At 45.6% G+C, this 115343-nt stretch carries 91 protein-coding genes (2 of these 91 only partly in view); 38 read left to right on the top strand and 53 right to left on the bottom strand.

Features of this window, described 5'->3' with window-relative positions:
• Positions 1–884 carry the 3' portion of a DUF3106 domain-containing protein gene (locus LY387_RS22840; RefSeq protein ID WP_234496475.1) on the top strand. Its footprint begins 217 nt before the window's first position, so only the last 884 of its 1101 coding nucleotides appear in the window; the start codon falls outside the window, past its left edge; its stop codon occupies positions 882–884.
• 73 nt (positions 885–957) lie between these two features.
• A complete protein-coding gene (locus tag LY387_RS22835; RefSeq protein ID WP_234496474.1) occupies positions 958–1641 on the top strand; it encodes a hypothetical protein in 684 nt (227 codons plus the stop codon).
• A gap of 63 nt (positions 1642–1704) precedes the next feature.
• Here LY387_RS22835 and LY387_RS22830 read toward each other — a convergent pair whose 3' ends face one another.
• The 9 genes from LY387_RS22830 to LY387_RS22790 all read right to left on the bottom strand — a co-directional run bounded on the left by LY387_RS22830 (position 1705) and on the right by LY387_RS22790 (position 16397).
• Positions 1705–3840 carry a carboxypeptidase regulatory-like domain-containing protein gene (locus LY387_RS22830; RefSeq protein WP_234496473.1) on the bottom strand — a complete coding sequence of 712 codons (2136 nt, stop codon included), beginning with the start codon at positions 3838–3840 and terminating at the stop codon, positions 1705–1707.
• Positions 3841–3844: 4 nt separating this feature from the next.
• Entirely contained in the window at positions 3845–4852 is a 1008-nt protein-coding gene (locus tag LY387_RS22825; RefSeq protein WP_234496472.1) for a glycoside hydrolase family 16 protein, read from the bottom strand.
• Positions 4853–4981: 129 nt separating this feature from the next.
• Positions 4982–7387, bottom strand: coding sequence for a hypothetical protein (locus LY387_RS22820; protein ID WP_234496471.1), 2406 nt, complete (start codon positions 7385–7387; stop codon positions 4982–4984).
• 368 nt (positions 7388–7755) lie between these two features.
• The gene (locus LY387_RS22815) at positions 7756–9348 is read right to left on the bottom strand and encodes a glycoside hydrolase family 16 protein (protein ID WP_234496470.1); all 1593 of its coding nucleotides are present in this window, start codon (positions 9346–9348) and stop codon (positions 7756–7758) included.
• Between the two features lie 375 nt (positions 9349–9723).
• Positions 9724–11328 (bottom strand): ABC transporter ATP-binding protein, encoded by a 1605-nt coding sequence (locus tag LY387_RS22810; protein WP_234497831.1) that lies wholly within the window; start codon positions 11326–11328, stop codon positions 9724–9726.
• Between the two features lie 10 nt (positions 11329–11338).
• Entirely contained in the window at positions 11339–12361 is a 1023-nt protein-coding gene (locus LY387_RS22805; RefSeq protein WP_042470095.1) for an ABC transporter permease, read from the bottom strand.
• Positions 12362–13450, bottom strand: a complete 1089-nt coding sequence (locus LY387_RS22800; RefSeq protein WP_042470094.1) for a microcin C ABC transporter permease YejB — start codon at positions 13448–13450, stop codon at positions 12362–12364.
• Between the two features lie 9 nt (positions 13451–13459).
• Positions 13460–15280, bottom strand: coding sequence for an extracellular solute-binding protein (locus LY387_RS22795; protein WP_234496469.1), 1821 nt, complete (start codon positions 15278–15280; stop codon positions 13460–13462).
• A gap of 172 nt (positions 15281–15452) precedes the next feature.
• The gene (locus LY387_RS22790; protein WP_234496468.1) at positions 15453–16397 is read right to left on the bottom strand and encodes a sensor domain-containing diguanylate cyclase; all 945 of its coding nucleotides are present in this window, start codon (positions 16395–16397) and stop codon (positions 15453–15455) included.
• Positions 16398–16765: 368 nt separating this feature from the next.
• On the opposite strand from LY387_RS22790, the gene LY387_RS22785 reads away from it, so the two are divergent.
• Positions 16766–16957 (top strand): hypothetical protein, encoded by a 192-nt coding sequence (locus LY387_RS22785; RefSeq protein ID WP_042470091.1) that lies wholly within the window; start codon positions 16766–16768, stop codon positions 16955–16957.
• 115 nt (positions 16958–17072) lie between these two features.
• On the opposite strand, the gene LY387_RS22780 is transcribed toward LY387_RS22785, so the two are convergent.
• On the bottom strand, positions 17073–17960 hold the full coding sequence (locus LY387_RS22780) for a MalM family protein (protein ID WP_234496467.1): 888 nt from the start codon (positions 17958–17960) through the stop codon (positions 17073–17075).
• A gap of 298 nt (positions 17961–18258) precedes the next feature.
• A complete protein-coding gene (locus tag LY387_RS22775) occupies positions 18259–19542 on the bottom strand; it encodes a carbohydrate porin (protein ID WP_234496466.1) in 1284 nt (427 codons plus the stop codon).
• Between the two features lie 777 nt (positions 19543–20319).
• Between LY387_RS22775 and LY387_RS22770 the strand changes: the two genes are divergently transcribed.
• Positions 20320–21324, top strand: coding sequence for a LacI family DNA-binding transcriptional regulator (locus LY387_RS22770; protein WP_042470085.1), 1005 nt, complete (start codon positions 20320–20322; stop codon positions 21322–21324).
• A 103-nt stretch (positions 21325–21427) separates the two neighbouring features.
• On the opposite strand, the gene LY387_RS22765 is transcribed toward LY387_RS22770, so the two are convergent.
• The 6 genes from LY387_RS22765 to LY387_RS22740 all read right to left on the bottom strand — a co-directional run bounded on the left by LY387_RS22765 (position 21428) and on the right by LY387_RS22740 (position 30551).
• Positions 21428–24880 carry a hypothetical protein gene (locus tag LY387_RS22765; RefSeq protein WP_234496465.1) on the bottom strand — a complete coding sequence of 1151 codons (3453 nt, stop codon included), beginning with the start codon at positions 24878–24880 and terminating at the stop codon, positions 21428–21430.
• Positions 24881–24948: 68 nt separating this feature from the next.
• Entirely contained in the window at positions 24949–25923 is a 975-nt protein-coding gene (locus tag LY387_RS22760) for an ABC transporter ATP-binding protein (protein WP_234496464.1), read from the bottom strand.
• A 7-nt stretch (positions 25924–25930) separates the two neighbouring features.
• Complete coding sequence (locus LY387_RS22755; protein ID WP_042470081.1) at positions 25931–26884, bottom strand: ABC transporter ATP-binding protein; 954 nt, start codon at positions 26882–26884, stop codon at positions 25931–25933.
• A complete protein-coding gene (locus LY387_RS22750; protein ID WP_042470079.1) occupies positions 26881–27873 on the bottom strand; it encodes an ABC transporter permease in 993 nt (330 codons plus the stop codon). Before LY387_RS22750 ends, LY387_RS22755 begins: the two co-directional genes overlap by 4 nt.
• Positions 27874–27881: 8 nt before the next feature.
• Positions 27882–28856, bottom strand: coding sequence for an ABC transporter permease (locus LY387_RS22745; protein WP_042470078.1), 975 nt, complete (start codon positions 28854–28856; stop codon positions 27882–27884).
• Positions 28857–28907: 51 nt separating this feature from the next.
• Positions 28908–30551: an ABC transporter substrate-binding protein gene (locus LY387_RS22740; protein WP_234496463.1), complete on the bottom strand. Its 1644-nt coding sequence runs from the start codon at positions 30549–30551 to the stop codon at positions 28908–28910.
• 523 nt (positions 30552–31074) lie between these two features.
• Between LY387_RS22740 and LY387_RS22735 the strand changes: the two genes are divergently transcribed.
• Positions 31075–31830: a transporter substrate-binding domain-containing protein gene (locus tag LY387_RS22735; RefSeq protein ID WP_234496462.1), complete on the top strand. Its 756-nt coding sequence runs from the start codon at positions 31075–31077 to the stop codon at positions 31828–31830.
• Positions 31831–31880: 50 nt separating this feature from the next.
• Positions 31881–34658, top strand: coding sequence for a glycoside hydrolase family 3 protein (locus tag LY387_RS22730; protein ID WP_234496461.1), 2778 nt, complete (start codon positions 31881–31883; stop codon positions 34656–34658).
• A 77-nt stretch (positions 34659–34735) separates the two neighbouring features.
• Here the strand turns inward: LY387_RS22730 and LY387_RS22725 are convergent, their stop codons facing one another.
• Positions 34736–35161, bottom strand: coding sequence for a PACE efflux transporter (locus LY387_RS22725; protein ID WP_234496460.1), 426 nt, complete (start codon positions 35159–35161; stop codon positions 34736–34738).
• 134 nt (positions 35162–35295) lie between these two features.
• Between LY387_RS22725 and LY387_RS22720 the strand changes: the two genes are divergently transcribed.
• Together LY387_RS22720 and LY387_RS22715 are read left to right on the top strand one after the other, a co-directional pair.
• Positions 35296–36192, top strand: a complete 897-nt coding sequence (locus LY387_RS22720) for a LysR family transcriptional regulator (RefSeq protein ID WP_234496459.1) — start codon at positions 35296–35298, stop codon at positions 36190–36192.
• 303 nt (positions 36193–36495) lie between these two features.
• A complete protein-coding gene (locus LY387_RS22715) occupies positions 36496–36975 on the top strand; it encodes a DUF1456 family protein (protein WP_128650333.1) in 480 nt (159 codons plus the stop codon).
• Between the two features lie 1399 nt (positions 36976–38374).
• Here LY387_RS22715 and LY387_RS22710 read toward each other — a convergent pair.
• Positions 38375–40936, bottom strand: coding sequence for a glycoside hydrolase family 3 protein (locus LY387_RS22710; protein WP_234496458.1), 2562 nt, complete (start codon positions 40934–40936; stop codon positions 38375–38377).
• A 143-nt stretch (positions 40937–41079) separates the two neighbouring features.
• Here LY387_RS22710 and LY387_RS22705 point away from each other — a divergent pair, with 143 nt between their 5' ends.
• Entirely contained in the window at positions 41080–42858 is a 1779-nt protein-coding gene (locus tag LY387_RS22705) for an ABC transporter ATP-binding protein/permease (RefSeq protein ID WP_234496457.1), read from the top strand.
• On the opposite strand, the gene LY387_RS22700 is transcribed toward LY387_RS22705, so the two are convergent.
• The 4 genes from LY387_RS22700 to LY387_RS22685 form a co-directional block, all read right to left on the bottom strand.
• A complete protein-coding gene (locus LY387_RS22700; protein ID WP_234496456.1) occupies positions 42839–43405 on the bottom strand; it encodes a GNAT family N-acetyltransferase in 567 nt (188 codons plus the stop codon). The two genes, LY387_RS22705 and LY387_RS22700, sit on opposite strands and share 20 nt — an antisense overlap.
• 72 nt (positions 43406–43477) lie before the next feature.
• Complete coding sequence (locus LY387_RS22695; protein ID WP_234496455.1) at positions 43478–43747, bottom strand: hypothetical protein; 270 nt, start codon at positions 43745–43747, stop codon at positions 43478–43480.
• Between the two features lie 175 nt (positions 43748–43922).
• Positions 43923–46154, bottom strand: a complete 2232-nt coding sequence (locus LY387_RS22690) for a hypothetical protein (protein ID WP_234496454.1) — start codon at positions 46152–46154, stop codon at positions 43923–43925.
• 213 nt (positions 46155–46367) lie between these two features.
• Positions 46368–46802, bottom strand: coding sequence for a MarR family winged helix-turn-helix transcriptional regulator (locus LY387_RS22685; protein ID WP_234496453.1), 435 nt, complete (start codon positions 46800–46802; stop codon positions 46368–46370).
• Between the two features lie 99 nt (positions 46803–46901).
• On the opposite strand from LY387_RS22685, the gene LY387_RS22680 reads away from it, so the two are divergent.
• From LY387_RS22680 to LY387_RS22670, 3 genes are all read left to right on the top strand, one after another.
• Positions 46902–47408 carry a DUF2798 domain-containing protein gene (locus tag LY387_RS22680; RefSeq protein WP_234496452.1) on the top strand — a complete coding sequence of 169 codons (507 nt, stop codon included), beginning with the start codon at positions 46902–46904 and terminating at the stop codon, positions 47406–47408.
• 27 nt (positions 47409–47435) lie between these two features.
• Positions 47436–47753 carry a DUF3861 domain-containing protein gene (locus LY387_RS22675; protein WP_234496451.1) on the top strand — a complete coding sequence of 106 codons (318 nt, stop codon included), beginning with the start codon at positions 47436–47438 and terminating at the stop codon, positions 47751–47753.
• 175 nt (positions 47754–47928) lie between these two features.
• On the top strand, positions 47929–48195 hold the full coding sequence (locus LY387_RS22670; protein WP_042470062.1) for a DUF5062 family protein: 267 nt from the start codon (positions 47929–47931) through the stop codon (positions 48193–48195).
• Positions 48196–48278: 83 nt separating this feature from the next.
• On the opposite strand, the gene LY387_RS22665 is transcribed toward LY387_RS22670, so the two are convergent.
• Positions 48279–49931 carry a YadA C-terminal domain-containing protein gene (locus tag LY387_RS22665; RefSeq protein ID WP_234496450.1) on the bottom strand — a complete coding sequence of 551 codons (1653 nt, stop codon included), beginning with the start codon at positions 49929–49931 and terminating at the stop codon, positions 48279–48281.
• A 258-nt stretch (positions 49932–50189) separates the two neighbouring features.
• Positions 50190–51965 (bottom strand): SgrR family transcriptional regulator, encoded by a 1776-nt coding sequence (locus LY387_RS22660; protein ID WP_234496449.1) that lies wholly within the window; start codon positions 51963–51965, stop codon positions 50190–50192.
• A gap of 219 nt (positions 51966–52184) precedes the next feature.
• On the opposite strand from LY387_RS22660, the gene LY387_RS22655 reads away from it, so the two are divergent.
• Together LY387_RS22655 and LY387_RS22650 are read left to right on the top strand one after the other, a co-directional pair.
• Positions 52185–53576 (top strand): glycoside hydrolase family 1 protein, encoded by a 1392-nt coding sequence (locus LY387_RS22655; RefSeq protein ID WP_234496448.1) that lies wholly within the window; start codon positions 52185–52187, stop codon positions 53574–53576.
• Positions 53577–53695: 119 nt separating this feature from the next.
• Entirely contained in the window at positions 53696–53872 is a 177-nt protein-coding gene (locus tag LY387_RS22650; RefSeq protein WP_234496447.1) for a hypothetical protein, read from the top strand.
• A 79-nt stretch (positions 53873–53951) separates the two neighbouring features.
• On the opposite strand, the gene LY387_RS22645 is transcribed toward LY387_RS22650, so the two are convergent.
• Both LY387_RS22645 and cra read right to left on the bottom strand, forming a co-directional pair.
• Complete coding sequence (locus LY387_RS22645) at positions 53952–55634, bottom strand: glycoside hydrolase family 9 protein (protein WP_234496446.1); 1683 nt, start codon at positions 55632–55634, stop codon at positions 53952–53954.
• Positions 55635–55794: 160 nt separating this feature from the next.
• Entirely contained in the window at positions 55795–56772 is a 978-nt protein-coding gene (gene cra, locus LY387_RS22640) for a catabolite repressor/activator (protein ID WP_234496445.1), read from the bottom strand.
• Between the two features lie 364 nt (positions 56773–57136).
• Between cra and fruB the strand changes: the two genes are divergently transcribed.
• From fruB to fruA, 3 genes are read left to right on the top strand one after another with little or no spacing between them, the layout of a single operon-like run.
• Complete coding sequence (fruB, locus tag LY387_RS22635) at positions 57137–58270, top strand: fused PTS fructose transporter subunit IIA/HPr protein (protein WP_234496444.1); 1134 nt, start codon at positions 57137–57139, stop codon at positions 58268–58270.
• Positions 58271–58280: 10 nt separating this feature from the next.
• Complete coding sequence (pfkB, locus tag LY387_RS22630) at positions 58281–59228, top strand: 1-phosphofructokinase (RefSeq protein ID WP_234496443.1); 948 nt, start codon at positions 58281–58283, stop codon at positions 59226–59228.
• A 55-nt stretch (positions 59229–59283) separates the two neighbouring features.
• Positions 59284–61020 carry a PTS fructose transporter subunit IIBC gene (fruA, locus tag LY387_RS22625; protein ID WP_234496442.1) on the top strand — a complete coding sequence of 579 codons (1737 nt, stop codon included), beginning with the start codon at positions 59284–59286 and terminating at the stop codon, positions 61018–61020.
• Positions 61021–61117: 97 nt separating this feature from the next.
• Here the strand turns inward: fruA and LY387_RS22620 are convergent, their stop codons facing one another.
• The 4 genes from LY387_RS22620 to LY387_RS22605 form a co-directional block, all read right to left on the bottom strand.
• A complete protein-coding gene (locus tag LY387_RS22620) occupies positions 61118–62185 on the bottom strand; it encodes a S1 family peptidase (protein WP_234496441.1) in 1068 nt (355 codons plus the stop codon).
• 184 nt (positions 62186–62369) lie between these two features.
• Positions 62370–63428: a S1 family peptidase gene (locus LY387_RS22615; protein ID WP_234496440.1), complete on the bottom strand. Its 1059-nt coding sequence runs from the start codon at positions 63426–63428 to the stop codon at positions 62370–62372.
• Between the two features lie 222 nt (positions 63429–63650).
• Positions 63651–64784: a glycine cleavage system aminomethyltransferase GcvT gene (gcvT, locus tag LY387_RS22610; RefSeq protein ID WP_234496439.1), complete on the bottom strand. Its 1134-nt coding sequence runs from the start codon at positions 64782–64784 to the stop codon at positions 63651–63653.
• Positions 64785–65170: 386 nt separating this feature from the next.
• On the bottom strand, positions 65171–65794 hold the full coding sequence (locus LY387_RS22605; RefSeq protein ID WP_234497830.1) for a helix-turn-helix domain-containing protein: 624 nt from the start codon (positions 65792–65794) through the stop codon (positions 65171–65173).
• Between the two features lie 387 nt (positions 65795–66181).
• Between LY387_RS22605 and LY387_RS22600 the strand changes: the two genes are divergently transcribed.
• The 4 genes from LY387_RS22600 to LY387_RS22585 all read left to right on the top strand — a co-directional run bounded on the left by LY387_RS22600 (position 66182) and on the right by LY387_RS22585 (position 73119).
• Positions 66182–67489, top strand: coding sequence for a serine hydroxymethyltransferase (locus LY387_RS22600; RefSeq protein ID WP_112462898.1), 1308 nt, complete (start codon positions 66182–66184; stop codon positions 67487–67489).
• A gap of 35 nt (positions 67490–67524) precedes the next feature.
• Complete coding sequence (gcvH, locus tag LY387_RS22595; RefSeq protein WP_042497316.1) at positions 67525–67905, top strand: glycine cleavage system protein GcvH; 381 nt, start codon at positions 67525–67527, stop codon at positions 67903–67905.
• Between the two features lie 185 nt (positions 67906–68090).
• Positions 68091–70955 (top strand): aminomethyl-transferring glycine dehydrogenase, encoded by a 2865-nt coding sequence (gcvP, locus tag LY387_RS22590; RefSeq protein WP_234496438.1) that lies wholly within the window; start codon positions 68091–68093, stop codon positions 70953–70955.
• 292 nt (positions 70956–71247) lie between these two features.
• On the top strand, positions 71248–73119 hold the full coding sequence (locus tag LY387_RS22585) for an alkyl sulfatase dimerization domain-containing protein (protein WP_234496437.1): 1872 nt from the start codon (positions 71248–71250) through the stop codon (positions 73117–73119).
• Positions 73120–73147: 28 nt separating this feature from the next.
• Here LY387_RS22585 and LY387_RS22580 read toward each other — a convergent pair whose 3' ends face one another.
• Positions 73148–74071 (bottom strand): LysR family transcriptional regulator, encoded by a 924-nt coding sequence (locus LY387_RS22580; protein WP_234496436.1) that lies wholly within the window; start codon positions 74069–74071, stop codon positions 73148–73150.
• Positions 74072–74253: 182 nt separating this feature from the next.
• Here LY387_RS22580 and LY387_RS22575 point away from each other — a divergent pair, with 182 nt between their 5' ends.
• Together LY387_RS22575 and LY387_RS22570 are read left to right on the top strand one after the other, a co-directional pair.
• On the top strand, positions 74254–75105 hold the full coding sequence (locus LY387_RS22575; protein ID WP_234496435.1) for a hypothetical protein: 852 nt from the start codon (positions 74254–74256) through the stop codon (positions 75103–75105).
• Between the two features lie 195 nt (positions 75106–75300).
• On the top strand, positions 75301–76431 hold the full coding sequence (locus LY387_RS22570; RefSeq protein ID WP_234496434.1) for an aldo/keto reductase: 1131 nt from the start codon (positions 75301–75303) through the stop codon (positions 76429–76431).
• 84 nt (positions 76432–76515) lie between these two features.
• Here LY387_RS22570 and LY387_RS22565 read toward each other — a convergent pair whose 3' ends face one another.
• Genes LY387_RS22565 through LY387_RS22555 form a run of 3 tightly spaced genes read right to left on the bottom strand, consistent with a single transcriptional unit; the run spans position 76516 to position 77980 of the window.
• Positions 76516–77016, bottom strand: coding sequence for a hypothetical protein (locus LY387_RS22565; protein WP_234496433.1), 501 nt, complete (start codon positions 77014–77016; stop codon positions 76516–76518).
• 18 nt (positions 77017–77034) lie between these two features.
• Complete coding sequence (locus tag LY387_RS22560; RefSeq protein WP_234496432.1) at positions 77035–77472, bottom strand: ankyrin repeat domain-containing protein; 438 nt, start codon at positions 77470–77472, stop codon at positions 77035–77037.
• 10 nt (positions 77473–77482) lie between these two features.
• The gene (locus tag LY387_RS22555; RefSeq protein ID WP_234496431.1) at positions 77483–77980 is read right to left on the bottom strand and encodes a hypothetical protein; all 498 of its coding nucleotides are present in this window, start codon (positions 77978–77980) and stop codon (positions 77483–77485) included.
• Between the two features lie 151 nt (positions 77981–78131).
• On the opposite strand from LY387_RS22555, the gene LY387_RS22550 reads away from it, so the two are divergent.
• On the top strand, positions 78132–79034 hold the full coding sequence (locus LY387_RS22550) for a LysR family transcriptional regulator (RefSeq protein ID WP_234496430.1): 903 nt from the start codon (positions 78132–78134) through the stop codon (positions 79032–79034).
• Between the two features lie 83 nt (positions 79035–79117).
• Here the strand turns inward: LY387_RS22550 and LY387_RS22545 are convergent, their stop codons facing one another.
• From LY387_RS22545 to LY387_RS22530, 4 genes are all read right to left on the bottom strand, one after another.
• Positions 79118–79714 (bottom strand): short chain dehydrogenase, encoded by a 597-nt coding sequence (locus LY387_RS22545; protein WP_234496429.1) that lies wholly within the window; start codon positions 79712–79714, stop codon positions 79118–79120.
• A gap of 153 nt (positions 79715–79867) precedes the next feature.
• Positions 79868–80770, bottom strand: a complete 903-nt coding sequence (locus tag LY387_RS22540; protein WP_234496428.1) for a LysR family transcriptional regulator — start codon at positions 80768–80770, stop codon at positions 79868–79870.
• A gap of 106 nt (positions 80771–80876) precedes the next feature.
• Positions 80877–82385 carry a DUF3360 domain-containing protein gene (locus LY387_RS22535; protein ID WP_234496427.1) on the bottom strand — a complete coding sequence of 503 codons (1509 nt, stop codon included), beginning with the start codon at positions 82383–82385 and terminating at the stop codon, positions 80877–80879.
• Positions 82386–82738: 353 nt separating this feature from the next.
• Positions 82739–83233: a YcxB family protein gene (locus LY387_RS22530; protein WP_234496426.1), complete on the bottom strand. Its 495-nt coding sequence runs from the start codon at positions 83231–83233 to the stop codon at positions 82739–82741.
• 302 nt (positions 83234–83535) lie between these two features.
• Here LY387_RS22530 and LY387_RS22525 point away from each other — a divergent pair, with 302 nt between their 5' ends.
• Complete coding sequence (locus tag LY387_RS22525) at positions 83536–83904, top strand: hypothetical protein (protein WP_234496425.1); 369 nt, start codon at positions 83536–83538, stop codon at positions 83902–83904.
• A gap of 87 nt (positions 83905–83991) precedes the next feature.
• Here the strand turns inward: LY387_RS22525 and eamB are convergent, their stop codons facing one another.
• Positions 83992–84576, bottom strand: a complete 585-nt coding sequence (eamB, locus tag LY387_RS22520; protein WP_234496424.1) for a cysteine/O-acetylserine transporter — start codon at positions 84574–84576, stop codon at positions 83992–83994.
• A 112-nt stretch (positions 84577–84688) separates the two neighbouring features.
• Between eamB and LY387_RS22515 the strand changes: the two genes are divergently transcribed.
• The 3 genes from LY387_RS22515 to LY387_RS22505 all read left to right on the top strand — a co-directional run bounded on the left by LY387_RS22515 (position 84689) and on the right by LY387_RS22505 (position 86716).
• Complete coding sequence (locus LY387_RS22515) at positions 84689–85564, top strand: LysR family transcriptional regulator (protein WP_234496423.1); 876 nt, start codon at positions 84689–84691, stop codon at positions 85562–85564.
• A 135-nt stretch (positions 85565–85699) separates the two neighbouring features.
• Positions 85700–86215 (top strand): RNA methyltransferase, encoded by a 516-nt coding sequence (locus LY387_RS22510; RefSeq protein WP_234496422.1) that lies wholly within the window; start codon positions 85700–85702, stop codon positions 86213–86215.
• Between the two features lie 87 nt (positions 86216–86302).
• On the top strand, positions 86303–86716 hold the full coding sequence (locus tag LY387_RS22505; RefSeq protein WP_042470053.1) for a VF530 family DNA-binding protein: 414 nt from the start codon (positions 86303–86305) through the stop codon (positions 86714–86716).
• Positions 86717–86835: 119 nt separating this feature from the next.
• Here LY387_RS22505 and LY387_RS22500 read toward each other — a convergent pair whose 3' ends face one another.
• The 5 genes from LY387_RS22500 to LY387_RS22480 all read right to left on the bottom strand — a co-directional run bounded on the left by LY387_RS22500 (position 86836) and on the right by LY387_RS22480 (position 93030).
• Entirely contained in the window at positions 86836–88086 is a 1251-nt protein-coding gene (locus tag LY387_RS22500) for a DEAD/DEAH box helicase (RefSeq protein WP_234496421.1), read from the bottom strand.
• A gap of 141 nt (positions 88087–88227) precedes the next feature.
• Entirely contained in the window at positions 88228–89319 is a 1092-nt protein-coding gene (locus LY387_RS22495; protein ID WP_234496420.1) for an ABC transporter ATP-binding protein, read from the bottom strand.
• Between the two features lie 49 nt (positions 89320–89368).
• Positions 89369–90568, bottom strand: coding sequence for a carbohydrate ABC transporter permease (locus LY387_RS22490; protein WP_234496419.1), 1200 nt, complete (start codon positions 90566–90568; stop codon positions 89369–89371).
• Positions 90568–91578, bottom strand: a complete 1011-nt coding sequence (locus tag LY387_RS22485; protein ID WP_234496418.1) for a carbohydrate ABC transporter permease — start codon at positions 91576–91578, stop codon at positions 90568–90570. Before LY387_RS22485 ends, LY387_RS22490 begins: the two co-directional genes overlap by 1 nt.
• 99 nt (positions 91579–91677) lie before the next feature.
• Positions 91678–93030, bottom strand: a complete 1353-nt coding sequence (locus tag LY387_RS22480; RefSeq protein ID WP_234496417.1) for an ABC transporter substrate-binding protein — start codon at positions 93028–93030, stop codon at positions 91678–91680.
• A gap of 322 nt (positions 93031–93352) precedes the next feature.
• On the opposite strand from LY387_RS22480, the gene LY387_RS22475 reads away from it, so the two are divergent.
• The 4 genes from LY387_RS22475 to LY387_RS22460 all read left to right on the top strand — a co-directional run bounded on the left by LY387_RS22475 (position 93353) and on the right by LY387_RS22460 (position 100510).
• Positions 93353–94372 (top strand): LacI family DNA-binding transcriptional regulator, encoded by a 1020-nt coding sequence (locus LY387_RS22475; protein WP_234496416.1) that lies wholly within the window; start codon positions 93353–93355, stop codon positions 94370–94372.
• Positions 94373–94404: 32 nt separating this feature from the next.
• Entirely contained in the window at positions 94405–96087 is a 1683-nt protein-coding gene (locus tag LY387_RS22470; RefSeq protein WP_234496415.1) for a glycoside hydrolase family 13 protein, read from the top strand.
• A 266-nt stretch (positions 96088–96353) separates the two neighbouring features.
• Positions 96354–97613 (top strand): acyl-homoserine-lactone synthase, encoded by a 1260-nt coding sequence (locus LY387_RS22465; RefSeq protein WP_234496414.1) that lies wholly within the window; start codon positions 96354–96356, stop codon positions 97611–97613.
• 74 nt (positions 97614–97687) lie between these two features.
• Positions 97688–100510, top strand: a complete 2823-nt coding sequence (locus LY387_RS22460) for a response regulator (protein WP_234496413.1) — start codon at positions 97688–97690, stop codon at positions 100508–100510.
• Here the strand turns inward: LY387_RS22460 and LY387_RS22455 are convergent.
• The 3 genes from LY387_RS22455 to LY387_RS22445 form a co-directional block, all read right to left on the bottom strand.
• The gene (locus LY387_RS22455; protein WP_234496412.1) at positions 100507–101181 is read right to left on the bottom strand and encodes a hypothetical protein; all 675 of its coding nucleotides are present in this window, start codon (positions 101179–101181) and stop codon (positions 100507–100509) included. The genes LY387_RS22460 and LY387_RS22455 overlap by 4 nt on opposite strands.
• A gap of 103 nt (positions 101182–101284) precedes the next feature.
• Positions 101285–102139 carry a patatin-like phospholipase family protein gene (locus LY387_RS22450; RefSeq protein ID WP_234496411.1) on the bottom strand — a complete coding sequence of 285 codons (855 nt, stop codon included), beginning with the start codon at positions 102137–102139 and terminating at the stop codon, positions 101285–101287.
• Positions 102140–102145: 6 nt separating this feature from the next.
• On the bottom strand, positions 102146–103048 hold the full coding sequence (locus LY387_RS22445; protein ID WP_234496410.1) for a homocysteine S-methyltransferase family protein: 903 nt from the start codon (positions 103046–103048) through the stop codon (positions 102146–102148).
• A 424-nt stretch (positions 103049–103472) separates the two neighbouring features.
• Here LY387_RS22445 and LY387_RS22440 point away from each other — a divergent pair, with 424 nt between their 5' ends.
• A complete protein-coding gene (locus tag LY387_RS22440) occupies positions 103473–104522 on the top strand; it encodes a polysaccharide lyase family 7 protein (protein WP_234496409.1) in 1050 nt (349 codons plus the stop codon).
• 102 nt (positions 104523–104624) lie between these two features.
• Here LY387_RS22440 and LY387_RS22435 read toward each other — a convergent pair whose 3' ends face one another.
• Positions 104625–105626 (bottom strand): metal-dependent hydrolase, encoded by a 1002-nt coding sequence (locus LY387_RS22435; protein WP_234496408.1) that lies wholly within the window; start codon positions 105624–105626, stop codon positions 104625–104627.
• A 159-nt stretch (positions 105627–105785) separates the two neighbouring features.
• On the opposite strand from LY387_RS22435, the gene LY387_RS22430 reads away from it, so the two are divergent.
• Complete coding sequence (locus LY387_RS22430) at positions 105786–107120, top strand: MFS transporter (protein WP_234496407.1); 1335 nt, start codon at positions 105786–105788, stop codon at positions 107118–107120.
• A 22-nt stretch (positions 107121–107142) separates the two neighbouring features.
• Complete coding sequence (locus LY387_RS22425; RefSeq protein ID WP_234496406.1) at positions 107143–108291, top strand: winged helix-turn-helix domain-containing protein; 1149 nt, start codon at positions 107143–107145, stop codon at positions 108289–108291.
• A gap of 14 nt (positions 108292–108305) precedes the next feature.
• Here LY387_RS22425 and LY387_RS22420 read toward each other — a convergent pair whose 3' ends face one another.
• Entirely contained in the window at positions 108306–108797 is a 492-nt protein-coding gene (locus tag LY387_RS22420; protein WP_234496405.1) for a tetratricopeptide repeat protein, read from the bottom strand.
• 395 nt (positions 108798–109192) lie between these two features.
• Here LY387_RS22420 and LY387_RS22415 point away from each other — a divergent pair, with 395 nt between their 5' ends.
• Entirely contained in the window at positions 109193–109723 is a 531-nt protein-coding gene (locus LY387_RS22415) for a glycosidase (protein WP_234496404.1), read from the top strand.
• 147 nt (positions 109724–109870) lie between these two features.
• Entirely contained in the window at positions 109871–110584 is a 714-nt protein-coding gene (locus LY387_RS22410; RefSeq protein WP_234496403.1) for a GntR family transcriptional regulator, read from the top strand.
• Positions 110585–110611: 27 nt separating this feature from the next.
• On the opposite strand, the gene LY387_RS22405 is transcribed toward LY387_RS22410, so the two are convergent.
• The gene (locus LY387_RS22405; protein WP_234496402.1) at positions 110612–111811 is read right to left on the bottom strand and encodes an enolase C-terminal domain-like protein; all 1200 of its coding nucleotides are present in this window, start codon (positions 111809–111811) and stop codon (positions 110612–110614) included.
• Between the two features lie 255 nt (positions 111812–112066).
• Here LY387_RS22405 and LY387_RS22400 point away from each other — a divergent pair, with 255 nt between their 5' ends.
• The gene (locus LY387_RS22400) at positions 112067–113500 is read left to right on the top strand and encodes a PTS transporter subunit EIIC (RefSeq protein WP_234496401.1); all 1434 of its coding nucleotides are present in this window, start codon (positions 112067–112069) and stop codon (positions 113498–113500) included.
• A 584-nt stretch (positions 113501–114084) separates the two neighbouring features.
• Here LY387_RS22400 and LY387_RS22395 read toward each other — a convergent pair.
• Positions 114085–114360 (bottom strand): nitrogenase-stabilizing/protective protein NifW, encoded by a 276-nt coding sequence (locus tag LY387_RS22395; protein ID WP_128649176.1) that lies wholly within the window; start codon positions 114358–114360, stop codon positions 114085–114087.
• A 165-nt stretch (positions 114361–114525) separates the two neighbouring features.
• Positions 114526–115343: the 3' portion of an alkene reductase gene (locus LY387_RS22390; protein WP_234496400.1), read on the bottom strand. 280 nt of this gene lie beyond the right edge of the window; only the last 818 of its 1098 coding nucleotides appear in the window; its start codon lies beyond the right edge, outside the window — the gene reads right to left on this strand; it ends in the stop codon at positions 114526–114528.

Below are 115343 nucleotides of genomic sequence, written 5' to 3'. Positions count from 1 at the left end.
CTGTCTACATCAACGGTCAAATCTTTACAGTCGAAAACTCAGTTGTCTATGATAACGACGGGAATAAAGTTGGAGATATCCAAACTAAAGGCAACCAGGTCGCTATTGTAAATGAAAATGGTCAAACTCTAGTTCTTGCTTATAACAATGGTCGTTTATCCGCCGATGTTAGTGGTATCGACTCATCGCCTGATTTCGGTATCACACCTCCACAATTCATTCCTGCGGATGAAGCCGTACGAAAAGTTCAAAAAGAACAACTCTACAAGCTAGCAATTGATGCCGGTCATGACGATCTCGCGAAGTCTATCAGGATGAGTATCAACCCAGGCTCTGCAACTGATGAGGAAAGAGCAAACAATGCCGGTAATGTGATGGTAAATATATTTGAGTCCGACAATACAGTTCGTCAATTGTATGCTCTATCAAAAATCACAATCGCAAACGGCGACCCTTCAACGTCACTACTAGCTACTCTGATGTACGACATAAGCAAAGGGACAAATGAAGAGCTAAAAGGAAATATCTTAAACAGCTGGAATAGCGTCGCAGAAAAACTAGCTCGCTTTGAAACACATGACAGTTTTGACTCGCTTGCTAGCGCTGTGGACCGTGTAACCAAAGTTACAGATGAACAAAACCGAAAAGCAATCGCGTTATTCAAGAATATTCAAGTTCATGGTTGGGAATGGACAAAAAATGCAATCAAAGAAGGTATCATCGCTGGTCTTGATTTAGATTTTGGGCAAATTCCACCGGAGAAAGCCCCTAGAAACCTTACTCCTGAACAGAGAAAAGAGATCGCTGAGAAAGTTCGCAGCCTTTCTCAAGAACAACGTCAACAAATCAAACAAGCAGTAAAAGACCGAGTTGGTCGCTCTTAATACAAATATAAACACCTATGTAAAACCAAAGGAGCCGGATTTATTCGGCTCCTTTTATTTTGAGCGAAGAAATATGAATAAGTACATTGTGACCGCAATTTCGTTATTACCATTTTCCGCAATCGCCGACCACCATGAACTGGCTTACTACGAACCCACTATGAGCTTTCAAACCGCAAAGGTTGGTGATTCTTGGGTAGGAACACTTTCAGGTACGGTTCAAGCTACAGATGAAGTTAACCTAGGTTTCGAAATTGATTCAAACGGCTACCTCGAGCTGGGAGCTGGCTACGGTATCGTATTAGGCGAAACCTATACGGAAGCGTTCGCTACCTATGGCAGAGCTGACGTAGTCGACATATATAACGTTGGTTTATTCGCAGGAAAAATGCTTGCTTCCGACTTACTGCTCTTTGGCTCAACATCTTACGAATGGCGAAAAAGTGTATTTCAAAGTGATGACTTTCCTATCTTGAGTCCGAATTTTAATACCAATAAAGAATGGAAAGCCAGCCTAGGTGTAAGCTATACACCTGTAGACTGGCTGAACTACAGCTACTCGCTTAATCACGATCGAATCATGTCAGACACTCGTTTAGAGCCGAGCATCTTTCACGCAGACTTTACTCTTACGTTTAAACCAAAATACATTGAGCCCTACGTGAAGTATCGTTATGGTCAACACCGTGTTCGCCCTGGCGAACCGAGGACAACGGAAGGTACGTTTGAGTTTGGGTTTAACCTGAATTTCCGATAATGGTAATGCGCGGTCAAGGTCAAGCACCAGAAGCGCTTGACCGTGATAATACCCTTCGACCTATTAGTAGAAGTAAATATTATCCAAATACACACTATCGCTAGACGTACCAAATAACTGCATACCAAGCTGCTGCATGTTGGCGCGGTCATAATCCGGACCTGCCTCTAGCGCATCAAAGCCTAGCTCTACTGAAATCCAAGAGCCCGTTTCTACATTCTCAATAGTATAAAACAGGGGTTGAGAGCCGGACAATAATTGGAATACCGCTTTGGTGACTCCAGATGTAGCGTAGAAGTCGAAGCGCAGACCCGTTTTGTCTGAAGCATCGACTGGTGTCTCTATGCCATATTGGATTCCAGTCACACCGCCCTCTTCTCCATCTGGCGTAATGTCGAACTTAGCGGTCAGATTACCATCAATAGTGATTTCAGAATGTGTTGGCGGATTCCACCATGGATCGGACCAGTTGGTAATCCAATGATTGCTCGTTAGGCCGTCGCTGTATAAAGAAATCACATCATCACTTGAGACATTAGGTACCGGCGCAGCTTCAGTCGGACCGGTCGCCAATCGTTGTAACGCAAATACTGGCTGTATCCCCTCTTCTACTTGAATGATTTGCTGGGCCACTGCAAAGCCATCAGCGCTCACTTTGACCTTCTGCTTACCTTGTGAAAGTGAAAGGTCAGCAAAACCGGCGGCATCTGTTGTCACTTTATAGGCTGCATCATGTTCGCCGTCGACACCGACCGACACTTGCGCATTCGGGATTGGCATTCCTAGATCGTCAGTCACCAGTACTTGTAGTTGATGAGTAATCGCCGTACCAGAGAAGTAGAGGTTATCAACAAATACTGCTTTCCCTTCATCACCCCAAAGCTGCAAACCTATCATTTGCATTTGAGCGCTATTGAGCGCGACATCGCCATTTAAGGTCATTGACGCAAAAGGAATATCCAGTGACAACCACTGGTCGGTCTGGGGAGCATCTATCATGTAGCTGCTGGAACCGTCTGTAGAAACGAGCTGAAGCAATACTTGCCTCACGCCCGATTCAACGTAGAGATCGATGTGCCAGTTATCGTGTTGAGAAACATCAATGCTCCCGTATTCAATACCATACTCGATCCCTGCTACGCCGCCCTCGGTGCCTGCTCCAACAATCTCATAGCGCGCGTAGTTATCACCATCAATACTGGCTGATGTATATAAAGGAGCATTCCACCAATTGGCGTTCCAAACAGAAATAAACTTATCTTCCGTGAGCGTATCACTAAACAGCGCAAACGCATCTTCATCGCTGACAGAAGGTACTGGCGCACTGACGCTTGGTTGGCTGTATTCCACTTGCTTAGTAATCAAAGCAATGTCGGTCAACTTAGCCATTCCATCGACGTCACTTGGCAGCACCAACCCTAACCAAACCAATTCTGCGGTGCTAGAAAATGGCACCTCAAACTGGTACCAGCCATTATCTAGTGCTTCACCAGAATCTGTCGCATACATGGTTTTGGACTCAGTGATATCAGAACCTTGGACGACAACTTCTATGTTTGCAAAACCCTCTGGTTTAATCTTGAAGCTGAGATGGGTATACACCGAAGCATCAATACTGTTTTCAGCTTCATTACCCCAAGCAATAGCCGCTCCTTTTCCCCAGTTGGTGCCACTCGTGACAACAAGCACCTCGCCGTAATCAGGGTCGTCATTCGCAGTGCTGATTCCAGAACCAGAGCCCCAATCATCTCCCCAATATTCAATAGCAAATGAACCTTCGTTGCTGGAGTCAAAAATAAAACCAACCTCTGGTAATTCCGGCGTTTCTGCAGTTTGAGTAAGTTCTACCGAAGTCGTTAAGTTCGCGCCCGACACATCGAAACTATGCTGTGCCGTTTGATAGCCACTCATCGTTAACGTCGCTGTGTAGTTTCCGTCTTCTAATTCAAAGTTCGCCTCACCTTGCGCGTTCGTCGTTGCCATCTTGCCACTGATATCGACAACGACTCCCGATAGCGGGCTTTGAGTGTTAACGTCAAGTACCGTGATACGAACCTGATAATAAGCCTCTTGATTGTCTGTGTTGTTATTACCACCGTTTATTCCGTTGTCTGCAGCAATGGTTGCATCGTCCTCACCACAGCCAACTAAACTGGCGGCGAGAAGGGTAACCGCCCATGCTTTTCCTAGATTTTGCATCGCGTTATTTCCTTGTGTTTGGTTTCCGTTTTTTGATTGCAGCTATGGTCAGTAGTGCAAGGAGTGTCCATAGAGATTGCGCGCCGCCATTCGATGTCGAATCAACGCCTGCACTTGGTCGTTCTGGAATGGTTTCATTGGGATCGGCGATGGGCGTATCTTCATCGCAATATTGAATATCGTTGGAGGCAGAACGTTGGCAATGCGCAATATAATCGACCTCCATGGTTGCCTGCTGAAGGCTTGGGTCAATATTGCCGCCAAGCATGCCGCCCATTGCGACATTGAGTAAGACGAACATAGGTTCTTTATAACGTGGGCACTGGCTCACATCGTGTCTTGTCACCAACTCATCATCGATGTAGAAGGCTATCTCGTTTTCATCCCACTCCATGGCATAGCGATGCCAATCAAGAACATCTTGTGCACCATTGGGGTAGGTGTAGCGATACTCGCTTCCGCAAGAATGTGCGGTATTGAAAAAATTGGTAATGTAACTTTCTGGTTCATTAGAAAACCATTCCCAAACATCTATCTCACTCGCGCCAACATTGGGCCAACCTACATTGTCGTTGTCACCTTTGATTGGCTGCTCAGCAATACGATTTTCCAACATCCAGAAGGCGGGCCATGTCCCTCCCTCAAGATTGTGAAAGCGAATTCTAGCTTCCAAGCGACCATACAAAAATTCCTGCTTGTCTTTGGTATTAATTCGACCTGAGGTCCAAGTCTTTGTTTGTCCGCTCAAGGTCATACACTGATTCGTGCCTTTACGAGCAATGATTTTCAAAGTGCCATCCGATACGTCGTAGTTACGCTGTTCAGATGAGTCATCATCTGTATAACACTGAACTTCATTGTTGTAGTTGGCTTGAGTTTGAGCAGTCCAATTATTCCAGTTGACGCTATTGCCCTCGAAGGTATCAATCCAGTGAACTTGCCAACCCGCCAAAACTGGCACAGTAAAAACGCCGATGATCAGTAGACCAAGACGTCTAAACCAAGTGGTCATTTGGTTTTACTCCGTATTTTTCAGATAGCTCAAAGGCCACTTGCGACATAGTGTCGAAGCAGTATTGGAACTATTCGGGTTCAAGAGGTGGTGATGGCATGATTGCCATCACCGTGTGACTAGTGACGGTTATTCAAACCAAGAGATATTTCGAACTTGAATATCCGCCTCTGTAAGCCCCTCTTTTGTTGTGCCATTAACAATAAATGGCTGAGTAACTTGGGTTAGATTCGGTGAGTTAGAGAACTGGCTGATATCAACTTCAATGGTCTGCCAATCAGTCGTGAGTTGGTAATCACCCGTATTAAATCGAATTGTGTGGTTGGTAGACCATTGCCCACCGGTATCGGACTGGAAGCCAACGCCAAAGGCAAACTCGGCTAACGCCTTACCACCTTCAGTGAAGCCTCTAATATCAAACTTGAGTGTCTTAACTGCAGTAAAGTCTCGGCGGCTTTCATCACCAATATGTGTACCCCATCCCCAGTCTTTTGCACTCGTTGGAGAGGTCGCAACAGTCAGCACCCCGTCTTCGTCAACGCCAGCCCAAGCCGTGTCTTCCCATGCGAATGCGCCAGCACCGCTGAACAGGGCAGAACCCAGCACCTTGAACTCTCCCTCAACCGGAGGCTGCTCTACTGGAGCATATGGTGGAGCGAGCACGTCATCCATTAACGTGGCATAAACGCCACCGTAGCTCGCCGTAAAGCCGTTACAGTCTCGAGTCAATCCTAGGTCATTGAGCGTATCAACCTTATCCCATGCAACGTACTTGACGTTACAATCTATATCGATAAGACCGAAGTTTTTCTCAGAATGGCCTGGGTTATCGCCACCTTTCCATGGCTCATCGAACGCTTGGAAAAAGAACAGTGATACACCCTCATTGTTGGCGAAGTCGCGCATGTCATCATGGAACATCTTCTGTTTGTATTCATCCGCTGCTTGAGTTCCCCCAGCGCCGTAACCGTCGGTTGAGGATGTCGACCACCCCGTTTCGCCTATGTGAATAGGTTTTGTTGGATCAACACTATTTACGAAAGCCTGGGCCGCAGCATACTGTTCGAGAGAGCGAGTGTAAGCCTTCTGCATTGAAATGGCGATTTGCTCTTCTTTGCTCAGAGATTGGTCCGCTTCAGAGACTTTCCAGTCCTCTTTAAAGATTGGGTCATAATGCGTATCGTGGTGCGCGTAGGTATGCAAAGACACATAATCAACCGCTTGGATAAGCGATTTAAGATCAGCTTGCTCACCATAGTTACCATTGTTGTCGATGCCTGCCCATACCGCCCAGTTATCGGAGGTTGTGATCCACAGGTCATCAGTGTCGCTGCTCTCAAGCTTCCAACTCTGCAGGTCTTTGACATGATTAAGGATTATCGAAGGGTGTACCTTGTATGACGACGCCCAGTCAACCATCGCCTCATTACCAACAGCAATAACTTTAATGATATCTGGATATGCCAGCGCCAGTTCTTTCGCCTTCGCAATCTCTAACGCATTTTTCGGCGAGTCTGTGGATGAATCAATAGGAGAGCCAGTCCATGCATTATTGGCATCAATCCAGACACCGAGCATGACATACATCTCAAACGTATTACCGTCAGCCGCTGCTTCGTCTTTCAGTTGTCGAATCGCCGCCAGTAGATTTTCTGTGTTGCTGTAACCGTCAGTACCGATGAAGCCTTGGGTGTTGTACGTGCGGATAACTTTGATACCCATCGCATTTAGGATCTTCATGTCCTCAACATGTTCTTGAACCGTTGGCACTAAATCACCAGACTCTCGGGTATCGCTTCGCCACGCACCATAAGAAATTGCTTGATACTGTGGGTTACCCAAAAGCGGCTGACCGCTATCAGAAACTGGGAACGAATCAGGCGTTGGTTGAGCGGATAGACCTACCCCTTCGAGGCGAAGGTTGTCCCAATAAAACACGTTACCACTACCGACGTTGCCAAAATCGAAGAACAGACTCTTTTTGTTATACTTAAAAGCCTCGTTAAGTTCGCCTAGGTTTAGTTCTCTGAAGTCAAAAGTAAGCTGCTCCCACTCATTGGCTTTACTTGTGGTTACTAAGACTTCTGCAAATTGAGAGGCATCAGCATCGTTTTCCACTTTAAAGAGGACAGGAATACCAGCCTCAGGAGAATATACCCAAGCGGTAACAACACTCCTTTCTTCTGATAGCGCCAAGCTTGATTGATCGGCCACGGTACTGCCCGCCCAGGTTTCCGCACCCGCAGGCTTTGTTGTCTTTAATACTGTGCCAGTGACGTACATAGAGCTAGGATCAGGATTAATCGCGTTTAGCTCGGTCAAAGCATTGCCAAAATCAATCGGCAATGACGACTTAACATCGAGCTGATAGTCTGGAGTGACTGAGACATTAATATCTCCATTACCATTGTTCCCGTTATTTGCGCCGCCTGAATCCCCACTTCCCGTTGTTGAATCATTTGAATCGGAACCACATGCAGACAGCATGACTGCCGCAGAAGCGAGAACAAGAGGTGTTAGACTTCTTTTCATCATTGTTACTTCCTTGCTATTTTATTTTTTATAAAGCTCGTAGATTCAACGCTGGCATACACAGAAACGAATCCACATAAGGTAAGCGCTTTCTTTTCGTGAAATAGAATTACGCTATTAGACACTCATTATTTCATTAAGAAACAAGGTTCCTTAATTGCCACAACAACTGATATAGCTAGTATTGATTACGATAATCATCATGTATACATCAAGATTCCAAGTAAGTTTCAGAAGATCGGATTCGCTCACCAAAAAGAAAGCGCTTACTTTTATGAGCACAAAATAGGATGTTTTGATGGCCCTTAAATGGCAAAAACGGAGCACCTTGCGATGCTCCGTTTTTCTGCTTAATAGACTCTATTAGCGTGTTATCTTTCAAATCGAATGTTATCAAGTTTGAACGTCATGGCCCCTTGTGGTTCAAAAACCAAGATATTATTTACTGCTTTCGGGTCAGCTTGTGCTCCTGGAGCGAAACTGTTGTCACTATCGAGGATGTCTGCAATGGCGATTTTCACTTGCTTCCACTCTCCCACGTTCGATTTTGGTACCACGTAGTCGCTTGTATTTGGCCAGCCGCTATCCATCTTTATTAGCAGCTCAGTATCTGCTCCCTCTTCTACTTTGATATCAAAGACCAACGTTCCTTCTTTTTTCCATTCCGTCATATCAGTAACCGGGGAGCGGAAATAGAGGTTACCCGCGCCGTTTTGTTTAGTGATCTCTAGAACTGACCCTCTTTCGTCTTCTTGCGCTATTTTGTGTTCGACAATATTCACTGGGTCATAGCTGGCGTATGCAAGCGCTGCATTCAGCGTATCCGTAAAGATTTCAAGCGTTGGCCCTTCTGCGTAGCTATCATCTGCTGCCAATATTGCTGGCGCTTCGTGTCCCTCAACTAACTTCGCAAATTCCGAGTGGCTTGAACATCCGTGCCCCTTCCATCGGTCAACACCGCAGCGATACACCTTAACGTAATCCACCAGCATAGTTTTTGGGTAATCATTGTCATCAACGCCACCATAGTTGGCATTCGCTGGCCATGAACCACCGATCGCTAGGTTAAGTAGTAAGTGAAACTTCTCGTTGAAAGGCGCCGCACCTTCCGCATTGACCACAAGCCCTTTTTCTTTCTCATATTGGCTGTACCAACCGTCTTGAGTTTGCGTCGCATAATGCAGATCGTCGACATACCAGCGTATCTCACCCTCTTCCCACTCTATTGCATACGTGTGGAAACCATCGGCTGGGTTAACGCCATCGGGTAGCGTCGCTCCCTGTCCGCTATAAACGTTATCCGGCCAGTTTTTACCATAGTGCAGGCTGCCATAGATACGGTTCTCACCATCGCCTTCTTTTGCTCCCGGTGCATCAGACTGAACCTTAAGGTTAACGGCTTCCATTATGTCTATCTCACCAGATGCAGCCCATGTGCCGTATTTGTTTTCAGTGGGTAGCATCCAAATTGCAGGCCACGTGCCTTGTCCGCTTGGTAGTTTGGCTCGTATTTCAAATCGGCCGTATTTCTGATCTCGCTTTCCTTTGGTGCGAAGTCTGGCAGAGGTATAAGGGAGCGTCTTGTTAATACCGGCTTTGCCCTCAGGGTTATCCGGTCCCGTGAAGCGCTCTTTGTGAGCAACAATGTGGAGCATTCCATCTTTTACAAACGCGTTTTTGCTCCTATCGGTATAACATTGCTGTTCATTGTTACCGCCACCCCAACAGTTGGTTTCAAAGCTCCAATTGCGCTTACTGATGGTGTCACCTTCAAATTGATCTTCCCAGACGAGTTGCCAATCGTCACTGACCGCTACGGGCACGTTAGTCAGTTCTACTGGCGCTTTGGTTTGGACTAAATCCGTATTCGCGCTCTCGCCTTCTTCAGTACTGGCACAACCTGACAGTAGAGCCAAAGAAACCACCGAACCTAGAACCGTGGGTGTGTGCTTCATTTTTCGCATTGTTACTCCTTGAATACGAGCATTCTTTTATTGGCAATCACTGATGAGGGACCTCCATACCGGAGTATGATCGCGGATAAAGTTCATCAAACCTTTAAGTAAGCGCTTTCTTTAAAATTCAAAAAAAACGTTATGTATCATACTGATTTGGTACTGAGTAGTTCTTGGAACTACCCTCATCATCCCTTGGCAACTATGACACTATAAATTGACTTCACTGTATAGAGCTAGTGAGATATCAATGTCTAAAAAGCAACCTCTCATCACCAAAAAGAAAGCGCTTACAAAATATTAGCTACTTTTTATGATAATAGAGTATAGGGATAGGGAGTCAGCCGCACAAAGCGGCTAACCCTTTTAACTATAACTATGCGGCTAAAATGCGGATAGCGAGACGAGCGTCTTGGTGTAGTCCTTTTCTGGGTTCGCAAACAGATGTTGCGTGCTACCCTGCTCCACTATTTGACCGTCTTTCATCACTATCGTGTAATGACACAGCGATTTGACCACATTCAAGTCATGGGAGATAAACAGGTAAGTCAGACCGTGCTTCACTTGTAGCTCTTTCAATAAGTCTAAAACCTGAGCCTGAACCGTCCTATCCAACGAGGAGGTTGGTTCATCGAGCAGAATGAACTCGGGCTTTAGAATCAGCGCACGTGCAATAGCGATGCGTTGCCTCTGACCACCAGAAAACTCGTTTGGATAACGGTGCCTTGTTTCTGGGTCGAGGTCCACCTCTCGCATCACATCGCAAATCATAGAGTCTAAGGTTTGCTCGTCATGTTCAAAGTGAACTCTTAAACCTTCCCCGATAACTTGGGCAACAGACATCCTCGGGTTTAAGGCTGAGAATGGGTCTTGGAAAACGACCTGCATCCGACTTCGATAAGGCAGCATGCCTTTGCGGTCTAATGATTGAATATCTTGACCATCAAACTCAATCAAGCCCTCACTTTGGACCAGCTTGAGAATAGCCATACCCGTCGTCGACTTACCAGAGCCGCTCTCTCCTACTAAGCCGATAGAGTAGCCCTGTTTCAGTTCGAACTTCATATCGGTCACAGCTTTAACATGGTCGATAACACGTCTGAATAAACCGCCTTTAATTGGAAACCACACTTTAAGGTTTTCAACAGACAGTAAAGGTGTCGCTTGCTTATTCACCTCAACAGGCAGACCCCTTGGGTCGGAGTTAATAAGTTTCTGCGTGTATGGATGGCTTGGAGTAGTAAACACCTGCTGGCACTCTCCGACTTCAACCAATTTGCCTTGCTGCATAACGGCAACACGGTCTGCGATACGACGCACGATACTCAGATCATGAGTAATGAACAGCATCGCCATCCCCATCTCTTTTTGCAGGTCTTTCAGCAAATCGAGAATTTGCGCCTGAACAGATACATCCAGCGCAGTAGTAGGCTCATCAGCTATTAAGAGTTCAGGTTCATTAATAAGCGCCATCGCAATCATAACGCGCTGTCTCTCACCCCCAGACAGTTCATGAGGATACGCAGTAATCTTCTGCTCAGGGTTACGAATCCCCACTTTTTTGAGCCAGCTGATTGCCAGTTGCTCTGCTTTATTGGTTCGCATACCACGGTGAACCGCTAGTGTTTCAACTAGCTGACGTCCGATTTTATGCAGTGGATTAAGTGAGACCATCGGCTCTTGGAAAATCATTCCAATACGACCGCCACGAATACCTCTCAATTGGCGCTCTGAGCAATTGAGCATATCAATATCGTCAAACTTAATGTGACCGTTCAAATAGTGACTAGAGCCTTTTGGTAACAGCTTGAGAATAGAGTTGGCCGTGACCGATTTGCCAGAGCCACTTTCGCCAACCAGTGCCAGTGTTTCGCCCTTACGAATATCCAGCGATACATCGAACGTCACCTGTTCGATGTTCTTACCTCGACCAAAACCCACCGATAGGCTGTCGATTGAGAGAACGTGTTTAGGATCGTCTTTTGTCATCATCCTCTCCTTAGCCTTGTTGGTGTGGGTCAAATGCATCGCGAACGGCTTCGCCCGCAAATACGAGAAGAGTTAGCATAATCGACAACACCGCGAACGCAGATAATCCGAGCCATGGCGCTTGTAGATTTGCTTTACCTTGAGCAAGTAGCTCACCAAGTGATGGTGAACCCGCTGGTAGGCCGAACCCTAAGAAATCTAGCGAGGTTAATGTCGTCACCGAGCCGGAAAGAATAAACGGCATCATAGTCAATGATGCCACCATCGCGTTCGGTAGCATGTGACGTAGCATAATACGTTTATCATCAACACCCATGGCATGGGCAGCCTTTACATAATCAAAGTTTCTGCAGCGTAAGAATTCCGCCCGAACAACGCCAACCAAGCTCATCCAGCTAAACAACACCATAATTCCGAGTAGCCACCAGAAATTCGGCTCTACAAAGCTTGATAGGATAATCAAAAGGAAAAGTGTCGGCATCCCCGACCACACTTCGATAAACCGTTGCCCCAGTAGATCAATCCAGCCACCATAGTAGCCTTGCGTCGCACCAACAGCGACACCAATAACGCTCGATACCAGAGTCAAGATAAACCCAAACAATACCGAAATTCGAAAACCGTAGATAACCCTAGCTAGAACATCGCGCCCTTTGTCATCGGTGCCCAGCCAGTTCACGTTGTCAGGCGCTGATGGTACGGAGGCGACGATATCGTAGTTAATGGTGTCATAGCTGAATCGAATCAACGGCCAGATTAAAAACCCTTTTTCTTCAATAAGGTCAATAACATAAGGGTCTGTATAGTCAGCTTCCGTTTCGAACTCTCCGCCAAACTCGGTTTCAGCGTACTGTTCAAAGATCGGGTAGTACCATTGATTATCAAACTCAACCAAAAGTGGTTTATCGTTAGCAATAAATTCGGCAAATAGACTAAAGAAAAACAGGACCAAAAAGATCCATGTCGACCAATAACCTCGCTTGTTTGCTTTAAAGCGTTGCCAACGTGCTTTCGTGAGAGGATTCATAGCCATCTATCGCGCCTCGAAATCGATACGAGGATCCACCCACGTATAAGTTAAGTCAGAAATAATGCTCAAAATCAGACCCAATAACGTCATTATGTAAAGCGAGCTAAATACCACTGGGTAGTCACGTTGAATCGTTGACTCAAAGCCTAACAGCCCTATTCCCTCCAGCGAGAACATCACCTCAATCAACATCGAACCGGTAAAGAAGATACTGATAAAAGCGCTAGGGAATCCAGCAATGATGATTAGCATAGCGTTGCGGAAAACGTGCTTGTAGAGAATGCTACTCTCATCGAGACCTTTCGCTCGAGCCGTCACGACATACTGCTTATTGATCTCATCAAGAAACGAGTTCTTAGTCAGCATACTCAAGGTAGCAAACCCGCCTATTACCATGGCCAAGATTGGCAGCGTTAGGTGCCAAAAGTAATCAATGATCTGCTGGTACCAAGTTAGTTGGTCAAAATTACTCGACACCAATCCACGCAAAGGGAACCAACTAAAGTAGTTACCACTTGCGAAGAAAATAATCAGGATAATCGCGAATAAGAAACCAGGGATGGCGTAACCAACAATCACCACAGCACTCGACCAAATATCAAATCGAGAACCATGGTGAATAGCCTTGAGAATTCCAAGCGGTATCGATATCAGGTAGATAATCAGCGTACTCCATAATCCAAGCGAGATGGACACGGGAAGACGCTCTTTAATCAAGTCGATAACATTACCACCTCTGAAAAGACTGTCGCCAAAATTAAACATGGCGTAGTTTTTCAGCATATCGAAATAACGTTCGTGCAGCGGCTTATCAAAACCAAACTGGATTTTGATGGCTTCAACAACTTCTGGGTCTAGACCACGAGAGCCTTTATAGCCTGTCGCCACGTCACCTTGGTCGGTATCCAAGTCAACCTCTGTACCCCCACCACTGAATCGCTCCATGATGCCAGAATCTAGCCCCTGAGCTTGTGCAATCGCCTGTTCTACAGGCCCCCCAGGAGCAATCTGAATGATAAAAAAGTTGATCGTTATAATCGCCCAAAGCGTTGGAATCACCAACAACAAGCGTCGGAATATATAGGCCGCCATGGTTTCCTCTTATCGACGTTTTGCAGGTAGCTTCTGTGCCTTTTCTTCCGACACCCACCACGTATCAATACCTAAGTCATAAGTAGGTAAGACATCTGGGCGCTCGAATTTATCCCATGTTGCCACACGATATTTTTTGATATGCCACTGAGGGATAACGAAATAGTTCCACTGAAGCACTCTATCTAATGACCGACCTAGGACCAATAATCTTTCTGGATCATCCTGGCTGTCTGCAATTAAGTCGGTCAGCTCGTCGATAACAGGGTCTTTTACCCCTGCTTGGTTGTAGGTTGAATCGATAAAATTCGAGTTCCATACAATCTTTAGGTTTGAGCTAGGATAACGCTGTGCTGAATAACTAGAAGAAATCATGTCGTAATCACGATCTCGCCAGCGTTTCAGGTACTGTGTTGTATCCACGGTGCGAATACGCATGTCGATCCCCATCGCGCGCATGTTCTTTTGGACAGGAATCGCAATTCGCTCAGTCGTTGGGCTGTACATCAACAGCTCGAAACTTAGAGGCTGACCTGTTTCTACATTAGTCATCACCTTGTTTTTAAGCTCCCAACCGGCCTCTTTTAATAGGGCGAATGCTTTGCGCATTTGTGGACGAATTCGACCTGAACCATCGGTAACCGGTGGGTTGTATTCATCAGTGAACACACGTTCAGGTATCTTTCCTTTATACTTGTTAAGCACTTCAAGCTCGGCCGCAGAAGGAAGCCCTTTTGCTTCATAATCTGAGTTTTGGAAATAGCTTCGGGTACGCGTGTACTGGTCGTAGAACATGTTTCGGTTCATCCACTCAAAGTCCATCGCGTAACTCAGCGCTTCACGGACTTTTGGATCGCTAAACACAGGTCGTTCAATATTGAATACAAAGCCTTGAGTAGCCATTGGCTTGTGGTGTTCAATCTCTTCTTTCTTGATAAAACCACGGTCAAAGTTGGCACCTGTGTATGAGCTTGCCCAGAACTTCGCGCTGTTTTCTTGTCTTAGGTCGAACTCACCGGCTTTAAATGCCTCGAGCATTACGGTGTCATCACGATAGTAGTCATACTGAATGGTCTTAAAGTTATTTCGACCGACATTAACTGGTAGATCTTTTGCCCAGTAGTTTTCATCTAAGGCATAAGTCAGAGACTGACCCATCTTGTAATCAACGATTTTATAAGCGCCGCTTCCTACTGGAGGCTCATTCAAAGGCTCTGCAAAGTTCTTATCTTTCCAAAAATGCTCTGGTAACACTCGTGTACCCTGAGCCAGTCCAAACAGTTTTTCTTTGTTAGGAACTGACATTTCAATGCGCACGGTTAGCTTCGACGTCGCCTTAACACTTTTCACGTCTTTGTAGTAAGCCCTGAACTGAGGCACTCCCTCTTTCATGAACTTATCAAAGGTAAACTCTACGTCTTTCGCTGTGATAGGCACTCCATCACTAAAACGCGCGTTAGGGTTGATGTCGAGCTCAAGCCAGCTGTAATCGTCGGCATAACGAACTTTCTCGGCAATCAGTGGATAGTAAGAGTCAATTTCGTCAGAGGAAGGAAGCATTAGGGGATCATAAAGCTCGCCAGTCGCAGCAGCAGGTTGACCTCGAGAAGCATAGCGATTGAAATTGTCAAAGGTACCCATTTGTCCAAAGGTAACTTTGCCGTATTTAGGCGCTTCTGGGTTTACATAATCAAAGTGCTGGAAGTCTTGCGGGTATTTAGCCGTACCAAAGCCGGTTAGAGATGTGGTCTCAACCACATTTGCAGCCATCACACCTGAGGCAAACAGCCCCACTCCTATCGCTAAAAGCGCGTTTCGTTTTAACGTCATCCCTTTCCCCTAAAAATAAAGAAAGGGCGTTTGAGAGCGTCCTTTCCTAGATCAGTTTTATCTTGCTTATACTGTTATAAATAGCTGTATTTGACGGGGTTTTCAAGGGTGAACAGGGGAGGCTGTTTCAAAATTGGGTTAAAGTTTACTGGATGCATGTTTAACCGATGATTTAATCACCACATTGGCTGCACTCTTGTATAACATGGGTTTCAGGACAATACATGTGGACGCGACCAGAGCACCCTTTTTTAGACATGTAGAGCGCCTTATCCGCACGCTCCACAATACTTCCGTCATCGAGCGCTTGAGTCGCGACACCGATTGAGCATGACACACCAAAGGTTTTACCACTGCTGCTCTGAAACTCGAGCGCATCTATTTTGCGCGACAGGCGCGTAGCAAGTGCATAAGCTTGATGAACATTACTGCCGGGTAGCAGCAAGACAAACTCATCTCCACCATATCGACACAGTTTATCCTGCTCACGAGTACATTGGTCAATGACAGCGACCACATCAACCAACACTCTGTCGCCAATTGAATGTCCGTACTTGTCGTTAATTGGCTTAAAGCGATCGACATCTATGATCAATAGCGAACTCGGCACTCCGAGCTCTCTGTGCTTATTTTGTTCTTCTTCTAGCGCTAAGTGCATATAGCGACGGTTAAAACACCCAGTCAGCCCATCGGTATTAGCCTCCTCGAGCAGAACCTGACGTTCAGCCATGTCTTTGGATACATCTACGGCAAAACCAATGACACCTAGAACCTGATTATTTTTAATGATTGGGGACGTCACCGTTAAATGGTAAAGCTCACTATTTTCGATGGAGAAAGGAATTTTTTGCTGAGTGGGTTTGCGAGTGTCTATAACGCTCTTATCATTCAAACGCATCATTTTGGCGGTGCGAAAACTAAACAAATGCCAGTCTGTTTTACCTCTAATTCCATCGAGAGTCACACCAAAAGTGTCTAAGACTTTACGATTGACATACTGATAGTGACCTTCGTTATCTTTTATAAATATATAGGCATCCACAGCGTCAAACACCTCAGATAAACCGAGCAGCTCTTCGTGTGAACCCTGATGTGTTGATAAGATCAGATCAAGCATATAGTTGCTTTAAAATGCACCGTGTTGAATATAATAATCTTAGAGTTTAAACCCTACTTATTGGTTTTGCAGTGATTCTTATCCAATCCCCAGGCCCAAAATCAAATTTTGATATCTAGAGCACGATTTGAACAAAGATCACAGCTTTGCTCGAGAATCTGCCTTTCAATCTATTGACATTGTCGTCATTTACAAAAGTAGATGCGTTTTAAACACAACCTCGCGATACGTAGATCGTTATCTGAAGATAACGAGAGTGGCGACAACGAGCTTGTAAATAGAAAAAACCGAACTAGTCTTACTGATAACAAGTGTGACTCAAATCACATTTGGTACATATTCATTCAGTTCAACGAAAGGACTTAGTCATGAAAGCACTAATCATTGCAGCGCTCACGTTTGGTTTCGCAGTTTCAGCTTCAGCGCAACAATTGGAACCAGCAGGCGTAGCAACCGGACAGGGTGGTTCAAATGTATGCTTATACAAAGCAGCAGGGACAGATACGGTGGTTTATGCACTTAACACCAATACGCCTTGCCCTACTCTCACCAGCAATTAATCTGCTTCGATAAGGTGTCGTGTATTAAGAGATAAGATTGCAAACGGAAGAGTATAGATTCAGGGCAACAAATTATACGTTGCCCTGAATGCTTAAAACACTTACTGATCGCCCATTAGTACTTTTTCATCGCGTCAACAAACGCTTGTTGAGCGCTCTTTGAGCCTAAGCTCTCCGCTTCTTTTGATAGTCTCAGGGCTTTCTCAAACTCACCTTGTTCAACAGCTCGCTCAATCGCTTGATTAAACGCCTGCTCTTGCGTCGCCGTGAGCTTTTCTGTCGTTACTGCTTCCGAGTGCTGAGCAACCGCATCTTGCCTTGTTTGCTTCTCTGCTTCTGTTTCCGAACGTGAACCAGTAGGCTCATAGTCCAGCTCTAACGTGACTTTGCCAATCGCTGAATGCGTAATAGTAAGATTTGAGTAATATGGGTCATTAGCCGAAACAGAGCCTGATTGCAGGGCAAATTCACTCGGAGGCATTGGCTCTGAACTCGTCGCCAAAGCGTCTTTTGTGGTTACAACGGCGAGATAAACTGGCTTTTGACCATTAGAAAAGCGATTTGGGATCGCGTATTCACCCAAATAGCCAGATTTGTATAGTATCGAGCTCTCCCTGTGTTTGATGATATCTTCTCCAATAACATCAAGAACTTGAAACTTCTCATCAAGCACAAGTACTGTCGGTACAAAAACTTGTTTGTCGATAATAGAGTAAACCGTTAACTTGATCTCACCGAGCGCAGACGGCAGTTCAATACCTTCGGCAAAAGTGCGCCCGCTGTTTAGTTCAATTTTTGGAGACTGAGTAGACAAATTGATCTCTACAGCGCCTGGTTTGCTCACTGGAGCGAAACTCACATTGGCCAGAGATTCACAACACCCTTGCTGTGAGTTTAAAGCTGCTATACCTGCCTCATCTTTACTATTATTAGCGTCTTGGACTTGGCTAGCACAACCCGCTATGGTTGCCAGCGCTAAGGCGAGAATCGTCTTTCGTATCATAGCAACACTCCTTAACTACTTATATTCACATCATTGTAGAATGACTATTATTTTACCTAAAAAGTAAACGCTTTCACGAAACAATTAGACAAAGTTAGAACTCAAACAAAAAAAGCCACTCAGCAAACTGAGTGGCAAGATAAAACTGCCCTGAATATGCAAAAAGCTACGCAAGAGCCAGTGCACTTATTATCAAAGACATAAACACAATATGAATCATGAATATTGTGAAAAATACGGGTATGCTCTCTCCCTATGATACACATACCCGTCCCCTCTCCTAAGACAGTGGCTGGGGTTACCACCACATATCAGCTTGAATACCTACTAACAAATCTGCTTTGTCACGGTCAGAACCATCTAGGTACGTCGCTAGGAAACGAATCTCTGGTGCAGGGCCGAATCCAGTACCTACAGTCACTGTTGGTGCGATAGTCAGTTTGTAGTCATAGTTACTGCCGCCTACGCCGTTTTCATCAGACCAATCGCCATACTGGTAGCCAGCTTCAGTTGCGATAGACCAGTTTTTAGAAATTGGGAAAGTTGGTCGAATCATTGCAGAAGCCCAAGAGTCTTTACCACGTTTTTCGAGATCATTATATTGACCTTGAATAGAGTGGAAAATACTTACGCCATTCTCAAAGAAGTAGCCACCCCAAATAAGTGCACGAGTCGATACATCACCAGAATCAATTTTCTTCATGTTATCAGGACCCATCGCACCGCCGTAACCTGGCTTCCATGCATTATAGGTTGTAATTGTACCACCCAATAACTGCCCTGAACCTAAACCTTGGCCTGCTTGTGCAATATATTTAGTAAAGCCCTTTTCAGACAAGCCAAATACAGTATCAGAATGATAAATACCGGTAACTTCAAAACCAGAATCTGCATATTCAACATCATCTACAAAATTATCTGGTAAATATTTACCCATAGCATGCAGTTCAAAAGAACCAAAGTTAACGCCTACGTGTACAGCATGCATTGGGTTATTATCATCAAGTCCCCAGTAACCACCCTCAGCATTATCACTCGCTACGTATGCGAAATCCCATTTATTTCCACCAAGCTCAATACCTTCAATACCAACACCAGTACCTGACATATCGGTATAGAAGAAGTCAGTCATAAAGATGTAGTTATCTTTACCATAGAAACGCTTACCACCCCACATGGTGCCTGTTTCTGTCACGCCGTCAAACTCTACAAACGTCTCGATTAAACCAATACTACCGTTCGCCGCATCAGCATTTGTGCCCAGTTGGTTTTTACCTTCTGATTGCGCATTATCTGCACCTGCACGGGTTTTAATACGCACCGATTGACCATCTGCAGTATCGAAATTTTTCTGAAGTGCGAGCTCAAAGTGGTTATCAGATTCAATACCTAAACGACCAAGCTTTTCTTTTGTCGCTGGGAACTTAGAGCGTTTAAAATCGTCATTATTGCTATATAATGCACCAGCACGAAAATAACCGTGAAACTCAAAACCTTGTGTATTTTCACTTGCGATCACGTTAGAACTAGCAGCACTTAATCCAGCCATTAAACAGGCTAGAGTCACTTGTGATAATTTCATTACCAACTCCTGAATTTTATTATAAATTTTCCATTTTTTAAGTGCGTATAAACAAAGACAACCACTGCTTTCATTTAATTCACACTGAGAGTTAGAAGAAAAATGAACCTAGACCCCCTCCAAATTCACTCCACTTCCGGTTTTCTTTTCCGCCTATAGAAAAGACGGAAATCAAATTAGTTATTCTGATATTTTTTATGGTTATCACGCACCAAGCCCGAAGCCAATGTGCTTATAAATTCACCAAAAATCCTTTTCAACAATAAGTAAGCGCTTTCAAATTTTACTATGCACAAATTGGCATAGCGTTTTCCTCGCAACCCACTTCACGAGACCAAATAAGGCTCTGATTCGATTTGTTCTTTAAGTCCTTAAGAAAACCTTTCAATCCAATAAGAAAGCGCTTTCAATAATAAGGAAAAAATTAAGAGAAAGTGCCTTGTACTGACTCTGTTCCCCATTGCTTGATCACTATATTAATTGTAGAGCTAGCCTATGTATATAGGTCGAAATTGCACGTATCTACAAAACATGAGGCTCGTCACCACAAAGAAAGCGCTTACTTTTACTAATGTGGAGTCAGTCACTAAATGTGAGAAAACAATCCGATATGATGCTTTCCGCACTACAAATCGCTAACCAGATCACAGTTCACCGTCGTGGATCGTGTCTACAACACTCGAATTACCATCAGATGGGCGCTTTGTAGTATAGTGAGTGGAAGTCATTGAAGAAATTTCCAATAATTTCAACAAGATTGAATGATAGGATCGCGAATTGATTACGATAAAAGAAGTCGCTGAGTTAGCTCAGGTCTCGCAAGCAACAGTGTCAAGGACACTGAACGGTCACTCTTCGGTTAAAGAAGCTAACAAACAAAAAGTGTATGCCGCAATGGAAGAATTAGGTTACCAACCTAATACGTTTGCGCAGGCACTCGCCTCAAACCGCTCTTGCAGTATTGGTATGCTTGTCGGTACGCTTGATGGTCCCTTTTATGGGCCAATGATGCACGAAGTCGAAAAGGTCGTTCGCTCGGAAAACTATCACCTGATTATTACTAGCGGCCACGAAGAGTATGATGAAGAACATGAATCAATTCGTTTTCTTCGCTCAAAGAAAGTGGATGGGCTGGTGTTGACTGTCGATACCCTATCGGACAGTGAACTTCTTGAGATCTCGCGCCAAAATGAAGCGACAGTACTTATCAACCGCTACATTCCTGAAATGGCTGACCGCTGTGTATGGCTCGACAATGAAAAAGGTGGGTTTTTAGCCACTGAGTATCTGATTAAAAAAGGTCATACACAAATTGGATGTATCAGTGGTCAGCTAAGTAAAGTCGATAGTCGCGACCGTCTGCAAGGATATCGCAATGCATTGAGCCATTACGGTGTCGACTACAATCCCAATGCTGTTGTCGAGGGCCGATTTGACCATCAATGTAATCATGATGCCATTCGTCGTTTGTTAGATCGAGATATCCCGTTAACCGCCATCTTCTGTATGAACGATAATATCGCGATGACCGCCTACACGTTATGTTTGGAACGCGGACTCCGCGTTGGTGAAGATATCTCAATTATCGGATTCGATAACGTACCCTTTGGTCAGCACATGACTCCAGGTTTAACAACTGTAGATTTCCCAATTCAAAAAATGGCTACCGCGGCAGCTAAAAAAGTAATGGCGATTGTTAAAGGCAAAAGTAGTGCTTCGCAACCCATCGAGCCTATCGAACCGACTATCATCAGCCGAGGGTCGGTGAAAAACCTCGCTTAAATGACGAAAGGTTAAACCTTTATTACGCTCAGAATATAAAAAAAGGCAGGACAACTAAATTGTCCTGCCTTTTTGTTTGCCCTGATATCTAGTTAATGTGTGGCTAGATAACCAGTTTTTCTGCTGGAATCGTCACGTAAACAGCTTTCACCTGACCACTGCGATCAAAAATATGCTTACTTAGATTCTCTGGAATCATGTTCGATACTTTTTCAATCGTAGGCCCATTGGTTAGCTCAACAGTCAAAGATACGTCATGTTGTTCTTCACTCAATGTGTATACAAACGGAACCTGGCATAGCGTAAACGCTAGGCTCCCCACATTCACATCGATACGATTCGCCTGACCTTGCAAATCAAAGTACTCAAATGCCACAGGTTCAGTCAAAAACTCGTTTTCTGACAATAAGTTAGGCGTAATCTGGATTTCTCCATCTGTCACGGTAATACCCAGCTCGCCAAAGCGTGTAATCACCTCTTCTTTAACCTGACCAGTCATACCTGGCTGCTGTGCACCCGCTTGTTTTGGCGTATGCGAATATGGATCCGTTGGGAACGCACCGTACACTTCTGGTGTTTTGTTAAAGCCAATGCCTTCACGCACTCGGTAGTAGAACTCACCCAATTGCTTAGTCTTGTCACTGTTACCTAGCTCTACCCATGCTTGCTGGTAGTTCTCTTGAACCGCAAGTAGAAGTTTAGAGACCATGTGCCAATAGATACAACCTAAGCCCTCATAACCAAACATAGTACCAGAGCGACCTGTAAACGCTTTGTGGTTGAAGGTTTGCTCATAGATATCAGACACTTCAGCCCACTCTTTGCGACCAAAGCGAGGGTAATCCTCAGCAACAGTTGCAATACGAGCCTCTAAAATCGCTGCGTTCTCGAAATCAGCATTAAAATGAACTCGGTTCTCAATATCTTGATTAACGATTCGTTTATCGTCATTCGCCAGCATCGCCTGAAGCAGCTCACTATTATCAACAAGGTTCTTAGTGATATGGTTCTTCTTCAAAAATGCCGTTAGATCACGATCCGGGTACAGCATGAAGCTCAATTGATCTTCACGGAACATCTCGCTATCAAACAGCTTAGTCAGCAAATCTACCGCTTGTGTCGCATCCAGAATACCCGCACTTAGGATGGCAACCTGCCCTTCCAGCATTGGATATAGATATTCGACATTCGCACCATCACCTTGAAGATCAAGGATGTTGTAGGCATTGTACAGGCCATCATCGCGCTTGTTGCTATGGATGGTGTGGTCAAGCAAAGTCTTAGATACGCGAAGTAACTCTTCAACTTCTGTCATCTCCAGCGTCGATTTACCTGAGAAACCGTTGGCATAAACGCCCATACGATACTCTTCAGCGACTTTAGCCAATTTCGTGAGCAGCGATTTACGAGACTGAGGTGTAATTTTCTCAACTCGCAGCGACGCTGCTGCTTCAGACAATACCTGACTTGTCTTGGTTAGCCATACTGCCACTTCGCTCGATAGCGCAACATTAATTGGAGCGCGGCAAATTAGCTTCTGCATAAAGGTGACATAGCGACGCATGTAGTACAACGTCACCATCGAAAGACCGTTACCCACAATAGCGTTGTTGGCATCATTCCACTCTGGACGTTGCGTGTTAAGCCAAATACCACCATCAATAACGAAGTTGCTTAGCTTAGACAACAGCGGTACAAGGAGCTTCTCAAGTAGGTTCACTTGATAAACATCGCCATTTTCGCCCATCACCAATCGACCGTCGCTACCTAGTGAATCGGTAAGCTCTTCCGTCGCGGCTTGCTTTTGCTCATTAAAGGCAACCGTATCTTTCGGATTAGCAAACAGCTGCTCAACACCCGCAATTTCATACGGTACATTCGCATAACTGTAGGTTTCTTCACTCAGCCATTCAATCAGGTCATTGCTTTGATACTTATCCGCAAGCTCTAGGAACTTGAGTAGATAGATGATTTGGTGGTCACCCCAGTAGCCAATGTTGCTCCACGGATCATCCAAATCAAGTAGCTCCCAATCCACGCCTTCTTTGGTAATGCGGTAAGGGTTATAGCCATCGATCGTCGACGCATTTACAAACTTAGCGACAAATGAACCGATAAAGTTTGGATAGCTCAAGGCCATCGCTTCCCAGTTCTGGAAGATGTCACGCCAGTTACCTTGGTATGCCAACAAACGCTGTCCCTCGTCGTCACGCACCTTGATTTCAAAATGGTTCCATGGGCGGCTTGGGTCACCGTGACGACGACCAAAGGTGAGTGGCAAGTATTCGTAGGCCATACGCAGAAGCTGTTGATCACCTGTCTCTTTCGCCATCGACACTAACTGCGGATGCGATAGGTTTTCTGGAAGCGTGCGTAGCAGTGCTGAATGTTTCTCTACGACTCTTTTGTTGATGCGTGTAAATGTAGCGAGGACATCATCCGCATCCAGCTTATAACCAGAGACAAACACGCCGCCACGCATATTGTTAAATAGCACATTCGCGTAGTGATGAACGGCAGTCTCTTCCGAAGAGGTTAACTGCCACGCGTCTGCACCCGCCATAAGCTGTTTCAGCTCATCTTGGTTTGCTTGGACATCTTGCTTAACCGTTACCGCGATTTCATCGTCTAAAACCATCTGATTCTTCAATGCAGCAACATCTGCATGGGACTTATCGATATCAGCCACCATCAGCCAAGATTCCGTTTCACCCGCCTCAAGTACTAGAGATTGAGTGATAAGGAAGGCACCACGTTCACCGCGAGTTAATGGTTGGGCATCAAGTGGTTGCCCTTTACGGAACCTAGCAACGTCTTTGGCATTAAGAGAAATTTGCTGCGCTTTTTCTGCAATACCGAATACCGTCGTCGCTCTTAGAGATTCCGCTGGTTCAGCACGATCGCTAAGCTTGGCATACATGCTGTAGGTTGCCATCGGTAGATCATCGATTCGCTCATTCCATTTATAAGCATCGACCAGTGCGCTGCGTGTTTGCAGCGCTTGAAGCGGCGCGCCAGACGGAAGTAGGTTTTGAATACCATCAATAATCTCAAATTGAACCTGTTCATCACCTAGGTTCGTCACATGTGTTTCGCGCACAAAACCAAATTTATCCGACGTAGACCAACTGTATTGATAGCGAAGGCCCAAGGTGTGGTTTAGTTCTTCAAATAAGATCTTGTCGCCGACAGCATTTTTGTAAAGGTTGCGCTGCACTTGATACAAGCCGTCATGGTGCGGGTTGAAAGGTTCCCATAGTGCAGGTGCCCCATCGCTAGTCGCCACACGAATAACGGCTTTAGCGCCTGTGTTGTCCGAATTTTCATGAATATGATCAACAGAGCGATACGGGAAAAGTGCATTCTCTGGACGAATACGCCCCGCGGACAAGCTGCCTGTTGATGAAATAAACAACCAATGGTTACTGGCAGAGACAACACTGATAAAAAACGGTGCCATCTGATCGACATTAGAAATCTGGTAAAAACGTTCTTCGTTGAGAGTGATAAATTTTCCGTTCACTTCAAACGCTTGATTAGCTTGTAATTGTTCCATAATTTGGTCACTTCTGATTTTTTTGTAAGCGCTTTCTTTAGAGCGCAAAATTTTTGGGATTCTTTAAACTACATGTTGTGGCAACGTACAAAGTGTTGCTCGGAGATCTGCGTGGTTTCAGGCATCTCTTTCGTACAGATTTCGCTTGCGTTCGGGCAGCGTGTAGCAAAAGGACAACCGACACTTGATGGCTTCCATAAAGGGATCTCCCCTTTCTTCACAGCAAGATCGCGTCGACCTGCGTTGCCCACTTCTGGTACCGCCGAGAGCAGTAGCTTAGAGTATGGATGCTGTGGGTTTTGCGTCACGCTATCACTTTCGCCCCACTCCACCATGTGACCGACATACATGACGGCTGTCTTCTCTGCAAAGTAGCGAGCAGTCGCAATATCATGGGTGATGTACATAAATGAAATGCCGTGCTTATCTTTTAAGTCAGCCATCAGGTTCAAAATACCAAGGCGCACAGACACATCGAGCATTGAGATAGGCTCATCTGCTAGGATAACCTCAGGATCAACAGCAATAGCACGTGCAATAGCAACACGCTGTCTTTGACCACCACTGAGCTCATGTGGGTACTTCTCTGCTGTCTCTTTTACCGGAGTCAAACCCACCAGCTCAAGCAAATCATAGACTAGCTGCGGGATAGCTTTCTTATCTGCGCGATTGTGAATCATCAAAGGGCGCGCGATATGGTGATAGATGGTATGAACTGGGTTAAGCGAGCCAAACGGGTCTTGGAAAATCATTTGCACCTGACGTGCATATTCCAATTGACCATTCTGCTCAATGTATTCATTGATCGGTACACCTTTAAAATGGATATCGCCAGCCGTCTTGTCATAAATCTGAGTCAAGATACGTGCACCCGTGCTCTTACCGGAGCCCGATTCGCCTACGATTGCCAAAGCTTCACCTTTACGAAGCTCAAACGACACGTCATTTACTGCTCGCATTAGGTTCGACTTCACTGATTGGCCCAGAGGAAAATCTTTAACTAAGTTTTTTACCGATAGGATGACTTCGTTACTTTGCATCATTACTTCCTTAAACCAGATGACAAGAGACTTGACGACCATTCGCCAGAGCAGAGAGCGCAGGCTCTACCGATTTACACTTCTCAAAACACTCTCCACAGCGAGCTTGGAAGTTACACCCTGTCGGGATATCGAGTAGGTTCACTGGATTACCAGGAATGCCGTATAGACGCTCTTTTGGACCGTGAATTGTAGGGAATGAAGCTACCAAGCCTTTGGTATATGGATGTTCTGGAGCACCAAACACCTGCTGAGCATCACCCAGTTCAATTAGGTTACCTGCGTACATCACACCAATTCGGTCAGCAATTTCACCCATCAAGCTCAAGTCATGGCTGATGAACAAAATTGAAAAGCCAAACTTAGTTTTAAGGTCATACAACTCGTTAAGAATTTCACGTTCGACAACCACATCCAATGCCGTGGTTGGCTCATCCATAATGATGAGCTTAGGCTCAAGGGCGAGTGCTACGGCAATAACCACACGCTGACGCATACCACCACTCAATTGGTGCGGGAAGCTACCCATGCGGTCACCGTGAATCCCAACAATGGATAGCAACTCAACAGCCTTTTCATGGGCTTGCTTGTAAGGAATCTTCTTGTGAGCCAAGATAACATCCGTTAGCTGCTCACCGATGGTAATTACAGGGTTAAGCGAGTTCATAGCACTTTGAAACACGACAGACACATCGTTCCAGCGGAACTGGCGCAATTTGCGGTCGTTCATTTTCAGCACGTCTTCGCCTTTATATAAGATTTCACCTTCTGAAATCAGTGCAGGTGCTTTGTGCAAACGAGAGATAGCAAACGCGAGCGTACTTTTACCGCAACCAGACTCACCAGCAATACCCAGCGTCTCCCCTTCTTTAATAGTCAGGCTGACGTTATTGACCGCGCGAGCAACGCCATTTGGCGATACATAGTCGACACATAGATTATTGATTTCGAGTAATGCGCTCATCGTAGGCCTCTCTTCTTATCTGCTTCTTTTTTCAGTTTGTGCCACAGTTTGATGTGTGGACCCGTACGAAGTTTCGGGTTACTCACTTGGTCAATCGACATGTTGATCAGTGCTAATGCACCACCTGTGATTGCTAGCGCCATTGCTGGAACCATCATTTCCCACCAAGCACCTGTGTATAGTGACGATGACGTTTGTGCCCAGTACAACATTGAACCCCAACTCACTTCTGTCGCATCACCAAGACCAAGGATACCCAAGCCAGCCTCAGCGCCCATTGCGTAGATAACTGTGCCCAAGAAGCCACCAAACACGATAGAGATTAGGTTTGGTAAGATCTCAACAAGAATGATGCGGATCTTTGACTCACCCATTACCTCGGCAGAAATAATGAACTCCTTATTACGAATCGCCATTGTCTGAGAACGTATCACCCTCGCGCCCCACGGCCAGGAGGTGATACCGAGCAACACGGTAATAACGAGGGACCCCACCTGCCCTAAGAATGCTGCTAATACTATGAGTAACGGAAGCTGTGGAAACACCAGAAATACGTTAGTAAGAAAGTTCAAGCGTTCATCGATTTTGCCACCAAAATAGCCCGAAGAAACACCAACCAAAACCGCAATACTCATTGCAATAACACCAGCAGTGAGGGCTACAGTAAGCGACTTTCTCGCTCCATAAAGCACTTGGCTATAAACATCACGGCCACTACGTGTCGAACCAAGTACGTGCTCAGCGTTTGGCGCAACATGAGGGCGTGCTACGCGGCGTTCTGGATCATGAGTTGCCAGTGCAGGTGCAAAAATAGCTCCAGCAAGAACAACGGTAAGTAGAAATCCTCCAATGATCGCAGGTGGGTTTCCGTAGAAGAAGGCGTAAACCTTACCTAGTTTCGATTTGATGTTTTTCCATGAGAAAGCAGATTCTCGTACCGCGAGCTTCGACTCGTGGTCATATTTATGCGCGTCTATTAACTTTTCCATAATACGGCCTAGTTGGAAATTCGTGGGTCTAGCCAAACGTATAGAAGATCGGCGATAAAGTTAGCAGTCAGAACTGCGGTCACTAAGATAAGCAGAATGGCTTGGATTAGCGGATAGTCACGAGCAACGATGCCTTTAAGCAGAATGTTACCCAAACCTTGGTAGTTAAAGACCACCTCAGTCATGATTGAGCCTGCAAATGAGAAACCAATCGCCATTGCGATAGCCGTCGCAACTGGCAAGATGGCGTTACGACCTGCATAGCGGTACATCACGCGGAAGCTACTCAGTCCTTTAGCTTCAGCCATGGTGACATAGTCTTCGCCCAATACGTTGATCATGGCGTTACGCATGTTGAATACCCAAGTCGCGATTCCGACCACCACCATAGAGCCAACCGGCAATACAGCATGTTTAGCGACGCTTGCGATGAACTCCCACGTCCAACCTGGTTCTAGTGAAGGGTCGTAGGTATACGCAAGTGGTAGTAACTCCATCTTCAAACCGAAGAAGTAGAACAAAAGCAGTGCGGTTACGATGTATGGGAAGTTACTGATAAATGCCAATACTGGTGGTACAACCTGACCAAAGAAGCCTTCGCGGCGATACGACGCGTAAGTACCAATGCTGACACCAATGATGAGTGCAACAATGAGAGAGCCTAGAGCTAGGAACATGGTCCAAGGAAGTGCCATCGCGATGACGTCAGACACGTTAATTGGGAACATGAGTACCGAAGGGCCAAGGTCGAGCGTGAAAACACTCTTGATGTAATGGATGTATTGAACAAATACGTTGCCATCAACAAAGCCGTACATTTCGCGAACAGCATCCATCTGAGCCGGATCCATACGTCCCTGCGCTGCTGCAAATAGTGCATCTACAGGGTCACCAGGCATGAGACGAGGCAACATAAAGTTAAACGAAATTGCGATAAGAAACGCAGTGAAATAAAAGCCAAAGCGGCGAGCTAAAAACGACATAGCAGTACCTTTTAAATGTGGGGCCTCATTCGAGACCCCAAGTGTTACGATTTACTTAAGGTGCAAGTTATTTAGGATAAGAACTCGCTTACCACCATCGTAAAATACTGGCTGAACGTAAGGGTTTTCTTCACTTGGCCAACCAACGATTTTATTCGTGTTGTATTGGAACCAAGTTGCGTTAGAGAACAGCGGAATGAACGGTAGATTTTGTGCCGTAAACTCTTGAAGCTCAGAGATGATCTCTTGCTGCTTAACTGCGTCACCCGTTTTGCCAAAGCTATCGATTAGAGCATCGATTTCAGGGCTGTTTACGCCGTGACCTGCGTGCCAAATCTTACCAACGTAAGCTGATGAGAAGTATGCTTGGTACGCCAAGATTGGGTTGGTCGATACCATTGACCAGTTGATAGACATCTTGTAGTTGCTGTCTTTAAGGTTCTTGTCATATACCGCCCAGTCGACAGTCTTAACGTTCGCCTTCACACCAACTTCATCAAAGTATTCAGTTGCCATCTGAACCACTTGAATCCAGTCCGTCCAGCCGTTTACTACTTCGATATCAAACACAAACTTGTCGCCGTTTGGCATATCACGGTAGCCGTCACCATCGACGTCTTTAAGACCAGCAGCATCAAGTAGTTTCTTCGCTTCATCTGGGTTGTAAGTCGTTAGGCCGCGATATTTATCTGTGACGCCTTGGTCGATGCTTGATTTATATAGCTCACCAATGCCACCCGCGTTGTAGTTCACCGTTGGGTAACCGTAAGCGGCAATATCAACAATCATTTCGCGATCAAGCGACATAGAAAGCGCTTGGCGAACACGGATATCATCAAATGGCGCTTCCTTCGTGTTTACATAAAGATGGATGGCGTCATTCGCTGGATACCAGAAATGGTGGTTATCAGGGTTTTGCTTCACAAACGTGCTTTCGATATCAGCAATGAAGTTTGAGCCCCAATCAATCTCACCTTTGATCAATGCTGGCTGGATTTGAGAGTTGTCGTTGTATGAGCGGAACGTCATACAATCTAGGTAAGGACGATTCTCTAGATAGTAGTTTTCGTTGCGGCAAAGCTCCATTTGTTGCGGCTTAAGATACTTAACCGTCGTCATTGGACCGCTACCAATTGGATTTGGGTTGGTAAACGTGGTTAGGTCTTCTGCTTTGCTCCAAACTTTCTTAGGAACAATGTGATAGTCCGCTAGGTTCCAAAGGAACGTCGAATCCGCTTCAGCAAGGTTAACCTTCAAAGTGCGTGCATCAACGACATCGATATTCTTAAGGTTACCGCCAGACCAAATACCTTTAAGGTCAAAAGCTGGCGCTTTTTGCGTCATTTCAAAACTAAACGCCACGTCTTCTGCTGTTAATGGGCTGCCGTCAGACCACTTAAGGCCCTCTCTCAACTTGATCGTAATGGTCTTAAGATCATCTGAGTAGTCCGCTGACTCAGCCAAACGCCAGTGCGTTTCTCCAGTCATGTTGTTGAACACCATCAATGGTTCAAACATGGTGCCGTTGTAAATATCTTTTACTGTGTATGGATTGAAGTTATCAACAAAGCCTGTGTTGATAATTGGCACAGTCAAGGTGCCCCCCTGTTTAATTTCTTCCGCTTGCGCAGTCACTGCACTACCAGTAAACAATGCACCACAAATCACTGAGGCGATGAATGTTTTCTTTTGCATCACTGTATCCTTTAGTTTTGTTTTCGGGTTTAGCGATTTCCATTTAAGTGGAACTAAAAAGTTCGGGGGTAACACCTCAAGAAAGCGCTTTCTCAGGATACTAAGTAGTCTCGACGCATTTAACAAAATCCAGACCCAAAAAGCCTGCATTGATCACACTAAAATTAACTCTTTAATATCAATAACTTAAATTAACCACAACTGGTCAAAAGAAAAACAACGGAGAAATTAACTCTTATAAATCAGTGCATTATAACCACATCATTCTAGTCTTATTTTCATATTTAGAAGTGTGATCGCTTTAACGATGTAACACAGGTTAACAAGCTAAAAAGCCTCTTCAAGATAGAAACCTCCTTGCATAGATAAACGAATAGCCGCCTTGTAATGATTCGTTATTGTTTTAATAACAGTAACTTATAATAGTTTCTGGAACTATTATTCCGTTATGTGATCTGCTCACTATCTCCACATTGGCATCCTGATTATCCTAAAAAGAAACCGCTTACTTTTGGTGATAGATGTGACAACAATAAAATCGGTACGCTTTTGGAACGGCAATAAATCTGCGTATCGTCAACAGTTTGAGTTTGATGTGCTGAGTTTATTGCTTACGGCCACCGCGGATAGCCACGGACATGCAAACATTATTGATGACAGAACTGACCTGCCTTTGGCCGAACAAGAAGGTGCGGTGTTAGAACATGGCAGCGATGTTCTTGTAACCGTAAAAGGTAATGCGAAGTTCGCGGAGAAACGATTTATAGAGCTTGCTCTTTCTGTTACCAAACAACTGCTTGGGCAAAGAATACTGTTCGCCCGTGACGACAGAGTCGCCGATTTCTCAACGACTGAAGCCATTAAGTCGATGTCTGTCGGCGTCCCTGAGACCTGGGTTGATGCCGAGCTATTTCGTCAAAATGGCTTTAATGTCGTCGAGCGAGGTGACTTCGATAGCGTTTTCAGACGCCTAACTGATGGCGAGTTTGATTTTGTTTGCTTTGGTGCCAATGAAGCGCTCGAAGTGTTTGAAAGTCGAGTGGCTAATCAATACCCCATTAGCCTAGTGGGTGGCGTGATGATCGAGTACCCCTTTCCTCTCGTTTTCTACATCAATGCGGACAATCCCGAGCTTGCCCAAAGGTTGCAGACAGGCTGTGAAATTGTCCTTGCGAGTGGAGAGTATGAAGCCCTCTACCAGCGCTATTTTTCTGAGATCGAGAACACGTTGCACTTAGCGCAACGCGAGCGACTTTTGCTCGAGAACCCGTTTATTTAACTCTCATACCAACGATAACAACCAACAAAAACAGGAATTGGAATTCATTTATGCCCCTGACTACCATCGAATCGGCAAGACAAGCTCTTGCCCCTGTCAGTCGCCAAGCCGCGACCGAAGGGATTGTTTTACTTAAGAACACCGACAACACCCTACCACTACCGTCAATGAGTAGAGTCTCTCTATTTGGTCGATGCCAAATCGACACTGTACGCAGCGGCACAGGCTCAGGTGGCGCAGTCAATGTTCCATACAGTGTCAATGCGCTCGAAGGGCTCTCCGCTCATCCATGTATCCAGGTAAACATGGACTTAGTATCCATCTATCAAACCTGGCTAGAGCAACACCCATTTGACGATGGCGGTGGTGGCTGGGCAGCTGAACCTTGGTATCAAGAGGAAATGCCACTTTCTAGCGAAGTCGTTTCACAAGCACGTAAACAAAGTGACTATGCCATCGTGTTTATCGGTCGCACAGCTGGTGAAGATCAAGACAATGCCGACGAATCTGGCAGCTATCGTCTCACCGAAACCGAATGTGACATGCTACACAAGGTGTGCGCGCAATTCGACAAGGTCATTGTTGTTCTAAACGTCACTAACATCATCGATATGTCTTGGGTTGACAGCATGGAGAACGCGGATTCAATTAAGGCGATTCTTTACAGCTGGGCAGCGGGAATGGAAGGAGGACACGCGCTTGCTGATGTATTATCAGGCGATGTGTCACCAAGCGGAAAATTAGCAGACACCATCGCTAAACAGCTCGTTGACTACCCTTCTCATGCCAACTTCGGTAATAGTAATCAAAACCTTTACTGCGAAGACATCTATCTGGGTTACCGCTACTTTTCTACGTTTAAGCCTGATGCGGTACGCTATGCCTTCGGTGAAGGCTTAAGTTACAGTCGCTTCACTCGAAAATTTGTATCCTCTTCAATTGAGGGCTCAGGCAAAAACAGAGCCATTCATTTCCACGTAGAAGTGACCAATGTCGGTGATACGCACCGCGGAAAAGAGGTGGTACAAATCTACGTTGAAGCACCACAGGGTAAGCTCGGCAAACCTGCACGAGTTCTCGCGGGTTTTGGAAAATCAAAAACGCTGGCTCCCAATGAGTCAGAGCTGATGCGCATTATTGTACCTGTGTCTACTCTCGCGTCTTATGACGACTCAGGGTGCACCGGTTATAAATCTTGCTACGTATTAGAAGCTGGTCGCTATCACTTCCATCTGGGCGGCAGTGTTCGCGAAGCCACGCTCATTGATGCCTCGTTTGATGTCGACACGTTGCAGGTAATCGAACAATTATCTGAATCTGCCGCCCCTGTCACCCCTTTCCAGCGCATAAAGCCCGCAGCTACAAGTAATGCTCTGCCTTACGCCATCGAGCACGAATCCGTCCCGACTCGTTCGATTTGCATGGAAACGCGTATTTCAGAAAGACTACCTGTCGATATCGAAATCACAGGTGACACGGGTATTAAACTCAAAGATGTCGCCTCAGGCTCTGCGTCAATGAGTTCATTTGTAGCTCAGTTCACTCCAGCCATGTTGGCCACCATTGTCCGTGGTGAAGGCATGTGTAGCCCTAAAGTAACACCGGGAACTGCAGCGGCATTTGGCGGTGTTAGTGATGCGCTTTTCGATTTTGGTATTCCAGTAGCCGCAGCAGCGGATGGCCCTTCTGGCATACGCATGGACAGTGGTCATAAAGCCACGCAAGTACCGATTGGCACTTTGCTCGGTTGTACGTGGAATACCGAACTTAATGAACACCTGTTCTACCTAGTTGGTGGCGAGCTACAAAGCTACAACATCGATACTCTACTTGGTCCTGGAATCAATATTCACCGCCACCCGCTCAACGGGCGCAACTTTGAGTACTTCTCTGAAGACCCATTACTGACTGGTTCTATGGCTGCAGCTCAAGTAGGCGGCTTAAAGAAAGCTGGCGTATCGGGCACAATCAAGCACTTTGCTTCAAACGATCAAGAAACATCGCGATTTGATGTCGACAGCGTCATGTCTGAGCGTGCTCTTCGTGAAGTGCACATCAAGCCTTTTGAGCTCGCGGTCAAACATGGTGGTGCTACCACTATCATGACATCTTATAACCCAATCAATGGTCACTGGGGGGCGTCAAATTACGATCTTAACACTTCCATTCTACGAGGAGAGTGGGGCTTTGACGGCATCGTCATGTCTGACTGGTGGGCAAAAATGAACCACCCTGTGCACGGTGGTGACGAGGCGAAGACATTCACCTCTTACATGGTTCGCGCTCAAAACGATTTGTATATGGTTGTCGATAACGATGGCGCCGAGCGCAATGCCATGAAAGATGACACGCTAGCTGCACTCGAATCCGGTACGCTGACGCTTGGAGAACTGCAGCGCAGCGCTATGAATATCTGCCGATTCTTAATCAACACACCGGCTATGCAGCGCCCTATCGAGAGGTATAACCCGGTTAAACCATTTACCGCAAAACAACAGGCACCAGATGGACAATCGCATACCATAGAACAACCTGTGAAGCTCGCGACGTCAAGCGATACCTCTGTAGTGATCAATGTAGAAAAAGCCGCCAAGTATCTAGTGAGCATCCAAGTGAGCTACGATCGCAACGAGCTGGCACAGTCCTCTTGCAGCTTAAGTTTTAATGGCGAGTACAGTATGTCGCTTTCAACCAACGGCACGGATGGCGAAATCACGGATATTGATGGCTTGATCGTCGATCTAGAAACGGGTTGGTATGACGTTGGCGTTGCTTTTGTAAAACCAGGACTCACTCTACACCACATTGCTTTTAGTGAAATCAAATAGTCACGATTCGAACTCAATCAAAAAGGGCTAATCCATGGATTAGCCCTTTTTGCATCTGTAGATACTACCGTTATCAACTAGGCTGTTGCCTGACGATGATTGATCACCCACAGTCGAATATGGTCGTACGTTAAGTTAAACAAGAATGCGTAGACGGTAACAAAAATGGTCACGCCAATGTCCATCAAAAACGCCTGCCATAAATTTACACCTAGCATGTACGCCATGACGGGTACTGTGGCTATCAATAGTCCAGCTTCAAACAGTAGCACGTGAACAACTCTAACCATCACGGTTCGTTCTACACGCTCACCTTTTACGAAGTAGTCGAAGATAAGATTGAAGATATAATTCCAACACATCGCCATTGTCGCGATAACAATCATGGTCCCTGATAGTCGAGTGACATCATGATCAGTAAAAATGGCTAAACCCGCAATAGATAAGCTCACTGCTAACACTTCAAACAATACTGAATGAAAGACTCTTTCAAGCACTCCCATTTTCAACTCCTCATTTTCTGTTCTTTGTTTAATAATGAATTGACAATGATTATGCCTGCCTAAAATTAGATAGAAAGTTAACAACCATCACACATCGTGATACCTTTGAAATAAATCTGTGATTTGGAATCGCTATGTACAGTTTCGAACAGCTTAAAGTCTTTGTTGCCGTGTGCGAATACGGCTCTTTCTCAGCCGCAGCACGCAAACTAGGTCGAGCACAATCAGGCGTTAGCCAGGCAGTATCAAACTTAGAAATCGCGATTGACCAAACCCTATTCAGTCGAGAGAAAAATACGCCTGAACTGACTGACAACGGCAAAGCGTTATTGCCAATCGCCCGTTCAATACTTCACCAGCAACAGTATTTTGATCAGAAAGTGGATTCCTTGGCGAACGATTATGAACATGAGCTGGTGATTGCTGCCGACGAAAGCTTAATGAGCAAGACTCTGCTCTCCATTCTTGCTCCTCTTGCAAACCAATATCCTGTTACCAACTTCGAAATCATCACTGCCTCTACGTTTGATGTCGAAAAATTGGTTCGAGACGAAGTTGCGCAGATAGGCATCGTCTATGCCGACGGTGAGTTGCGAGTGGATATGGATTTCTTCGTACTTGGACAAGCCAGATTTCTGACGGTTGTCGCGCCCGATCATGCCCTAGTAACACTGCCCATAGTCAAAGATTCTGACCTTAAAGCGTATCGCCAATGCGTACATCGTAGTTCGGATAAACAGGAGCTTTGGTTTACTTACGGCATCAGCACCAATGTTTGGTATGCGAACACACATCAAAACCTTGTAGACATGGTATTGCAGGGAATCGGCTGGTCAAACCTACCTGAGATGTTGGTTAAACAGCCCATACAAGACGGGAAGCTCATCGCCCTACCCGTTGCGCATGAGAAAAGTGGCTGGGTGACGACGGTCGGTTGTTTAGTCTCCCGTCGTCATGCCAACGGTCCAGTGCTTTCAGAGCTTATTGGGTTATTGCAAAAACACCAATTTGTTAACGACCACTGGAAGTAGCTGCAGGTGGACATCAAAGCTTGAAACTTGACAATAAAGTCCGAAACGTTTCGATGTTTTTTGTCGTGATTTGAACTACTTCTCCTAATCAGCATAGTGTCTATGAAAGTGGGGTCTTACCAACTTAGCCAACTTAGCCAACTAGTTCGAATAGGCCGTTTCATTTCCATTTTTTAACCTACCGAAGAAACGTGTTCTCTGTTAGAGTCACCGTCAACTACGCTATTTAATAAAGACACCCATAAATCGCATGTGATTGATGGGATTTTTATTCACCCTTAGAACTCATTTTAGGAATCCCTAGTGACTAACAACGAAATTTTACGTCGTATCCAACACGCGTTAAACCTTAAAAACGCACAGATAATGAAAGCTTTCGGGCAGGCCGAAGTCACTGTGGCTCACGATAAAGTGGCAAACTGGTTAAAAGATGAAAGCGACAAATCTTACGTTAAGATGAAGGATCAAGAGTTAGCGGTATTCTTAAATGGCTTTATTAACCTCAAGCGAGGAAAAAAAGACGGCGAGCAACCTAAGCCAGAAGTCTCGTTGACCAACAACATGATTTTCATGAAGCTGCGCATTGCGCTAGACATGAAAGCAGAAGACGTGTTGGACGTACTAGAAGTGGTTGGTATTAGTTTAAGTAAATACGAAATTGGTGCGTATTTCCGCAAGCCAAACAACAAAAACTATAAACAGTGTGAAGACCAACTGCTGTGCGACTTCTTAAATGGTGTGCAGTTTACCAATCGTCCCGATTCTGAAGAGTTTACTGGGTAGTTTTTATCTCGAATCGAACGTGATAATTGACTAAAAAAGCGAGAACCATTTTATTTGGCTACTCGCTTTTATCATGTTAAAGGCCGATATTAGAGCTACACAATCACGTTTACTTATTGTCTTTGCAACGATAATTCGTTTTGGCTCGTTATGAAAGTTGAGCATAGACCTTATCATCTATGCGGTTCCTAAAAGCTGTAGGCCTTGGTTGATTTCGTTCATTCGTCATCCTTTTTATGTTTACCGAAGATGAATGGGACTCCCAGAAGGAACGTTATAACCAGATAACCTAAGTACTCCATAATCACCTCGTTATTTTCTGTTGGAACGCAGGTAAAAACGCCTCTTTACCGACTTGAGAGAGAGCCCAACGCCATACCTTTGAGGTTACCTTCTCGCGTTTTCCTTCATGCCGCACACAGGTTCTTACCATTTGCAGAGTTAAGTAAGGGAAGAGTCTGCATACCTTTGAATCTATACGTATTATATGCGCAACACCGTTTTCCTCGGTTCTAGATATGGATGACTCAGTAGTCGAGTACCACCAATTCCCGGGAAACCAGTCTTGGTTGCATTGGTCTAGGTCATGATTCGGTAGGCCATAGCTCTCAATAACAGTCCGCAGTGTTGAATCGATGGTTGTATGCATTGGCAAGCCTCTTTACGTTTAACTAGATCGATATGGTGCTTGCAGAGGATAGACGTGATCTATCCCCCCAATGAATGGAGTGAACTTTGGTTCACTGATAAATCGTATTAATGAAAAGGCGGATAAGTTAGATTGAGTTGTACATGGTGATTGATACCGGGAGATCTCTTCTAAAGCACAAAAGCTCTATGTCTTTTGGGAATGTTTAGACCTGATTGATACCTAAAGAACCGGGCGCGTCACTAAGCGACTTATCCATAACAAAAATTGTCCGCACCCTCCAAAAACCTCCGTCATCCCCTTGAAAAAGGGGATCTCATTCAGCGCGTCGCGGAGTTGATTTATGCGACTTAGTCGAATACTTTCAGTCACCTACACTCTGTAGGAGATCCTCACTTTCGTGAGGATGACGGTTATATGGGTATGTTGGAAATGAATGGATCTAGAGCATTTATGTCCAAAGATATGTTGTCGAGGCAAGCTCTAACTCGCCGATGCCCCAATTCGGTGTTTCAAACCATACCCAAAATCACCGTCATCCCCTTGAAAAAGGGGATCTCATTCAGCGCGTTGAAAAGTTGAATTACGTGACTTAGTCGAATATTTTCAGTCACCTACACGTGGTAGGAGATCCTCACTTTGGTGAGGATGACGAATATCTGGTGAGCGGAGGGGTTGGAATCAACAAGAAACTTTTTTCCAAAAGTGATTTTCAAACTTTGTTGTCCAACGACAGTACCAAGCGACAACTTATTCTCGTTGCCAACGTATGTTCGCTATGACAACGTCTAGTGTTCCTTTAGTCTTGATGCCAAAAGGGATTTGGATTTGTTTCAACGCTGCCGAATTAGAAGCAACCGAAGTCACGGGAATCACGACGGTTTTAAACTCGTCATTGGCGTGAAGCTGTTCGGTAATGTCTAACTTGGAAAACTGGCTACGAACCTCATTACTTTGCCTCTCAATGAAGAGATAGACTGGCTCGCTACTAGGTGAGATGACTTTTGCATCAAACGCGATACTGCCAGACTCATAGAACTGAGCAAAGTTTTCAGGCTCTTGATCACCAGTTGCCATTGTTAGTACCGCATCTCCACCCAGAAAGTTCACGTGAACGGCATCCTGCTGCTGTTGGTAGTTATAGGGCTTGGTAGAAATCGCGCTAAGTTGAAGGGCGTTATTGCGTGAAACATTTATACCCTCTGAGTGGTCGCCATCTTCTACTTTCATTTGATAGTCGCCAATAGACGCCCTCACTCCATACAAATGCTCGGTATTGACGTCTGCAGATCCCGCAAGCTCATTAGTGGTATCTAGAGGAATGTTAGTGAGATCCCTTGTTTGCAGTTTATCCGAGTAATTAAGCCCGTAGCCGTACTCAAACAGAGGTCGATGCTCACCGTTCGGACACTGTTCAAACTCTGGAACATCATAGTCTGGGATATGTAATGGTTGGCGACTAACCATCGCGCCTAATTTAGTATTGGGCCAACTGTAAGATAACGTCCCTTGAAAATCGAACCTTGGGTTACCAGCATCGTCAGCAATCAGCACATCAGTAATCCCCGCACCTTCACTGCCTGGTAGCCAAGCAGCAACGAAAGCGTCTGATTTTGCTATCTCCTCATTGAGGTAAAGAGGACGACCGCTGAATAAAATCGTAATCACGCGCACTCCGTGTTGGTGAAGCAGACGGATCTTCTCTGCATCTTTACGATAACTGCGCTTCAGCTTGGCAAACTCCAACGTCTGCCATGGTTTGATATCTCCCATCATCTCAGCGTATGGGTCCTCACCGATGACAACGATAGCGACATCTTGTTTTGAAAGCGGTACATCTAACGACGGACTATAAGTGACATTGTCACGCCCAAGTTCTTCGATCAATGCCATTTTAACCGTCGTCGCACCAGGAAAGTCATCTAAGCTGTTCTCATCGCCCTGCCATGTCAGGTTCCAACCTCCGGATTGCTTTTGAATATCATCCGCTCCGCTTCCAGTAAGAATCACGCGTTGAGTGGGGTGCAACGGCAGGATTTGCCCTTCATTTTTTAACAATACCAAAGATTTACGAACGGCCTCACGCGCGACAGATCTATGCTCTGGAGCTCCTAGTATGTTTTGCTTACCCGCGAGTGAACGCTTTGAAGGGCTGGGCTTATTCCAAAGTCCCGCACGCATCTTCACCCTGAGGATACGCGTCACCGCATCATCAACACGACTCATGGGTATGACGCCAGATTTAATATCCGCTAACGCCTTTTCGTATACCGCTATCCAGTGTTCATAGACAGGCACCATCATTACGTCGTTACCTGCATTGATAGCGTATGTCGCGTCACCATCAGAACACTTGCTGACTTCAGCATGACCATGCCAATCCGTGACGACAAAGCCATCGAATCCCATTTTTCTTTTGAGAACGTCGTCAATGAGATAGCGACTGCCATGGATTTTGTGATTATAGGCTGTGCCGTCTTGTGGTGAGTGATCGTAGTTAGCAAGATTGACCCAAGAATTGAAAGAAGACATCACCACTTGAGCGCCGGCTTCTAATCCACTGAAATAGCCCATTGCATGAATATTGCGAAGCGAAGATTCATCATAGTGATTTCTACCCCTATCCTCCCCGTCAAGCGTTCCGCCATCTCCAACCCAATGTTTGACGTTAGAAATAACACGCTGGTCACCTTTGAGTTCTTCTGCGGATCCTTGCAGACCTTTCACCATTTTTGATGCATACAAGTAAGTAATCTCTGGGTCTTCTGAGTAACCTTCATAGACTCTACCCCATCTTAGATTTCTTGGGACGGCAACCGTAGGAGCAAATGTCCAATCTAGCCCAGTTACCGCGACCTCTTTGGCCGTAATGACGCCTATTATTTCAATGAGTTCTGGATCCCGAGCGGCTCCTAAGCCAATATTGTGTGGAAAGACGGTCGCCGAGAAGACATTGTTGTGTCCATGAACGGCATCGGTCGCCCACATAAATGGGATTCTGAATGGACGGTCTCGATACGCCTCTTCTACCGCGTGCCAAAGATCATCGGCAAGCGACACCCACTCACTCGCACTTGCCCGCTTGTTCTCATTCGGCCACGCGCCTCCTCCGTTCAATATGGAGCCGAGTTTGTACTGCTTTGCCAATTCGGGCGTGACACCTCGAAGATCAGGTTGAATCATTTGACCTAGCTTCTCTTCAATTGTCATCAGAGAAACCAGTCTAGCCACCTCTGTCTCAATCAAGGGGTCTTGCTTAATCGCAGAGTCAATGCGCGGCCAATCTTCGAAGTGTGGCAGTGAGTGGTGCATATCTATTTCCTATTTACATTAGGTATACTCTATACTTTACAGTACTTTAGATAACTAGCGTCCCAAGTTATGTGCGGATGCTTTTCCTATTGTCATTTCTCTTTTGACATCCATCACAGATAGCGAATCTTAAAGGGCAAAACATGCAGACTCCCTCCGAGACAAAACAACAACGCAAAAACTTGGGGATCTTGATTGAACTACTCGCCTTTATTCGACCCTATCGTATGAAGGTGTTTGCGGCACTTATCGCTTTAATCGTTACCGCAGGGTTAACGCTCTCTGTCGGTCATGGTGTTCGAATCCTAATAGACCAAGGATTCACGCGGCAATCTCTGTCCGACCTTGAAAACGCTATCCAGTTTATTCTGGTCATCACATTATGCATTTCAATTGGCACCTTTTTCCGCTTCTACTTAGTCTCATCAGTTGGCGAACGCGTGAGTGCCGACATTCGCCAAGCCGTGTTTGACCACATTATTACGCTGCACCCAAGCTACTTTGAAACCAATGGCAGCGGCGACATTATGTCTCGTATCACAACAGACACGACGCTACTGCAAAGCATCATCGGCTCGTCATTTTCCATGGCAATGCGTAGCGCGTTGATGTGCGTAGGTGCCATCGTCATGCTATTTGCCACCAATATCAAACTGACGCTAATTGTACTTGCCTCCGTGCCATTTATTTTAGTTCCTATTTTGTTTTATGGCAGACGAGTTCGAGCCCTTTCAAGACAAAGCCAAGACTCAATGGCAGATGTAGGAAGCTATGCCGGGGAAGCCATTGAACATATCAAAACCGTGCAGAGCTATAGCTTTGAAGCGCAAGAGCGCGCTTCGTTCGCCACTGAAGTAGAACGCGCTTATGAGATAGGTCGACGACGAGTAAAGCAGCGCGCTATTCTCATCTCTGGTGTCATCGTGATTGTCTTTAGCGCGATCGCAGGCATGTTGTGGGTAGGTGGCAGCGACGTTATCAATGGCGTTATGTCAGCAGGAGATCTGGGGGCATTTGTGTTTTACGCTATTATGGTTGCCTCCTCTCTCGCCACTATTTCTGAAGTCTTGGGAGAACTACAAAGAGCAGCCGGTGCAACCGAGCGATTAATTGAAATCCTGCAGGTAGAAAGTCACATCACGGCTCCAACGGAAGAGGTGCTCTCCCCTGATACATTGCGCCCAGAAGTCGCCTTCAATCAAGTTGTCTTCCACTACCCTTCTAGACCGACACAAGCGGCTGTTGAATCGCTTGATCTTGTTGCCGAAGAAGGGAAAGTACTCGCGCTTGTGGGGCCATCTGGAGCAGGTAAAACAACCTTATTTGAACTGATGCAACGATTCTACGACCCAGAAAGCGGACAAGTCACGCTTGGCGGAGTTGATATCAAACGTTTCGATCCGCTTGAGCTTCGCAAACAGATGGCATTGGTTCCGCAGCAGCCTGCACTGTTCAGTAATGATGTGTTTCACAACATTCGATATGGCAACGCAACCGCCACTGATGAAGAAGTGATTGAAGCCGCGAAAAAGGCGCATGCGCACGATTTTATTATGAACTTACCTGACGATTATGGCAGCTTCTTGGGAGAACGAGGAGTGCGACTCTCTGGCGGCCAACGTCAACGTATTGCCATCGCCAGAGCGATTCTAAAAGATCCAAAGATCCTATTATTGGATGAAGCCACCAGCGCCCTAGATAGCGAAAGCGAACATCACGTTCAACAGGCACTGGACGAGCTAATGCAAGGTCGCACAACCATTATCATCGCGCACCGCTTATCCACCATTCAGCATGCCGACCAAATTGCGGTACTTGACCATGGTCGCCTGATCGATAAAGGCAATCACCGAGAACTTCTACAGACGTGCGAGCTATATCGAAGGCTCGTCGACCTGCAGTTTAAACACTTGGCGAGCTAACTCTACCCTCGGACCATGCTTGATGTGACAACCCATAGATAGCGTGGTCAACGACTCGACCATTTAAATTTTCGGCACATGTGATAATACCTTCAAGGGTAAAACCAAGTCTCTCGCACACCGCTCGGCTTGGTTTGTTCTCACTTGCCGCTGAGATCTGAACCTTCTCCATTTTTAAGTCTAGAAAAGCTATTTCAATGAGTTTTGAGACGGCTCGCGTGGCTATGCCGCGCCCTTGCATAGACTGGCTTAGCCAATAGCCTATCTCGACTCTTTTTAATGACGAGTCTATGACGTTAAAACTGATGTTTCCAACGATCTCATCTTGATAAATAATCGCGCAGGTCATGGATTTTCCATCGGCATAGTCATGTAGAGATTGTCTTATAAAGCTCAGAAAAAACGCTTCATTTTCTGCGTGTGGCGGCCAGGCTAGCCACTGCGAGAGATAGTCACGTTCACGGGTAACAATCTCAAGATACCGAGCGGCAAAACTCGGCTGTACCAGAGCTAGTGATAAATCCTTATCTACTTTTAGTGTGAACATGCAACCTTTCCCAATAAATACATATACCTATGTACAATCTATAACAAAAGAACGGAAGGATACACGAACTTGTCACCAATGGATGTCCAAGTCTTGATTAAGACCACTTTGAATGTCATGCCACTCAGCCATTAACATACTCGCCTTTTCGCTGCTGATAGGCTTTTCTAACGAGGCATCTTTCTGGTCTTTTAATGTCAACAGGTAGGTCTTTGCATTGAGGTCAGCGCTGATAGCGTGGTATTCATCGATACATTGCTGCGTGGTTTTGTTTGGTCCCCACGCAAGCACTATTTTACTTCCGTTAATGTCCATTGAGATGGCAAGTGAGCAACAATCCATGTCTTTCTCCTTTGTTATTTAGAGTTTTTATACTAGTAAGAATAGTCACTTTCCTAGGTGCCGCGAGTTATCTGTTCGAAACAGTGACTAAATCCGTGCTAGTTACGCAACTAACTACGCAACTCCTATAGTTCCAGTTTCCTTCTCTGGAACAAATCTCTTTAACCACTTTACGTTAGTAAAGAAGAAACAGGCCTTGATACCCGCCAATAGTGACTTCTTCAACATAGTCGCCTACTTGACCATCAGCACCCACCACTCTCATCGGAGTATCCAAATAGACAATGACAGGCTCTGATTGATAGAAGTCGCGGCTCTTACCAAAGAAATCTGTTCGATACAGGACCTTGCCTTTAGTAAACTCTCTAGCAAGGACCATCTCTTCAGGTCCGCCAGTGACTACCGTGCTTTCTGATTGATACAGAAAATAGGTGTAGGTTGGTAAAAGATGGCTTATCCCTTCTGGAAGGTCTGCATGTACTACTGAGGTTTGAGAAGTGTTTCCGACAACAGTGAAGTCGGCTGGATAAGGAGTTTCCGTTGAGAGCATCAAAGGAATTGGCTCGTATCCTTCTGGGATCTGCTCTGCCGGCTGGCCTAGATCCACAGCCAGTAACGCGCTTGGTTGATATGCCATGTTCTTGGGCACACCTGACTGCCAGAAGTTGTCTGATGATGTGTTGTCACTTCCGTAGACATAGCCGTTGTTCCATTGATTAAAAAAGCTAAGTTCCGGGTGGCTATTTAAGTAGTAGATCGCCAACGCTGCATACTGGTCTTGCTGCCAATTGTCCTGTGAGTTACCAAAATACTGGACGCGTCCATATCGGGTACTCGCTTGAAAGATGACACTACGTCCGTCGTTCGCAAATACAGAGTTATCCCAGTATTTTGCAATCCCAGCGTAGCCACTAAACCCGGTTGACGGGAACACATAGTGCTCACGCAGATACAGTGACGCGGCTTCGGTCAATGCCTGTTGTCCATTTCTTCCTAATAAGTTAGCAGTACCAACGTTAACACTGATTAACGAATTACTTTGACGCACAGAGAGTTCTTGTAGAAACTTAGCGAACTGAGTCTGATATAGCTGATCCGCTGCTTCAGAGCCTGCCACGACGTCAAGTTCTGCCACCCGACCACCGCTGTAAACATGAAATTGATTCGGACCAAGAAGCTTATTTGTGTCATCGTTGTAAGCGCCATTCAGTCCTTGTTCTGACCAGGTTGACGCATAGTAATCGCTCATCAAGGCAAGGTAATTCGGGTTGGCTAGATTAGTCAGCGCCCAAGATGAGTTTTGATTCCACATTCGACCAAATGGAATGACTCGAGATTCCCAACGAAAGCGTGCAGTGGCTTGCTTATTACTTCGGTTTTTGTACTCAGACCACGATAGGTAATTGTCACCATCAAGATCCGCTGACTCATCAAACCCCCGCACCTTACGCCAGCGCTCTATCGTTTTTCCGTCAGTGGTTTCCGTTGGGGCATCGGTTAGTTTCACTGTCTGGAAGCTATTTTTGAGCTTCACCTCTTTTAGACGCGGACGATGCTCTGGGTCACTCCCGCTCCAACGAATACGCGCGACATATAATTTTCCACCATCCCGCAGATACGTAGAGCCAAAGTACTGACCACCGCCGTAGCTTGCTCCAGAACCGTCGTGTGTTGTTGCCCTCACCCAATCCGTTGGAACGCTCCAAATCACATTCTGGTTTTTTGTCATGTTTAAGGTTTTGTCTTTGGTGATGGTAAAACGCTCCCATGTTAACGCCTTACCATTACCATCAACCGAGCTTGGATACTCGACCCAAAACTCCCCACCTTGGGCATATTTGGAAAACTTCAACACTAGGCGATCGAACGGTTCAGAGTGATAAACATACAAAGCACCACCAGACGCAAAGTTCTCGAACACATCGGCGTCCCAAGGGGGAGTTTGATAAAGCCAAAAGCCCGCGTGATCCTCGTTGGCGGTATAGCCAACTATCATCGGTTTACGATTCAGAATAGTATTCTCACCGTGCGTTTTATCTACCTCGGCAAGCACTGTATCTTCAGAAAAGTGCAAAAACAGGTCTTCGAAGTCTATACCTTGCTGTTCCGCTTTCTCTCTAAGTTCATGTTCAAGCCAATTGGAATTCATTTCTAGCTTTTGGTTGTACATGTAACCCACGGCTTGCGTTCGCTGGTTATCCGCAGTGCCAGCATAAGAACCGAACACAAGATCACTGTGGTTTATTTCCCAATCAATCACATCTTGCGAAGATACTGCAGAGCCCGACAAGTCCACCCCATTTTCATGAAGACCGGGAAGAACGATAGCGGTATTAGCGGAGGGGTATTGGGCGGCGATGAGAGGTAAAGAGGCGAAAAATACGGCAAGTGGCACAATGTGTTTCATTCGGGTGTCCTTTCTCGTCGAGCTGGCAAAATGTCATTTTGCGTCTCAATTTGCGAGAGAAAGTATTGTAGAGCGGCCTATACTGCGCAAGGCAGCTGCCGCTCCATAGTCAATCAAAATAGGCAATTCCAACAAGTGAGACACAGTTTGCGCCTCAAGCTTAGAGTCAAATCACGACAAATTTTCTCAAAATGAGAATGCGGTACTCAGTTGTTAAGCCTTTCCTTGTTCAAGGTTTCTCGCCATCTTCTCAGCAGTTTTCGTGAAATCAACCAATTCATCCTGGTTTATCCCGTCAGACATAATCTCGAAAACTCGGCGGTCAATATCCGCCAGACTCGTCATCACTTTCTGCCCCGATTCAGTAAGCTCCAAAAAGTGGCTGCGCTTGTCAGCAGGGTTCGCAGCTTTAACCAACAAACCTTGCGAAATAAGCGCATTTATCAACCGTGTTACCTGAGCTTTATCTCGATCAAGGTAGTGGGCGATATCGATAGACGTACACGGTGACGTTTTAGTAATTATCTTCATTACGCGCATATGCATAGGTGCAATATCGTAGTCGAGCTGCTCGATTTGTTCTGTCATTTGACGCTTTAAAGAGTGAACTAAACGAAAGACAGATTCCAAAGAGGTGTTTTCAGACATGATCGATCCTTTAAAAATATAGTTGACATTATCAACCACTGAATTTATAGTTGACATTATCAACTTAATTAAACGCTATTTCAAGACTGGAGAATCGAAATGACGACACAACTAACACTTAGTCCATTAGAGTCAAACGCCTCTCTAGAGACCAACAAGAAAACACCTCTCCTTTTAAAAGTCCTCGTTATGGTGAGCATGATGAGCCTAGTTGGAGGATCACTGACCGCAGTGATGACCTACATGAACGTCGGATTTGGTGAGTCATTCTTTCATCAATGGCTGTCTTCGTTTGCCCTAGCCGCATTGGTGATGATGCCTGTGGGTATGGGAATGATGACGCTGATGACCAAACTTATCGGCAAGCTAATGCCAGAAAAAAGCGAACACGTTCGCAACTTGGTGGTTGGCTTAATCATGGCTGTTGTTATGGAGTCGCTTATGGCTTTCGTAACCGCTGCCAACACAATTGGATTTTCTGACACTTCAGATTTTACCACTGGATGGTTCAACGGCTTTATCGCCGCGCTCCCAGTTGGCCTAACGATCATGATCGTTATGTCACTGACCATAAAACCTAAGATTGAAAAGTTTCTTAAGAGCTAACTCAGTTACTAATTTTTGGAGAACCACATGAAATCACTTATCAGCAAACACAACCAATACCGCATTACTATTGAAGAAGTAAGCACCAAAGCAGAGCGTGAGCCTCAAACGCTGACTTTCGAGTTCGAGGATCGCGAAGACATGTTCAATGTCATCGAAAAAATGAAACAAGGCAGCGGTCTCGATGAGCAGTCCGCGACTCGTTTAGGTCTGAGCATCCGCCTGCTTGGTCCTTTAATGATGCAAGACAGAAAGCAGCCTTTGTTTGCAGATTTCTTCCCACACTTCAAAGACTTCATGCAAAACCTAAAGAAGACCATTAAAGGTCAGATCAAAGGTCAATAAGCCTAACTAGCCTCGCAATCGCGAGGCTTTTTTCTACTACTTTTCCCCTTCTCGATACACGTCGAATTTTTACAAACGGTAACGTCATTTCTATCAAAAATAGAATGAGTTAACAGCGCAGTCAGAACTTTACTGCTAGGGTTTAGATTCACCCATAAATCAATCTAGGCAATGTATGTCAAAGACAGCAAAATTAGAAAACGAAGACAAGTTGTTCAAAAAGGCACTTGAAGTGGGTTGTAAAATGGCGGCAATGCAGGGCTACCCTATCCACGACCCTTCGGCAAGTCAGTCAATGAAAGCGAGAGCGCTGTATCTGTTCTTAGTGGAAGTGCGCCAAATCGTCCCGCTGCCAGAAGATAAGGTCGATGGGCAGAATATCAAGAAGCGTCTTGCGCTTTGGTTACATAGTGCGCTGCCTGATGGGGATCCTCTCAAATAAATCCTCAATTTCGATTTATATGACCACAAACTAAAACAGCCCCCGAAGGGGCTTTTGAATATGTAAAAGGCTAACTGGGCAATCTATTTAAAAGTGTACTGAGCACCTACGCCCACAGCCAAATCACTTTTCGTGTATTTGCCCGCAGTCTCGTAGCTACCGATAAAGTTACCACTCCAGTTTTCGTTGAATTGATACGCACCACCGATTGCCAATGCACGCTTACTGCCCGCAGCACCAATACCCGCACCAACGGCAAACTCACCTGGCTCAGATGTAAATGCACGTGCTGACATTGCCGCGTGAGTCGATGCTTTAACGCCATCGTAACGCTCACGCATTTCCTCACCTTGACGAACTAACGCATCTTCTAAGTTATCAATGCGAACACTGTTCCTAGAGATTTGCTGTGAGTTCTCACTAATCTTATCAGCATTTGAGACAACAACATCGCTAGCCTGTCTCGCAAACTCGTCACCGATAGCAATCTCATCGTCGATACGTTTATTGGTATCAGTGATCTTGTTGCGGTTTTCTTCACGGTCAGCTTTAGCTTGTTTGTTTACTTTGTCTTGGTTCTCGAGTTCTTTATCGATGCGACCAGCGTTCTTAGCAATATCAGATTCGTTTTGCTTAGAGCGCGTTTCATTTTCCTTGCTACGATCAGTGTTGGCTTTGATTTTCTCGTCTTGAGCGGCGTCACGAGCTTTAGACTCCTTCTCTACACGAGAGATTTCATTCGCGTTGTGTTTAATTTTAGAGTCTTGAGCAGCGTCGCGGTTTTTAGAGTCAGTCTCTACTCGATCAATATTCTCTTTGTTGGCGTCACGCCCCGCTTGACCATTCTCGACTTTGGAATCAACGTACTCTTTCGCTTTTTCTTCCCAAGCGTCGAACTCGCTACGAATTTGTTCGTCGTATTCACCGGCAGCTTTGGTAATGTCTTTACGAATTTGAGTTTCGGTATCCTTCAAGTCCTGCTTAACGCCACCGACAGCGTTCTTAACATCATTGATATCATTCGCATTCTTTGCAATTGCGGCAGCACCAGCAGCAATACTAGTGTTTACTTTAGTGTCAAGAGCTTCGATATTAGTTTTGTTTTGCTCACTGCGAGCCTTATTATTTATCGAGCGACCTATTGTGTCGCTATACTCTTTATTTACATCATTTTGGCGTCGACCTTCTTCCGTTGAACGATGACCATTGTAGTGTGCGTCTTTAATCCATTCATTTCCGGGCTTATTAGCCTCGGAAATAGCTTCTTGTTTAACCTTTTCAAAGTCATTTCCAAGCTTTTCACGGAGAACCTTGTTTCCAGGACGAGAATTATCTATGAGGTCTGCATATGTATCACGCACAATGTGCTCATGAGCAGACATTGCCTTACCATCACGATCTTTTGTGAAGATACCATCAGCACCAGTGATAGGCGTCCCGCCGTTTTTTTCTAGTGCGTTCAAGTATTCAGCCGCACCAGTTGCACGGCGTTCTTGATATTCTTTGTACTTGGCGTCCGCCTCAGAATCAGTACCACAACCGCCTAATTCGCGAACCCAACTACCGCTTTTACACTCTTTGCCAGCATGGTTAAAGAACTTATCAAATCCGGGAACACCAGATTTAACAGCTTGACCATAACCATCACTAGGCGCATTCTCGTCAGATTGATTTGCCATTGCAACAGTCGAACAAATAGAAGCTAAAAGCGCTAGAGCTAAAGAAGTTTTTTTCATTTTTGATTGTCTCAATTAATTTTGATGTCTCATCAAATCCATCGACAATGTGGTCCGTCCTCATGGAGCGGCGCGAACTCTACGAACGAACACAATTTGTTACAAAATGGGAAGCATTCACGAATCGAATGGGTTCAACTGTGGCGGGCGCTAGCGCGATGCATGCTGAAAAAAATTATCAATAAAACAATCAAAAAGCCCCAGCACTATGGCTGGGGCTCATTCATAAAAACAACTTATTTTAGATGTTCGGCAGGTTTACTTTGTCTCAGTGTCGATTGATTCATCCGTCCACACATTTCGAAAATCAGGCCATGACCAATCAGTGATTTTTACACCTTGCAGCACGCTACCCCAACGCAGAGTTTGTCTGTGGTGGAACAAGGGTAGAAGTCTGTTTTCTATCAATAGATTCGTCGCAACAGACTCTAGCTCTTTGAGGTAATAGTCTGCGTATTGTTGCTCTCTGATTTCATTAAGTTGTGTATCTAACCATTCTAGACACGGTGCACCGAGTCCTTGTCTCAGAATCGCATCCGAGCACATCCAGCGATAGACAGATATTGGAAGGTTGTCATCAACAATAAAGCTGGCGATGGTGATGTCTTCTGTGAGCTTACCTTCGTTTGCTTTATTGTGCAGCGTCTCGAGCGTATACACATTGATTTGGCACTCTACACCCAACAAGGCTAGCTGTGCTTTGATGCCGTTCGCGCAGTCTAGTATCACTTGGTGGTCATACACGGCTATGCTCAGTGTCTCTGGGAGCACGACTCTTTCGGCGACACGTCGTGTAATCTTTGTCCAGCTTGGCAAGATATTGTGAGCTGGAATAGAAGCTCTTGAGAGTGGGTTGAGGTCTGGGTTTTCTAGTATCGAATACGGAGAGAGAACACTGCAAAGGTAGGCTCTTTGCAAGTTGCTCAGCGAGTGTGGAGATCCATTGGCATTCAAGAGTAAATAAAGACACCCATTCTCAATACGAGTTTGGGTGTGAGCTTGAATGTTGAGGTTCTCGCGTTTCGCAGAACCACTTTCTGGCTCAGAGTACTCGAGTTCAATCCGTTCATTTGGCGTTTTATCAAGCTGCCAAATTGTCACGGTATCGGTTAGTGCTGGCAGATCGAAGAATCTATCGTTCGCTGCTAACCGCAGGCGCTCATCCGAATGCTCGATGACGCGAAATGCACCGCATCCATCCACGACTCGCCCCCCTAAACCCTCCAGTTGCTTTGGAGGCTGAATCGAATAGCGTAAATCCGACACTAAAGCATCAAAGCTGCAATCCGGACGATCTAGCTCAAAAGTGACGGTTTGATGCCCAAATTTCACCGCTTTTAAGTGAGCCAGTTCGGAGTCATATTCGGGTAGTGATTTGAGTTTAGAGAACAGCTCTGCGACGACTTCTGGGGTAAGCGCTAGACCTGAGTGAAACTCTAGTCTCGGTCTTAAGTAGAAGCGCCACTCCGTATGGTTTTCATTAACCGTCCAATGATGAGCAAGCTGTGGTGATACGTTTCCTTCATGATCGCACGCCGTCAGACACGAATAGATCTGGCGAACCAAAAACCGCTCGCTATTTCTGAGTGGCTTGTGTGGCAAGATAGGCTGGAAAGCACGTTGGTAGGTGAGCTGAATATGAAGCTGTCCTTCTCGAACCATGGTTCCGGACGTTTGTTGCAGCAATTGCGAAAACTGTTGTTGATCGCCATGCAACAGTGAAAATGCAGATTCATATTGCCCCTGTTCAATCAGCTCTTTACCCAACTGCTGACGCAGGGTTTTAGCATCAAAATGCAACGTCAGGTGCGAACGTTGGTTTCTACCAACTTTAGGGTTCCAAATTAACCAACCTCGCTGCTGAAGCGCTTGCAGAACAGTTCTGGCGTGCCGTGCTGTTGTAAACAAAACCTCGGCGACATCAGCCAAAGGCAGGTGGTATTCATTGTTCGAAACTGAACGTTCAGTATCGAGATTTTTCGAACCAAGACTCAACAGTCTCTCGTAGTATTGCAGCGCTCGCTCGTCTTTCATACGTTTACAATATAAGGAAGTAAATAGATAGTTAACTTCCTTATATTAGCCTTTGAACATCAATAAGCCTAAGAATATTCGCCTTACTCAGTATTGGGGAAATTTATTATTAAAACCAAGCTCTTTTTATCTTCCCATTTAAGTCAGATACTACGTCTATATTGAACAAGCGCGTATACGCTGAGCGCGCCCACCAATCTCATCAATCCAGAGGTTTCTATGACTCAGTTTCCAGACAATTTTCTTTGGGGTGGCGCTATTGCCGCAAACCAAGTTGAAGGTTCGTATACCCTTGATGGCAAAGGACTTTCAACGTCCGATATGTTGCCCTCTGGTATTTTAAGCCCACACCAAACGCGTGACGAGCGCACGCCGGGCATTAAAGATATCGCGATCGACTTCTACAATCGTTACCCAGAAGATATTGCTCTGTTTGATGAGATGGGTTTTAACTGTTTGAGACTATCCATAGCATGGACGCGCATCTTCCCGAATGGAGATGATGCAGAACCGAACGAAGCGGGGCTCGCCTACTATGACCGCATTTTCGACGAACTGGCAAAATACAATATGACGCCATTTGTGACCCTATCGCATTACGAAATGCCTTACGCGCTCGTGGAAAACTATGGCGGCTGGGGTGACCGTAGGCTGATTGATCTATTTGAGCGCTACGTGACAACCGTGTTTGAACGTTACAAAAACAAGGTCAAGCTTTGGCTAACCTTTAACGAGATCAACATGTCTTTGCATGCCCCATTCACGGGTGTGGGTCTGCAAGAAGACGCCACGGAGCAAGAGATCTACCAAGCAATACATCATCAGTTGGTAGCCAACGCTAAAGCAGTTCAAGCGTGTAAGCGTATTATCCCAGATGGCCAGATCGGCAACATGCTATTGGGAGCGCTCAACTACCCATACACCTGCAACCCAGATGATGTCATTGCCGCGATGCATGAAAACAACAAGTGGTTGTTCTTTGGTGATGTACAAACTCGCGGCAAATATCCTGGCTACATGCTGCGTTACTTCCGTGAGAACGGCATTGAGCTAACAATGGAAGATGGCGATTTGAAAACCATTGCTAGCGCTTCTGTCGATTTCATCTCATTTAGCTACTACGCAAGTGGCTGCGCGAGTGCCGATCCAAAACAAAAAGAAGTGGGAAACATTGTTGATAGCGTGCCAAATCCTTACTTAGAGAAAAGTCAGTGGGGCTGGCTGATCGACCCTAAAGGGCTGCGCGTGCTGCTTAACTTCCTGTATGACCGTTACCAAAAACCACTGTTTATTGTTGAAAATGGTTTAGGTGCGCGAGATGAGCTCGATGCGAATGGAGAAATCCAAGATGACTACCGTATCGCTTATTTGAACGATCACTTAGTACAAGCACGTGAGGCCGTAGCTGACGGCGTTGAGCTAATGGGATTCACCAGTTGGGGGCCGATTGACCTAGTCGCCAACTCTACCGCTGAAATGAGCAAACGCTATGGATTTATCTATGTCGATCGTCACGATGACGGAACGGGCACATTGGAGCGAAAACGCAAGAAGAGCTTCTACTGGTACCAAGGTGTCATTTCAAGCAACGGTCAGTCACTAACAGAATAGTATCCGCCTGCATTACAACTGGTAAAGAAATCATCGATCGCGTTCAAACATAAGATAAATCTCTAGTTTCGGCGCGAATTCAGTGTTAAATTTATGAAAAAATTAACAAGGAGTTCACGATGAATTCGAAAGTAGCAGTGGTAATGGGCTTAGCGTTGGCAGCTGTGCTAGCGGGCTGTGCCCCATCAAACGAATATCGTAACAACCAAGAAATTGGTACTAAGATGGAAGACGACGCGAAGCGCGAAAAAGAAATTTGTACCGCGCTCGGAGATATCAACTGCGCAATGCAGTAATCTAATCTGAGAACACGTAAAAAAACGCTCACTTTTTAGTGAGCGTTTTTGTTTGCATGCATCAGTCTTTTCTTCAATGTTAGTCAAAGTAGCTACTATGCACCGCCAACAGCCCTATTAGTGCTGCGTTGTAGTCAATAGCAAACTCATTCACCGCATATGACTTTTCATCATCCACATAACTTTGCATTCCCATATTTTTTGGTGCGACATTTGCCTGTGCTTTAATGTTGGGCCCTCCCACTAGAAAACCTGGGAGACTGACGCCTGTCCCGATGCGATACAGGTGATGAAGATTACGAACGGCATAGGTTCCAAAGTGAGTGACGTAACTCATGTTAAACGCGTTGGCTCCTAGTAAGTAATCGAGTTGCGCCTGCACTAGCCAGCGATGCTGCTTGCGACCAGATACCAGGTCACTCCAAGCTAGTAAGATACCGACCTCAGCCACCATTTTGTTGGAACCCCATACAAAGCGTTGGTTAGCAACAAAAAATGGGGAAGGCTCAGCCAATTTCGCATAACGATTTGCCACCGCACGTAGGTCACTTTTCATGGTGTCTATAAAAGGCGAATCTAAGGTCAAAATGAGATGCCAAACACCCATAACGGCAGGATTTTTCCATTCAAAGAAATCGAGCATATCGATACTTTGTCCGACCAGATCGTCATAAGCGTGCTGTGCAAAATCTAGATACTTTTCATTTCGAGTGGTGACATAGAGCTCAGCAGCAGCCCATAGTCTGTCGTCTAGGTCGGTTGCGAGCGATTCTTCCTTATCATACTGATTAAGAATATATGGCCCAGAGCCGGTATCGTCTTCCTTTTGCCAATCTATATACTGCTCGGGCTGCGATTCCAGATAAGCCCAAGCCAAGTTCGCCGCCTGTAAAAAACGTTCAGAGAGTGACTCGTCAAATTGCTTGTAGGTTCTAGCCGCAAACGCCATCGTCGCGGCAAACTTAGCGGTATCCGAAGTGCTAACACCGTAAACGTAACGCACCTGATTATCTAGCCAAGGTGGAATTTTCGCAGGCCACGCAGCGCCAGAAAGCTTTCGATAAACAGCACCATCTTGTCGCTGCATTTTTTTCATCCATTCAATGCCATAAAGCGCTTCACTCAGTATTGTTGGCATCTTGTTGGGCTCTTGAATCGGATACAAATCCGGTGCTTGCCGGTAGGCTTCTAGCATCCGAGCGATCGTGATAGTCGCCGTTGCGATGTATTTCCCAAAGTCTCCTGCGTCATACCAACCGCCCGCACCGTCGAGTTTTGTCCCCTCTTTGTTAAACTCATCGCTACGAAAGATGACCCCATCTTCCATATGACTAGGCGGTCTCGCCATGCCAGTTTGCGCTGAGTACACCGCTTGACCAGAGCGTTGTAGAAATAAAGCGTGAACAAGGGCTTGGTGCAAATCTTGATAGACACTAGGTTTGATTTCAAAAGGTGGCGACTTAGTTTCACCACTTTGAAAATAGTACCAACCTGGTTCATTGAGCGAAGAGAAATCCGCCACCATGGTAGATTGGCCGTCGGGAAGAAGGCTATTGTATGAGAACGAGTAACTGACTGGTTTTCGAGGGTCACTCACAGAAATAAGTTCTACCGACTCTGGCGCTTTTACATCGCCGACATAATCGACCCAGAACACTTTTTTGTCAGCCTGTGGCACGAAACCCAACTGATTAATAACCAACTCGCTTGCCAATACCGACGTACTTGTCAGCAAAGCTAGCCCAACCCCCAAAGATTTCATAGCGACTCCCTGTTAATGAGATACCTCTATGGAGCAGTCTAGGCGTTGCTAAACAAGAATCGAGAAAGATTTCAGTTAAGTGACGGAAATGGAAATAAAAATTTGGCGTGCTACATTAGCATTGCGCTCGGGTAACACGCCTTCATTTGTCTCTGTTGGTCTATCGAACCTTCAACTTACGCGGAATGAGTTCAACTCCCGGTTTATAGCGTTTAGCAGAACCGTTAAGAGCAAGCTCAAGGGCGCTATCACAAATAAGCTCGAACTGCTGAGGCAATGAGTTTACTCGTAATGGCAGAAAATCGAGCAAGCGGTTATCACCAAAGGTACCAATTTTAATCTTGCCCATAAGCTCTGGTTTTTCTATCAAGACATCCAGCACACCTTCTAGCAGGGTGTACGACGTCGTAACTAGCGCATCAGGGAGTTGCCCTTGCTCTATCCACTCCATAAGCACACGCTTACCTTCGTCACTGTTAAAGTGATCGCCATAAGCGACTTGTGACGCAAGCTGCTTCTCCTTTACCGCCGTTTCAAAGCCCAACTGACGTTCGCGAGATATGTTCAGATCAGGCAGCGCTCCAATCAGCCCTATTGTCTCAACCTGCTCATCGATAACAGACTGCGTAAGGTCATAAGCGGCACCATGATCCTCACTAATTACACAACTGAAGTGTTCATCATCTAGACTACGGTCGATAGCGATTACAGGTGTACCGCGCTGCTGAATCGACAAGTAGTAGTCGCTGGCATCGGCGATAGCACTGGCAACAAACAGCGCGTCGATACGGCGTGATATTAGAGCATCCGCCACCAGCTTTTCGGTGTCCGGATCATCATCAGAACAGCCAATGAGTATCTGAAAACCCGCTTTACGAGAGTTCTGTTCAAGCAGTTTTGCGATGCGCGCGTAACTGGTGTTCTCAAGGTCAGGGATGATCAGACCAAACGAACGGCTCTGCCCTGCTCGCAAAGAAGACGCAGCGTGGTCTGGTCGATAGTTATGTTCTTCAACGACCGCCATCACCTTGCGCTGTGTTTTTTCAGAAATTCTGTACTTTTGAGCTTTGCCATTGATGACATAGCTCGCGGTCGTTTTAGACACGCCAGCTAATTTCGCTATCTCGTCGAGAGTCATGTTTCGATCCTTTTCTGTGCGATGGATCATATAAATGAATTCCAAGCCAACTGATAAATTGAATTATATGCTGAATCGGTTCAGTATAAAAGCTGAAAGGATTCAGCAAAGTTCACAGTTTTAGAATTTGGTCCATAATGATGGTGGACAGACAGTGAACATAGACAAGAGTGGCGCTAAGTCTGATGCGGAGAATTACGCATCCTGAGAGTTACAGCTCCATAGAAAAGACCACCAAGACAACAGCAAAGGACATGCTGACTTTTTTTGAGATTTTTGCTGAATCGATTCAGTTAAGCTTAAAGCAGTAAGCGTCAAGCAAACGAGAATCGGTTCTTAAATAGAATTAAACAGGTGAGCAACTATGCTTCAACTCGACACGAACACGATTACACTGAATCAATCCTCCGATAACAAACTTAACGCTATCAAAGCGATCGCTGCCGACCTAACCTCTAAAGGCTTAGTACAAGATGGCTACGTTGATGGCATGCTAAATCGCGAAGGTCAAAACTCAACATTTCTAGGTAATGGTATCGCCATTCCTCACGGCACTACCGATACCCGAGATCTTGTTAAGCAAACTGGCGTTGCCGTTCATCACTTCCCTAACGGTGTAGATTGGGGTGATGGCAATGTGGCGTACGTTGCCATTGGTATCGCGGCGAAGTCTGACGAGCACCTAGGCATCTTAAAACAGCTAACGAAGATCCTTTCAGCGGAAGGTGTAGAACAAAAGCTAAAACAAGCTAAGAGCGAGAAAGACATCATCGCCCTGCTTAACGGTGACGTGCAGCTGGAAGCAGATTTCGATGCTTCGTTAATCCAACTTAACTTCCCAGCAAGCGACATGGTTCAGATGGCAGCCGTTGCTGGTGGCCTACTTAAAAACACCGGTGGCGCAGGCGCTGAATTCGTTGCTGATCTCGTTACTAAGTCCCCTACCCACCTTGGTAAAGGTCTGTGGCTGGTTAGTAGCGATAAAGCGGTAACACGTACAGGTATGGCGTTTGTTTCTACGATTAATCAGTGCGAACTTGACGGTACGCCAGTACAAGGGCTGATTGCCTTTGCAGCGTGTAACAACGCACACCAACCTATGCTCAACAAAATCACCGAAGTCGTTTTCAAGCAAGAGCAAGATAAGCTGCTTTCATTGCCTGCTGAACAAGTCCTTGGTTTCTTCACGGGCGAAGAAGTTCAAACAGCAGACTCAGCAGATGGCAACGTAGCCATATTCAAGATTAAAAATGCTCATGGCCTTCACGCTCGTCCGGGCGCAATGTTGGTTGCAGAAGCGAAGAAATTCGAATCGTCCATCAAGGTGTCTAACCTAAATGGCGATGGCAAAGCGGTAAACGCGAAGAGCCTTATGAAGGTTATCGCTCTTGGCGTGAAACACGGTCACGAGCTGCAGTTCAGTGCTGAAGGTACTGATGCCGCTGAAGCATTGGAAGCGATTGGTAAAGCCATTGCTTCTGGCCTAGGTGAAGGCTAAGGAGTCGGTTATGACAGTTACAAACAAAGTCGTCACCATCACACTTAACCCAGCATTGGATTTGACAGGTAGCTTAGACACGCTGAACAAGGGCTCAGTAAGCTTGGTCAATCAAGGCTCATTGCATGCTGCGGGTAAAGGCGTCAACGTTGCCAAAGTATTAAGCGATCTCGGCGCAGATGTCACAGTAACCGGCTTTCTGGGCACAGATAACCAAGAGCTATTCTGTCAACTGTTCGCTGACATGGGCGCACAAGACAAGTTTGTTCGCGTAGCAGGTTCAACTCGCATCAACGTAAAACTTGTGGAAGCGAACGGTGACGTTAGTGATATCAACTTTCCTGGCGTTGAAGTCAACAATGATGCTATCGACGAATTTGAACAAACCCTTAACGAATTAATGAAAGAGCACGATTACTTCGTGTTCGCTGGCAGCCTACCTCGTGGTATTACGCCCGAGCAATGCGCCGTTTGGATTAAGCTTCTTCAAGAAAACGGTAAGCGCGTTTTATTCGATAGCAGCCGTGATGCGCTGGCAAAAGGACTGGACTCTAAGCCTTGGTTGATCAAACCAAACGATGAAGAGCTATCCCAGTTCGTTGGTCGCCATTTAACGACACAAGAACAATGTCTTGAAGCTGCCGAGTCACTGTCTGACAAAGGCATTGCCAATATCGTCGTCTCCATGGGTGCTGAAGGCGTGTTGTGGCTAGAGAACGGCGAATGGCTACAAGCTAAGCCACCAAGAATGTCTGTCGTTAGCACCGTTGGTGCGGGCGACACCTTAGTTGCAGGTCTATGTTGGGGACACATGCAATCTAAGCCAAAAACAGAATTACTCTCTTTCGCAACCGCTCTGTCTGCGCTGGCTGTTTGTCAAGTTGGCGTAGGTGTTTCGGATGTGGACGAAGTTTTATCCCTACAACAAAAAATAGAGTTACAAAAGCTTAGCCACTAATTTTCCTAAGTCTTTGGCTTAGATTCTTGTGGCAATGGACACGAAGGTCGAACCTATGAAAATTTCAATTATTACCGCTTGCCCTAGTGGCGTAGCAAACAGCATTATCGCGGCAGGTCTATTAGACCAAGCAGCAAAAGCGCTAGGACATGAGGCAAACGTCGAATGTCACTCTAGTGTTGTTGAAACGCAAATGCTTAGCGATGCACAAATCAGCGAAGCCGACGTTATTGTTATTGCAGCAAATACGCCGGTTGATACACAGCGTTTTGTCGGTAAAAAAGTCTACCAAGCGAGCATCTCAGAATGTACGTCTGATCCAAAAGCGTTCCTGACGGATGCTATCGAAAAAGCAACCGAACTAGAGCAAGGTGTCGCGGTAGCTACTGCGGCTGAACAATCTTCAAACAACGCGAAGAAGATCGTGGCGATTACTGCCTGCCCTACTGGCGTGGCACACACCTTCATGGCAGCGGAAGCGCTAGAAGAAGAAGCGAAACGCCTAGGTCATACTATCAAAGTAGAAACTCGTGGATCTGTTGGTGCTAAAAACCAACTGACCGCGCAAGAGATCGCCGATGCCGACCTAGTCATCATCGCTGCTGATATCGAAGTACCTCTCGATCGTTTCGACGGTAAGTCGATGTACAAAACCAGCACAGGTCTAGCGCTTAAAAAGACCGAACAAGAGATCAACAAGGCATTTGTTGAAGCGGCACCATACACACACACCGCTGGTGCAAGCCAATCAGGTGGCACAGAAGAGAAGAAAGGCGTTTATAAGCACCTGATGACCGGTGTATCGCACATGCTTCCTGTTGTCGTAGCTGGAGGTTTGATCATCGCTCTATCGTTTGTATTCGGTATCGAAGCGTTTAAAGAGGAAGGCACGCTTGCAGCTGCGCTCATGACTATTGGTGGCGGTAGCGCATTTGCTCTAATGATCCCTGTTCTTGCGGGCTATATTGCATTCTCAATTGCTGACCGTCCTGGCCTAGCTCCTGGTCTTATTGGCGGTATGCTGGCGAGTTCAACAGGCGCAGGCTTCCTCGGTGGTATTGTGGCTGGTTTCTTAGCGGGTTACTCTGCGAAACTGATTGCCGACAAAGTCAGCCTCCCTCAATCAATGGAAGCGCTCAAGCCAATCTTGATCATTCCATTTATTGCTAGCTTGTTCACCGGCCTTGTGATGATTTACATCGTTGGCGGCCCGGTTTCTGGCATTATGGCGGGTCTAACCGACTTCCTAAACAACATGGGCAGTGCAAATGCTGTTCTGCTTGGCGTGCTTCTAGGCGCAATGATGTGTTTCGATTTGGGTGGCCCAGTCAACAAAGCGGCATACACCTTTGGTGTGGGTCTACTGGCTTCTCAAACTTATGCTCCAATGGCAGCGATCATGGCAGCGGGTATGGTACCTGCGCTTGGCATGGGTCTAGCGACGTTCCTAGCGAAAGACAAGTTCGAAGCGGGCGAGCGCGAAGCGGGTAAAGCGTCGTTCGTACTGGGTATGTGCTTTATTTCTGAAGGTGCGATTCCATTTGCAGCGAAAGATCCTGTACGTGTTATCCCTTCATGCATGATTGGTGGTGCGTTAACGGGTGCGCTATCTATGCTGATTGGTGCGAAGCTAATGGCTCCACACGGTGGCCTGTTCGTACTACTAATCCCAGGTGCAATTTCTCCTGTGCTAATGTACTTGGTAGCGATTGCAGCAGGTACGGCAGTCACTGGCTTTACTTACGCATTCCTAAAGCGTCGCGCTGACGACAAAGCACTCGCTACGGCTTAATTGCGACAAGCCCGAGTGACACTTGGGCAAAACATCCACTCACCCCCAATAGTGGAATTTTAATAGCGCTGCCCTCGCAGCGCTTTTTTTAATTCTATTATTCTGGTTCGCGCCTTCGAAGCACAGCCAGTGACAGTAGGCCGAGTGAGAGCCACAAAGACCACTCTCCGCCGCCACCATCGCCTTCCGTCGTACTGATCGTTCCACCCTGATAAATAACACGACCATTTAACGCAAGGTAATCCAATCTGTCTTGCTCTGTCACCGTGACCGTTGGTACTTCTTGCCCAGCTAATACACTGTCAATCCAGTCAACATAATCGGCGACTTCTGTATAAGCCGCCGTAACATCTGACGACGAGTCACCGCAAGTTGCAGGCCCGAAACTCGTAATACCTACCTGTTTAAATGTTCCGTTGTCATCCCAATAAATGGGACCGCCCGAATCACCCTGACAGGTCCCCGCTTTCAATCCATTGGAAATAGACGTCGCGCCGCTAAAGCAAATTTGCTTGTCAGTTAGGAAGCGCCCATTGGTGAAGTTGTTAGCGCAAGTAAGATTAGTGACCCAAAAAAGGTCTGCTCTTTGCAGAATTGACGTCCCAGAAACTCCCGTTGCTACATCCCCATGACCGAGAGCCACGAAAGAAGCTGAGAAGCTACGATATAGCGATGCTTCAGCGGAGGTAGCACGCATCACTGCACTGCCATCATTGACCGCTTGCTCGAGTCGCAAGATCACTATGTCATTGGGTAACAATCGAGAGATATTGTTTTCAAAATTAGGATGGAAGAAGACGGCTTCTACGCGCTGCTTTTCTGCATTTAAAAAGCGGTTTTCATTCTCTAACCCAACAACCGCACTGGTAAATAAGACTGCACCTTCATCATAGGTATCGAAGCTCGACAAGCAGTGCCCTGCCGTCATTACATGCGTGTTGTTAAGTAAAGTTCCCCCACAATATGCACCTGAGGAATAGCGACCGTCATACTCTTGTGAGTCGATGTACAGGCTCACGAATGAGGGGAAATCGAGTATTGAGGCATTAGTACCATTTACAATCATCGGAGCCACTTCGACGTTTTCGGCGTGTACTTTGCCGACCGCCAAAGCAAAAGGCAGCAGAACGGATGCAATCAACGCGGATTTCACGCTTAGATTCATTCGGAATCTCCTTTTCTGAATAATCTGTGGGAGTTAACGTGATTTAGCTCTCACTTTCAGTATAGAGTGTTACGAACGATCCGTTAGGTTCGATTAAACAAGTCTTAACAATGAGCTTATAGACAACAAAAAACGCCGCGTGGAAAACGCGACGTTTTATTTTAGGAATCATAGAGATAAGTAATCACTGTCTCCTGCGACGTGACCAACCTACTAAAGCTAATAAGGAGCCAAATAGTAGAGACACACTACCACCGCCACCGCTGCCAGAAGTAGACACATTCGGAGTCGGTGATATGGCTTGGCCAAAATCTATACGATCTTGCTCTGAAATCGTATAGGTTGCCGTTTCGTGACCGCCTAATACAGATTCAATCCAATCGTAATGATCGGCAACCTCAGTAAACACAGAAGTTACTGGTATTGATGGATCGCCACACGTTGTCGGACCAAAGCTAGTAATCCCTACTTGTACTTGACGACCATTATCATTCCAATAGACAGGCCCACCAGAATCGCCTTGGCATGTGCCGCCATTGAGTTGTGTCACCGCGCTGTAATCACCACTAAAACAAATGTAATCATCACGCACGTTACTCAAACCAAATGCCTGACATTGACTATCAGTGACATAATTAAGCGAAACTTGGAGCAAGTCGGTGGAATCGTCGAATCCAGTTCTCGTATCACCATGCCCAACTGCCTTAAAGCTTGCCGGTTCGTCTCGATAGTCCTTTGAAAAGCCATAGTTTACAACCTCACCACGAGTCGCTGGTGTCGCTAGCTTTAAGATGGCAATGTCATTTGACCAGAGATAACGCTCGCCATCCTTGTAATTAGGGTGCATGTAAATCTCTGCAACTCGCAAACGCTCAGCGTTCGCCGCTTCGCTTGAGTCTTGAAGCTCAGTCACTGCAACCGTAAAGAGTCGGTTCCACTTAGCATTGTTGTCACTGCCGTAAAAACAGTGCGCTGCCGTCAATACATACTCTTGATTAAGCAATGTAGCGCCGCACAACGGTCCTTCAATAGAATAGTTTGTATAGCCTGTTGGATCGGAAAACAGTGAGATGAATGAGCGATAGTCATCAATGTTCGCAACGTTACCATTCACAATGTATGGTGCGACAGATGTACTATTCTCAACGGCATCTGTTGCGTGCGCGCCAAATGATGCTAGACCTAAACTGGTTGTCAAAATAGCAGTCGAGACAGGACTGCGAGAAAATAAGCTTTGAAACACTAAACGATACTCCTTTCGTGTGTACAGCTACGATACGCCTATCATGGCGCTTATTATCAGTGACCGCTGATAGTAACCGTCTTCAATTCCATAAGTTTTTAAGCTTCTCACAGGATGACAAAATTCAGACAAAAAAGCACCACTGTCTTACAGTGGTGCTTTTGAAGTGGGTAGTAAAACCGAGAGAATGTTCTCTAAGATGCTTTTATGAACTAAGTTGGCTTAGCCGCGGTAGTAGCGTTGAGGTACAAACGGCATTTTCTCTACCGTCATAGCAAGCTTTTTACCACGTACTTCTGCAAACACTTCCGTACCAATTGCCGCAAACTCAGTCTTCACGTAACCCATAGATACGGGTTTTCCAGCCGTTGGACCTGCTGTGCCGCTGGTTACGATACCAATTTCGTTGTCGTCGGCATCAAACAGTTTCGCGCCTTCACGCACTGGCGCTTTAGTTTGACCAATCAGACCAATACGCTTGCGAGCCACATCTTTGGTTTCGATTTGGTTCAGAACGATATCTGCGCCAGGGAAGCCACCCGCACGCTCACCATCATTACGACGCACTTTCTGAATGCCCCACAGTAGGCTTGCTTCTACTGGCGTAGTCGTTGTATCTAGGTCATGACCGTACAAGCACAGACCACATTCAAGGCGAAGCGAGTCACGAGCACCAAGACCGATCCACTCTACTTCTTCATATTCTGTTAGTGCTTGAGCAAGCGCTTCGGCATTTTCAGACGGCACTGAGATTTCGTAACCATCTTCGCCCGTGTAACCAGAGCGGCTAACAATGCACTCAACGCCATTGATATCCAATTTACGAACGTCCATAAACAGCATCTCAGCCACTTCAGGCTGAATACGAGCCAAAACCTCAGCCGCTTTAGGACCTTGCAGTGCAAGCAGAGCGCGATCTTCGATCACTTCCATCTCAACACCTTCATCAAGGTGCGCTTGAAGGTGGGCAATGTCTTGCTCTTTACATGCCGCGTTGACGACAACAAACAGATGATCGCCTAAGTTTGCCACCATAAGATCATCCATGATGCCGCCTTGTTCATTAGTAAAGAACGCATAACGCTGCTTACCCGCGGGCAGGTCAATAATATCGACAGGAACCAATGTTTCGAGGATTTTAGCGGCGTTTGCACCGTGCAGACGAATTTGTCCCATGTGCGACACGTCAAACAATCCAGCAGCATCACGACAGTGAAGGTGCTCCTTCTTCACACCCAATGGGTATTGTACTGGCATGTCGTAGCCAGCAAATGGCACCATCTTAGCGCCAACACTTACGTGTAATGCATGCAAAGGTGTTTTCAATAGATCTTGGGTTGCTTGTTCTTGAGCCATTGTAATCTCCATTGGGTTGGACCACCTTTCAGTGAGTCCTGCTCCTGTTGTAAGGTGAGTGGTTCACTATCTTTATCTGCGCAAGTTTACTGACTTGCACACGCTCGATGGATTCAATCGGTATCCATTAAATGAGTAACCTGAGTGGTGAAGAGTTCATCACCAGGAAACCATGTTTCCTATAGTGAACAAGGATGCGGGTATTTTTCTCATTTAACAAGATACAAACACCGCAAAATGTGACATTTAACATCCTATTCACAGAATTAAAGTCAATAAAAAAGCGCCATTTCGACGAGCTTACCGTCAAAACCGCGCTAGTTCAGAGCATTTTCGCAACAAAGCAAACGTTTGCTTTCATTATACGAAACTCAATCAACTGATGATTATTTCGCCGTCACCCAAAGAATATGGGCGTCTTCTTCACTGGTTGAGATGAGCATGTGGCCCATGTTTGCATCGTAGTAAACACTGTCCCCTTCGCTCATCGTCATCGGCTCATAGAACTCGGAAAAGAAGGTCACTTGACCCGACAGAATCAGCAAAAACTCTTCGCCATCATGCCTTACCCAATCACTATACTCTTCAAAAGCGCGAGCTCTCACTGTGCTTTTAAATGGCATCATTTTTTTATTGGATAATTGTGTCGCCAGCAGCTCGTGCTCATAGGTTGGTGTTGGGTGGGGTTTTCCCTCTCCACGCTTAGTAAGGTCACGACGACCCGTTGCGACCTTTTTCTTTGGTGGCTCAAAGAGTTGCGGCATGTCTATATGCAGGCCTGATGCCAATTTTTGCATCGCCTGAAAAGTTGGAGAGATCTGCTCGTTTTCAATCTTACTCAGTGTCGAGCGCGCAAGCCCTGTTCGCTGGCTCGCTTCCTCAAGCGTAAGTCCCATCTTAGAACGAATGTCCTTGATGCGTTCACCCAGTTTAAGAGGCTCTATATTTTCGTCCACTGACTCACGAGCCAGCGTTAAGGACGGATACTCATCATAGATGTCTTCTGACATGCGATCCTTCTTTTTCATGACTTCCTGTTTTGCAAATTCATTGTTGCATGAAGCGACTTCTATATTAAAGACCAAGTATAAAAATAAAGCGTGCTCTCGGTAACATTTTCGGAAACTGTGTTTCCTATAGGAAATTTCTGATTGATTGTTTGAGCTGACAGAGGTATGTTATCGGCTTGTTAGATGAAGAGATGCACTTACGCGCTGGTGAGTCAACGGAAGTCCTTTACTCGACAGCACGTTTACTGAATGATTTTTGTCCTACTTATTGGGACTAATTCGCGCCGCTGTTTTGAACAGTTTGCCTGTTCTTACAGTACTAAGACACGACGCAATCGACACCATGAAAAACACAAACGTCGATTGAACAATGGAAGGTTTACCGCCATGAATGCTCAGTACTCAAAAAGCTATCCAAATCACAGCCTAGAAAACTTCTTCTCAACCAACTTGTCTGCGACAGACGATGCTGTGTTCACCGGAATCCAAGCAGAGTTCGCTCGCCAGAATGACCAAATCGAGCTAATTGCTTCTGAAAACATTGTTTCCAAAGCAGTTATGCAAGCACAAGGCACTTGCCTAACCAATAAATACGCAGAAGGCTATCCAAACCGTCGCTATTACGGTGGTTGTGAGCATGTTGATACTGTAGAAGCTATTGCTATCGAACGTGCAAAGTCTCTTTTTAAGTGCGAATACGCAAACGTTCAACCGCACTCTGGTGCTCAAGCCAACGGCGCAGTCAAACTGGCGCTACTTCAACCTGGCGACACCATCATGGGCATGTCTCTTGATGCTGGTGGTCACCTTACTCACGGCGCTCGCCCTGCACTATCTGGTAAGTGGTTTAATGCCGTTCAATACGGTGTGGACAAAGAGACCCTAGAGATTAACTACGACGACGTACGTGCTCTAGCTGTTGAACACAAGCCAAAAATGATCATCGCTGGCGGTAGTGCGATTCCACGCGTTATCGACTTCGCTAAGTTCCGTGAAATCGCGGACGAAGTCGGCGCTATCTTAATGGTCGACATGGCGCACATCGCAGGTCTGATTGCGACAGGCGCGCACCCTAGCCCACTGCCACACGCACATGTTGTGACCACAACAACGCACAAAACATTGCGCGGCCCTCGTGGTGGCATGATCCTAACGAATCACGAAGACATCATTAAGAAAATTAACTCAGCGGTATTCCCTGGCCTTCAAGGTGGTCCGCTAATGCACGTGATTGCAGCCAAAGCTGTCGCGTTTGGTGAGGCTCTTGGCCCACAATTCTCAACTTATATCGATTCAGTGATCGCGAACGCAAAAGTACTTTCTGAAGTATTGCAAACTCGCGGTTGCGACATCGTGACTGGCGGCACTGACACTCATCTTATGCTTGTTGACCTACGTCCAAAAGGACTTAAAGGCAATAAAGCTGAAGAAGCCTTAGAGCGTGCAGGCATCACATGTAACAAAAACGGCATCCCGTTCGACACAGAAAAACCTATGATTACTTCTGGTATTCGTTTAGGGACGCCAGCTGGAACCACCCGTGGTTTTGGCACCGAAGAATTTAAACTCATTGGTGAGTGGATTGGTGACGTGTTAGACGGCCTAGTGGAAAGCCCAGAAGGCAATCCAGAGGTCGAGAAACGCGTACGTAAAGAAGTGAAGGCGCTGTGCGCTCGCTTCCCACTCTACACTTAAAGAACAAAACATCCTTAATTTTTGGAGATAAAGCAATGGACAACACTTTGAAGTTTTCTGACAGCCACGAATGGGTACGCGACAATGGTGACGGTACTGTGACTATCGGTATTTCAGAGCACGCTCAAGAAATGCTAGGTGACGTAGTGTTCGTTGACCTACCAGAAGTAGAAGACGAAATCGAAGCAGGCGAAAGCTTCTCTCTAGTTGAGTCTGTTAAAGCAGCGTCTGACATCTACGCACCAATCACTGGTGAAATCGTTGAAATCAACGAAGAACTAGAAGACAGCCCAGAGCTTATCAACGAAGAGTCTTACGAAGGTGGCTGGATTGTTAAGGTGAAAATGTCTGATGCTTCTGAGCTAGACAACCTTAAGAGCGCTGAGGAATACCTAGCGTCTATCGAAGACGAATAAGCAACACGCAACCGTTGCCCGAATGTACCTAACATACGAGTCATCCCTGCGCAAGCAGGGATCTTGTTTAAGTTGGGTACTCGCTTTGAGTAGATTCCTGCCTGCGCAGGAATGACGTACAAAGTAGAAATTCGGGCTACGATTTTAAAGGTCTCGCAGAGGACCTTTGAGAAGGTAAAGGAACCATGACTGAATTACTCAACAGCCTAAGCACACAAAACGAATTTGTTGCTCGCCACAATGGGCCAAACAAATCTGACCAACAAAAGATGCTGGACGCGATCAACGTTCTAAACTTAGACACGCTTATCGACGAGACTGTCCCAGCGCAAATCCGCCTAGAACAACCAATGACGCTAGAAGCTCCAATGAGCGAAGCGGACATGCTGGTAGAAATGAAAAAATTCGCGGATTTGAACCAAGTAAAACGCACATTTATCGGTCAGGGTTACTACAACACCTTCACACCAAATGTGATTCTGCGAAACGTACTAGAAAATCCAGGTTGGTACACAGCGTACACGCCATATCAGCCAGAGATCTCTCAAGGTCGTCTTGAGTCATTGCTGAACTACCAGCAAATGGTCATGGACCTAACGGGCATGGAGATCGCGAACGCGTCTCTACTTGACGAAGCGACTGCAGCAGCTGAAGCGATGACGCTTTGTAAGCGTGCGGGTAAGAGCAAGAGCAAAGTCTTCTTCGTGGCAGACGACGTTCACCCACAAACACTAGAAGTGGTGAAAACTCGTGCTGAGTTCATCGGCTTTGAAGTCCAAGTCGGTTCGTTAGAATCTCTTCCTGAGCAAGATGTATTTGGTGCGCTCGTTCAATACCCAGGCACAACGGGTGAAGTTCGCGACCTAACTGACATCATCGCTGCTGCCCAAGCAAATAAGACGCTAGTTACTGTTGCAACTGACCTACTCGCTTCTGCACTGCTTAAGCCAGCGGGCGAGATGGGCGCGGACGTGGTTATCGGCTCTGCACAACGCTTTGGTGTACCTATGGGCTACGGCGGTCCACACGCAGCGTTCATGGCAACCAAAGATAAGCACAAACGCACTATGCCAGGTCGTGTTATCGGTGTATCTATCGATACCAACGGTAATCAAGCACTGCGCATGGCAATGCAAACTCGTGAGCAGCACATCCGCCGCGAGAAAGCGACTTCGAACATTTGTACTGCGCAAGCCCTGCTAGCTAACATGGCGGCGTTCTACGCGGTATACCACGGTGAGGAAGGTCTTAAGACTATCGCTCGCCGCACGCACCACATGACGGCAATTCTAGCGGCTGGTCTAACGAAAGCTGGCTATGAACTAGCTCACAACAGCTTCTTCGATACCATCACTGTTAATACTGGTGACAACACAGACAAGCTAGTCCAAAAAGCTTTAGCGTCTGACATCAACCTTCGTCAGCTAGAAGGCCAAATTGGTATCAGCTTCGATGAAACCACTACTATCGAAGACATCAACGTTCTATTTGCTGTGTTTGAAGTAAAAGAAAGCGTTGAGACACTATCTACAGAAATTGCTGGCAACGAGTTTGCAGCGATTCCTGAAAACTGCCGTCGTACCTCTCGCTACCTAACTCACCCTGTGTTTAACACTCACCACAGTGAGACACAGATGATGCGTTACTTAAAACAGTTAGAGAACAAAGACTTCTCACTAACGCACGGTATGATCCCGCTTGGCAGCTGTACCATGAAGCTAAATGCTGCCGCAGAGATGATCCCAGTGACGTGGCCAGAGTTTGGTTCTATCCACCCATTCGCGCCACTTGATCAAGCAGCAGGCTACACTGCCCTAGCGGATGACCTTAAGAAGAAGCTATGCGAAATTACAGGCTACGATGAGTTCTCACTTCAGCCTAACTCAGGCGCATCGGGTGAGTACGCAGGTCTAATCGCAATCCAGCGCTACCACGAAAGCCGTGGCGAAGGTCACCGTAACGTGTGTCTGATCCCAAGCTCTGCGCACGGTACTAACCCGGCAACAGCGTCTATGGTGTCTATGAAGGTTGTGGTTGTTAAGTGTGACGACAACGGCAACATCGATACTGACGACCTAGCAGCGAAGATCGAAAAGCATTGTGACAACCTATCAAGCATCATGATCACCTACCCTTCTACGCACGGCGTATACGAAGAGCACGTGAAAGAAGTGTGCGAAATGGTTCACGAAGCTGGCGGTCAGGTTTACCTAGATGGTGCTAACATGAACGCGCAGGTTGGTCTCACGAACCCAGGCTTCATCGGCTCAGATGTATCGCACCTTAACCTACACAAAACTTTCTGTATCCCACACGGTGGTGGCGGTCCAGGTATGGGTCCTATCGGTGTTAAATCACACCTAGCGCCATTCCTACCAGGTCACATCGAGAACGGTGTAGAAGGCGAAGACTACGCAGTTTCTGCAGCCGACCTTGGCAGCGCTTCAATCCTACCAATCTCGTGGGCATACATCGCGATGATGGGTGAAGCAGGCCTAACGGATGCAACCAAAGTCGCTATCCTAAATGCGAACTACGTGATGGAGCGTCTACTTCCGCACTACCCTGTTCTTTACCGTGGCACCAACGGCCGCGTAGCGCACGAGTGTATTATCGACATTCGTCCACTGAAAGAAGAAACAGGCATCAGCGAAGAAGATATCGCTAAGCGTCTAATGGACTACGGCTTCCACGCACCTACTATGTCATTCCCGGTAGCAGGCACACTCATGGTTGAGCCTACCGAGTCTGAAGATCTAGAAGAGCTAGACCGTTTCTGCGAAGCGATGATCGCTATCCGTGAAGAAATGACACAAGTGAAAGACGGCGTATGGCCACTAGACAACAACCCACTCGTGAACGCACCACACACACAAGTTGACCTTTCAAAAGATGAATGGGATCGCCCATACTCTCGCGAACTAGGCTGCTTCCCATCTTCTCACCAAAGAACTTGGAAGTACTGGCCAACAGTTAACCGTGTAGATAACGTTTACGGTGACCGCAATCTGATTTGTTCTTGTCCTTCGATTGAGAACTATGAAGATTAATATAGTTGGTTAACTCCTAGAAGTTGAAAAGCGAACCTTGGTGGTTCGCTTTTTTTTTGTTTATCGAGCGAGCTTTGAATACAAGAACATAGGTTGCTAGTTCATCATTGTGCCGCATTAGGAATAGAACCGACTAAGTATTTAGAGCTAATCGTCTGTTTCAATTAATAATAAGTGTGGATTTAATAGTCTTTAATCCACATTTCACACTTGTTGCATCGATCAAATCTACGTCGATATTTAACATTCATTTTGTCAACACGTTAACCGTTTTAAATTTTAAGGTAACAAAATGAATAAGAATCTTATTACTGCATCTTTGCTTATTGCTGCAACATCGTTCAATGCTGCTTCGGCTTTCGCCAGTGATGCTACTCCAATTCGAAGCACTAACCCAGATTTCTTTACCAATGAAACTGTTCAAAGTCACCTAGCGAAAGCTGTGTGGAAAGATACCGAGCACAGCTATGCGTACACTAAAGACTCTGAATTTATCCCCAAAGCGATGACAGAGTTCGCTAAACAAATGGCTCCTCAAATTCAAGAAATTGTGCCCAATAAGTTGTATCTGGTATCCGGTTTCCAGCTCGCCTCTACGCTAGTCGCAGTGGGCGATGATGGTTTGGTGATTGTTGATCCTGGTGAGAATGATACTGCCGCTAAAAAAGTACACGACGTATTTCAACAGTTTTCCGATCTACCTGTAAAGGCCGTTGTCTATACACACCGCCACCCAGACCACGCGTTTGGCTCAGCAGGCTGGGGAGTGACAGAAGAGCAAGTAGAATCAGGAGAGGTAAAAATCATCGCATCGGAGAACTTTATTCCTAATCTGATTAATGATGTGGGTGTAACTGGTAAGATCCTTACTCAGCGCACGGCTTATGCGAGCGTGTATTTGCCACCAGCACCAGAGGGTCGCCCAGCACACTTTGGTCTCGGCGCAACTTTCACTGCGGGACCAGTCTCCTTCTTTATGCCAAACACCATAGTAAAAGCTAATGAGCCTCTGAAAATTAACGTGTCGGGTATCGATATGGAGGTGTTTACTGCATATGGAGACGCTGGCACTGATGAAGTGGATGTCTATTTTCCTCAATATCACCATGTTCACGGTAGTGAAACGATTCAAGGGGAAACCTTCCCCAACCTATATACCCTTCGCGGCACTAAATACAGAGATGTGCAAGAGTGGTATAAGGGGATAGATGAACTGCAGAAGTACGCAGAAAAAGCTGACACTTACAGTGGTTCTCACATGCGAGCTTGGGTCGGCCATGACTTCATCAATCAACGCATTCAAAACTATCGTGATGCTATCCAATACGTTCACGACCAGTCTATTTACTATATTAACCACGGTATCAAGCGTGATGAGTTAGCCGAAAAAGTCGTACTGCCAGCCAACCTCGCTAATGATCCTTGGTTAGGAGAGTATTACGGGTCAGTAGCTCATTCCGTTCGCAACATCTATGATGGTTATCTGGGGTGGTATCAAGGCGATGCAACTGAGATAGCAAAACCGAGTGTCAAAGCCCTAGCAAACCACTATGTGAATGCCATGGGTGGCGTGGAAGCGACTATCAAGATTGCTAAAACGGCCTTGGATAATAAACAGTACGGCTGGGCCGCTGAAGTATTGACCAACGTAAACAACGCGTTTCCTGAGAATATGGAAGCTCGTCATCTCAAAGCAGATGCGTTGAGAAGTTGGGGCTATCAGCAAACCAATATTTATTACAGAGGCTTCGCTATCTCAGATGCAGGAGAACTAGATGGTACTATCGACCGTTCTGTACCGTGGGATTTCTCTAACCCTGCGATTGTTAAAGTGCTGCCTACTAACAAGATCTTGGAAACTTTCCGCGTCAATCTAAACGCGACCAAAGCTCAAGGTAAACAGTTTTCAATCAACTTCGAAGTTGCGGACACGGGTGAAATCGCTAACTACACAGTTCGTAACCAGATAGCAATATTTAGTGCGAATGAAGACCCAAAAGCTGACGCCACCGTCCAGGCAGCAAAGCTTCAAGTATTGAAACTATTACAAGATGGTGATGCTAGTAAGTTGATGATCAAAGGCAATAGACAGAGCGTGGATGACTTCTTTGCTATGTTCGATTACAACAAAGCGAATAATATCAATCTTGTTCTACCGAACTAAACATATTCAGGGGCCCTAGCGCCCCTTATTATTTGAAGCAAGTTTGACACGCCACGACATCCTCTAGCGCAGTCACTATAGCTTCTCTTAGCCATTGGTGCCCTTCATCGTGTTTTTGAGATTGATGCCAAGTCATGTATACAGGTACTTTGTGCGACTCAAATGGGAGAGGAAACACATTCAACCCAAACTTTTCAGCCATCTTAACCGCATGCCATCGACTGGTAACACACAGCCAATCCGTTTCAGAAGCAAGCAATAACGCTGTCGATGTAGAACCGGTTGAATATACTACCTTACGAGGTGGCAAGTTAGCATCAATCGCTACCGAATCTAGAGTATTCGTATTCTGACGCTGTGTTCTCCATAACAAGTGCCCTTCTCGCATAAAATCTTCTTTCGTTAATGTGCTCTCAATACGAGGGTGAGTTTTACTCACTGCTACCACTAGGTCCTGCTCAAATAAGACTTGATTGTGGTAACCATGGTCTTTAAGCGGAACAGTCGCCAAAATCACATCGACACTGCGCTTCCTAAGATCTTTTTGTCGATCTTGTTCATTGAGGTGTTCGATATCCGCTTGGATCGTAACCAACGGCGCATGTTGCTGTTTATAACGAGTAAGTGGTGGAACCAAAAACAGGTCAATATCCTTATGGCTAGAGATTCTGAATGTCCTCTGGCTAGTCTTTGGGTCGAAGCTCTCTCGAAATTTAGCTCCGTTTATGAGCAGGCTCAAAGGTTCTTGTATGTCCGCGTATAGCTCAACCGCAAAATTGGTTGGCACTATTCCTCTGCCCTGACGGACAAACATTGGATCTTGGTACTGCTCTCTCAGTCGATTAAGCGCATGACTTACTGCTGGTGCGGTAATGTTCAGTGCCTCTGCGGCTTCATTTACACTCTGCGATTTCATAACAGCATCAAAGGTTCTAAGTAAATTCAAATCCATAGGCTATCTCTTTGATATTCATAACCCTAAGCATAGCCCAGCGAACTCGAGTTGCTATTGTTAAACAGCATTAAATCCACAATTGAACAACCATCAATAGAGCTAAAGCATCACACATCTTATTATCTTCTCCACACAAAGGAACTTATGCAGCGGAGGCTCATACGAACACAAAGAGATACATGATGCACAAACTAAAATATGTAATCACCAACGCCCTTTTCGCACTCTCGCTATTGTCTAATCACTCTAATGCCACTACTCAAGATAGCGATGCTCGTACGCAATCTATAAAGGCTAGCAACCCAATCGCTTTCGCTACAAAAGTGATAGCAGATGAGATGTACCTCCCTGGCCAAAATGGCGCTCCTGATTTGAGCGAGTTGCAGTTAAATCTTGTTGCTCCCTACCCTCTGACGGAGAAAGTAAACCTCATCAACAAGGTAAAACTACCCTGGGATACCAGACCCAACGACAATGGCACAGAGACGGCATTGGGTAAGGTTAACTATCAGGCATTCTTTAGTCAGGCGACCCCAATGAAGTTTGGTAGCGATTCTGAAGTTTCCTTTGGTATCGGCCCAAGTGTAAGCTTCAATACCTCCCAGTTTGACACCACGATGTTTGGTGACAACACGACTCAGGCGGGTATTTCTGGCCTTGCCTTTGCAAAATCAGGCGGATTTACTGGTATTGCAGGGTATCAAAAACTGTGGGCTGTTTCCGGGGATGACTTGGACACTCAGAGCATACAGTTGGTTGCAGGATACACTTGGAATAACGGCTTTTCTGTAAACATGGCACCGTATCTATCTCAAACTGGTGAAGAAGATTGGTATATCCCAGTAGGACTTGGAGTAGGTCAATTCTTCAAGCTTGGAGGGAAGGTGCCAATGAAAGTCATCGCGAATGCGTATTACAACGCTAAGGTGCCAGACCGCATGGGTGATGACCATCAATGGCAGTTCCAACTTGGTGTAATCATCATGGCACCAAGTATCTTTGGTATCCCACTTGGACCAATACCTCATTAGCGATGAGTTAACTCTAATGATTGAACTACTAGCTCGCAGCCGCTTTTATAAGTTTTAGATCGAATGATTTTCGATTGTTACGTTTGTATATGGTTTAACTAGCCGTTAAAACTGTTTCTACCTTCCTTCGCTACTCAATAGCTCTCAAATGGTTATATTGATGCTGTTATTCTACACAAAAGGTTATAAAGCATCATGACAGACACATCAAAATGGGATGGCGCATTCGCGAAGCAAGAAAACGAAGACACACGTATTCCATCATTAACAGAGTATCGCTTACTAGGTAGCACTGGTCTTCGAGTATCACCAATTGCATTTGGTGCAGGTACTTTTGGAGAGAAATGGGGAGATGCTTGGTCAACTGGTAAGGAACAAGGCCGTGCAATTTTTGACCGCTACATAGAAGCTGGAGGTAACTTTTTTGATACCTCGGACGTGTATCAGTTTGGAGAAAGTGAGAGTTGGCTTGGTGAATACATTGAGGATGCCGGTATACGTGATCGTCTAGTGATATCTACAAAAGCCACACAGAATCAATCCGTTAACGACCCTAATGGCGGCGGCAATGGGCGTAAACACATTATTGATTCGGTGAACAAATCCTTACAACGACTCAAAACAGACTACATCGATTTATTCTACCTACATCACTGGGATCAGATTACACCCGTTGAAGAAGTCGTAATGACTTTCGACCAGTTAATCAAAGAGGGTAAAATTCGTCACTACGGTTTATCAAACTTCCCTGCTTGGTATGTAAGTAAAGCTCATACGATAGCCCAACAGCGCTTCCTCAACCCCGTTTCTGCTATCCAAAACCAGTACAGTTTGGTTGCGAGGGGTGACGACGCGGAATACTTACCTATGTGTCATAACTTAGGTATCGCCTATACGGCATGGAGCCCTCTTGCTAACGGTCTACTTACGGGGAAATATCAAGTCAATGATGAGGGAGAACTCACTGGCGCTGGCCGACTTACAGAAGCATGGGCTACTGATCCAAGTGTTGCTAACTTAGCGACAAAGGAAAAAGTAGCGATCATCGCTGAATTGTTAAGAGTTTCAAAAGAAACAGGGCATACTCCATCGCAAGTTGCTCTTAACTGGATGATCAAACATCGTAACGTCACAACAGCGGTTATTGGTGCCAGAAGAATTGAACAATTGGAAGCCAATCTACATGCATTAGAGTTTAACTTGAGTCAAGAGCATGTGGACGCGTTAAACCGCGTAAGTGCTCCTGCGCTACAGTCACCATACTCGTATCACACTCCTGAATTCCTTGAACTCATTCATACCGGAACAAGCGTTACGAAAGTTTAATGACAGGAAGTTCACCTGAGGACTGATAAAAAAGAGCAGCCCAAATGCGAACTTGGCTGCTCTCCTTTTCGATAGGTATAAAGTCTAGCTATTGTTTGCTTCAGATGCAGTCATACCCGGCATTGCGTCTTTAACTACAGCTAAATAGTACTCAATTACTGGGTGAGCAAGTTCATCAGATTCATACATAATCCAAGACTGCTCTAGATTGAGATCTGTAAAAGAGCCATCCTTAAACTCCCCTCTCCACCGAATATCGAATCGCGCTTGATACTTTCCATTAGCTAAGTAATAAACATCGATGTTTCGAATATCGTGATCATCGGATAATAACAAGTCATGAATCCAGTGATGCCACTTAAGAAACTCTTGGCGAGAACGAATCTTGTAGTCAGGAAAATCGACATGAATACTCTCGTCAACAAGATCAACAAAAGCCTCGGCAGGTACTCTATCCTTTCCAACTGTGGCACGCTCATACATTGAAAAAACGCGATGAACGAAGCTTTTGATATCATTCTTGGTGAACTTTCGCTCACCATATTGTTGAATGAGTGCATCATAGTCCGTCGTTTTATACTGCATTGTGCTCTCCTATTACTGCTAGAGGCTACTTAAGTAAGCCGCAATCTCGGGTTTGTTTTCAGCAACAGCTTTTTCAAGCGGCGTATTACCATCTTTACCTTTAATTGAGATATCTCCACCATTTTCAACTAAGATTTTCAATGCAGGGAGGTTGTTTCCCCACACAGCATCATGTAGCGGTGTGTAACCATTTCTTGGCCCCACAGCGTTTACGTCAAATCCCGCGTCAATCAGCAGCTCGACAATTCGTGTATTCTCTTGAAACATAGCAGCATGCAATGCTGTGCCACCATATGAGTCTCTATCATCTGGGTCTGGGTTAGCTTTCAATAATTCAATCACTCGCTGCTCGTTACCGTGGTAAGCAGCAAGGTGAATGGTATCAGCGCAATAGGCTTGAAATGCAGCTGTCATTGCGGCGGCAAGAAGTGAGAAGAGAACAATTAGCTTTTTCATTTTTCCCGCCCTACTCCACGACCTTGGCTTCTAATTTCGCAAGTTTCAATGCATCACCTACACGAATAACTTTGAGATCTTGATGTACTACCATGTCGTAGCTCTCGTTGTTTTTGGACCTTGCTTTCCAACGCACGTCATACGAAACCGTCCACCCAGACTGCTGATCACCTTGCACATCCATGCTTACGATATTGTGGCTGTTCCAAACGATGTTATCAGTGACACCTTGGTACCAAGCCAAGAAGTCTTCGATAGAAGAGATAGGCGTACCCGGATATTGCATCTTAACCGGAGTAGCAATGCGATTAACGAAATAACCTGACTCTCGTTGGTGATCAAATGCGGCAAACCACTGATAAACAAAACTCTTCACGTCGTTCTCGCTCATCTCATAACGCGCTTTAGCATCATAAGTTGTGCTTAACGTATTTAAGTCATTATTTGCATTCGCGGCGGATATCGTGAAGAAGAGACTCAAAATGAGCGCACTAAGTTGTTTTTTCATGATTTTGACTAACCCTATCAATAACTAAAAAGTAAAGAGCCACGCTGCAACACTTATTTATCAGCCATGTAGTGCGGCTGAATACAGTATTGACGAATTCAGGCATAACCTGTAGCTTCATTTCAATTACTCTATAAATAACTATTGGTTAATGAAATCACTACCAACGCAACTTCCTATCTTCATTCAAGTAGCGAAAGTTGGCAGCTTTGCTAAGGCCGCCAGAGAACTTGGTATATCGGCTCCTGCGGTGAGCAAGGCCATCAGTAAGCTTGAGCAAGAGTGGCAAACCAAGTTATTCCTGCGCTCCTCACATTCGTTAAGCCTTACCCCTGCGGGTGAGCAGCTTTATGCGAGCCTTTCTCCATCGGTCAACTCTATTCAGAACGTGATCAGCCAGCTAACTGACGATCCCACACACATATCAGGAAGAATAAAAGTTAACCTTCCGGCAAGCTCTATTGGTCAGGATATCATTCTGCCAATCATCATCGAGTTTATGGCGCTATACCCCGAGGTGATATGCGAAATCAGCTTTGACGATAGAAACGTCAGCATTGTCGAAGAGGGTTTTGATCTTGGCGTTGGTGCATCTATAAATGAAGATTCACGACTAGTCGGAAGACCTATTCTACATACAGAGATAGGGCTTTATGCATCAAAAGCATATATCGATAAATTTGGCAGTCCAAAATCGCTAGACGACTTAGACAACCATCGTTGTCTGCCTGTGCGTTCGCTTACTACAGGAAAAATGCACAAATGGCGGTTAAGACAAGGCGACCATGCCGTTTTACTTGAGCCTAAAGGTAATCTCGTCGTCAATAATTTCTCGGCAGCCAAAGAAGCCGCGATTTTAGGCGCGGGGATCGCCTGTTTAGGCAATTGGATGTTTGAACAAGAACTAAAACAAGAAAAAGTCGTACCTTTACTTGAAGATTGCTGGGGCGAGACAATTCCAATTTGGTTGTACTATTCATCACGCGAGTATCTTCCATCTCAAGTTCGACTTCTTATCGACTTTATCGTTGAAAAAACACGTCGACTTCCTTGAGTTGCTTAGCCAACTGCCAACACATAGACACCTTTAATTCAGTGCAATAACGGTCTATGTGTTAGCGAACAAACATGCAGAGGTTACTTCGCTGCGACAACCACATCACCTGATATGCTTCGAGTCATTAGATCAATGTAATGTTGCGCCACATCTGCTGCTGGCATACCTGGCTCCGGATCCATTCCCATTGCAACCATTGTCTCAGCCACCCACCCCGGAGATATAGCATTGAAACGAATGCGTTCCACTTCAACCGCCGCTGACTTCACTGCTGCTTCTACCGCTGCGTTTACTGTTGTCACAATGCTGCTACCTTTGAATGGGTGTTGTGCAAGAATACCTGTTGAAAGCACAATCACACCGCCGTCATTCACGTATTTTTCACCAAAACGCATTGTATTAATTTGACCCATCATTTTGTTTTGGATGCCAAACTCCCACTCTGAGTCTTCTGCAGTTGCCCAATCAGACATATTCACCACACCCGCCGTACATAGAATTGCATCTACTTTCCCAACTTTTTCGAATAGTGCTTTTAGTGATTCAGGGTTGGAAATATCAAATGGATTCTCAGTGTGATTGAATGATGCTTCTACCACTTCAACCGAACCTTTCAACTTCTCAACAAGCGCACTACCAACAAGACCTGTAGAACCTAATACTAATACTTTTTTCATCTCTGACTCCGTTATTGTGTTCCGATGTGGAGTCATTATGTCAAACGCCATTTAATCGCTGTAGAGGGTTATTGGTTGTTTGACTTGAAACCAAAAGTTTAAAATAAAGCCAAAGTGTAACCAACTTGATTATCAATAAAGATAAGGAACGCACTAGACGGATAGCTTGCTCACAATAAAATCAATGAAAAGACGAGTGCGTTTTGGTAGGTTTTCTCGCGATGAATAGTAGATCCAGACTGGCTTGGCGCTTGTCCACGCTGACTCAAGGATAGGAACAATTTCACCCGTATTGATTTCATCTTCCACGTGCCATTTACCCATGTAGGCAATACCGACACCTTGCAATAACAATGACTTTGCACTGCTGATATTAGAGAGTGTGATATTTCCCTTGGGAGTAAACTGTATGTACTCGTCGTTACCCTGTGTCGAGATGTCACGTAACGGCCAAGTAAACACACGACCACTTGATAATGGTCGGTATATAATTGCGTTGTGCTCACTCAGCTCGTCAATTGAAGTTGGAATACCAACCTGTTCTACATATCCCTTGCTGGCAAATAAGCCACTCTGCATACGATAAATGACACGAGCAACTAATCGACTGTCTTCATTGATCTGATTACCAATACTGACGTCAAAACCTTCATCAATCACATCGAGTACTCGATCACTTAGGACCATATCCAGCTCAATGTCTGGATAGAGGCTCAAAAATTCACCCATATGTGGCATCACGAACTTGCGCCCAAAGCTATCTGGAAGATTGACTTTCAACTTGCCCGACGGATTACGGTTTTGCTCTGTCAATCCATCGATGCTCTCTTCTAGCTCAGATAGCAGCGGAGCGACTTTTCTATACAAGTTTGCTCCATCTTCCGTAAGCGAAAACTGCCGCGTATTACGATGAAACAAACGAACACTGGTCTGCTTCTCCAACGCAGCGACTCCTTTACTCACCGCCGCAGCTGAAATACCGAGCTTACGCCCCGCAGCTGAGAAGCTACCTTCTTGAGCAGCACAGATAAACAAGGGCAATTGAGATGGCAGCATAAATGGACTCCTAGGCTTGCTTTAAAGTCTATGATAGCGAAAAGAACGATCTCAATTTTAAACACTTAGTTATTACAGATTCAACAATATAACCGCCACCGCTAGGTTAACGAAAACTCGGGATGATAGCCGGAATCCCAGGCAACAGACCAACCAACGCCATCACGGTACTCAGCACAACAAACATAATTCCAGGCAATACCCAGCGGCTCATTTTGCTCAGTTCACCGCTGCGTTCTTTACAACCGACTAGGCCCAGATTATCCAAGAGCATGGTCAGAGACCAGCCAAACGCGGGGTTAACGAGCACTGAAGAAAACACAACGATCGCTGCTGACTGTGTGGTCTTACCCTCGCGCGTCATTTCCATTCCGGCTTCTAGCAAGGGTACAAATACCCCAACAATCAGCGCCACACAAAGAACGGGCTGCCATATCGCGAGATCCATCGGGTAGCCCCAAACGGCAGCGATGATACAAAACAGTGCCGTCAACAAAGCGCCAGCCGGAATAGGACGTTTAGCAATCGCCGCCGGTACGATATAAGTACCCCACGAGGAAGTGAAATTAGTACCACCAAGTAGCGAACCGAACGTTTGACGAATTGAAGCCGTCGTCATGGTATCGTCGATGTTCATGTGTACTTTTTCGGTACGTTCTGGATAACTGATTTTTTGAAATACTTGATGGCCTAAAAAGTCCGGCGACCACATAGCCACAGCCAAAATAGCAAACGGCAGTACCACCATGAAGTGTTCGATAGTAGGTAAGCCAAGCATCCAGCCAGTATCTTCCCCCCACCAATACATAGGGTTCATATTGGGTAAACCTGGCTCGGTTTGAAAAGAGAACGGCGCACCCATAGCAAAAGCTAGCGTACCACCTAGCAAGCAACTGAGAGGCACCGCTAGCCAGCGCTTACGAAAATGCTCCAATAAAGCGTATAGAATAATGGTGCAAAAGATCACGACAAAGGCAATGTGGCTCATGCCTATTCCGTCAGCCCAAGCGAATAGCTTTTTAACTTGAGATGCGGTTCCAACAAAGCCAAGGTAAAGCAACAGCCCACCACAGACCCCCTTACTAGTCAGGTTTGCCAGCATACTGCCGCCTTTACTGATTGCGAGTAGTAAACCAAAAGCACCAATCAGCAACCCAAAAGCCATTGGGTGCCCACCAGCGGCCACAACAATTGGAATTAAAGGGATCAAAGGACCGTGTGTTCCAGCAAGGTTAGCTGTCGGCAATAAAAAACCAGAGAAAAGAATAATGAACACAGAGGCTATGAGTAATTCATAACGCACGTTCTCTAAGACAAAGCCTTCATTCAATCCTAAAGCCCCGGCAAACGTGGCTGCGATGGCCCCTACCATTACAACCTTACCAATCGTAGCCGCCATAGCTGGAATGGTATCTTCTAGCTCAAATCGATAATCTTTAAATGGCAAATTGGGGCGCCAGCGTTTCGGCGCCATGATTTGTAACTCATGCTCTAAATACTGTTCTCGGGAAGAAAATTCTGAACTTGGTTTATGTTGTTGTTCATAAGTGAGTTCATCTTGATTGACTTGAGGATTTTCTGTTCCTGCATGTACGGCTTCTAAAGTGCTGCTCATTGTGATTCCTTTCGTTCACACTCTATGGTGTGTTGTTCCAGCAAACGTTATTGGTTCACTGCACAAAGGTTTAGCGAGTAGTTTCTAACTACTTTCTGCAACAAAGATCTGATGGATTCTTCGTTATGAAACCCTTGGTATACAGTTGCTAGTACCTTATACCAAACGAAAAAAAACAAATAGCCTCAAAGAGTTAGACATTAGTCGTAGACCAAAGCTACTAGTATTAGCTTTACATATTTAGATGGAACCAAATCTGGAAGTTACCAACGAGTTGACAGTCTCAGTGACAGAATTGAAAAAGCGAACCACTCAGGGTTCGCTTCATCATCTTAATGCTCTTCATGCACAAACTAGTTCGTCTTTGCTTCGGCGTGTTGTTCGGCCATAAACGCAATCATTTCATCACTTAAGCAAGATTTGCTGACATACTGACGCTGTTTACCTATGTGAATAATGAATCCCAAATCACTTTGTTGCAACTGGTCGATATCACTCCATGCTATGGTGTTATTAACCTTACCACTCTTATACGTCACACCTTTGCCATCAACCTTGAGCTCCACTTTACTGCCGGCACTCGAACCAATGTTCTGACGCCACACCCACCAGCCTCTTTTAAAATAAACGCTTAAAGCTTCGACAAAACTCAAAACAATAAAGAACCAACCCAAATAGCCGTTAGGCAGTAACTCAAACTTAACCAACACTGAGCCAAAGAGAAGAAACAGTGCAGCTTTGTAGTATGATTTCGGGAACTCCGTTGGAGTACTGGTTTGATCGTAACACTCAGCGAAAAAAGCTTTGTTGAGGGTGTATTCTGCGGTGAATTCTTGGTTGTTGGACATATGTGGCTTCTTTTGGGCTCTAGATGAATGAGTATCTGACGCTATTAGACTGCAGTTACACTATTGTAGCTTTTCTTAAACTGTTTTAAACCAGTTTTCCAACTCTTACCCTCGTAGTGCTCTCTTAGCGATAACTTAAAAAAATTAATAAGTTACATAAAGCGAACAAAAAAAAACCAATAAAACACTTGTAAACAGAATGCCATACCATTAAATTGCCAGCCAAATGAGGAGATAGTTAATCTCACAAAAGACTTCGGAGCCAAGCTCCCTTAAAAACAAAACTTATCGAGAATATCAGAATGAAAAAACTAGTATTAATGATCGCCGCTGTATCAGCATTAACATTGTCGGGCTGCTCCCAACGCATTGCAGATATGACTGTTGCAAGTTCAAAGAACGTTAACATGAATTCTACAGGGTTCGTTGAAGGTGAGCGCGTAGAGGGCTCAGATGCAACACCAATAATTCTTTTCCCAATCGGTATACCGAACGTAAAAGAGGCAATGGATAAAGCGATCGAGCAAAACCCGTGTGCTGTTGCGTTGAATGACGTTGTAATTGAGTCTGGTGCAGCAGCATTTCTGATTGGGCAAGCTTGGTATGATGTCGAAGGTACTTTAGTGCTTGATACAAATAAAGAAGGATGCGAGCAGTACTCAAGCCTATAGAGGGATACTCTGTTCGAATTACTATTACTAACCAAAGCCTCTGCGAGATTGTAGAGGCTTTTTTCTACCTGTCTTGCATCAAGCATTTCAAACAAACAACTGTGTCGCACAATAAAGCAACGTCGTCGCCAAGATCACGTTGATCGCTCTACCATATTTCTGAAACTGTGTTTGAAGCAGCTTACCCGCAAACGCCCAAACTAGGTTACTGACCAACGCGATAAGCGCCAGCAATAGGCTCGCTGCAAATATCCAGTAGATGTTTTGAGTGTATGGCAGTACGAAAGTCGAGATGGATGTGATTCCATATAGAATGATTTTCACATTCACGAACTGTAAACCAAAGCCCGCTAAGGCTGTGATGCCCTCAGACTCTTCCGATGCGGTTTTCACCTCACTCGTGGCTATCCCCCATGCCAACCAGATGATATACGCTGCGCCTATCCATGTTAACCAAGGAGTAATGGCTGGCAGGAGGTTAATCATATGGTAGGTGAACACACCACAAAGCAACATCAGAACAATGTAACCACAGAACATGCCCGAAATGACCTTTGCTGCGCGTTTTAATCCATATTGAGTGGCGACGCTCAGCGACAAAATGTTATTGGGGCCTGGCGTTATCGAGGTAATGATGACGTAGGTGAAAAAGGCGGTATAGATGGCACTCATCTCTATCTCTCCTGTTTTTTCTGCACTATACTCGCCATAAATAAATTAAAAAATTGAATATATTCAAACTTAGAGTTTTAATAATTGAAACTATTATGTTGGGAGTTGGGTGATGAACCTAAAACGTTTTCTCACATTCAAAACCATCGTTGAAGAGGGTTCGTTTCTTAAAGCTTCGCAGAAACTCTATTGCACACAGTCGACTGTGACCTTTCAAATCAAACAGTTGGAGCAAGATCTGTCGCTGCAATTATTCGAGAAAATTGGGCGCAAAATGGTCCTCACTCAGGCTGGAGAGAAGATCCTTCCCCATGTTTATGAGCTGACTCGTGTGATGGAAAACATCGAAGGTACTGCTCAGCAAGAGAGCTCTGAACCGACCGGCGAACTGAAAGTGCTTATCGCTGAGACTCAACTCGCCTATAAAATGGCAAATGTATTAAAGGAGTTTCGGATCCGTGCACCTAAAGTCAGACTCTCGCTGCAGTCACAAAACTGCTATCAAATTCGCGATGATTTGATGGCCGATAAAGCAGATTTAGGGGTGTTTTATCGTGTAGGCAATGATGAATCGCTCAAGGTTCATGAGTTTAAGCAAGAGCCCTTGGTGCTCGTTGCATCCCCACTATTGCAAGGTATGGATTTACAGCAAGATGGTCAGCACATCGACTCAGGCTTCATCAGTAATGGCGCTAAATGTCTGTTCCGACATAGCTTCGAGAGCATCATCCAAGAGCGCAACATCAGCATCGATAACATGATTGAGCTCAGCAGCATCAACACGATTAAAAACTGTGTCGAGAGTAATATAGGCATCTCTTACCTACCCCGCTTTACCGTTGAAAAAGAGCTACAAGAAGGTAGCTTGCAAGAGCTACCGTTTACCGACACTCCGCAAATGATCACGCCTTTGTGTGGTTACCATGCTGGAAAGTGTTTAACACCAGCAATGGAAGTCTTTATTGACTGTATGCGCTGCGAACATTAAGAATGTCTGCGTGATGTAACCTGCTAGCAAAAATAATAGGCTTTGGCTCTAGTACTTTACTCTTATTAGAGCCATAATCCGCCCCTTCTCGAGGAAGTCCCTCCAACCACCATGCAAATTAAGTTGAAAACAGCAATGGCAACAGAATCCACGGTCACTATTGGCCTGCACAATCCAAAGAGCCCAACTAATGTAGGTGCCGTTATGCGTGCAGCTGGATGTTATAACGCAGATGAAGTTCGCTACAACGGCACACGTTATAGCCGAGCCGTAAGGTTTCAAACCGATACGCAAAACATTCAAGAGCGTATTGCCTTGGTGGAAAAAGAAGATCTTACAGCAGAGCTGGCTGATGATGTTCAAATCGTGTGTGTAGAGTTCGCTGTAGGCGCGAGCTCCCTGCCTCGCTTTAAGCACCCTCAGAAAGCCCTGTATGTATTTGGACCTGAAGATGGCTCTCTGCCACAGGAGCTCGTAAATAAAGCCCATCACGTCGTTTACGTACCAACAAATGGCTGTATGAACCTTGCAGCGACGGTCAACGTGGTTCTATATGATCGCTTGGCTAAGACGATCGGAGCCATTGATGACCACCAACAAGTTATTGCCAATCGCGACAACAAAAACCGATTAAAAGTGAAAGCGGTTTAGCCATTTAAAATTGACGTGACATTGCTATAGAAGCACATGCACTACATACTTTGCTTAACTCCGTCTTAGAATGAGTGAGACCCTGAAATGATGACTGACGAAGAAAGAATCGAGCTGCAACAGAACAACCCACTGCATGGGTTAAAACTAGAAACCATGTTGCAAGAGTTAGTCGACTTTTACGGCTGGGACATTCTCGATACCGCCATGCGCTTCAACTGCTTTAATACTAAGCCATCGATTGCTAGTAGCGTGAAGTACCTAAAGAAAACCGAATGGGCGAGAGAGAAGTTAGAGAACTTTTATCTCTATCGCTTTAAACGCATGCCAAGAGCAAGCGCAGAAGAATACAACATTCCACCAAGAGCACGTACCTTCCCGCACGGCCTTGAACCAAAAGAGCCAATGGCGCTCACTGTTGAGTCGATTCTTAAATCACAGGCGAAAGCGGCTACAGCATTTAAGAAGCGTTCATCTCGTGGACGTCCACCACGCCGATAACGCTATTCTGGATACAGAAATACAAAAAAGCCTTACTTGATGCTTCAAGTAAGGCTTTATAATTTTTAATTACAGTGGTGGTTCAGAAACCGATTTCGCTACTCCCCACCAAACTAACTTTATTGACTGCGCTTTTTCTTCTTTTTGCCAGTGCCAGCGGGTTTTGCACGTGGCTTCATTGGAGCAAAGTAGGCCTCACTTTGATCGTCTTCTACTTCAAAGCCCCTAACTTGCTCGCGCTCTAGCTGGAACTTGTTTTTCTTCTCAATCACCTTGAAGTGGTGGTAATCATCGTAATCAATAAGCGATAAGCCCAGACCAACTTCGCCCGCGCGGCCACTACGACCGATTCGGTGCATATAGTCAGCAGGACTGCGTGGAAGATCGAAGTTAATCACGACTGGCAGTTTTTCTATATCTAGACCACGTGCGGCGATATCAGTCGCGATCAACACTTGAATCTCACCAGATTTAAAGCCTTCCAGCACGCGAGTACGAGCACCCTGCCCTTTATCACCATGGAATACTTCCGCCGTAATACCGCGTTTTGACAGCTTTTGAGCCAAATGATTACAAGCATTCTTAGCGTTAACAAAAATCAGAGTTTGTCGCCACTGATGCTCTTTAATGAGGTGCGCAAGTACCGCAGTCTTCTGACCTTTGTTAACGCTGAATACGCGCTGAACCAAGGTACTGGCTTCTGCACTTTGAAGTTGCACTTCAACGGGATCATTCAACAAACCTGTAGCAAGGCTCGTCACTTTTTCAGGGAACGTGGCAGAAAACAGCAGTGTTTGCTTTTTCTCTGGCAGTAGTGCCAGGATCTTGTTGAGCTCCTCGGTAAAACCAAGGCTCAACATGCGGTCTGCTTCATCTAGGACAAGCGTTTTCACTTGGTCCAACTTAACGGCATTACTTGAAACCAAATCCAGTAGGCGACCCGGTGTTGCGACGATAACGTCTGCGCCACCGCGAAGTGCTAGCATCTGAGGGTTAACTGAAACGCCACCAAACACCGCAACCGTTTTGATCTTATCTCTTAAGTGATAAGAGTAAGATTTCACGTTGTAAGCGACCTGTGAGGCCAACTCACGAGTTGGAACCAATATCAGATGAGATACATAGTTACCACGACGATTCGCAGATGTCTCTTGTTGACAGATTTTCTGAAGAATCGGCAACGCAAACGCAGCAGTCTTACCAGAGCCAGTATTAGCACCACCTACGATATCTCGCCCTTCAAGTGCTTGAGGGATAGTGTGTGATTGAATTGGCGTTGGCTGGCTATATTCCAAAGCTTCTAGCCTTTCGACTAGGGTTGGAATGAGACCAAGGCTGGCAAATGTCGCTTGCGTTGTAGTATCTGTCATTACAAAAAATGGCTCAGTGCTGGGTAAAGGGCGTGTATCTTATGCTATTTGCCGCAAAGATGTTAGCAATATTGAAATCGAGGGGTGTAAACCCAAAAGCTCCCGACGATGCGAGAGCTTTTGGAACTGTTCATATTCTGATTATAAGTGTTTGAGCGAAATGCCATCTTCATTGAACAAATGAATCTTCTCTGGGTCCGCTCTCAGGTAAATTTCTTCTCCCTTATGAAAGTCCAAAATACCCGGCAGCTTTGCTACCACGGCTTCTTCATGCCCTTCTACTCGAATGTGAAGCAGAGTGACTTCTCCTAATGATTCCACAAACAGCACCTTCCCAGACATCAATGCGTCGGCTGGCTCTGCCACCAAAAAGTCTTCAGGTCGAATACCAAGTTGCAGTTTCGAGCCCGTTAGGGACTCTTCCGACTGCACTGGCACTTCGATATTAAGGCCACTTTCTGCCGTCACTAATGACTTGTCCCCGGCTTTTTCCATCCTGGCCTGACTAATGTTCATTGCTGGAGAGCCAATGAACTGCGCGACAAAGACGTTTGCAGGGTCGGTATACAGCTCTAGTGGCGTGCCAACTTGCTCAATACGCCCAGCAGAGAGCACGACGATGCGATCGGCCAGTGTCATCGCTTCGACCTGATCGTGCGTCACGTAGATCATCGTCGTTTCAGTTAGCGCCTCTTTTAAGTTGGCGATTTCAATACGAGTTTGAACACGCAGCGCGGCGTCTAGGTTAGATAATGGTTCATCAAAAAGGAACACCTTCGGCTGACGTACAATCGCGCGACCAATGGCCACGCGCTGACGTTGGCCACCCGAAAGTGCCTTAGGTAAACGATCTAGGTATGGCTCAAGTTGTAGCATTCGCGCAGCTTCCATCACGCGATCATGTATCGCCTCTTTTGACTCTTTAGCGATTCGCATCGCAAACGCCATATTGTCATACACCGTCATATGGGGGTATAGCGCGTAGGTTTGGAATACCATCGCAATACCACGCATTGCAGCGGGTAACTCATTGACTCTCGCGCCTTCAATACACACCTCACCGGAGGTAATCTCTTCAAGCCCAGCAATCATGCGAAGTAATGTCGATTTACCGCAGCCTGACGGGCCTACAAATACGATAAACTCTCCTTGACTGATTTCGAGGTCAATCCCTTGCAGTACCTGAGTTTCACCGTATGATTTTTTAACGTTTGTTAAAGATAATCCTGTCATTTCACTAATCTCATCTTAAAATCAGTCACATCGTTGAATCAGGAACTGCTTATTTAACAGAACCAGAAAGTAGTCCACGAACTAAATATCGTTGCAGCACAAAGAACACACATAGCGGCACAGCAATAGAGACGAACGCCGATGCAGTTAAGATTTCCCAGTTACCACCGCGAGACCCCAATAGTTCACGCAATCTCGCCGTTAGAACCATATGCTCTTCACCTGTCCCCAAGAACACGGTCGCCACAAGTAAGTCATTCCATACCCATAAGAACTGGAAAATAGCGAATGACGCTAACGCGGGGAACGACAAAGGCAGTACGATGCGCATAAAGACCTCAAAGTCTGTCGCGCCATCGACTTTTGCTGATTCGATGATTTCACGTGGTAAGCTAGAGATATAATTGCGCAATAGATAAATCGCGAGCGGAAGACCAAACCCCGTATGCGCTAACCAAATCCCAATGTAGGTTTTCGCCCCAACACCAAAGAATGCACCGATATCGTTATACAAACGCAGCAGCGGGATCAACGACATCTGCAATGGCACGACAAGCAAACCAACAACGAGTGCGATCAATAAATTGCGCCCTGGCATTTTCATCCACGACAAGGCATACGCAGCGTAAGCTGCAATAAGAATTGGAATGATGGTGGCAGGAATAGTCACCGTCAGCGAGTTGATAAATGAGCGCCCTATCCCTTCAGCAGTTAATACTTCACGATAGTTATCCAACCCGAACTTAGGAGGCACCACTGCGGTATAGAAGATTCGCTTTCCGCGCTTGCCAGTAAAAGGCTCAGGCGATGTCATTTTATAGTGACCGTCTTCGGTAACAGTGAGCGTTCCATCTTTACGCATTTGTGCAACATCATCTGGCATGAACTTAGTCGGCTCTCGAGATGAAAAACCAAATGCCATGATCTCTGTTGGGCTGCCATCCACCAATAATTGTCCAGACAGCACATAGACATCGCCCTCTTGAACCTGCGTATCTGGGTTGTCTGTCCGTGCGACGAGGTTTTGCTCGGATGCAGTTAAGGACGTCCACCAGCCCGACAAAGCCAACTGATCTTTGTCTCTAAATGATGAAATAAGTAGGCCTGCGGTAGGGAGCGTCCACAGAATCACGATAAGAAGCACAGATAAATGAACCAATATAGTTAGCGGCGAGCGGCGAAGCTTACTCAAGCTAAATCTGGCGTTATCTGGTTCAGTCGGTGTAGGAGCAACAGCTTTACTTGTCATTATCTGTCCTCCATTTGTGCGCTCGCTTGGCGCATGTTCCAGACCATAACTGGAATCACTGCAATCATAATGATGACAGCAATCGCAGCGCCACGGCCGAAGTCACCGCCTCCTCTAAACATCCAGTCAAACATCATGTTGGCGAGCACCTGAGTGCTCCACTGACCGTTAGTCATCGCAAGGACGATATCGAACACCTTAAGCACAAGAATAGTAATCGTGGTCCAGACCACAGCTATCGTGCCCCATATTTGTGGGATTAAGATCTTAAAGAAAATCTGAACACCATTCGCGCCGTCAAGGACAGCCGCTTCCACCGTTTCTTCTGGAATACCTCGAAGTGCTGCCGCTAGAATCACCATTGCGAAACCGGTTTGAATCCAGATAAGAATGACCATCAAAAAGAAGTTATTCCAAAATGGGATGGTTATCCAAGCTTGAGCTGTGCCACCAAATGCCTCGACGATAGCATTCAATATCCCTATCTGCTCTGAACCCGGCGCACGATAGTCGTACACAAACTTCCAAATGATCGACGCACCAATAAAAGAGATCGCCATAGGCATGAAGACCAAGCTCTTAGCAATATTTCCCCAACTCACTCGGTCAGTTAATGCAGCGATAACCAAGCCGAAAAACGTCGACGCAGCTGGAACCACCAGCAACCACAACAGATTGTTGAACAGAGACTCTCTAAACTCAGGATCCTTAAATAGCCAGGTATAGTTACCCATTCCGACAAACTTGTCGCCATTTCGGTCGTGTAATGACAAATACAAAGATTCGAAGACAGGATAGATAAGATACAGAGTTAAAAACGCAAGCGCTGGACCCAAGAACAACCAAGGACGAATCGCGGCTGCGCGTCTTAGGTTCTTCGCCATCGTCTGGTTGGATACGTTTCTGGTAGGGAAAATAACGGTGAGCAAGAAGTTACTGCCGAAAAAGTACACGACGCAACTCGCTACGCCTAACACCATGATAAATAGAGAGGAATAAAGCTGTTCCATCACTACCTCGCTTTATTGATGCCTAACAAAGGTGTGAAATGTGAACACCGATAGACACACTAAAAACTGCATCTATCGGTTTCACCTGACTATGCCTTATTACTTAAGTGCATCCCATGTTTTTTGGATGTCGTTGGCAACGTCTTGAGCGGATTTACCGCCACTGTAATCCACCATACCAGTCCAAAATGCACCCGCGCCGATCTTACCAGGCATCAAATCAGAGCCATCAAAGCGGAACGTTGTAGCATCTAGCAAGATCTCACCCTGTTTCTTGAGGGTATCATTGCCGTATGCGTCGATGTTGACGCCTTTATGCGGTGTTAAGAACCCAGATTGAGCCATCCAGATTTCGTGAGCAATTGGCGATTGTAGGAAAGCCATGAAAGCACGCGCCGCTTCGGAGTCTTTAGTGATACTCCACATAGTACCTGCACCAAGTACTGGCTTACCGAGATCTTTTGATTCGTAAGCGGGGAAGTAGAAGAAATCGACATCAGTCCCTAGCTCTGTACCTTCAGGGAAGAAACTTGGAATAAACGAGGCTTGGCGATGTAGGTAACATTTCGCAGGTGACGTAAACAGACCCTTAGGCGAATCACGGAAGTCAGTCGCAGCGACTGCGCGTGCACCGCCATCGACGAACTTGTCGTTTCTTACAAACCATCCGAACTCTTCAATCGCACCAACAACTTTAGGATCGTTGAACTTAAGCTCGTTCGTGGTCCACTTGTCGTAATCGGAAGGTGATTGGGTGCGGAGCATCATATCTTCCACCCAGTCTGTTGCTGGCCATCCAGTTGCACCGCCTGAACCGAGCCCTACACACCAAGGTGTCTCGCCATCTTTAACGATTTGTTCTGTCAGCGCTTTTAGCTCTTCCATCGTTTCAGGCACTTCATACCCGACATCTTCAAAGTTTTCAGGCACATACCAAACCAGAGACTTCAAGTCGACTTTGTAGAAGAATCCATATAAGTGATCTTTTCCGTCTTTGTCTGCAAACGTACCTAAATCAACCCAAGAAGAACCCGCAGCATAGTTATCGTTAATCCACTCACCCATCTTAGGATCCAGTGGCGTTAGAAAGCCTTTCGAAGCAAGATCAGCAGCAAGACCTGGTTGAGGGAAAATAGCGATATTCGGCGCACTACCCGCTTGGACGTCAATGGCTATTTGTTGCTCAAAAGAGTCAGAGCCAGAGTAGTTCACTGTTGCTCCCGTCGCCGCCTCAAAATACGCAATGACGCTTTCAACAAGTTCTTTATCTTCGGTTAACCAAGGTCCAAAAATGGTGACAGTTTCACCTTTTAGATCCGTCTTTTTGAGCTCTTCGTAGCTCTGCCAGTTAAAGCGAGCATCTTCGCCAGGTGTGTACTTGAGATCAGCAGCAAACGCAGAGGAGGTAGAAATCGTAAGTGCTATCGCACTAGCAAGTAGGGAGGTTTTCATCAGCAAGACTCCATGTATTTAGATACTTTTTATTTGTCTCTTCAGTCCTTGGCTTTCGGATTGGTAGCGTGCACAACAAAATAACTTAATCGGTTAAGCCAATATTACCTACCATAAATCCTTATTGACACTTAGACCACTTTCTAACCAGTTCTTGTGTCGTCGATCATGTTTTATGTCGCTCTATTTTCAACAAGATGACAAAGATCAAACTATTCACTCCACCTCGAAAAGTCGCATTTTCATTCTTACTTAATCGTTTTAGAATTAGTCAATATCACTCGCTATTCTTGGTTCAATTTAGGGACAATCAGGGGTTGCTATGCAGCGTAAGAAGCCGACTCTAAAAACTGTCGCCGCCCATTTGGGGGTTTCAACGGCTACGGTCTCCAATGCTTTCAATCGCCCTAGCCAGCTGTCTAAGGCGCTGCGAGAAAGCATTCTTCTTGAGTGCGAAAAACTCGGTTATACCGGACCAAGCATCACAGCGCGGAGTCTTCGGACAGGTAAAACAGGTGTCATTGGGGTCTTGCTGGCAGACAACTTGGCATACAACTTCACAGACCCTGTCGCCACAGAGTTTTTGGCCGGCGTCTCCAAAACCCTAGATGAAGCACACGTAAACATGCTGTTGCTTCCTCCGAGCAGAGAAAACTATCAAAACACCCAGGTAGAGACGATCCCAGATAGCTTCATCGTCTATGGAAAGCCTGTCGACTCAAACATTATCGATTTGATATTAAGACAACATAAGCCCGTGGTCGCCGTCGATTTTTCACTACCCGATATCCCGTCCATTAACATTGATAACCACAAAGCTAGCTACGATATCGCGATGCACGCGATCCACGGCAGCGACGACAATGTGTTCATATTAGGTCTAAGACTTGAGCCATCTACCTCGCTCTCGTTGGCAAATCTCGACAATTTGTATTCCAGTGAAGAATCCGTCTCACGTTGTCGCTTTAATGGCTACAAACAAGCGCTCGAAGAAAACGGCATCACATTGTCGAATGAGAACGTTTGGCAGATCCACGACCTTGAAGAAGCCACGCTCAAGACCATGCTAAGAGGCGCGCTCACCGCTCCTAGAGAAGTCGATGTGTTGCTCTGTATGAGTGACAAGATCGCTCTTGCCGCGCTATCAGTGGCAAAAGAGCTCAACGTTAATACTCGAATCGTAGGCTTCGACGGCATTCCCAAGTCTGCCGAAGCCGAACTGACAACCATTCAGCAACCTATTGCCAAAAAAGGTCAAATCGCCGCGCAGATGGCGCTTGGCCAACTACCCTACGAATCTATTCAGCTGGAATCGGAACTCATTATTCGCAGCAGCAGTTAGAACTTACCTCACTTGCTAAGGAGAACACTTCCATGAGCACGGAACAACTAGAGCAACGTTGGTGGCACGACGCCGTGGTTTATCAGATTTATCCTAGAAGTTTTAATGACTCTAATGGCGATGGGATTGGCGATATCCCAGGTATTATTAAGAAGCTTGACTACATCAAAGGATTAGGCGTCAACGTAATTTGGCTAAGTCCAGTCTACAAGTCACCAATGGATGACAACGGCTATGATATTTCTGGATATCAAGAGATCGCCCCAGAATTTGGGACCATGGCAGACATGGAGAGGCTCTTGAAAGAAGCCGATCAGCGTGGCATCAAGATAGTCATGGATTTAGTCGTCAATCACACCTCAGATGAACATCCATGGTTTATCGAATCCAGAAGTAGTAAAGACAACCCCAAACGTGACTGGTACATCTGGAAAGATCCAAAAGAGGATGGCAGCGAGCCTAACAATTGGGAATCGTTCTTTAAGCCCAAAGCATGGACGCTCGATGAAAACACAGGGCAATATTACCTACACCTGTTTAGCAATAAGCAACCAGATTTAAACTGGGCGAACCCAGAAGTAAGGGAAGCCGTCTACGATATGATGCACTTCTGGCTTAAAAAAGGCTTGGGTGGGTTTAGAATGGACGTCATCAACATGATAGGTAAACCTTCAGACTACCCAGATGCAACGATTTTTGATTCAGGTGTTGCAGGATGGGAGCATTGGTCAAATAACCTACTCGTACACCAATATCTTCGAGAGATGCATGACAAAGTGCTTAAGCATTATGATGTGCTCACTGTTGGCGAGACACCTTTCACCACAACGCTTGACGGGCGTTACTACTCTCACCCTGACCGTAATGAAATTAGCATGATCTTCCAGTTCGAGCACGTCAGCATCGACCGAGAAGAACACAACGCCGTCAAGAAAGATTTCGATTTAGTTCAGTACAAAGAAATCATGTCGCGCTGGCAAGACGACCTCTACCAAAAAGGCTGGAACAGTCTCTATTGGAGTAATCACGATCAACCGAGAACCGTATCTCGCTATGGTTCTGATTGTGCCGAATATCGAGTCATCAGCGCCAAGATGCTTGGTACCGTGCTTCATATGATGAGCGGCACCCCTTATATCTACCAGGGTGAAGAGATAGGCATGACCAATAAACACTTCAATGATATTGAAGAGTTTAACGATCTTATGGCGAAGTTCCATTATCAGAAAATGATGGAGCGCGGCGTGTCCGACGAAGACGCCATCGCCTTTCTCAACGACTTCTCTCGAGACCATGCTCGTGTTCCTGTGCAATGGGATGACACAAAACACGCCGGCTTTACGACCGGTACACCTTGGCTTCCCGTCAATGACAATTACGTCGATATTAATGCACAGCAAGCCGTCAACGACGAAACGTCTATCTACCATCACTACCGCCAACTTATTGCCCTGCGAAAAAGCGAGGAGTATGGCGATGTTATTGTGTATGGGAACCACACACTACTCGACCCTGAAGACAGCGATGTCTACGCGTACATTCGTACATTTGGTGACAAATCACTGCTCACCATCGCTAACTTTACTAACCAGACCTTAGAGAGAACTTACGAATACGGCGTAAAAGCAACCGTTATTAATAATTACTCTAATACCTTGAGTTCATTACATAATATGATGCTTAAGCCTTACCAAGCATTAGTAATAGAGATATAAATAAACGATTGAAAAACTCACAGGCGAACCCACTTGGTTCGCCTTTTTATTGTCAGTTCTAACAAAAAGAAAGTTCACATAGAAATGAGCTAGCTCTCTATTAACACTTTCATTTAATCCCGCAGTCATACTCAACAAAGATATTCGAGCAACAACTCAGACATCGCGCCAAGTTACATATTTAGCAACACATTTCACTCTTCTCTAAAGATCTTCGCAACTCAGTGCATACAATTTCTTTAGTTAATCACAAAAGAGGAAAAGAAATGTCTGAGTTCCATATTACTAGCACTCAACCCCTAGCGCTAAATACCACCAATCTGAAATCAACCGAAGACGTTAAAACTTTATTTTTGAGGGAAGTCCACAACTATATTGTGGCCAACAACGATAGAAAAGTTTTTGAGGTAATTGTCAGTAAACGATTGGAACAGTTAAATAATCTCGATAATTCATATAATTACGAAGGAAATTTAGATGCAAAATACAACTCCGATACTATGTCGGCACTGGTCGAAGACACCACGCTTTTTGGCGTTCCCAACTTCTACCACTACATCGAACTTCAATCACTCTCACTATTTGGTGGGTTGTTGCAGTTCTGGGTAGAGTATAAGCGATACACCTTACTGCTAGACAATGTGTTACTGAAGTGGAGCAAGCAATCTGAGCAGGCGGTTCTACTGGCAAGGTGCGAATTAGAAGATGGGTACGTGGCAGAGCTGGTGCAGAACATTGAAAATGATGAAAGACGCTTTCGGACTCAGTTCGCAGACGAGTCACTATCTCTATCAAGTGCCAATACTCTGATCAATCTTGAAACCTTTGTAAGGCAACAGCATTGGTATGAAATGTTATCTGAACTAGAGCTGTCGTCTAAAGGTGAACATTTTATATTGTACCAACAAGACGACGAGGGTCACAAAACCTTGGTATCGTCGGCAAAAATTCAACGCTGGCGCGAAAAAAATGATTGGCTGGCTTTCAATCCATTTTTTCAATCCGATAATTGGACTGTTTCACTGGAGGATAGAAATATAAAAGCACTAGACTTTTCAGGTATTTTTAATGATAACTTAGCCAATAAACTTAACCTAACTAACCCTAAAGGCCTAGATCAATCCTTTATTCAAAACGTAAAACATGGACGAGACTGTTGTGAGTTGATTAGAATGGCAATAGGAGCCCCAGTCAGTAAACTCAATAACATCTTATTTTTGACAATTAAGTATATCTCTATATTTATGAAGCAAGTAGGCATAAAAGGAGTGTATGTTATTACCGAACAACCCGCGCTGCTCTATTTTTTTCAGTCTGTAAATTTATATAGTGAACTCAACGATTGTTATGTCCCTATGACTTATCAACAAATTAATCCGACCGCACCACAAACCTACAAGGGCTTAATTTTAAGTGCACCTATGGTTAAAGCTATTGGAGAATGCAACTATAAGCAGTACTATAAGAAGGTTTTGTCAGCACGGAAAAGAAGTAAGACACTTTTTGCATCATGCATGAAATTCTAGGATACGCTCTGTCCCATACACCAGCACTGATCATGTACTTGATCGGTACTGGTGTACTTATATGGACAGTTTACATGTCATATAAGATGGCAGAGAACCAGTTTGGAGTAGATCAATCGGTCTACCTCCCTTACTGTCTGTACACCTTTTTCATCGCATGTTGGATCTTCGCTAACGCTTACTTTCAATCTGATTTGCTCACCTACTATGACAGTGATGTTGCCTGGTACATGGCTATCGGCGCGAATATTTTTTGTGCTTTTGCGATTCTCTCTGCTTATTGGTTTTCCTGTAAGCTCATCTCCAAGTCTAAAAGCCGGAAAATATCTCGATTACAGTTAGTACTTTTGGTGGGACTGTCGCTCCACTCCCTTATCGTGAACATCATTCCTGGGATGACTGTCATTAGCGTAGAGACACGTGCAGCAGGCGAGTTTTTAATCCGCTTCGGGGATTACAACACGGTCTTTTTCCTTACCGCTCCTTTCATCATCTGCCTGACTTTTATTAACTTTCTGCGAGCATGGAAGAGCGAGCTTCGGTTAACACAGTTGAAATCTGGCTACATGATGGGTGGTGTCATCCTATTTATGGTCTCTACCTTGATTGTGATGATCTTTATACCCTACTTCTTTGACGACTTTTCGCTGGTCTGGGTTGCCCCCACCTTGTCAGTCTTCGAGATGACATTAATTGGTTACGCTTTACTGTGTAATCGATTCTATAGCGGTCGATACATCACACTGGTCGGCGTAAGTTCTTTAACTAACATCGCCATCTTCTTAGCTCCTGCACTCATAATCACGGATTTCGGTGGTCATCAAAACATCGCTCTACTCTGCTGGATAGTGATCACTGGCCTTTTCTATCAAAAGCTCTTCAAGAAGGTTTATTGGTTCTTTAATCAATTCCTTTACGGCAAAGCAGGTAATAGCATTGACCAATTAGTTAGCCTTGAATCTGAGTTTCGATTCTCGTGCGACGATGCGGTTGATAAGCTCAATCAAACATTAGGAGTTAAGCGCGGCTACATAAGAAAAGTGCTGGCGGACAAAGATGCCCTACTTCTGGACTTTTTCGCAAAAGGCGAGCGAATCATCATCAAGGAAGAACTGGAGTATATTCTCGACAACCATATGGGCGGTCGGGACAAGATTGCCGAGATCGTCGGTTTCATCTCCGCCAACAACGTGTCTTTGGTCCTCCCCATCTTTGGAAGCCGCAAAGAGGTTACCCACTTCTATCTTGCGCGTCAGTCTAAACAGCACCCTTTAATTACTGCGGACCAAGAGGTCGGACTGCATGCTCTTTTCAACGAGGCTAGCCGTTGGATCATCGCCGAAGAAAAAGTACGTAAGAGCCAGATCATTGCGGGTTCAATCGCCCACGAAATACGTAACCCATTCAGCAAGCTCAAATATCACTTTGACCAGATCGATACCAAAGTGCTTGGCAAAGAAAGCATCGACTTGGGGAATCAGAGCTCAGAGGAGATCAAAGAACTCCATCAAGCACTTAACGAGAGTAAACGAGCGGTATTATCTGGAACACGCTTTATTGATGCTATGTTGGCAGAGATACGCGGCGATACACTTAAGTCGGAGCTTTTCTCTTTGCACTCTGCTAGTGAGTTAACCATTTCAGCCATCAACGACTTCAGCTTCAATAAACCGGAAAATAGGCAACGCGTCAGTCTGACCCTCGAAGACTTTGTGTTTTGGGGAGACGATACGCTGTTTAGCTTCGTCATATTTAACCTGCTTAAGAATGCGACGTATTACTTTGAGCAGTATCCAGAAAGTAAAATAGACATCAAGCTGAGCCGAGGAAAAACCGCAAACACCTTGCTTGTTACCGACTATGGTCCTGGTATTCCAGAGTCAAACCTGCCACACCTTTTTGACGACCTGTTTACCGATGGTAAAGACTCGGGTACGGGTCTTGGACTTGCCTATTGCAAGAGAGTAATGGAGGCATTCAAAGGCAACATAAGCTGCACATCCCAACAAGGTGTCTACGCTACATTTAAACTCTCTTTTCCCTCAGTAGATGATTCAGAGTTTGAAACGAAACTGCGCTCTAATCTTCAACCACACCTATCGAACAAGTGTGCGCTAGTCGTCTCTCCCGCCGCACAGCAGAGACCTCTTGACCCATATTTTGATGATGCCTTTGACGTTTCTGTTCATTACTGCCAAAACAGCGATCAGGCGACAGGTCAAATCGAAGCCTCAGCAGTCGATTTTGTCCTGATTTCCGACTGCGAACCATCCGCAGCATCTGAAATAGCCAACGCGGTTCGTAGTACTGCACACGGGAGTGAACTACCCATATTGTATTGCCGCTCATATTTTCATGAGGAGCTTAGCCCAAGTGACAATGTGTTTGATGCAGCACTGTCGGTCTCTAGTAAACACAGTTTCTGGCGTTCATTCGTTAAAGCTTGTGAAGCTGGCGCTCTCAAGAAAAAGGTGTCACTAACAGGTAAGAAAGTACTCGTTGTTGACGATACTCACGTGAATCGACTCTTAGTACAAAGCTACCTAGTTCTAGAAGGTGTCGATGTGCATCTGGCAGCATCGGGGGTAGAAGCCATTGAGAAGGCGAAGCAAACTACCTTTGATCTTATTTTCATGGACATTCGAATGCCTAATATGAACGGATTTGAAGCCTGCGAAGAAATTCGAAAGTTCAACCATTCTGTGCCTATTATTTCCCTCTCTGGGGAAAGCGGACCTGATGCCCGCCAATCGATCGATGAGTTAATGGATGACTACATCCCGAAGCCTGCGGAGAAAAAGCAGCTCGTATCTATGATTCGTAAATGGTGTGACGAGGATTGCTCTACAGACAGTCAAAACTCACCTACTCAATTTCGTATTCAAGGTGCGTCTTAAATCTCACGCTCATTCTTACTCAATACCGCCACTAACAGCCCAAAAAACAGTAGAACTATGTTAAAAAGAGGAAGCTGTAGATCGACCGGCATCATGTAAATCACGCTAACTGCGGGTATCCATATTAGCCAGTTACTAATGGTCATGGCGAATACTCGACGAAACCAAAAGTCACGATCGATGTACTGGCAAAAGCCGCGTTTGGGGAAACCAAGGTCTTTCCACAAGTACAAGATTGCGATAGTTGGCACTGACCAAAATGCAGAGTAAATAAATTGATCAACTGCCACTTTAGTGACCACAGTGCCAACATTCAGCACATCACCAAACCAGTGAGACTGCAATTGATAGAACAGATCTACTTCGATGCCTTTATACGCCCAAAATAGAGCGACACAGAGCAATTCGGCGCCAAAACGAGAACTTTTATATCCCAATGCATTAAGTAGCAGCAAAGGGAAAATCCCACCGAATAATGCCGTTGCTATTGCACTATAGACCCAGCCATATTTAGCTTTGGTTTGAGACATGACGTCAAAAACGAGGTGAGATTGCGGCCAATATAAGTAACTCAGTGCAATGAATAATGCAAAGCACTGAAGAGCAACACCAGCCTTGAAATTTTTGTGTAGTGCATAGGAAATATCAGTTCGCAGTTGTTGTACTAGCATCGTAAGCTCGTCAGTTTATTCGTGATTTGACTAGCCTACGGCGTTTAGCTACTAACTTTGATTACTATTTTTTATTCTGCATTGATGAAATTTCAACCACTACTTACTTGCTTTCCTTGTCCCAGGCAGTGATCGCATGTTTACCCGCTTCCACGCCCAACTCATACGCTTTCGCTAGTTCACCCTTACTCTGTGTTAGCCTACTCAACGAAAACCCATCTGGCGGACAAACTTCCACTATCTGAACACCTTCTGGAGGATGCTCGATAAGCTCAAGCGTTTGATTATAGCGCTCATAAATCGTCTGCATTGGGGTAATAAGGGCCGGCGTTTTTTTCAAAAACAGAGGATAGCTAGCGCCTAGTTTTGGCTTGGGTTTTTTATACGATTTATCTCGGCTTCGTATGATCATGATCTTCGAAGCACCACGTTTTATCGCCTCTTGGATAGGAATCGAGTCAGACACACCGCCATCAACAAAATGACCATTGTCGAGTTCTACACCTCGACGATAAAGAATGGGTAGCGCACTACTCGCCTTCATTGTTTCCGCTAATAGCTCAGAGTCCGGCGTGAGGTATTCCGGCTGACCCGTTGCACTGTTCGTCACAACAAGAAAAAATGGGCGTGTATCGCTATCAAAAGTTTGCTTATCGATACCGAGTTCTTTAAGCGTAATCTCCCACATCCAGTCTAAGTCAATCATGTCGCCGCCTCGGATAAAACGAGAGAGCGATACAAACTCTTTTCTCAAACTGTAATCAAGATAGATACGCTTGTTCCTTAGTGGCATCTTAGCTAGGTATGCAGCCAAGTTACTCGCACCGGCCGATACTCCCCAAAAGCTGTCAAAAGGCGAAAAGTCCATTGCCATAAAGTGGTCCAACACGCCGCATGAAAAGACGCTTCTCATCGCGCCACCTTCAACGATTAAGGCCGTTTTTCCAACACGTTCCATGTAGACCTACTCCTTATTTAAGCTCTGCTTCCATTTCGTCAACTCATCGATGTGGCGCGGCTCAATGCCACAACAGCCACCAATGACAGAAGCGCCAAGGGCATGCCAGCGTTTCGCGAACACCAAGTACTCTTGCGGAGAAAAATGCCTCACAGTTTGAATCGATGCATTGGCTTGATGACCCGACTTGATTGGCGTAAAGCTATTAGCAAATACACCTACTTCAAGTGACTTACCCACTTGGTTGGTAACCTGATTGACCACTTCTATCGCTCGCTCAATCACTTCTGGGATCGAGCAGTTAAAAAAGACACCCTGTGCGTCAATATCTGCCAATAAGGCGATGGCGTCTTTCAAAGACTCTCCCGAACGTAGCGTTGCAGGCTGATCCTCTTCATCCTGTAGCGTAAAACAGATGTACGCAGGTTTATCGGTGAGACTGAAGAGCTCAGCATACATTTTCGCTTCAGCAATACTTGCGACTGTCTCCGCCAACCACAAATCGACATACTCGTCTTGTGCGTGTAGCAGTTCAATGCTTATTGCTTTCCCGCGCTCTGGTTCAAATAGATCGGGGCGATACGAACCAAATACAGGTGGCAGTGAACCTGCTACCTGCACCTTTTGCTCGCTCTGCAATGCGACTTCATGAGCCAACCGTGCTGCTTTACCCGCGAGTGAGGCGCCTTGTTCTTCGTACAGCTCATCTCCGAGGTGAAACGGAACACAAGCGTAACTGTTGACCGTGATGATCTCAGCACCGGCATCAATAAAAGCTTGGTGAGCTTGCTTAACATAATGGGGGGTTTCAATTAGAGCTTGCGCACTCCACAAAGGCTGTGAAAAAGGCGCGCCAATACGCTCTAGCTCTCGCCCCATGCCACCATCTAAAATTGTTAATCTAACCATACTGACTCACCTACTGCTTTTTCTCGGCGTTTAATAGCAGCCATTAAACCACAATCAGACGAAACTTGAAGTCATGCGACTATACACTTACGCGCCACGATAGACTTATGTTGGCTCTTAGAGAGCCTTATTGAAACTCCCAGCCAAATTTTTGTCTTACAAGTTATATTTCTTTGTCTTTATTTGATTATCGGCTATTCAAAGTACAGAGCATTCAAAGCAGACCAAACTATGACTGAAATCAAATTCGATTATCACCTTACAAAAACTAGCCTGAGAACAATATTTGTTAACTGACGCCGATATTCAATACAACGTTGATTCGGTTCTGTGATCCTCTACACACATCAATTTATCGCTACTTTCCAATCAACTACTCAGTCATATTATGTAAGACAATATTACATAACAATGGAAGTAGAAAATGAAAAAGTTAACTGTCATTGCTGGATCTATCCTGTTGTCTTTGCCGTTAACCACACTGGCTGATGTTGCCAATAATGGTGTTTCTTATCCCGTCCCTGCCGATAAATTTGATATGCGAAACTGGAAGATCACGATCCCATCTGACATTAATGAAGATGGTAAGGTCGATGAAATTGAGGGGGTTGCTATGCTTAGCTACTCTCATGAGGACTTCTTCCATCTCGATAAAGATGGCAACCTAGTTTTTGAAGTACACAACAAAGCCATCACCACCAAGAACTCAAAGAATGCGCGTTCTGAACTTCGTCAAATGCCACGTGGCGCGAACTTCGATAACATTCTCACCAACGACAAGCTAAACCAGTGGGCTCTCTCTAGCCACCCTGATGCAGAAAGCTACAGCGCCGTGGGCGGGACGCTTGAGGCAACGTTGAAAGTCAATCACGTGTCTTTGAATGCGAAATTCCCTGAAAAATACCCTGCACACTCTGTGGTAGTTGGTCAGATTCACGCTAAAAAACACAACGAGTTGATAGAAGCCAAAACGGGTTATGGCCACGGTAACGAACCGCTGAAGATTTTCTACAAGAAGTTTCCTGATCACGAGTATGGTTCCGTTTTCTGGAACTATGAGCGCAACCTAGCCAAAGCTGATCCTGATCGCGCTGACATTGCTTACCCTGTTTGGGGTAACACATGGGAAAACCCAGCAGAGCCAGGTAAAGCAGGTATTAAGCTTGGAGAAGAGTTCAGCTACAAAGTGGAAGTGAAAGGCACCATGATGTATCTAACGTTCGAAACTGCACGACACGATACCGTGAAGTACGAAATCGACCTAAGCAAAGGCATCGATGAGAAAGACTTCCCAACTGGCTATGCAGAAGATGATTTCTACTTTAAGGCAGGTGCTTATGGTCAATGTAGCACCCAAGAGAAACACCCTGTTTGGGGACCAGGCTGTGCAGGTACGGGTGACTTCGCGACAGATAAGAAGAATGGCGATTACAACAGCGTAACCTTCTCAGCACTTAAGCTGAATGGTAAATAAAACCGCTCACTAAGACTATTGCGCTCTTGGCACATCTCCAGTTCCGAGAGCGCAATAGATGTGGCAAGCGTTATCTCAAGCGCACCGACCGATAAAATACACTCACCTATCAAACAGCATGTCATAAAATACTTGTCTCGACTCCGAAGTACTGCCTCGGTGTGTAACGTAATTGGCGTGTTCATCGGTTGAAGCCGTCGGTGACAGCTCAATACTCCATAGCGCTTTAAACTCGTTAGGTACAACCGAATATCTAACGTCCATAATTCGGGATGAGTTATTGGGATCTTGAGCTAAGTAACCATGAGAGAACCAACGAAATCGCTCCACGTCTCTCGCTTGCTGCGAGTTTGGGTCTAACCAAGGAAAATCTCTGTTAATAACCAGTTTATTAATGGACTCACCCGGATAAGTTTTCACTGTCCTCCCCACTCGCACCGCATCCGCAAAGTAGCGATCCTCGGTCTCATAAACGACCTTCCACACTAGGATATTGGCAAAACTCGGTTTGGCTTCCAGCTCAACAACCTGATGTTGACGCGCCTTGGCAAGTTGCCAGCCCGCAACCTCAGCACGATCCCTTTGGACCATTCCAACAAGCGGATAAGCTAGCACCCATATCATGGCGATTCTGGCGAACCACGGATTACGTTTTAATGTTGCGATAACCCCCAGCAGTAAAAGAGGCAAGGTAAACATAGGATCGATAACCGACACCACCCGCCACGCATACCTATCATTGCTAAATGGCCAGAGAAGCTGAGTACCGTAAGAGGTGCACGCATCCAAAAGCGCATGGGTACCGTATCCTAGAGCGCAATAAAACCAAGTCTGTGCGAATGAAAAGCCGAAACGTTTGGCAAACACGTGGAACAAAACAAAGGCACAAATAACACTGCCAAAGGGGATAAAAAGTAGAGAGTGGGTAAACTGGCGGTGATACTCCAAGAACAGCAAAGGATCGCTTGAAGAGCGAATTAAAACGTCGAGATCAGGCGACATACCAGCAAGAAGCCCCAGAGCGCCAGCAATGACTATGTTTTGCTTTTTACTCGCCGATTGCGACAAAGACGCGCCGAGAACACCCTGTGTTATTGGATCCATAATTCACTCTAAAGCTGATAATTTCGAACAGACCATACAATCAGCTATAGCAGTAAATGACTGATCTTTCTAATGTAGCTATTATTGAAGTGAAATCTTTTACCTATCGAGCAAATAGGTTTATACCTATTCCTATATAACAATAAGTATCTATTCATTATGACCGTCAAAGAGATCCTGCAAGTTCGCAACGTCCGCTGTTTCTTAATGTTCCGAAGCAGTTACTTTGCACGCTTTTACTACCCAGTTTTCACACTACTCTACTTGGATTACGGTCTTACCCTCTCACAGTTTGCCATGCTCAATGTCGTTTGGGCGGCGACCATTGTCATTTCAGAAGTGCCATCGGGCGCATTTGCGGACACCTTAGGTCGTAAAAAGCTCGTCGTGCTCTCCTCGCTCGTGATGTTTGTTGAAATCGCCATGATAGCCTTGGTTCCGACAGAGAACCCCAACGTAGTGTTCATGGTTTTCTTGATTAATCGAGTGTTGAGTGGGCTCGCTATGTCATTGGCAAGTGGTGCCGACGAAGCACTCGCGTACGACACACTCAAAGATCAAGGTAAAGAAGAAGTCTGGCCCCAAGTTCTGCAAATGCAGCTTCGCATTGCCTCAAGCGTAGGGATTGTCGTTACCTTGCTTGGTGCGGCGATGTACGATGTGAACTTTATGGCTCCGATTTTTGAAGCGCTTGGGATGAACAGGCCAGAGTCAACACAAGACATCATGCGTATTCCAGTTTTCGCCACTCTAATTGTCGCTCTCATTGCTATCTATGCTGCATTTAGTATGGAAGAAGAGAAAAAGGAGAAGACGGCAGAAGGCGGAAAACTCGCTACAACGATGGCGAGCCTTAAACTAACCATGAATACTGGGAAGTGGGTGCTATCAACCCCTTACGTTCTGTTTATTTTGCTCTACTACAGCCTATTCGAGCATACCTCGCGCATGTTTCTCACCATGAACAGTCAATATTATCGAGCGATTGAGATCCCCATTATCTACATCGGCTTTATTGGCGCCGGAATCAGTGTGTTTCAAATACTACTCGCAGGAAGGAGTCGTAGACTGGCTGAACAAATGGAACCAAAACGATTCATTCTAGCAATGGGAGTTGCCACAATCGCAACCTACTATTGCCTTAGTCTGGGCTGGCCTATCTACGGAGTCATTCCCGCACTAGCATTAATCTTCATCACTATGACGATGAACATTTTCATCAGCTATCACCTGAACAAGAAGACCGAATCGCACAACAGAGCCACTGTACTTAGTTTTAAGGGACTCATGTTTAATCTTGGCTATGGGTTTATCGGCATGCTTTACGCCTATTACTACAAACTGCTTTCCCAAAACTACACGGAACAACAAATTGAGCAACACGTGGATTTCATTGCCTCTCTGTCATCGTTCGTTTATTACTTTGCGTTTCTGTTTATCGCTATCAGTGCTTGGTTCTACATAAAGAACAAGCGAACAACAGTGTTTTCTTAATGGCTAGCTTGGAAGTTATGTAATGCAGTCTATATCTCTCGCACAGGCTCAGAAAATTGCTCTGCTGTCTCAGGGGCTCCCGGCTCAAAAGCTAACTGGTACCGCTTACCAAAAAAGCGTGCAATCGATGCAGACGTTAGGCTATGTGCAGATTGATACCATCTCTGTGGTGCAACGCGCTCACCACCATACCTTATGGAGCCGGAATCATAGTTACGCTCCAGAGCACTTAGATCGGATGGTGAAAGAACGTTTGGTATACGAGTATTGGTCTCATGCTGCTTCGTATCTGGATATGGCAAATTTTCAATTTTCACTACCTCGAAAACACGCCATCAAGTCAGACAAGCAAAATCACTGGTTTAGGAAAAACCCTAAGCTGATGTCGGAGGTACTCGCGAGAATCACATCAGAGGGGCCATTAATGGCGAAAGACTTCGATTCTACGGTCACAAAGAAAACGGGATGGGAGAGCAAACCAACTAAACAAGCGCTTGAAATGCTGTATATGCAAGGTGATTTAATGATCACTGAACGCAAAAACTTCCATAAAGTTTACGATCTAACTGAACGTGTACTGCCATCTAGTATCAATACAACCACTCCCTCGGCGCTAGAGTACGCCAAGTTTCTTGTCATTAACTCGCTTGTGACTCATGGTCTAGCCACATTGGCAGAAATAACCTATCTACAAAAAGGTATGAAAGCGAGCGTCAATGAAGCGATAAATCAGCTAATTGAGGAGGGAGAAATAGATAAGGTATCAGTGAATGGAGAGATCTATTTCACTCGTCCTCAATCCCTTTCGTTATTGGATAAAAGGCTGAATCGAAAACAAACACGCATCCTCTCCCCCTTTGATAATCTTGTCATTCAGCGCGACAGGGTGAGCAAGCTTTTTAACTTCGATTACCTTCTAGAGTGCTACGTCCCCGCGACCAAACGGCGACATGGCTACTTTGTCTTACCGATATTGTGGGACGGGCGATTGGTTGCAAGAGCAGATTGTAAAGCCCACAGGAAAGAGGCACACCTAGAAGTTATAACGCTCCACATTGAGCCCAGTGCGAACAAGCAGACTGCATTCAAGGACAGTCTGGAGCTTGAACTCACACAGTTTGCTCATTTCAATGGATGTGCAACTTTCAGTATCACACGACAGATTCCCTAGCTCGCACGCGAGCCCTAGCCTTTCACTTTCTCAGACACACCAAAAAATTGCTCGGGCGTTTTCTCTTCACCCTGGGCAATAACAAATGCCAGCTCATCCGCCAAAGGTGAACGCAATTGTCTCAGCGTATCTAGATCTTCTCTCGCGAGTGCGGCATTGCCCATCTGAACATGTAATACACCTCGATACATGTAAGGTTCAGGCATTTTTGGAGAGAGAGCTATGGCCTTGTTGTAGTGAAACATCGCCGTATTGTAATGGTCTGGGCCTTGCTTTCTTAGGGTATACGCTAGGTTGTTGTGCGCTTCCGCCCAGTCTTTATCTCGCTTCAAGGCTGTTCGAAATTTTCGCTCTGCATCAAGAAACTGCTTGTCCATCATCAACTCAACACCCTGATTGTATATCCGCTCAGCCCGGCTGAGAGGGTTGCTGCTCGAGCCAGAGCCGGCAGCCCAAAGGCTTGATGAAACGATCATACTGGTTACGAGGATTATAGTGCTTCGCATGGTTCTCTCCTGATTTTCCGACGCTCTTTACTTACGCGACGCAATTCTTACTGGTTCACCTTTTAGCAAAATCACCACACCTCAAATACCAGAAAACACACTCCCTTCGTGTTACCAAAAACGATCCCGTTATCAGTTTGTAATATTTGGTTATATTTCCTCAATAAGAGAACAGTCTTAGAATTTTATATTAAACAGACCTGTCGTTAACGATAAAAATCAGAATTATCTCAAAAACAGCCAACAAAACGCAGCAAGAAAACTTGCACATTTTGTGACCTATTCCTCTCACCCTTTGTACTCATCCCCCTTCACCTCTTTAGGGGGATGAGTAGCTATTTTTGGGTGAGGAATATCCTAGGCTCGCCCTAACCAAAAATAAAAAAGGACAAACCATGACATCAATAAAATCTGCTCTGTCTATGGCAGTGATAAGTGCACTAATGTTTGGCTGTGCGTCTGACCCAGCGACATCATCCGCGGATGACAGTGCTGCAACAACGACAGCTGCTGTGGCGGCTGCTCCAGCAGGCGTCGATACCGCCGCGATGGCAGCCTGTGACGCACCAACGGTTGCTGATAAAGGTCCTGTTAGCAAACAGCTTTTCGTAGTCGGTACGTTTGCCGATTCAAACTGGAAACACGTCGACGGACGTAAGTTCGAGCACAAAGGAGACGGTTTGTATCAAGCAGTGATCGACGAAAAACCAGGTAAGTTCAGCATGCAGTACGCAGCTTCAGACTGGAAACCACAATACACCGCTGAAGGCCGTACACTTAACCCAGGAGAGACAAAAGTACTTAAATGGGGTGGCTATGGCAAAGATACTAAATCGGTCATCGAAACTGCTGGAAAGTACGTTTGGTCAGTTAAGTTTGACGAGAAAGCAAATCCCGTCGCTGTATCAGTGAATAAGTGCATGTAGCACCTCGTAGCCAAGTGAGTGAACCTCACTTGGCTTCAAATCTCGCTTGACCCCTCAAAACTCTCAATGGCTACCTCAATAGGTTTGCCAATATCCCTCTTTCGTCGCTATCATTAATACCATCTGATGTAATTCATAAAGCCTATAATGAAAAAGCATGAACAGCTGGTTCAAGACCTGATCAGTAAAATCTGCCAAGGTGTTATCACACACAAACTGCCTTCTGAAAGAGAACTCGCCGACAAATATCAATTATCTCGATTCTCTATTAGAAAGGCCCTATCGAAACTTGAGGCAATTGGTGTAGCCAAACCCAAAACGGGGTCGGGGTATTTTGTTAACACAGCGATGATTGGCTCACCACTCATATATAACTCGATAACAGAAAATAGCTTCGAGCAGATCTCCTATAAAAAAGTTCAGCTTAATAAACGAGTACCTACTCATCACGAGATGCAAGTTTTCTCTATAGGTGAAAATGATTACTTGTGGCACATCAAACGGTTAAGACTCGTTCAAGATAAAATCACTCAAATAGAAGAAACGATTCTACCAGTACATTTATTCCCTAAAATGAATGACACTATTGTTGAAAGTTCGCTGCAAAAGCTCGCGCTTTCATTGGGTTTAGAAATAGACAGCTACTTAACGAGTTATAAAGCCGTTAGTTTATCTTCAGAAGATGCTAAGTTACTAGAATGCAAACGTTCTACGTCGGCTATGAATATTACCAATCGAGGTTTTCTTTTATCGGGAGAGGCTTTTATTGTCAGTGATATTCTCGATATTAACTATCAATGTACGTATCACACCAAATTTAATAACGAAAGCTTGCAATACCGAGATCAAAACGACCGCTAAATTAGCGGTCGTTTTATATTAGTCAATCTATGGCGTATGAATTGAGCCATCCGGCAATCGGCTTTGCGTCCATTCATGTGGACGATATTCAACCGGGAAGTCTTTCGCTGCTTGCACATCCATTTCAACGCCAATACCCGGCTTTTCTGACGCGTATAGGAAACCTTTTCTTGGTTCTGCTGCATTCGGGAACACGCGGCGCGTATTCTCTTTGTAATGCACGTGTTCTTGAATGGCCGCATTGTGCAGATGGACATTCATATGCGTGTTCACGGCGGCACCAATTGGTGTCATATCTGGTGGGCAGTGCCAAGCAATTCGCACACCGAAGCTCTCGCAGAAATGACCGAGTTTCAATGCAGGTGTGATACCACCGATTTGCGAAACATGGCAGCGAATAAAATCAATCTGACGGTTAATGATGATCGACTTCCACTCTTCTGGGTTGTTAAACAGCTCGCCTAAAGCCAGCGATACCGAGGTCTGACTGCGAATGTTACTCAACCATTCAGTTTGATTCGGCGGCAAGATATCTTCAATAAAGTACGGGTAATACTGCTCAACTTGCTTGGCAAATTGAATCGCTTGGTTCGGGAACAACCTCTCGTGAACATCATGCAGAATATGGAACTGATTACCGTACTTCTCACGAAGTAGCTTAAACATGTTCAGTGTATTCGCCATGTACTGGTCTTGGTCGTAATACGAGCCTTCCGTTGGGTTTTCTGTTGTGTGCATGTTCTCTGGCACGCCACCGTAAAAACCAAGCTGACAACGAATGTGCTTATAGCCCTGTTCTAGGAACTGATCGACTTGCTCATACAGGCCTTCCATCGTGTCGCTAGTGGCATGCGTGTAGACCTGAATCGCATCTCTTGATTTGCCGCCAAACAGTTGATGTAACGGCATATTTGCAAGCTTTGCTTTAATATCCCAGAGCGCCATATCCACACCAGAAATCGCATTATTAATCACTGGTCCATTACGCCAATAGGAATTAACCATCATCATTTGCCACAGGTCTTCAATGTTATTTGCATTTCGACCAATAATCAGTGGCTTAATATATTCATCCACCATTGTCTTTACGGCAAGCGGACGTTGCTGAAATGTTGCACAACCATAACCCGTCACACCCGATTCAGTTTCCACAATCACAGTAATTAGATTATGACGGTCTGGTTTGGTAATCACACATTCAATATTTGTAATGAGATTTTCTTTCACGATATTGGCTCTAGGTCAGAAATTTCATTCTATCTAACAGCGAAAAAAAACAGAATTCAAGCGCTATTTTATGGCAAAATTTGACTGGTTCGTTATCGATGGACTTTTGCAAAGAAAAACGAACCAATCGATGAAAATAGCTTAAAATTAATGAATTGACGCATTTAATGTGACGAATCTCTCTGTTTTTTCGATTGGGGTAGATACGCCCTCTGGATATTATGTCCCCATCAAATAACGGCAGGAAATTCCATTATGCAACTGACTGAAACGCTTGATGACGTGAACTCAACAACGAAAAATAATAGTGAGCAAAACGGTTTCAACGACAACCTAAAAGTGCTAGTGACGGCGCTTGGTGGTGAGAGCAACATCGTAAACATTACCCACTGTATGACGCGCCTGCGCTTTAAGCTTGCGGACGAGTCACTGGCAAAGAAAGATGCCCTTGAGAAAATCCCTGGTGTGCGAGGCGTTGTGCTAGCACAGGGACAGACTCAAGTTGTCATCGGTGTCGATGTGGAGAAATGGTACAACGCGCTCTCTGGTGTCAGCACGAGTACCGAAGAGCCAACTCTCGAAGTCGAAAAAGGTAAGCTGTTCCAAAGTGCAATGCGCGTGGTTGCGGGTATTTTCGGACCAGTAGTACCAGCCATCGCTGGTGCCGGTATGTTAATGGGCCTGCTGTCTGGCCTTATCGCAACCAATGTGATTTCAGAATCATCCGATACGGTCTACTTCTTCCGTTCAATCTCTACCGCCGTATTCTTTTTCCTACCTATGCTGGTTTCTTTCTCAGCAGCTAAGGTGTTTAAGGTTAACGAGTACATCGCTCTAGCTGTGTCATCAGCGATGCTGGCACCAAAACTGGTTGAAAAAGCAGCGCTACTTAAAGATGCTGGCGCAGCACCTGAACTAACGGTAATGGGCGTAATTCCTGTAGAGTTACTGAACTACGGCGGCGCTATCGTTCCGGCCATCCTAGCAGTTTGGGTACTCTCAAAAGTGACACCGTTTGTTGACCGATTCGTTCCATCGTCAGCAAAACCGGTATTTACACCGCTGCTCGCCTTTACTGTGACGTCTACAATCGTCCTATCTTTAGTTGCTCCAGCGGGTATGTGGCTAAGTAACGGTGCGGGCTGGGTCGTGAGCTCACTTCTAGAGATTTCACCAACGCTAACTGGCTTCGTGTTCGGTCTTACTCGCCCAATTACTATCGTGTTTGGTATCCACCACAGCATGACGCCAATCAGCTTGAACAACTTTGCTTTGTACGGAAAAGATCTACTGATGCCAATCATGTGTCTTGGCAACCTAGCAATCGCTGGTGCAACTATGGCCGTGTGGTACAAACAGCGTAAGCATGTTTCTAAAGAAGAGTCGTCAGTAACAGTAGGCTCTGGTATCACCGCAATTCTAGGTATCACTGAACCAGCTCTATTCGGTGTTCTAACTAAGTACACAAAGGCATTGTTTACTGCGAGCTTGGCGGCAGGTGTTGTCGGCGCAATCTCTGTTACGATTGATACTCACCTAACAAGCTACATTCTATCGTCTGTGTTCAGTCTTCCTGCATACCTAGCAAGCGGCACACAGAACTTCATTCAAGCAGTACTTGGCGTTGTGGGGGTATTTGCTCTGGCATTTGCTCTGACTATGATGTTTGTTAACGTCGACGATAAGTAATCTACAAGTAGTCTAAAACGAAAAGGCTCACACGCTTTTAACTAGAGATAGTTACTGGGGTGTGGGCCTTTTTGGTGTTTCAAGCCATACCAAAAATCATCGTCATCCCCTTGAAAAAGGGGATCTCATTCTGCGCGTCGCGGAGTTGATTTATGCGACTTAGTCGAATACTTTCAGTCACCTACACTCTATAGGAGATCCTCACTTTCGTGAGGATGACGGTTATATGGGGTATGTTAGAAATGAATGGATGCAGAGCATTTATGTCCGGACCTGTGCTAACAGGGTAGATCAACGTAACTCAAAACTACCCAATTCGGTGCTTCAAACCATAGTAAAAATCACCGTCATCCCCTTGAAAAAGGGGATCTCATTCAGCGCGTTGAAAAGTTGAATTACGTGACTTAGTCGAATATTTTCAATTACCTACACGTGGTAGGAGATCCTCACTTTCGTGAGGATGACGAATATCTGGTGAGCGGACGGGGTGGAATCAACAAGAAACTTTTATCCAAAAGTGAGTTTCGAACTTTGTTGTCACACTTTCTATTTATAGCCAAGTTGACTGAATCTAAGCTTAGATTTTAGCGTCGAATACAAGACGTACATCCCCTGCAGGCAGAACGTGTTGCAGGGTCTAATCGACCTCTTTGGATCTTACAATACGCATTTCTAAGCACCCTTCTCGCTGCAAACCAGTCTTCCGGTTTTTGCATCAAAAGATAGCCGTTGAAACGCTTTAGAAGCGGCAGGCGATATTCATCAAGAAACTTACGATCGTATTCAACCTCAAAGTAGTCAAACACTTGTTCTAAAGCAGTGAAGGTCGCCAGTTTGTCTTGAAGTTCAACAAAGCTCATCGTACTGGAAAGGGTTAAGGAAGTTGTCGAGATTGTAAGCGATCAAATGTGAATAGTCACTTTGGAAGCGAATTAGCAAGAAAGGAAAAGGATAGCTGGGAGCGAGAGACAAGCCCAAGGCGTCATTCCCTAAATGGGAAGCCCCCTAGCCTCGGGCTTGTGAACTTAGGCTTGGTACTCTGGGTAATCAAGCAGACCGACTTCGTTACCGCCAAACAGGGTGTTTGGATTGTGCTCAGCTAGCGGGTAGCCGTGCTTGATACGATTTGGTAAGTCTGGGTTTGAGATAAATGGACGACCGAAGCCAACCATGTCAGCAAGTCCACCAGCCAGAGCCTGCTCTGCCTTCTCTTGGTTATAGCGACCAGCGTAAATGATGGTACCTTGATACGCTTCACGAACCGCTGTTTTGAACTCAGCTGGTGTGTCAGGCGCGTCATCCCAATCCACTTCCGCAATGTGCATGTACACTACGTTATGTTTATTAAGTACACGTGCAGCCGCGGTATAAGTCTCTACTGGTGTCTTATCGACAGTACCGTTTAGAGAAGTAAATGGCGCTAGGCGAACACCCACTTTATCTGCACCAATGGCATCAACAACAGCAGCAACCACTTCATCTAGGAAACGTAGGCGGTTTTCAATTGAACCACCATATTCGTCATCGCGGTTATTCGCTTCTGAATCAATAAACTGGTTGATTAGGTAGCCGTTTGCACCATGTAGCTCGATACCATCGAAACCTGCTTCAACAGCGTTTAATGCCGCTTGGCGGTATTGCTCTACCACATCTTTGATATCTTGCTTTGTCATTGCTCGAGGTTCAACCACATCAACAAAGCCCGGCTCATTGGTGCCGTTATCGACGAAAACCTTCACATTCTCTGCTTTTAGCGCAGAGGAAGAGATAGGCTGTTCACCACCAATGTTATCAGGGTGTGTAACACGACCTACGTGCCAAAGCTGAGCGAAGATAGCGCCGT

Source organism: Vibrio maritimus (assembly GCF_021441885.1).
GTDB lineage: Bacteria > Pseudomonadota > Gammaproteobacteria > Enterobacterales > Vibrionaceae > Vibrio > Vibrio maritimus_B.
The sequence above is the reverse complement of the archived record's forward strand: the minus strand, read 5'-3'. Positions and strand labels throughout refer to the sequence as shown.

Bases quoted from the DNA above. Each gene is read 5' to 3' on its own strand.
- LY387_RS22835 (WP_234496474.1), top strand. From the start codon at position 958: ATGAATAAGTACATTGTGACCGCAATTTCGTTATTACCATTTTCCGCA.
- LY387_RS22830 (WP_234496473.1), bottom strand. From the start codon at position 3,840: ATGCAAAATCTAGGAAAAGCATGGGCGGTTACCCTTCTCGCCGCCAGT.
- LY387_RS22825 (WP_234496472.1), bottom strand. From the start codon at position 4,852: ATGACCACTTGGTTTAGACGTCTTGGTCTACTGATCATCGGCGTTTTT.
- LY387_RS22820 (WP_234496471.1), bottom strand. From the start codon at position 7,387: ATGATGAAAAGAAGTCTAACACCTCTTGTTCTCGCTTCTGCGGCAGTC.
- LY387_RS22815 (WP_234496470.1), bottom strand. From the start codon at position 9,348: ATGCGAAAAATGAAGCACACACCCACGGTTCTAGGTTCGGTGGTTTCT.
- LY387_RS22810 (WP_234497831.1), bottom strand. From the start codon at position 11,328: ATGACAAAAGACGATCCTAAACACGTTCTCTCAATCGACAGCCTATCG.
- LY387_RS22805 (WP_042470095.1), bottom strand. From the start codon at position 12,361: ATGGCTATGAATCCTCTCACGAAAGCACGTTGGCAACGCTTTAAAGCA.
- LY387_RS22800 (WP_042470094.1), bottom strand. From the start codon at position 13,450: ATGGCGGCCTATATATTCCGACGCTTGTTGTTGGTGATTCCAACGCTT.
- LY387_RS22795 (WP_234496469.1), bottom strand. From the start codon at position 15,280: ATGACGTTAAAACGAAACGCGCTTTTAGCGATAGGAGTGGGGCTGTTT.
- LY387_RS22790 (WP_234496468.1), bottom strand. From the start codon at position 16,397: ATGCTTGATCTGATCTTATCAACACATCAGGGTTCACACGAAGAGCTG.
- LY387_RS22785 (WP_042470091.1), top strand. From the start codon at position 16,766: ATGAAAGCACTAATCATTGCAGCGCTCACGTTTGGTTTCGCAGTTTCA.
- LY387_RS22780 (WP_234496467.1), bottom strand. From the start codon at position 17,960: ATGATACGAAAGACGATTCTCGCCTTAGCGCTGGCAACCATAGCGGGT.
- LY387_RS22775 (WP_234496466.1), bottom strand. From the start codon at position 19,542: ATGAAATTATCACAAGTGACTCTAGCCTGTTTAATGGCTGGATTAAGT.
- LY387_RS22765 (WP_234496465.1), bottom strand. From the start codon at position 24,880: ATGGAACAATTACAAGCTAATCAAGCGTTTGAAGTGAACGGAAAATTT.
- LY387_RS22760 (WP_234496464.1), bottom strand. From the start codon at position 25,923: ATGATGCAAAGTAACGAAGTCATCCTATCGGTAAAAAACTTAGTTAAA.
- LY387_RS22755 (WP_042470081.1), bottom strand. From the start codon at position 26,884: ATGAGCGCATTACTCGAAATCAATAATCTATGTGTCGACTATGTATCG.
- LY387_RS22750 (WP_042470079.1), bottom strand. From the start codon at position 27,873: ATGGAAAAGTTAATAGACGCGCATAAATATGACCACGAGTCGAAGCTC.
- LY387_RS22745 (WP_042470078.1), bottom strand. From the start codon at position 28,856: ATGTCGTTTTTAGCTCGCCGCTTTGGCTTTTATTTCACTGCGTTTCTT.
- LY387_RS22740 (WP_234496463.1), bottom strand. From the start codon at position 30,551: ATGCAAAAGAAAACATTCATCGCCTCAGTGATTTGTGGTGCATTGTTT.
- LY387_RS22730 (WP_234496461.1), top strand. From the start codon at position 31,881: ATGCCCCTGACTACCATCGAATCGGCAAGACAAGCTCTTGCCCCTGTC.
- LY387_RS22725 (WP_234496460.1), bottom strand. From the start codon at position 35,161: ATGGGAGTGCTTGAAAGAGTCTTTCATTCAGTATTGTTTGAAGTGTTA.
- LY387_RS22720 (WP_234496459.1), top strand. From the start codon at position 35,296: ATGTACAGTTTCGAACAGCTTAAAGTCTTTGTTGCCGTGTGCGAATAC.
- LY387_RS22710 (WP_234496458.1), bottom strand. From the start codon at position 40,936: ATGCACCACTCACTGCCACACTTCGAAGATTGGCCGCGCATTGACTCT.
- LY387_RS22705 (WP_234496457.1), top strand. From the start codon at position 41,080: ATGCAGACTCCCTCCGAGACAAAACAACAACGCAAAAACTTGGGGATC.
- LY387_RS22700 (WP_234496456.1), bottom strand. From the start codon at position 43,405: ATGTTCACACTAAAAGTAGATAAGGATTTATCACTAGCTCTGGTACAG.
- LY387_RS22695 (WP_234496455.1), bottom strand. From the start codon at position 43,747: ATGGATTGTTGCTCACTTGCCATCTCAATGGACATTAACGGAAGTAAA.
- LY387_RS22690 (WP_234496454.1), bottom strand. From the start codon at position 46,154: ATGAAACACATTGTGCCACTTGCCGTATTTTTCGCCTCTTTACCTCTC.
- LY387_RS22685 (WP_234496453.1), bottom strand. From the start codon at position 46,802: ATGTCTGAAAACACCTCTTTGGAATCTGTCTTTCGTTTAGTTCACTCT.
- LY387_RS22680 (WP_234496452.1), top strand. From the start codon at position 46,902: ATGACGACACAACTAACACTTAGTCCATTAGAGTCAAACGCCTCTCTA.
- LY387_RS22675 (WP_234496451.1), top strand. From the start codon at position 47,436: ATGAAATCACTTATCAGCAAACACAACCAATACCGCATTACTATTGAA.
- LY387_RS22670 (WP_042470062.1), top strand. From the start codon at position 47,929: ATGTCAAAGACAGCAAAATTAGAAAACGAAGACAAGTTGTTCAAAAAG.
- LY387_RS22665 (WP_234496450.1), bottom strand. From the start codon at position 49,931: ATGAAAAAAACTTCTTTAGCTCTAGCGCTTTTAGCTTCTATTTGTTCG.
- LY387_RS22660 (WP_234496449.1), bottom strand. From the start codon at position 51,965: ATGAAAGACGAGCGAGCGCTGCAATACTACGAGAGACTGTTGAGTCTT.
- LY387_RS22655 (WP_234496448.1), top strand. From the start codon at position 52,185: ATGACTCAGTTTCCAGACAATTTTCTTTGGGGTGGCGCTATTGCCGCA.
- LY387_RS22650 (WP_234496447.1), top strand. From the start codon at position 53,696: ATGAATTCGAAAGTAGCAGTGGTAATGGGCTTAGCGTTGGCAGCTGTG.
- LY387_RS22645 (WP_234496446.1), bottom strand. From the start codon at position 55,634: ATGAAATCTTTGGGGGTTGGGCTAGCTTTGCTGACAAGTACGTCGGTA.
- cra (WP_234496445.1), bottom strand. From the start codon at position 56,772: ATGACTCTCGACGAGATAGCGAAATTAGCTGGCGTGTCTAAAACGACC.
- fruB (WP_234496444.1), top strand. From the start codon at position 57,137: ATGCTTCAACTCGACACGAACACGATTACACTGAATCAATCCTCCGAT.
- pfkB (WP_234496443.1), top strand. From the start codon at position 58,281: ATGACAGTTACAAACAAAGTCGTCACCATCACACTTAACCCAGCATTG.
- fruA (WP_234496442.1), top strand. From the start codon at position 59,284: ATGAAAATTTCAATTATTACCGCTTGCCCTAGTGGCGTAGCAAACAGC.
- LY387_RS22620 (WP_234496441.1), bottom strand. From the start codon at position 62,185: ATGAATCTAAGCGTGAAATCCGCGTTGATTGCATCCGTTCTGCTGCCT.
- gcvT (WP_234496439.1), bottom strand. From the start codon at position 64,784: ATGGCTCAAGAACAAGCAACCCAAGATCTATTGAAAACACCTTTGCAT.
- LY387_RS22605 (WP_234497830.1), bottom strand. From the start codon at position 65,794: ATGTCAGAAGACATCTATGATGAGTATCCGTCCTTAACGCTGGCTCGT.
- LY387_RS22600 (WP_112462898.1), top strand. From the start codon at position 66,182: ATGAATGCTCAGTACTCAAAAAGCTATCCAAATCACAGCCTAGAAAAC.
- gcvH (WP_042497316.1), top strand. From the start codon at position 67,525: ATGGACAACACTTTGAAGTTTTCTGACAGCCACGAATGGGTACGCGAC.
- gcvP (WP_234496438.1), top strand. From the start codon at position 68,091: ATGACTGAATTACTCAACAGCCTAAGCACACAAAACGAATTTGTTGCT.
- LY387_RS22585 (WP_234496437.1), top strand. From the start codon at position 71,248: ATGAATAAGAATCTTATTACTGCATCTTTGCTTATTGCTGCAACATCG.
- LY387_RS22580 (WP_234496436.1), bottom strand. From the start codon at position 74,071: ATGGATTTGAATTTACTTAGAACCTTTGATGCTGTTATGAAATCGCAG.
- LY387_RS22575 (WP_234496435.1), top strand. From the start codon at position 74,254: ATGATGCACAAACTAAAATATGTAATCACCAACGCCCTTTTCGCACTC.
- LY387_RS22570 (WP_234496434.1), top strand. From the start codon at position 75,301: ATGACAGACACATCAAAATGGGATGGCGCATTCGCGAAGCAAGAAAAC.
- LY387_RS22565 (WP_234496433.1), bottom strand. From the start codon at position 77,016: ATGCAGTATAAAACGACGGACTATGATGCACTCATTCAACAATATGGT.
- LY387_RS22560 (WP_234496432.1), bottom strand. From the start codon at position 77,472: ATGAAAAAGCTAATTGTTCTCTTCTCACTTCTTGCCGCCGCAATGACA.
- LY387_RS22555 (WP_234496431.1), bottom strand. From the start codon at position 77,980: ATGAAAAAACAACTTAGTGCGCTCATTTTGAGTCTCTTCTTCACGATA.
- LY387_RS22550 (WP_234496430.1), top strand. From the start codon at position 78,132: ATGAAATCACTACCAACGCAACTTCCTATCTTCATTCAAGTAGCGAAA.
- LY387_RS22545 (WP_234496429.1), bottom strand. From the start codon at position 79,714: ATGAAAAAAGTATTAGTATTAGGTTCTACAGGTCTTGTTGGTAGTGCG.
- LY387_RS22540 (WP_234496428.1), bottom strand. From the start codon at position 80,770: ATGCTGCCATCTCAATTGCCCTTGTTTATCTGTGCTGCTCAAGAAGGT.
- LY387_RS22535 (WP_234496427.1), bottom strand. From the start codon at position 82,385: ATGAGCAGCACTTTAGAAGCCGTACATGCAGGAACAGAAAATCCTCAA.
- LY387_RS22530 (WP_234496426.1), bottom strand. From the start codon at position 83,233: ATGTCCAACAACCAAGAATTCACCGCAGAATACACCCTCAACAAAGCT.
- LY387_RS22525 (WP_234496425.1), top strand. From the start codon at position 83,536: ATGAAAAAACTAGTATTAATGATCGCCGCTGTATCAGCATTAACATTG.
- eamB (WP_234496424.1), bottom strand. From the start codon at position 84,576: ATGAGTGCCATCTATACCGCCTTTTTCACCTACGTCATCATTACCTCG.
- LY387_RS22515 (WP_234496423.1), top strand. From the start codon at position 84,689: ATGAACCTAAAACGTTTTCTCACATTCAAAACCATCGTTGAAGAGGGT.
- LY387_RS22510 (WP_234496422.1), top strand. From the start codon at position 85,700: ATGGCAACAGAATCCACGGTCACTATTGGCCTGCACAATCCAAAGAGC.
- LY387_RS22505 (WP_042470053.1), top strand. From the start codon at position 86,303: ATGATGACTGACGAAGAAAGAATCGAGCTGCAACAGAACAACCCACTG.
- LY387_RS22500 (WP_234496421.1), bottom strand. From the start codon at position 88,086: ATGACAGATACTACAACGCAAGCGACATTTGCCAGCCTTGGTCTCATT.
- LY387_RS22495 (WP_234496420.1), bottom strand. From the start codon at position 89,319: ATGACAGGATTATCTTTAACAAACGTTAAAAAATCATACGGTGAAACT.
- LY387_RS22490 (WP_234496419.1), bottom strand. From the start codon at position 90,568: ATGACAAGTAAAGCTGTTGCTCCTACACCGACTGAACCAGATAACGCC.
- LY387_RS22485 (WP_234496418.1), bottom strand. From the start codon at position 91,578: ATGGAACAGCTTTATTCCTCTCTATTTATCATGGTGTTAGGCGTAGCG.
- LY387_RS22480 (WP_234496417.1), bottom strand. From the start codon at position 93,030: ATGAAAACCTCCCTACTTGCTAGTGCGATAGCACTTACGATTTCTACC.
- LY387_RS22475 (WP_234496416.1), top strand. From the start codon at position 93,353: ATGCAGCGTAAGAAGCCGACTCTAAAAACTGTCGCCGCCCATTTGGGG.
- LY387_RS22470 (WP_234496415.1), top strand. From the start codon at position 94,405: ATGAGCACGGAACAACTAGAGCAACGTTGGTGGCACGACGCCGTGGTT.
- LY387_RS22465 (WP_234496414.1), top strand. From the start codon at position 96,354: ATGTCTGAGTTCCATATTACTAGCACTCAACCCCTAGCGCTAAATACC.
- LY387_RS22460 (WP_234496413.1), top strand. From the start codon at position 97,688: ATGTCATATAAGATGGCAGAGAACCAGTTTGGAGTAGATCAATCGGTC.
- LY387_RS22455 (WP_234496412.1), bottom strand. From the start codon at position 101,181: ATGCTAGTACAACAACTGCGAACTGATATTTCCTATGCACTACACAAA.
- LY387_RS22450 (WP_234496411.1), bottom strand. From the start codon at position 102,139: ATGGAACGTGTTGGAAAAACGGCCTTAATCGTTGAAGGTGGCGCGATG.
- LY387_RS22445 (WP_234496410.1), bottom strand. From the start codon at position 103,048: ATGGTTAGATTAACAATTTTAGATGGTGGCATGGGGCGAGAGCTAGAG.
- LY387_RS22440 (WP_234496409.1), top strand. From the start codon at position 103,473: ATGAAAAAGTTAACTGTCATTGCTGGATCTATCCTGTTGTCTTTGCCG.
- LY387_RS22435 (WP_234496408.1), bottom strand. From the start codon at position 105,626: ATGGATCCAATAACACAGGGTGTTCTCGGCGCGTCTTTGTCGCAATCG.
- LY387_RS22430 (WP_234496407.1), top strand. From the start codon at position 105,786: ATGACCGTCAAAGAGATCCTGCAAGTTCGCAACGTCCGCTGTTTCTTA.
- LY387_RS22425 (WP_234496406.1), top strand. From the start codon at position 107,143: ATGCAGTCTATATCTCTCGCACAGGCTCAGAAAATTGCTCTGCTGTCT.
- LY387_RS22420 (WP_234496405.1), bottom strand. From the start codon at position 108,797: ATGCGAAGCACTATAATCCTCGTAACCAGTATGATCGTTTCATCAAGC.
- LY387_RS22415 (WP_234496404.1), top strand. From the start codon at position 109,193: ATGACATCAATAAAATCTGCTCTGTCTATGGCAGTGATAAGTGCACTA.
- LY387_RS22410 (WP_234496403.1), top strand. From the start codon at position 109,871: ATGAAAAAGCATGAACAGCTGGTTCAAGACCTGATCAGTAAAATCTGC.
- LY387_RS22400 (WP_234496401.1), top strand. From the start codon at position 112,067: ATGCAACTGACTGAAACGCTTGATGACGTGAACTCAACAACGAAAAAT.
- LY387_RS22395 (WP_128649176.1), bottom strand. From the start codon at position 114,360: ATGAGCTTTGTTGAACTTCAAGACAAACTGGCGACCTTCACTGCTTTA.